The sequence below is a fragment of the Undibacterium sp. TC4M20W genome, from assembly GCF_049340245.1.
In the GTDB taxonomy this organism is placed as follows: Bacteria; Pseudomonadota; Gammaproteobacteria; order Burkholderiales; family Burkholderiaceae_D; genus Undibacterium.
In genome coordinates, this window is sequence record NZ_JBMPPI010000019.1 from 1 (window position 1) to 115,343 (window position 115,343).

General features: G+C 49.6%; 101 protein-coding genes and 1 pseudogene (1 of these 102 running past the window's edge). 45 read left to right on the plus strand and 57 right to left on the minus strand.

Going from position 1 to position 115,343, the window contains the following annotated elements; genetic code table 11:
- The coding region (locus ACO0LL_RS20140) for a DUF4214 domain-containing protein (RefSeq protein WP_422952607.1) at positions 1 to 517 on the minus strand (517 nt) is incomplete at its 3' end.
- 330 nt (positions 518 to 847) lie between these two features.
- Between ACO0LL_RS20140 and ACO0LL_RS20145 the strand changes: the two genes are divergently transcribed.
- Positions 848 to 1,318 carry a DUF6265 family protein gene (locus ACO0LL_RS20145; RefSeq protein WP_422952608.1) on the plus strand — a complete coding sequence of 157 codons (471 nt, stop codon included), beginning with the start codon at positions 848 to 850 and terminating at the stop codon, positions 1,316 to 1,318.
- Positions 1,319 to 1,446: 128 nt separating this feature from the next.
- On the opposite strand, the gene thrC is transcribed toward ACO0LL_RS20145, so the two are convergent.
- From thrC to ACO0LL_RS20165, 4 genes are all read right to left on the minus strand, one after another.
- On the minus strand, positions 1,447 to 2,907 hold the full coding sequence (gene thrC, locus ACO0LL_RS20150; RefSeq protein WP_422952609.1) for a threonine synthase: 1,461 nt from the start codon (positions 2,905 to 2,907) through the stop codon (positions 1,447 to 1,449).
- A gap of 119 nt (positions 2,908 to 3,026) precedes the next feature.
- The gene (gene fdhD, locus ACO0LL_RS20155; RefSeq protein WP_422952610.1) at positions 3,027 to 4,142 is read right to left on the minus strand and encodes a formate dehydrogenase accessory sulfurtransferase FdhD; all 1,116 of its coding nucleotides are present in this window, start codon (positions 4,140 to 4,142) and stop codon (positions 3,027 to 3,029) included.
- An 11-nt stretch (positions 4,143 to 4,153) separates the two neighbouring features.
- Entirely contained in the window at positions 4,154 to 6,460 is a 2,307-nt protein-coding gene (locus ACO0LL_RS20160) for an FdhF/YdeP family oxidoreductase (RefSeq protein WP_422952611.1), read from the minus strand.
- 142 nt (positions 6,461 to 6,602) lie between these two features.
- The gene (locus ACO0LL_RS20165; protein ID WP_422952612.1) at positions 6,603 to 7,175 is read right to left on the minus strand and encodes a helix-turn-helix domain-containing protein; all 573 of its coding nucleotides are present in this window, start codon (positions 7,173 to 7,175) and stop codon (positions 6,603 to 6,605) included.
- A gap of 216 nt (positions 7,176 to 7,391) precedes the next feature.
- Here ACO0LL_RS20165 and kbl point away from each other — a divergent pair, with 216 nt between their 5' ends.
- Genes kbl through ACO0LL_RS20180 form a run of 3 tightly spaced genes read left to right on the plus strand, consistent with a single transcriptional unit; the run spans position 7,392 to position 11,016 of the window.
- The gene (gene kbl / locus ACO0LL_RS20170) at positions 7,392 to 8,597 is read left to right on the plus strand and encodes a glycine C-acetyltransferase (protein WP_422952613.1); all 1,206 of its coding nucleotides are present in this window, start codon (positions 7,392 to 7,394) and stop codon (positions 8,595 to 8,597) included.
- Positions 8,598 to 8,606: 9 nt separating this feature from the next.
- Positions 8,607 to 9,596, plus strand: coding sequence for an NAD-dependent epimerase/dehydratase family protein (locus ACO0LL_RS20175; protein ID WP_422952614.1), 990 nt, complete (start codon positions 8,607 to 8,609; stop codon positions 9,594 to 9,596).
- A 37-nt stretch (positions 9,597 to 9,633) separates the two neighbouring features.
- Positions 9,634 to 11,016, plus strand: a complete 1,383-nt coding sequence (locus ACO0LL_RS20180) for an L-serine ammonia-lyase (RefSeq protein WP_422952615.1) — start codon at positions 9,634 to 9,636, stop codon at positions 11,014 to 11,016.
- A 35-nt stretch (positions 11,017 to 11,051) separates the two neighbouring features.
- Here ACO0LL_RS20180 and ACO0LL_RS20185 read toward each other — a convergent pair whose 3' ends face one another.
- Together ACO0LL_RS20185 and ACO0LL_RS20190 are read right to left on the minus strand one after the other, a co-directional pair.
- Positions 11,052 to 13,433, minus strand: a complete 2,382-nt coding sequence (locus tag ACO0LL_RS20185; RefSeq protein WP_422952616.1) for a TonB-dependent receptor domain-containing protein — start codon at positions 13,431 to 13,433, stop codon at positions 11,052 to 11,054.
- A gap of 280 nt (positions 13,434 to 13,713) precedes the next feature.
- Positions 13,714 to 15,783, minus strand: a complete 2,070-nt coding sequence (locus ACO0LL_RS20190) for a hypothetical protein (RefSeq protein WP_422952617.1) — start codon at positions 15,781 to 15,783, stop codon at positions 13,714 to 13,716.
- 226 nt (positions 15,784 to 16,009) lie between these two features.
- Here ACO0LL_RS20190 and ACO0LL_RS20195 point away from each other — a divergent pair, with 226 nt between their 5' ends.
- Together ACO0LL_RS20195 and ACO0LL_RS20200 are read left to right on the plus strand one after the other, a co-directional pair.
- Positions 16,010 to 16,324 carry a hypothetical protein gene (locus ACO0LL_RS20195; RefSeq protein ID WP_422952618.1) on the plus strand — a complete coding sequence of 105 codons (315 nt, stop codon included), beginning with the start codon at positions 16,010 to 16,012 and terminating at the stop codon, positions 16,322 to 16,324.
- Positions 16,325 to 16,491: 167 nt separating this feature from the next.
- The gene (locus tag ACO0LL_RS20200; protein WP_422952619.1) at positions 16,492 to 16,830 is read left to right on the plus strand and encodes a hypothetical protein; all 339 of its coding nucleotides are present in this window, start codon (positions 16,492 to 16,494) and stop codon (positions 16,828 to 16,830) included.
- A 55-nt stretch (positions 16,831 to 16,885) separates the two neighbouring features.
- On the opposite strand, the gene ACO0LL_RS20205 is transcribed toward ACO0LL_RS20200, so the two are convergent.
- Complete coding sequence (locus tag ACO0LL_RS20205; protein ID WP_162041500.1) at positions 16,886 to 17,332, minus strand: Lrp/AsnC family transcriptional regulator; 447 nt, start codon at positions 17,330 to 17,332, stop codon at positions 16,886 to 16,888.
- A 172-nt stretch (positions 17,333 to 17,504) separates the two neighbouring features.
- On the opposite strand from ACO0LL_RS20205, the gene ACO0LL_RS20210 reads away from it, so the two are divergent.
- The 20 genes from ACO0LL_RS20210 to ACO0LL_RS20305 all read left to right on the plus strand — a co-directional run bounded on the left by ACO0LL_RS20210 (position 17,505) and on the right by ACO0LL_RS20305 (position 39,058).
- A complete protein-coding gene (locus ACO0LL_RS20210) occupies positions 17,505 to 18,596 on the plus strand; it encodes a saccharopine dehydrogenase C-terminal domain-containing protein (protein WP_422952620.1) in 1,092 nt (363 codons plus the stop codon).
- Between the two features lie 149 nt (positions 18,597 to 18,745).
- Positions 18,746 to 20,257 (plus strand): aldehyde dehydrogenase family protein, encoded by a 1,512-nt coding sequence (locus ACO0LL_RS20215; protein WP_422952621.1) that lies wholly within the window; start codon positions 18,746 to 18,748, stop codon positions 20,255 to 20,257.
- Between the two features lie 134 nt (positions 20,258 to 20,391).
- Positions 20,392 to 20,688: a helix-hairpin-helix domain-containing protein gene (locus ACO0LL_RS20220; protein WP_422952622.1), complete on the plus strand. Its 297-nt coding sequence runs from the start codon at positions 20,392 to 20,394 to the stop codon at positions 20,686 to 20,688.
- A 103-nt stretch (positions 20,689 to 20,791) separates the two neighbouring features.
- Entirely contained in the window at positions 20,792 to 21,274 is a 483-nt protein-coding gene (gene iscR, locus ACO0LL_RS20225) for a Fe-S cluster assembly transcriptional regulator IscR (RefSeq protein ID WP_422952623.1), read from the plus strand.
- 16 nt (positions 21,275 to 21,290) lie between these two features.
- A complete protein-coding gene (locus ACO0LL_RS20230) occupies positions 21,291 to 22,544 on the plus strand; it encodes an IscS subfamily cysteine desulfurase (protein WP_422952624.1) in 1,254 nt (417 codons plus the stop codon).
- A gap of 70 nt (positions 22,545 to 22,614) precedes the next feature.
- Positions 22,615 to 23,010, plus strand: a complete 396-nt coding sequence (iscU, locus tag ACO0LL_RS20235; RefSeq protein WP_422952625.1) for a Fe-S cluster assembly scaffold IscU — start codon at positions 22,615 to 22,617, stop codon at positions 23,008 to 23,010.
- Positions 23,011 to 23,078: 68 nt separating this feature from the next.
- A complete protein-coding gene (gene iscA, locus ACO0LL_RS20240) occupies positions 23,079 to 23,402 on the plus strand; it encodes an iron-sulfur cluster assembly protein IscA (RefSeq protein WP_110253627.1) in 324 nt (107 codons plus the stop codon).
- Between the two features lie 11 nt (positions 23,403 to 23,413).
- Complete coding sequence (hscB, locus tag ACO0LL_RS20245; RefSeq protein ID WP_422952626.1) at positions 23,414 to 23,917, plus strand: Fe-S protein assembly co-chaperone HscB; 504 nt, start codon at positions 23,414 to 23,416, stop codon at positions 23,915 to 23,917.
- A gap of 71 nt (positions 23,918 to 23,988) precedes the next feature.
- Positions 23,989 to 25,854: a Fe-S protein assembly chaperone HscA gene (gene hscA, locus ACO0LL_RS20250; RefSeq protein WP_422952627.1), complete on the plus strand. Its 1,866-nt coding sequence runs from the start codon at positions 23,989 to 23,991 to the stop codon at positions 25,852 to 25,854.
- Between the two features lie 65 nt (positions 25,855 to 25,919).
- Positions 25,920 to 26,258, plus strand: a complete 339-nt coding sequence (gene fdx / locus ACO0LL_RS20255; protein ID WP_422952628.1) for an ISC system 2Fe-2S type ferredoxin — start codon at positions 25,920 to 25,922, stop codon at positions 26,256 to 26,258.
- Positions 26,259 to 26,303: 45 nt separating this feature from the next.
- Positions 26,304 to 26,498: a Fe-S cluster assembly protein IscX gene (iscX, locus tag ACO0LL_RS20260; protein WP_422952629.1), complete on the plus strand. Its 195-nt coding sequence runs from the start codon at positions 26,304 to 26,306 to the stop codon at positions 26,496 to 26,498.
- Between the two features lie 265 nt (positions 26,499 to 26,763).
- Positions 26,764 to 28,377, plus strand: a complete 1,614-nt coding sequence (locus ACO0LL_RS20265) for a sensor histidine kinase (protein WP_422952630.1) — start codon at positions 26,764 to 26,766, stop codon at positions 28,375 to 28,377.
- Between the two features lie 143 nt (positions 28,378 to 28,520).
- Positions 28,521 to 29,315 carry a thymidylate synthase gene (locus ACO0LL_RS20270; RefSeq protein WP_422952631.1) on the plus strand — a complete coding sequence of 265 codons (795 nt, stop codon included), beginning with the start codon at positions 28,521 to 28,523 and terminating at the stop codon, positions 29,313 to 29,315.
- Between the two features lie 17 nt (positions 29,316 to 29,332).
- A complete protein-coding gene (locus ACO0LL_RS20275; RefSeq protein WP_422952632.1) occupies positions 29,333 to 29,815 on the plus strand; it encodes a dihydrofolate reductase in 483 nt (160 codons plus the stop codon).
- Between the two features lie 7 nt (positions 29,816 to 29,822).
- The gene (locus ACO0LL_RS20280; RefSeq protein WP_422952703.1) at positions 29,823 to 30,392 is read left to right on the plus strand and encodes a DUF4337 domain-containing protein; all 570 of its coding nucleotides are present in this window, start codon (positions 29,823 to 29,825) and stop codon (positions 30,390 to 30,392) included.
- 20 nt (positions 30,393 to 30,412) lie between these two features.
- A complete protein-coding gene (locus ACO0LL_RS20285; RefSeq protein ID WP_422952633.1) occupies positions 30,413 to 31,201 on the plus strand; it encodes a MipA/OmpV family protein in 789 nt (262 codons plus the stop codon).
- 327 nt (positions 31,202 to 31,528) lie between these two features.
- Complete coding sequence (locus ACO0LL_RS20290) at positions 31,529 to 33,799, plus strand: Orn/Lys/Arg decarboxylase N-terminal domain-containing protein (RefSeq protein ID WP_422952634.1); 2,271 nt, start codon at positions 31,529 to 31,531, stop codon at positions 33,797 to 33,799.
- Between the two features lie 181 nt (positions 33,800 to 33,980).
- Positions 33,981 to 34,886: a flagellar brake protein gene (locus ACO0LL_RS20295; RefSeq protein ID WP_422952635.1), complete on the plus strand. Its 906-nt coding sequence runs from the start codon at positions 33,981 to 33,983 to the stop codon at positions 34,884 to 34,886.
- Between the two features lie 218 nt (positions 34,887 to 35,104).
- Positions 35,105 to 37,594 (plus strand): DUF1800 family protein, encoded by a 2,490-nt coding sequence (locus ACO0LL_RS20300; protein WP_422952636.1) that lies wholly within the window; start codon positions 35,105 to 35,107, stop codon positions 37,592 to 37,594.
- A gap of 12 nt (positions 37,595 to 37,606) precedes the next feature.
- Positions 37,607 to 39,058, plus strand: coding sequence for a DUF1501 domain-containing protein (locus tag ACO0LL_RS20305; protein ID WP_422952637.1), 1,452 nt, complete (start codon positions 37,607 to 37,609; stop codon positions 39,056 to 39,058).
- 73 nt (positions 39,059 to 39,131) lie between these two features.
- Here the strand turns inward: ACO0LL_RS20305 and ACO0LL_RS20310 are convergent, their stop codons facing one another.
- Together ACO0LL_RS20310 and dcd are read right to left on the minus strand one after the other, a co-directional pair.
- On the minus strand, positions 39,132 to 40,052 hold the full coding sequence (locus ACO0LL_RS20310; RefSeq protein WP_422952638.1) for a glutaminase: 921 nt from the start codon (positions 40,050 to 40,052) through the stop codon (positions 39,132 to 39,134).
- 36 nt (positions 40,053 to 40,088) lie between these two features.
- Positions 40,089 to 40,655 (minus strand): dCTP deaminase, encoded by a 567-nt coding sequence (gene dcd, locus ACO0LL_RS20315; RefSeq protein WP_422952639.1) that lies wholly within the window; start codon positions 40,653 to 40,655, stop codon positions 40,089 to 40,091.
- A gap of 312 nt (positions 40,656 to 40,967) precedes the next feature.
- On the opposite strand from dcd, the gene ACO0LL_RS20320 reads away from it, so the two are divergent.
- From ACO0LL_RS20320 to ACO0LL_RS20345, 6 genes are all read left to right on the plus strand, one after another.
- Positions 40,968 to 43,307 carry a YgiQ family radical SAM protein gene (locus tag ACO0LL_RS20320; protein ID WP_422952640.1) on the plus strand — a complete coding sequence of 780 codons (2,340 nt, stop codon included), beginning with the start codon at positions 40,968 to 40,970 and terminating at the stop codon, positions 43,305 to 43,307.
- 165 nt (positions 43,308 to 43,472) lie between these two features.
- Positions 43,473 to 43,763: a hypothetical protein gene (locus ACO0LL_RS20325; RefSeq protein WP_422952641.1), complete on the plus strand. Its 291-nt coding sequence runs from the start codon at positions 43,473 to 43,475 to the stop codon at positions 43,761 to 43,763.
- Between the two features lie 202 nt (positions 43,764 to 43,965).
- Positions 43,966 to 45,070 (plus strand): peptide chain release factor 2 gene (gene prfB / locus ACO0LL_RS20330; protein ID WP_422952642.1). Its coding sequence is split into 2 segments (ribosomal slippage): positions 43,966 to 44,046 and positions 44,048 to 45,070, totalling 1,104 coding nucleotides; the frame shifts between segments, so codons are not numbered across the junction.
- 91 nt (positions 45,071 to 45,161) lie between these two features.
- Positions 45,162 to 46,697 carry a lysine--tRNA ligase gene (lysS, locus tag ACO0LL_RS20335; protein WP_422952643.1) on the plus strand — a complete coding sequence of 512 codons (1,536 nt, stop codon included), beginning with the start codon at positions 45,162 to 45,164 and terminating at the stop codon, positions 46,695 to 46,697.
- A gap of 103 nt (positions 46,698 to 46,800) precedes the next feature.
- The gene (locus tag ACO0LL_RS20340) at positions 46,801 to 48,588 is read left to right on the plus strand and encodes an ABC transporter ATP-binding protein (RefSeq protein ID WP_422952644.1); all 1,788 of its coding nucleotides are present in this window, start codon (positions 46,801 to 46,803) and stop codon (positions 48,586 to 48,588) included.
- A 108-nt stretch (positions 48,589 to 48,696) separates the two neighbouring features.
- Entirely contained in the window at positions 48,697 to 49,170 is a 474-nt protein-coding gene (locus ACO0LL_RS20345) for a cupin domain-containing protein (protein ID WP_422952645.1), read from the plus strand.
- 20 nt (positions 49,171 to 49,190) lie between these two features.
- Here the strand turns inward: ACO0LL_RS20345 and ACO0LL_RS20350 are convergent, their stop codons facing one another.
- From ACO0LL_RS20350 to ACO0LL_RS20360, 3 genes are all read right to left on the minus strand, one after another.
- Positions 49,191 to 50,186, minus strand: coding sequence for an NAD(P)/FAD-dependent oxidoreductase (locus ACO0LL_RS20350; protein ID WP_422952646.1), 996 nt, complete (start codon positions 50,184 to 50,186; stop codon positions 49,191 to 49,193).
- Between the two features lie 74 nt (positions 50,187 to 50,260).
- Positions 50,261 to 50,464: a hypothetical protein gene (locus ACO0LL_RS20355; RefSeq protein WP_422952647.1), complete on the minus strand. Its 204-nt coding sequence runs from the start codon at positions 50,462 to 50,464 to the stop codon at positions 50,261 to 50,263.
- A gap of 91 nt (positions 50,465 to 50,555) precedes the next feature.
- Positions 50,556 to 51,005 (minus strand): CBS domain-containing protein, encoded by a 450-nt coding sequence (locus tag ACO0LL_RS20360; protein ID WP_162041529.1) that lies wholly within the window; start codon positions 51,003 to 51,005, stop codon positions 50,556 to 50,558.
- A 188-nt stretch (positions 51,006 to 51,193) separates the two neighbouring features.
- Between ACO0LL_RS20360 and ACO0LL_RS20365 the strand changes: the two genes are divergently transcribed.
- From ACO0LL_RS20365 to ACO0LL_RS20375, 3 genes are read left to right on the plus strand one after another with little or no spacing between them, the layout of a single operon-like run.
- A complete protein-coding gene (locus ACO0LL_RS20365) occupies positions 51,194 to 52,504 on the plus strand; it encodes an O-acetylhomoserine aminocarboxypropyltransferase (protein ID WP_422952648.1) in 1,311 nt (436 codons plus the stop codon).
- 1 nt (position 52,505) lies between these two features.
- Positions 52,506 to 53,312: an alpha/beta fold hydrolase gene (locus ACO0LL_RS20370; RefSeq protein ID WP_422952649.1), complete on the plus strand. Its 807-nt coding sequence runs from the start codon at positions 52,506 to 52,508 to the stop codon at positions 53,310 to 53,312.
- Positions 53,313 to 53,318: 6 nt separating this feature from the next.
- Positions 53,319 to 53,942 carry a LysE family translocator gene (locus ACO0LL_RS20375; protein ID WP_422952650.1) on the plus strand — a complete coding sequence of 208 codons (624 nt, stop codon included), beginning with the start codon at positions 53,319 to 53,321 and terminating at the stop codon, positions 53,940 to 53,942.
- A gap of 10 nt (positions 53,943 to 53,952) precedes the next feature.
- On the opposite strand, the gene ACO0LL_RS20380 is transcribed toward ACO0LL_RS20375, so the two are convergent.
- From ACO0LL_RS20380 to ACO0LL_RS20395, 4 genes are all read right to left on the minus strand, one after another.
- Complete coding sequence (locus ACO0LL_RS20380; protein WP_422952704.1) at positions 53,953 to 54,996, minus strand: sulfotransferase family protein; 1,044 nt, start codon at positions 54,994 to 54,996, stop codon at positions 53,953 to 53,955.
- A 91-nt stretch (positions 54,997 to 55,087) separates the two neighbouring features.
- Positions 55,088 to 56,098 (minus strand): hypothetical protein, encoded by a 1,011-nt coding sequence (locus ACO0LL_RS20385; RefSeq protein ID WP_422952651.1) that lies wholly within the window; start codon positions 56,096 to 56,098, stop codon positions 55,088 to 55,090.
- A gap of 19 nt (positions 56,099 to 56,117) precedes the next feature.
- Positions 56,118 to 56,822 (minus strand): adenylyl-sulfate kinase, encoded by a 705-nt coding sequence (cysC, locus tag ACO0LL_RS20390; protein ID WP_422952652.1) that lies wholly within the window; start codon positions 56,820 to 56,822, stop codon positions 56,118 to 56,120.
- Between the two features lie 48 nt (positions 56,823 to 56,870).
- On the minus strand, positions 56,871 to 58,610 hold the full coding sequence (locus tag ACO0LL_RS20395; protein WP_422952653.1) for a methyl-accepting chemotaxis protein: 1,740 nt from the start codon (positions 58,608 to 58,610) through the stop codon (positions 56,871 to 56,873).
- 433 nt (positions 58,611 to 59,043) lie between these two features.
- Between ACO0LL_RS20395 and ACO0LL_RS20400 the strand changes: the two genes are divergently transcribed.
- Entirely contained in the window at positions 59,044 to 59,376 is a 333-nt protein-coding gene (locus ACO0LL_RS20400; RefSeq protein WP_422952654.1) for an Mpo1-like protein, read from the plus strand.
- A 68-nt stretch (positions 59,377 to 59,444) separates the two neighbouring features.
- Here ACO0LL_RS20400 and ACO0LL_RS20405 read toward each other — a convergent pair whose 3' ends face one another.
- From ACO0LL_RS20405 to ACO0LL_RS20455, 11 genes are all read right to left on the minus strand, one after another.
- Positions 59,445 to 59,879 carry a GNAT family N-acetyltransferase gene (locus tag ACO0LL_RS20405; RefSeq protein WP_422952655.1) on the minus strand — a complete coding sequence of 145 codons (435 nt, stop codon included), beginning with the start codon at positions 59,877 to 59,879 and terminating at the stop codon, positions 59,445 to 59,447.
- The gene (locus ACO0LL_RS20410; protein ID WP_422952656.1) at positions 59,876 to 60,319 is read right to left on the minus strand and encodes an acyl-CoA thioesterase; all 444 of its coding nucleotides are present in this window, start codon (positions 60,317 to 60,319) and stop codon (positions 59,876 to 59,878) included. Before ACO0LL_RS20410 ends, ACO0LL_RS20405 begins: the two co-directional genes overlap by 4 nt.
- 5 nt (positions 60,320 to 60,324) lie before the next feature.
- Positions 60,325 to 61,221, minus strand: coding sequence for an alpha/beta fold hydrolase (locus ACO0LL_RS20415; protein ID WP_422952657.1), 897 nt, complete (start codon positions 61,219 to 61,221; stop codon positions 60,325 to 60,327).
- A 31-nt stretch (positions 61,222 to 61,252) separates the two neighbouring features.
- The gene (locus ACO0LL_RS20420) at positions 61,253 to 62,152 is read right to left on the minus strand and encodes an SDR family oxidoreductase (RefSeq protein ID WP_422952658.1); all 900 of its coding nucleotides are present in this window, start codon (positions 62,150 to 62,152) and stop codon (positions 61,253 to 61,255) included.
- 47 nt (positions 62,153 to 62,199) lie between these two features.
- Complete coding sequence (locus ACO0LL_RS20425; RefSeq protein ID WP_422952659.1) at positions 62,200 to 63,132, minus strand: glutathione S-transferase family protein; 933 nt, start codon at positions 63,130 to 63,132, stop codon at positions 62,200 to 62,202.
- A gap of 35 nt (positions 63,133 to 63,167) precedes the next feature.
- Positions 63,168 to 64,178, minus strand: a complete 1,011-nt coding sequence (locus ACO0LL_RS20430; protein WP_422952660.1) for an NADP-dependent oxidoreductase — start codon at positions 64,176 to 64,178, stop codon at positions 63,168 to 63,170.
- Positions 64,179 to 64,185: 7 nt separating this feature from the next.
- A complete protein-coding gene (locus tag ACO0LL_RS20435; RefSeq protein WP_422952661.1) occupies positions 64,186 to 65,436 on the minus strand; it encodes a serine hydrolase domain-containing protein in 1,251 nt (416 codons plus the stop codon).
- Between the two features lie 107 nt (positions 65,437 to 65,543).
- On the minus strand, positions 65,544 to 66,011 hold the full coding sequence (locus ACO0LL_RS20440) for a PaaI family thioesterase (RefSeq protein WP_422952662.1): 468 nt from the start codon (positions 66,009 to 66,011) through the stop codon (positions 65,544 to 65,546).
- Positions 66,008 to 66,790: an SDR family oxidoreductase gene (locus ACO0LL_RS20445; RefSeq protein WP_422952705.1), complete on the minus strand. Its 783-nt coding sequence runs from the start codon at positions 66,788 to 66,790 to the stop codon at positions 66,008 to 66,010. The genes ACO0LL_RS20440 and ACO0LL_RS20445 overlap by 4 nt, the downstream gene beginning before the upstream one ends.
- Positions 66,791 to 66,896: 106 nt before the next feature.
- On the minus strand, positions 66,897 to 68,714 hold the full coding sequence (locus tag ACO0LL_RS20450; protein ID WP_422952663.1) for an acyl-CoA dehydrogenase: 1,818 nt from the start codon (positions 68,712 to 68,714) through the stop codon (positions 66,897 to 66,899).
- Positions 68,715 to 68,804: 90 nt separating this feature from the next.
- On the minus strand, positions 68,805 to 69,983 hold the full coding sequence (locus ACO0LL_RS20455; protein ID WP_422952664.1) for an acetyl-CoA C-acyltransferase: 1,179 nt from the start codon (positions 69,981 to 69,983) through the stop codon (positions 68,805 to 68,807).
- Positions 69,984 to 70,395: 412 nt separating this feature from the next.
- Here ACO0LL_RS20455 and ACO0LL_RS20460 point away from each other — a divergent pair, with 412 nt between their 5' ends.
- The gene (locus ACO0LL_RS20460) at positions 70,396 to 72,060 is read left to right on the plus strand and encodes an MFS transporter (protein WP_422952665.1); all 1,665 of its coding nucleotides are present in this window, start codon (positions 70,396 to 70,398) and stop codon (positions 72,058 to 72,060) included.
- A 75-nt stretch (positions 72,061 to 72,135) separates the two neighbouring features.
- On the opposite strand, the gene ACO0LL_RS20465 is transcribed toward ACO0LL_RS20460, so the two are convergent.
- The 10 genes and pseudogenes from ACO0LL_RS20465 to guaB all read right to left on the minus strand — a co-directional run bounded on the left by ACO0LL_RS20465 (position 72,136) and on the right by guaB (position 81,405).
- Entirely contained in the window at positions 72,136 to 73,041 is a 906-nt protein-coding gene (locus ACO0LL_RS20465) for an LD-carboxypeptidase (RefSeq protein WP_422952666.1), read from the minus strand.
- Between the two features lie 8 nt (positions 73,042 to 73,049).
- A complete protein-coding gene (gene tadA / locus ACO0LL_RS20470) occupies positions 73,050 to 73,610 on the minus strand; it encodes a tRNA adenosine(34) deaminase TadA (protein WP_422952667.1) in 561 nt (186 codons plus the stop codon).
- Positions 73,610 to 74,053 (minus strand): 6-carboxytetrahydropterin synthase QueD, encoded by a 444-nt coding sequence (queD, locus tag ACO0LL_RS20475; protein WP_110253669.1) that lies wholly within the window; start codon positions 74,051 to 74,053, stop codon positions 73,610 to 73,612. The genes tadA and queD overlap by 1 nt, the downstream gene beginning before the upstream one ends.
- Before the next feature lie 6 nt (positions 74,054 to 74,059).
- Positions 74,060 to 74,695, minus strand: a complete 636-nt coding sequence (gene queE / locus ACO0LL_RS20480) for a 7-carboxy-7-deazaguanine synthase (RefSeq protein WP_422952668.1) — start codon at positions 74,693 to 74,695, stop codon at positions 74,060 to 74,062.
- Between the two features lie 313 nt (positions 74,696 to 75,008).
- Entirely contained in the window at positions 75,009 to 75,626 is a 618-nt protein-coding gene (locus tag ACO0LL_RS20485; protein ID WP_422952669.1) for a hypothetical protein, read from the minus strand.
- A 256-nt stretch (positions 75,627 to 75,882) separates the two neighbouring features.
- Entirely contained in the window at positions 75,883 to 76,824 is a 942-nt protein-coding gene (locus ACO0LL_RS20490) for a hypothetical protein (RefSeq protein WP_422952670.1), read from the minus strand.
- Positions 76,802 to 77,162: pseudogene (locus ACO0LL_RS20495) on the minus strand (tyrosine-type recombinase/integrase); the annotation flags it as partial. The pseudogene ACO0LL_RS20495 and the gene ACO0LL_RS20490, both read right to left, overlap by 23 nt.
- Before the next feature lie 81 nt (positions 77,163 to 77,243).
- Complete coding sequence (gene guaA / locus ACO0LL_RS20500) at positions 77,244 to 78,836, minus strand: glutamine-hydrolyzing GMP synthase (protein WP_422952671.1); 1,593 nt, start codon at positions 78,834 to 78,836, stop codon at positions 77,244 to 77,246.
- Between the two features lie 3 nt (positions 78,837 to 78,839).
- A complete protein-coding gene (locus ACO0LL_RS20505) occupies positions 78,840 to 79,889 on the minus strand; it encodes a GGDEF domain-containing protein (RefSeq protein ID WP_422952672.1) in 1,050 nt (349 codons plus the stop codon).
- A 55-nt stretch (positions 79,890 to 79,944) separates the two neighbouring features.
- Positions 79,945 to 81,405: an IMP dehydrogenase gene (gene guaB / locus ACO0LL_RS20510; protein ID WP_422952673.1), complete on the minus strand. Its 1,461-nt coding sequence runs from the start codon at positions 81,403 to 81,405 to the stop codon at positions 79,945 to 79,947.
- 148 nt (positions 81,406 to 81,553) lie between these two features.
- On the opposite strand from guaB, the gene ACO0LL_RS20515 reads away from it, so the two are divergent.
- On the plus strand, positions 81,554 to 82,015 hold the full coding sequence (locus ACO0LL_RS20515) for a DUF4124 domain-containing protein (RefSeq protein ID WP_422952674.1): 462 nt from the start codon (positions 81,554 to 81,556) through the stop codon (positions 82,013 to 82,015).
- A 6-nt stretch (positions 82,016 to 82,021) separates the two neighbouring features.
- Here ACO0LL_RS20515 and ACO0LL_RS20520 read toward each other — a convergent pair whose 3' ends face one another.
- Both ACO0LL_RS20520 and ACO0LL_RS20525 read right to left on the minus strand, forming a co-directional pair.
- Positions 82,022 to 82,318 (minus strand): RnfH family protein, encoded by a 297-nt coding sequence (locus ACO0LL_RS20520; protein ID WP_422952675.1) that lies wholly within the window; start codon positions 82,316 to 82,318, stop codon positions 82,022 to 82,024.
- A complete protein-coding gene (locus tag ACO0LL_RS20525; RefSeq protein ID WP_422952706.1) occupies positions 82,311 to 82,742 on the minus strand; it encodes a type II toxin-antitoxin system RatA family toxin in 432 nt (143 codons plus the stop codon). The genes ACO0LL_RS20520 and ACO0LL_RS20525 overlap by 8 nt, the downstream gene beginning before the upstream one ends.
- A gap of 111 nt (positions 82,743 to 82,853) precedes the next feature.
- On the opposite strand from ACO0LL_RS20525, the gene smpB reads away from it, so the two are divergent.
- A complete protein-coding gene (smpB, locus tag ACO0LL_RS20530) occupies positions 82,854 to 83,303 on the plus strand; it encodes an SsrA-binding protein SmpB (RefSeq protein ID WP_162059114.1) in 450 nt (149 codons plus the stop codon).
- 36 nt (positions 83,304 to 83,339) lie between these two features.
- Here smpB and ACO0LL_RS20535 read toward each other — a convergent pair whose 3' ends face one another.
- The gene (locus ACO0LL_RS20535) at positions 83,340 to 83,906 is read right to left on the minus strand and encodes a hypothetical protein (RefSeq protein ID WP_422952676.1); all 567 of its coding nucleotides are present in this window, start codon (positions 83,904 to 83,906) and stop codon (positions 83,340 to 83,342) included.
- Positions 83,907 to 83,935: 29 nt separating this feature from the next.
- Between ACO0LL_RS20535 and ompR the strand changes: the two genes are divergently transcribed.
- The 3 genes from ompR (at position 83,936) to ACO0LL_RS20550 (ending at position 87,223) form a co-directional block, all read left to right on the plus strand.
- Positions 83,936 to 84,703 carry a two-component system response regulator OmpR gene (gene ompR, locus ACO0LL_RS20540; protein ID WP_162059116.1) on the plus strand — a complete coding sequence of 256 codons (768 nt, stop codon included), beginning with the start codon at positions 83,936 to 83,938 and terminating at the stop codon, positions 84,701 to 84,703.
- Positions 84,704 to 84,752: 49 nt separating this feature from the next.
- The gene (locus tag ACO0LL_RS20545) at positions 84,753 to 86,114 is read left to right on the plus strand and encodes an ATP-binding protein (RefSeq protein WP_422952677.1); all 1,362 of its coding nucleotides are present in this window, start codon (positions 84,753 to 84,755) and stop codon (positions 86,112 to 86,114) included.
- A gap of 167 nt (positions 86,115 to 86,281) precedes the next feature.
- Positions 86,282 to 87,223: a retroviral-like aspartic protease family protein gene (locus ACO0LL_RS20550; protein ID WP_422952678.1), complete on the plus strand. Its 942-nt coding sequence runs from the start codon at positions 86,282 to 86,284 to the stop codon at positions 87,221 to 87,223.
- A gap of 122 nt (positions 87,224 to 87,345) precedes the next feature.
- Here ACO0LL_RS20550 and ACO0LL_RS20555 read toward each other — a convergent pair whose 3' ends face one another.
- Positions 87,346 to 93,117, minus strand: a complete 5,772-nt coding sequence (locus ACO0LL_RS20555; RefSeq protein ID WP_422952679.1) for a hypothetical protein — start codon at positions 93,115 to 93,117, stop codon at positions 87,346 to 87,348.
- A 154-nt stretch (positions 93,118 to 93,271) separates the two neighbouring features.
- Here ACO0LL_RS20555 and upp point away from each other — a divergent pair, with 154 nt between their 5' ends.
- Together upp and ACO0LL_RS20565 are read left to right on the plus strand one after the other, a co-directional pair.
- The gene (upp, locus tag ACO0LL_RS20560; protein ID WP_422952680.1) at positions 93,272 to 93,904 is read left to right on the plus strand and encodes a uracil phosphoribosyltransferase; all 633 of its coding nucleotides are present in this window, start codon (positions 93,272 to 93,274) and stop codon (positions 93,902 to 93,904) included.
- Positions 93,905 to 93,958: 54 nt separating this feature from the next.
- Positions 93,959 to 95,125 carry a pyridoxal phosphate-dependent aminotransferase gene (locus ACO0LL_RS20565; protein WP_422952681.1) on the plus strand — a complete coding sequence of 389 codons (1,167 nt, stop codon included), beginning with the start codon at positions 93,959 to 93,961 and terminating at the stop codon, positions 95,123 to 95,125.
- A gap of 44 nt (positions 95,126 to 95,169) precedes the next feature.
- Here the strand turns inward: ACO0LL_RS20565 and ACO0LL_RS20570 are convergent, their stop codons facing one another.
- The 15 genes from ACO0LL_RS20570 to ACO0LL_RS20640 all read right to left on the minus strand — a co-directional run bounded on the left by ACO0LL_RS20570 (position 95,170) and on the right by ACO0LL_RS20640 (position 114,981).
- On the minus strand, positions 95,170 to 96,645 hold the full coding sequence (locus ACO0LL_RS20570) for a DUF3999 family protein (protein WP_422952682.1): 1,476 nt from the start codon (positions 96,643 to 96,645) through the stop codon (positions 95,170 to 95,172).
- The gene (locus ACO0LL_RS20575; RefSeq protein WP_422952684.1) at positions 96,642 to 100,592 is read right to left on the minus strand and encodes a DUF2339 domain-containing protein; all 3,951 of its coding nucleotides are present in this window, start codon (positions 100,590 to 100,592) and stop codon (positions 96,642 to 96,644) included. Before ACO0LL_RS20575 ends, ACO0LL_RS20570 begins: the two co-directional genes overlap by 4 nt.
- A 263-nt stretch (positions 100,593 to 100,855) precedes the next feature.
- Positions 100,856 to 101,263 carry a hypothetical protein gene (locus ACO0LL_RS20580; RefSeq protein WP_422952685.1) on the minus strand — a complete coding sequence of 136 codons (408 nt, stop codon included), beginning with the start codon at positions 101,261 to 101,263 and terminating at the stop codon, positions 100,856 to 100,858.
- Entirely contained in the window at positions 101,263 to 102,360 is a 1,098-nt protein-coding gene (gene zapE / locus ACO0LL_RS20585; RefSeq protein ID WP_422952686.1) for a cell division protein ZapE, read from the minus strand. Before zapE ends, ACO0LL_RS20580 begins: the two co-directional genes overlap by 1 nt.
- A 145-nt stretch (positions 102,361 to 102,505) precedes the next feature.
- Entirely contained in the window at positions 102,506 to 103,933 is a 1,428-nt protein-coding gene (gene lpdA / locus ACO0LL_RS20590; RefSeq protein ID WP_422952687.1) for a dihydrolipoyl dehydrogenase, read from the minus strand.
- 87 nt (positions 103,934 to 104,020) lie between these two features.
- Positions 104,021 to 104,353, minus strand: a complete 333-nt coding sequence (locus ACO0LL_RS20595; protein WP_422952688.1) for a PspC domain-containing protein — start codon at positions 104,351 to 104,353, stop codon at positions 104,021 to 104,023.
- A 33-nt stretch (positions 104,354 to 104,386) separates the two neighbouring features.
- Positions 104,387 to 105,643: a 2-oxoglutarate dehydrogenase complex dihydrolipoyllysine-residue succinyltransferase gene (gene odhB / locus ACO0LL_RS20600; RefSeq protein ID WP_422952689.1), complete on the minus strand. Its 1,257-nt coding sequence runs from the start codon at positions 105,641 to 105,643 to the stop codon at positions 104,387 to 104,389.
- Positions 105,644 to 105,704: 61 nt separating this feature from the next.
- Positions 105,705 to 108,560: a 2-oxoglutarate dehydrogenase E1 component gene (locus ACO0LL_RS20605; RefSeq protein ID WP_422952690.1), complete on the minus strand. Its 2,856-nt coding sequence runs from the start codon at positions 108,558 to 108,560 to the stop codon at positions 105,705 to 105,707.
- Positions 108,561 to 108,883: 323 nt separating this feature from the next.
- A complete protein-coding gene (gene gltA / locus ACO0LL_RS20610; protein WP_422952691.1) occupies positions 108,884 to 110,188 on the minus strand; it encodes a citrate synthase in 1,305 nt (434 codons plus the stop codon).
- A gap of 61 nt (positions 110,189 to 110,249) precedes the next feature.
- Complete coding sequence (locus tag ACO0LL_RS20615) at positions 110,250 to 110,531, minus strand: succinate dehydrogenase assembly factor 2 (protein ID WP_162041573.1); 282 nt, start codon at positions 110,529 to 110,531, stop codon at positions 110,250 to 110,252.
- A 165-nt stretch (positions 110,532 to 110,696) separates the two neighbouring features.
- Positions 110,697 to 111,407, minus strand: coding sequence for a succinate dehydrogenase iron-sulfur subunit (locus ACO0LL_RS20620; RefSeq protein ID WP_422952692.1), 711 nt, complete (start codon positions 111,405 to 111,407; stop codon positions 110,697 to 110,699).
- 12 nt (positions 111,408 to 111,419) lie between these two features.
- Entirely contained in the window at positions 111,420 to 113,195 is a 1,776-nt protein-coding gene (gene sdhA / locus ACO0LL_RS20625; protein ID WP_422952693.1) for a succinate dehydrogenase flavoprotein subunit, read from the minus strand.
- A 2-nt stretch (positions 113,196 to 113,197) separates the two neighbouring features.
- Positions 113,198 to 113,566: a succinate dehydrogenase, hydrophobic membrane anchor protein gene (sdhD, locus tag ACO0LL_RS20630; protein WP_422952694.1), complete on the minus strand. Its 369-nt coding sequence runs from the start codon at positions 113,564 to 113,566 to the stop codon at positions 113,198 to 113,200.
- Between the two features lie 2 nt (positions 113,567 to 113,568).
- Positions 113,569 to 113,976, minus strand: coding sequence for a succinate dehydrogenase, cytochrome b556 subunit (gene sdhC, locus ACO0LL_RS20635; protein WP_422952695.1), 408 nt, complete (start codon positions 113,974 to 113,976; stop codon positions 113,569 to 113,571).
- Positions 113,977 to 114,177: 201 nt separating this feature from the next.
- Positions 114,178 to 114,981, minus strand: coding sequence for a GntR family transcriptional regulator (locus tag ACO0LL_RS20640; protein ID WP_422952696.1), 804 nt, complete (start codon positions 114,979 to 114,981; stop codon positions 114,178 to 114,180).
- Between the two features lie 355 nt (positions 114,982 to 115,336).
- Here ACO0LL_RS20640 and ACO0LL_RS20645 point away from each other — a divergent pair, with 355 nt between their 5' ends.
- Positions 115,337 to 115,343: the 5' end (the start) of a malate dehydrogenase gene (locus ACO0LL_RS20645; protein ID WP_422952697.1), read on the plus strand. 983 nt of this gene lie beyond the right edge of the window; only the first 7 of its 990 coding nucleotides appear in the window; it begins with the start codon at positions 115,337 to 115,339; its stop codon lies off the right edge, out of view.

Consider the following 115,343-nt stretch of genomic DNA (forward strand, 5'->3'; position numbering starts at 1 on the left):
CATTGACGATGGATGTCAGGACTGCATCTTGAACAGCGATTTGGGATGCTTGTGTAGCGGAATCCAGCACTTTGCTCAACCAGTCCTTAGCCAGGGCTGTGTTGCTTGGCAGGGAGTAGGCAACGATCTCTTCGTTGGTGTCGATGGCTGTTGTGAAGGATGTGGCTGCAGCAACTTTGGAGTCAACGGCAACTTTGTCTGCACCGGTAGCACCACCGAGGATGGCCAGAGCGGCTTGACCCAGGGTGACTTTGCCGTTCAGCAGTTGGCCTGTCCAGTAGTTGAGACCTGCTACGTCAGCTTTGTGGCCAAACAGGTTGTTGTAGATGGTGTTGACTGTGTCTTCTGTCGTTTTACCAGCGAATACTGTGGCGTATTCTGCTTGTTTGGAGAAGCTGTCGGCGATTTGGTTCAGTGTGAAACCTTGAGCCATCCAGTAGGCCAGACCATTTGGGTCTGCTGGGCGGTTGAAGTAGGCGATGTAAAGCTTTTGGATGTCAGCAGATGTGTTGGCCATTTAAGTGTCCTGTTTGGTTATTGTTAATATTAAAAATGTACGATCCCTGTCTTCAACCGTTTAAAGTAGTAAATAAATAGATGCGGGGATCTTATTAATTTGCGAACGCAGATTAGCATGTGACATTATTTTTCAATGTGACGTCAGTCACATTAAGTCATAATGTTACAGATATTTACTTCATTTCCATCGAATTTCATGACTTATTTGCGCCTCTGATAATCACACTTTAATTTCCATATACTTTTTTCCAAATATAAAAATTTCTCATAGGTATATACTAAAATTAAACGACTATGACTAAGCCACATCACCTTCAAAGGGGGAAACATGCGTTTGAAATTAATGGCAGTTGCTGGCGCGATATTATTATCTGCAAATACAAGTTGGGCTGCGAATAGCATACAAGATGTGCAATGGCTGCAAGGCTGCTGGCAGGCCACCGGTGCAGAAGCTGGTTCGGAAGAACACTGGCTGGCACCGGCAGGCGGCTCCATACTGGGCATGGGCCGTACAGTGCGCAAATCAAAAACCGTCGCATGGGAATTCATGCGTATACAAGAAAATGCAGATAGCCTGGTTTTTACTGCCCTCCCCTCGGGTAAACCAGAAGCCAATTTTCAATTACTGTCACTGGACAAGCAAAGAGTGGTTTTTGAAAATCCCAGGCCTGAATTCCCACAGCGCGTCATCTATCAATTAAATGCAGACGGCAGTTTGCTAGGACGCATAGAGGGCAAGATGAAAGATCAGGAAAAAGGAATCGATTTTCTCATGCAAAAGATTAGCTGCAATAAGTAATATTGAATTGCTTATCCAGCGCTTAATGAATACACAACAAACACCCAATAAAAAAACCGCATCACGCGGTTTTTTTATTGGGTGTTTGTTGGATGTTTTTTATGGATACCGCGACCAGAACACTTTCATTACAGACCGGTATTTTTTGCGATATAGGCCTTCATCGCATTTACATCGGCAGTCATGACTTCAAATCGTTGCGGCAGCGATTCTATATTTTCAAAGCCAGCCGGGCGTTCAGCATCGCGATTCAATGCCTCTTTGATCGTTTCATTGAATTTGGCTGGCAAGGCTGTTTCCAGCACGACCATAGGCACGCCCTCTTGCAGATGCTCAAATGCGACTTTAATGCCATCCGCAGTATGAGTATCAATGGTGATGTTGAATTCTTTCTCTACCTGGCGTATGGTTTGCAAGCGGTCTGCATGGACAGATTTGCCTGATACAAAACCAAACTTGGCAATCTTGTTGAATTCATCGCCATCGCTGCCTGGCTTGCCTGACAAATCAAAGCCACCTTCGGTTTCAACTTTCTTGAACAGAGCCGCAACACGGGTAGCATCTCTATCCAGCAAGTCATAGATAAAACGCTCAAAATTCGACGCCTTGGAGATATCCATGGATGGACTGGTGGTATGCCAGGTTTCTGCTGATTTGCGCACGCGATAAATGCCTGTGCGGAAAAATTCATCCAGCACATCGTTTTCATTGGTCGCTACGACCAGCTTATCGATAGGTAAACCCATCATGCGAGCAATATGACCTGCGCAGATATTACCGAAATTACCAGACGGTACAGTGAATGAAACCTTTTGTTCATTGCTGGTGGTCGCACTCAGGTAACCGCGGAAGTAATACACTACTTGTGCTACCACACGTGCCCAGTTAATCGAATTGACCGTGCCTATTTTTTGGCGATTTTTGAATTCCAGATCATTTGACACGGCCTTGACCATGTCCTGGCAATCATCAAACACGCCGTCGACAGCGATATTGAAAATATTCGGGTCTTGCAGACTAAACATCTGGGCAGTCTGAAAGGCGCTCATTTTATTATGCGGGGACAGCATGAAAACACGTATGCCCTTCTTGCCGCGCATCGCATATTCAGCAGCGCTGCCAGTATCACCAGAAGTGGCACCAAAGATATTCAGCTCTGCATCATTCTTGGCCAGGGTGTATTCAAACAAGTTGCCCAGCAATTGCATGGCCATGTCCTTGAAAGCCAGTGTTGGGCCATTCGACAAGGCTTGCAATACCAGCTTACGGCCATCCTTGTCTTGCAATACACGCAAGGGAGTAATTTGCGCGGCGGATTCATCGCTGCGGGCATTTTTGTAGACATCTGACGTATAAGTCTTGTCTGCCAGTGCCCTTAAATCAGCCTCGGGGATATCTGTGGCAAACTTTTTCAAGACTTCAAACGCTAATCCGGCGTAAGACAGCTTGCGCCATGCATCAAGCTCAACGTCAGTCACCTGAGGGTAAGTTGTTGGCAAATAAAGGCCACCATCGGGAGCCAGGCCACCTAAGAGAATTTCCGAGAAATTTTGTGCTGCGGTATGCCCGCGTGTTGAAGCGTATTGCATAAGTCGACAGGATGATGAAAAATTGATTGGAAGGATAGAACGAATATTCTTCCTATTATAACTTTCTTACAGACCTAAAACCTCTGTAAATTTGGTGAAAATCCAATTTCATCCCTGCTTCATTCGGTCAGCAGTCTTTCTGGATGCGTGTAAACCACGTAACCATGTTGCCGTACAAAGCCGATCAGACAAATGCCCGCTTGCTCAGCAAGATCAATGGCAAGCGCAGTTGGTGCCGATAATGCAGCTAAAATAGCAATATTGGCACGCGCTGCTTTTTGTACCAGCTCATAACTAAGCCGGCTACTCATAAGGACGAAACCTTCAACTTGCAATTTGGTTTTTACTTTTGCAGTTGCCAAAGCGCCAAGCAATTTATCCAGGGCATTATGCCGGCCTACGTCTTCACGCAATACCAGTATTTCCCCTTGCATATCAACCCAGGCCGCAGCATGCACAGCCCCCGTTTGCAAATTAATGGCCTGCAAAGAACTCAAGCCTTCCAGTGCCTTTAATAAACTGGCTTTGGATAATTGTTGAACAGCTTCAGTCTTGATTGCAGGCAGATCCATTGGCAAAGCCTGCAGACTATCTTTGCCACATAAGCCGCAACCAGTATTACCTGCAAGATGACGGCGACGCTCCTTTAACGCAGCAAACCTTGCTGCCGATATCTGTATTTGCACCTCTATGCCCTGCACTTCTGGATCTGACTGGCATTCCATGTCATAGATTTCGCTGGCATCATCAACTATGGCTTCAGACAGGCTGAAACCTAGCGCAAAGTCTTCCAGATCAAGGGGAGTTGCCAGCATGACTGCATGTGAGATACCGTTATAGACCAGCGCAACCGGCACTTCCTGTGCAATCTGGTCTATCAACTCCTCAGCAACCTGGTTTGAAAAAGCATGTCTTTGTACATTGCGACTGACGACGCCTGTCGGCATCTCAGGCTCACCATCAGACTGGTTCACTGTCGATTCACAAACCCGCCGCCCTTCTTCAGTCAGGCTCAGCAAACTACGGTCACCATCCTGTTGCAAATGAACCCACCCTGCCCCTTTGTGCTGGCCGATAGATTCTTCACCCAGATAAGCTATACAACGCAGCAAAGTACTTTGTCGTACCCCCAGCTTTTTACATAGACGTGGCAATGACAAAGCTTCTGTATGCTGGGCCAGTTCTGCCATCAAGGCATGACTGAGTTGATCCTGCGAATAATTAAGTGCTTCCATTGAAACCAGTATTAAACCTGCACTTGATGCGCGTGGATGATCACAGGTATCGATTTGGATGTCGGCGTACGTGCATGATCAGCAAAACTCGATAAAGGTACCAGACCATTAGTTTCCGGGAAGTAGGCTGCCAGGCAACCCTGGGGTATATTGTAGGCCACCAGCATGAAGCGCTTTGCCTGACGCTTGACACCATCGTCACACAGGCTTTCCATATCTACCCAATCACCTGCCTGCATACCCAGAGCACTAATATCTTCCTGAGCTATGAAAAGCACGCGACGCTCACCGAATACGCCACGGTAGCGGTCATTCATGCCATAGATAGTCGTATTATATTGATCATGCGAACGCATGGTGGCCAGATTGAAAACAGGGGATTGCGTGTTCCTGCGCGCCTGATGGATAGGCAAATCAACCGGGACAGTATGAGTATTGAAATTAGCTTTGTTGGTTGCTGTTACCCATAGCCTCTCAGAGGCGGTATTACGCAAATGAAAGCCACCCGGCACTTTGACGCGCGCATTAAAATCAGCAAAATCATCAAACACGGCGGCAATTTTGTCACGTATGCGGCTATAGTCAGCCAGTAACCAGGCCCAAGGTGTTTTGCTACGGTCTTTCAGGGTAGCTTGCGCCAGACGCGCAACTATGGCCACTTCAGACAGCAAATTTGTAGAGGCTGGTGGATTGATACCAGATGACAGATGCACCATGCTCATGGAATCTTCCACGGTCACCGCCTGCGGGCCGGTCTCTTGAATATCTATTTCCGTACGGCCAAGGCAAGGCAGGATGATCGCTTCATTACCGCAAATCAAGTGGCTGCGGTTGAGCTTGGTAGTCACATGAACGGTCAATGCGCAATTTTTCAGGGCTTTGTGGGTGACTTCTGTATCTGGCGTTGCCGTGGCAAAATTCCCACCCATGCCAAAGAACACTTTACCGCCTTCCCTCAACATCGCCTCAATAGCGCCCACAGTGTCATGGCCATGTTTTTGCGGCGGCGTAAAATCAAATACCTGCCCCAAGCGCTCTAGAAATGCCTGCTTTGGTTTTTCTATGATGCCCATGGTGCGGTCGCCTTGCACATTACTGTGACCACGCACAGGACATGGGCCCGCACCAGGGCGACCGATATTGCCGCGCAAGAGCAGTAGATTAACTATCATCTGTATGGTTGCCACAGAATGTTTGTGCTGGGTGATGCCCATACCCCAGCAGGCAATGACTTTGCCAGCACCCATATAGGTATCGGCCGCACGTTGTATCTGCGCCCGGTCCAGGCCAGATTCTCTGACAATGATATCCCATGACTCTGCCAGCGCCTCAACAGCAAATTGTTCAAAATTGGCGGTATGTTCAGAGATAAACTCTACATCGATAATTCTATGCCGCCCTTCAGCCTGCGCCAGTTGATCTGCTTCCAGCACACATTTGATCATGCCTTTGACGGTTGCCAGATCCCCGCCAATTTTCAACTGAAAATAATCAGATGAAATAGTCGAAGACTGGTCTGTCAACATATCCAGCGCATTTTGCGGATTCTGGAACTTTTCCAGGCCGCGCTCACGCAAGGGATTGAAAGAGACAATGGCAGCGCCACGCTTGGCTGCAGAACGTAACTCACCCAACATGCGCGGGTGATTGGTACCAGGGTTTTGACCAAAAATCAGAATCGCATCGGCAATCTGGAAGTCAGACAGCAACACCGTCCCCTTGCCCACACCTATCGCTTCACGCATGGCAAAGCCAGAAGGCTCATGGCACATGTTCGAGCAATCAGGGAAATTATTAGTGCCAAATTCACGGACAAATAACTGATACAGGAAAGCAGCCTCATTACTGGTACGGCCTGAGGTATAGAAAATTGCATCATCGGGCGTTGGCAAGGCATTCAGGCGTGTTGCGATCAACTCAAAAGCCTGATCCCAGCTAATGACTTTGTATTTGTCGCTGACACGGTCATATTGCATGGGGTGGGTTAAACGCCCCTGCGCTTCCAGCCAGTGATCAGACTTTTCTGCCAATTCACTCACCGTTAAACTGGCGATCAATTCTGGGGTAGCGCGGCGTGCTGTCGATTCCGCAGCCACTGCCTTGGCACCATTTTCACAAAATTCAAAGGTGGATGTGTGATCAGCATCTGGCCAGGCGCAACCCGGACAGTCAAAACCATCTGGTTGATTGGCGGACAACAGGGTCAATGCCCCTTTGCCAGGTATGCCTTGCTCTATGATTTGCTGAGCGACACTTTTTAATGCGCCCCAGCCACCTGCTGGCCTATCATAGACTTTAATTGTTTCATTCTTACTCATGCTGCTTAATCTCCACGCATTTGGGCTTGATGCAACCACTATTATTGCAACCAGATGGCAAATATTGCGTGGTGAACAAGTTTCTAAGTCCAAATGTTACCAGAATCCATAACGCAGCATAGCTATTGCTAGTTAACGATAGTTACCGATGAATAACTACCAGCAAAGCCTTGGCCTCGGCTTTACCCAAATTGCGTATCGCATGGTTCTTATCAGCGTTATAACGTGCAGTTGCCCCCAGTTTCAGTTTTTTACACACGCCATCGACTTCAACTTCAATACTGCCATGCAGTAAAGTCAAATGTTCGGATGCACCAGGGTCATGAGAATTCGACACCAGCGCGCCGCCTGGTGCCAGCGTCAGCTCATACCATTCATATTTACCCGCCAGTTCCATAGGGCCAAGTATGCGCAGGATATAGCCTGCGTGTTCACCCGGCAAGGTGGGCGTTTCATGCGATTCCAATACCCGTATCGCGTCTGGCTTAGGTGATTCTGATGACAACAACTCCGCGATACTGACGCCCAAGGCATTTGCCAATCGCCATGCAACGGCTATAGTGGGATTAGCCTTTTCTCTTTCTATTTGGGACAGCATGGACTTTGACACGCCAGCGGTACGCGACAAATCTTCCAGCGTCAGACCGCGTTCCAGACGCATTTTTTGCAAAGTCGCGCCTACTTCTGGCGGTGTATTGGGTAAAACTTTTTTCATAGAGACTCTTGCATCAGTAAAAAAGCTAGCTTAATATTCGATATATCGAACTTTAGTTCTAGATATTGAATTATTCAATCATTTTAGAAATTTCTAACAATAGTGTAACAGTGCGATTGATATGCAAGCATGAAATTGCCAGTGATTAAGCAATAACTATCTGAAAACAATCAATCCGCACAGCAACACAACAGTAAACAATAATCAGGGGACATCATGAGCCAGAACACTTCCAGGACAAACTTCATCAGCAATTTAGCTGGCAATCTGGACAATTTGCGCGAACAAGGTCTGTACAAGCCAGAGCGCGTGATTGCCTCCCGCCAGGGTTCTGAAGTCACTTGCGATGATGGCCGCAAGCTCATCAATCTGTGCGCCAATAATTACCTGGGCTTGTCTGGTGATGAAGCCATGGTACAGGCATCCATTGCGGCGACTGAGCAATATGGTTATGGCCTGTCTTCTGTACGCTTTATCTGCGGTACACAAACTGTACACAAGCAACTGGAAAAAGCATTGTCGAGCTTTCTCGGCACAGAAGATTGCATCCTGTACGCAGCCGCATTTGATGCCAATGGCGGCGTATTTGAGCCCTTGTTTGATGAAAATGACGCCATCATCTCTGATGCGCTGAATCATGCCTCCATCATAGATGGCATACGCCTGTGCAAGGCAGCACGTTTCCGTTATGTCCATAACGATATGGCAGATCTGGAAAAACAATTGATAGCTGCTGCCGACAAGCGTCACCGCATCATCGTGACTGACGGCGTGTTCTCCATGGATGGCACGATTGCCCAGCTCGACAAGATTTGTGATCTGGCTGACAAATATGATGCACTGGTCATGATAGATGAATGTCATGCATCCGGCTTTATGGGAGCAACGGGTCGCGGCACCCATGAGCATCACAACGTGCTGGGTCGCATTGATATCATTACCGGTACTTTGGGTAAAGCGCTGGGTGGGGCCATGGGTGGCTTTACGGCAGCACGTAAGGAAGTGATAGATACCTTGCGCCAAAAATCCCGGCCTTACCTGTTCTCGAATACGCTTGCGCCATCCATAGCGGGTGCTTCGCTGTCTGTTTTGGAACGTCTATCCAGCTCCACCGAGCTGCGTGACCGCCTGCATGCGAATACGGCACACTTCCGCCGTGAAATTGAGGCTTTGGGCTTTACCATCAAGCCGGGCACCCATCCTGTCGTGCCCGTCATGCTGTTTGATGCGCCAGTTGCGCAAAAATTTGCTGCACGCCTGTATGAACTTGGAGTACTGGTAACCGGCTTCTTTTACCCAGTGGTACCGATGGGCCAGGCCCGCGTGCGCGTACAACTGTCCGCCGCACATACGACTGAACAATTGAATACTGCCTTGGCTGCATTTGCGCAGGCTGGCCGCGAATTAAACATCATTAAGTAAGGGATATCCATGGAACGCATATTAGTGATCGGTGCCAACGGCCAGATCGGCAGTGAATTGGTCGAAGCACTGGCAAACCAGCATGGCGCAGATAATGTCATCGCTGCCGACATCAGGCCAGAGAGTCTGTATGGTGCAAAAATTTACGAAGTCATTGATGTATTAAATACAGAAAGACTGGCGCAAGTCGTTGCTCAATACGACATCACCCAGGTCTATCAACTGGCAGCCATGCTGTCAGCTACGGGTGAACAAGCACCATTGAAAGCCTGGACCTTGAACATGGATGGACTGCTCAACATCCTGGAACTGGCACGTATTCGCAATGAAGCTGGCAAACCCCTGAAAGTATTCTGGCCTTCATCGATTGCTGCATTCGGCCCGAACACGCCCCCAGTCAATACGCCACAATATACCGTGATGGACCCAAGCACGATCTACGGTATCAGCAAACTGGCAGGCGAACGACTGTGCGAATATTACTTCCAGAAATATGGTGTTGATGTCCGTAGCATACGTTACCCAGGCATCATCAGCTACAAGTCTCCTCCAGGCGGTGGCACTACGGACTATGCAATTGCCATTTTCCATTCAGCGCTGCGTGGCGAAACCTATGAATGCTTCCTGGAGTCAGAGACTAGTTTACCCATGATCTACATGCCTGATGCGATACGCGCCACCATTTCATTGATGGATGCACCAGCAGCCAAACTTTCTATACGTTCTTCTTACAATGTTGCAGGTTTAAGCTTTAATCCACGGGAATTAGCGTTTGCAATCAAACAAAATTTGCCTGCATTTGACATACACTACGCGCCTGACAGCCGTCAGGCAATCGCCGCATCCTGGCCACAGAGTCTGGATGACACAGTGGCGCGAGCAGACTGGGGCTGGCAAGCACAAGTAGGCCTGCAACAACTGGTGGAAGACATGCTGAAGAATATTCGTGTCGATCAAAAGGAGTTGAAGGGATTAAAGGAGTTGAACCAGGCCGCTTAAATAATTATCAGAGACAAGTAAAAAAAGAGGTGAATTGATGGACATGCGTGTATTCGAATTATTTAAAATAGGCGTGGGTCCGTCCAGTTCCCATACGGTAGGCCCCATGTTGGCTGCCCGACGTTTTTTACTTGAATCTGCCGATCTCTACAAAGCTGTCAAAATACAGGTAGCTTTATATGGATCCCTCGCCTTGACAGGTCATGGTCATGCGACTGACAAAGCAGCCTTGCTGGGTCTGATGGGCGAAACCCCGCAGGACGTGGTACCTGAAAGCGTGGACGAAAAACTCGCCAACCTGGCGACGTCAGGAAAATTGAATTTATTGGGTGAATACCCCGTCAAGTTCGATGCCGCCACCGATATTCTTTGGTTCAAGCAGGAAGTATTGCCTGGCCACCCGAATGGCATGAAGTTCATACTGACCCGCAATGACGGCAGCAGTTTTGAAAAGGTGTATTACTCCACTGGCGGTGGCTTCATTTATTCGGCAGAAGAACTGGCGAATACTGATAGCTCTGAAAACACTGACAAGAAACCACTGCCCTATCCTTTTGCGACGATGGCAGAACTGCTGGCCCATGGCAAGCGTACCGGCTTATCCATCACGGATATGTTGCGTGCCAATGAAAATGTGTATTGCACCGATGAAGAACTGGATGCAGGCCTGGATAAAATCTGGGCAGTCATGAAGGGCTGTATTTCACGTGGTCTGCAAACATCGGGCGAATTACCGGGCGGTTTGCACGTCAAGCGCCGCGCTGCCAAATTATGGCGCGCTGCTAATGAAACTGCCGACGTATTACCACATGATGGCTTGCACCGTGTCAGCCTGTATGCCATGGCAGTAAATGAGGAAAATGCCGCTGGTGGCCGTGTTGTCACAGCTCCTACCAATGGCGCAGCTGGCATTATCCCGGCAGTGCTGCGCTATTACGCCGAAGACTGCAAACCCAGCCACCCGGAACAAGGCATACGCAATTTCATGCTGGCAGCGTCTGCCATAGGCATGTTATGCAAAACCAATGCCTCTATTTCTGGCGCTGAAATTGGTTGCCAGGGCGAAGTCGGCGTAGCATGCGCCATGGCTGCTGCTGGCCTGACCGCTGCATTAGGCGGCACTAATGAGCAAATCGAATCAGCCGCTGAAATTGGCATAGAACATCACCTGGGCATGACTTGCGACCCTATTGGTGGCCTGGTGCAAATTCCCTGCATAGAACGTAATGGCATGGGGGCAGTCAAGGCAATTACGGCTGCGTCATTATCTTTGCGCAGCGACGGCACACATCATGTCAGCCTCGATGACGTGATAGAAACCATGCGCGCAACTGGCTTTGACATGCAGGCCAAATACAAGGAAACCTCATTGGGTGGCCTGGCGGTGCATGTGGTTACCGTCAACTACGCAGCCTGCTGATATCTCAAATTTAAATGAAGCACTGCGACAGTGTTTCATTCCTTGGACTTGCCCCCAAAACTGTAACGCACGCCCAGCCATATCATGCGTGGCGCACTGGGCGTGTAGAAAGTCGTCCCCTTGGCGTCAGAATTGCTGTAGCCACCATTGGCGGTGATTGCATAAGGACCAAGCTGTCCAGCCGTGTAATAACGCTGATCAAACAGATTGCTGACATTGACAGAGAATTTCCATTGCGGGTTTGGTCTGTAACTCGCAGACAGGCTGACGACTGCATACCCCGGCATATTACCCGCCCCAAAATTTGTCAGACCATCAGGTGCATGGGCATTGTTTTCATTGCCCCGCACAAAACTCTTGCCTACTCCTAGCACTTCAATGCCTGCCGAGGTTTGTGCATTAAATTCATAATTTGCATGAGCTTTAAAAATTTGCTGCGGAATCAGCGGTATCAGGTCTCCGGGCTTGACGCTGATATTGGCACTAGCATTTGCAAGGCTGTTATTTTGCGAACCCAGGATGTCTGTACTTTGGTAGCTTGCCTTTATCCAGGTGTAGTTCAGCCCATAACTGAAATTATCCTGACTGCTTGCAATACCTGCCTCAACCCCCTGCCGCCTGGTTTGTCCAAAGTTCTTGAAATAACCAGTCGCAGCGGAATTGGCCACGAACAGGATGTCATCTTCGTTGACACCCCTGAAAACACCTGCAGTCCATACAATTTTGCCAGGTAATTTACCACGCAGGCCAGCTTCCCAGGTTTTGGAAATCACCTGCTTCAATGCCGGGTCACCTGCCATGGAATTTGGCAAGCGGCAGCCAAAGTCAGGGTCAGCACAACCCAGCTCTATAGAGGTTGGCGCCCTGCTGCTCTCGCTATAAGCTGCATAGATATTCGTGGCCGGACTTGCCACATAGCTGACACCGACAGCCGGATTAAAACGCCTGAAGACGTGATCCCCATCCAGGGAACCACGTTGAGCACCCTTGGTCGTGGCATTGTTATAGGGGTAGAGTCGGTCAGTATTTTTGAGGCTGGTATTATTGTAACGGGCGGACAAAGTCAGATGCCAGGCGTCTGACAAAGTCAGAGTGTCGCTGCCAAACAGACTCCAGGTACTTGTTTGCCCATCCAGATTGACGCGCTGGTCAAAAGCATTTTCAGAATTCTGTGTACCATCTGCATAAGCATTGACAGCCGTGATGCTGCGATCAGGATTCAGGTAACCAAACTGGCTAGCCTGATTAAAGCTGGTGCGACTGGCATCATAAGCAGCACCGAAGACAATCCGGTTATTATATCCAGGCGCTCTGCTTAGTGAACTCAATTGCGCACTGAGGCCATAGTTTTGCTGACGGGTATTGGTATTGGTAATAATGCCAGTGCATTTTTCATTTGGTTCAGCATTCGTACCCGCCTGGGCAATACAGCGCAGACTAGGGAAGGAGAAAGCAGAGCTTATCCTGCTGTTGCTACTTTCAATTACAGGGTTATAGCCATGCGCCAGCAACCAGTTCTTGTCCGCCGTTTGACCGGTGTAATACAGGGACTCGCCAAGAGCCTCCTCATTCAGGTCACCATTCGTAGTAGCAGTATGAGTATTGCGATAATAGGCATTGCCGGATAACTGCAAGGTGTCACCGAGATTTGTTCTGGTTTCCAGATTGATGAAACTTGCCCGGTTTTTTGTTACGTCTGGCAGGGTGAACACACTGGCATAGCGACTATCCAGCAACTGTTGCTCCTGCGATCCATTACCTGTCATCTCACTGCTGGCCCATGCATAGCCAAGCTTGAATTCGCTTTTGCTATCATGCCAGCCCAACTTGCCAAAGAGTTGCTTCAACTTAGATGGAGAGGCATCCCTCCAGCCATCTTCCTGGTAATTATTAGCAGTAAAGTACCAGTCCAGGCCTTGTTGATTTGTTCCGCCGTGCTCAATGCTGACATTGCGACGTGCATAAGAGCCTGCCCCCAGTTCGAGCGAGGTGCCGGCATCATGCCTGCCATCTTTGGTTTGCAGCGATAAAGCACCACCAAGTGTATTGAGGCCGAATAAAGGGTTTGCTCCCGATATCAGCGTCACGGAAGAAATAGCTGATTTTGGAATCAAATCCCACATCACCACGTCGCCAAATGGCTGATTCAGGCGCACACCATCCAGATAAACAGATAATCCTTGTGGTGTACCCAATAAAGGCGACGCCGTATAACCCCGGTAGTTCACATCATTCATGAAAGGATTACCCTGCACATCATTGACATGCACGCTGCCCAGATAGCGGTTGAAGAATTCAGAAATATTCAGCGCCCCGCTCTTCTCCATATCTTTGCTATTGGCAGTTTGCACAGCGGCCGGGATTTGCTCCTTATTTAAGCCCGTGCCAGGCAAAGCGGTGATGCCTATGATTTCCACCGGAGGACTGATGATAGTTTCAGGGACAGCCCTAGCCTGACCAGCTAAACTGGAAAGAGATAAGGCAAAAACACAGAAAAAGGGTCTGGGAAAGGGTAATGAATCCATAGCTCCACATATTTGTCATTTTCATAATTTCAATTATGGATAATACAATAAATATGAAATAGACAAAAAAATATCACCCCAAGTGTGGCCTCAGGGTGACATTGGTGACTATTGATAACAACATTAGAGAATCGCGGACAAACTATGAATACCAATTGATGGAAGCTCTACATCAGGGCTGCAAAGAAAAGCCCTTTTGCCCTGCCTGCCAAAGCAGGAATGCCCAGCTATCAGCCTGCTCAGCCAGAGCGTCAACCTTCCAGGCATTCGCGAAATCAGTACGGAATAATGCTGGTCTGGATTTATTCACATTTGCAGCCTGCAAGCGTGCGACAAATTTGCTGCTCATCCAGATCGGCGTGTCAGCAACACCGAAACGTGCAGAGATCAGGGTAGCAGGATAAGACTGGCCATCGCGCAAGCCCAGGTAGGCATTGGCATTTGCGAGCCTGGTCTTGTCTGCCGCAGTCAATTTTTTGGATTTACCATTGCCTGTCGACTCAGACTGCAAAGCTGCACTTTGTACCGCAGCAAATAATTCCGGACGCTGACTGATTGCTTGTGCCAGCCAGCGCTTACCCGGGCCAGGTTCTTGCGTGACCAGTTTCCCGGAAGTGGTATAACCTTCACTGACCAGATAATCAGCTGCCGTAAGAAATTCATCAAGCTCATCGTTAGCGCTTTTTTGCTTGAGATTCTCATTTGCAGGGACATAGACTATGGCCATCACAGCGTCCTGCTCCAGCCAGGCCAGGCGCAACGCGTCGAATTTCGCTAACTTCGACAAACCCGTGCCAGTTTCCATCGTCAGCAATAAGGGATGCTTGCCATCAAGCTCCATACCTTGCGGATATAAGAGCGTCAGTGCAATTTGTTTATCAGTGCCGGGCTTGGTGATGCTCAGGTTTTTGCTGGCGATGCGATGAAAGCCAACTTGCGGCGAACGGAAAACTTCTACATTCCTGATTTGCCCGCCTGCCAGAGCGCGATAAGACAAGGGTGCGGCATTCGCCGCCTCTAATATAAACAAGGCACCATCGGTGTCTATATCTGCATTCAATTCACTGATACGGCCAGCATAAGGCAAAGTCAGCTCTTCTTTTTTGCTACCATCCAGCTCGACTTTGATGAGCTTGCTATAACCAGCTTCAGCCACATGCATATACAGCGCATTTTTTGCGACCGCCATATTCAGCAACTCATCACTAGTTGCTGGCACTACCTCCTTGGCAGCACTCAATTGCGGGGTTTTTAAATCCAGCTTCAGGATTGCTCCTGTACTTTTCTTTTTTGTTGAGAGCAGATAAAGCTGTTCCCCTGCCAGCCAGGCATTTTTGATTTTGTCTGTGGGTGAAGCCAATCTTTGCCAGGCAGTTGCCGCGCCCTTTAGCTGATCTTGCTTGATAAGATACAAACTGCGATCCTGACTCTGTCCGTGTTGAACCTCGGCCAACAGGTACGGAGAATTTTGACTACTTTTAATTACTACCGCATCAGTGGCGGTAAATCGCCGACTCTTGCTGACACCCGGACCTATGAGCGGCAAATCTGTTTCCAGTTTGCTTCTCAGCACATGTTGCCAGACTGCGCCGCGGTCGGCACCAGTTTTGGCAGGTGCCTTGCGATAATAAATCGCAGTCGAGTCAGGCTTCCAGGCTACTTCCTTGTTGTCCGGGGCTATTGCATCGAGATTGTCCTTTAACATGCCAGCGTCGCTGGTTTTGATAATGCGCAGGCTATGCCGCTGGCGCCCAGTGTTAACGATATCAACAGCCACATGACTGCCATCGAGAGATGGGGTAAAAAAACTTAGGCTCTGTCCGGGCTCGGTTAGTAATAACAGGCGCTCAGCATTGGTAGCAGCATTGCGCATGAATAGTTGGTGTCGGTTATCAGCCGTTGTGCGGGCAAAAAACTGCATGCCACGCACCTCAATCAACCTGCCCGCGCCAAACTCCGTCGCTTGCAAGACTTTGAGACGCTTCAGCAATGCATCACGGCCACTGATGCGGGCCAGCACGGTATTACTAAAGTCCGTCTGCTTTTTCATCCAGGAGCGGACCTGCGTGTCACTTAATGACTCGAGGAAGCGATAAGGATCAGTCAGTGTTGAGGTTTGCTCTGTCACCGCCTGCTTGGGCAATGGGGGGTAATCACCCCAGGTCTGCAACTGGGCATGCGCCAGCGCAGGCACAATGCCAAGTACTGCCAATAGCTGTTTTATGTTCTGTTTTGCTGGCATGCTGGTTCCAAGTCCTGGTTTCCTGACAGGGCTACAGTATCTCTCACACCTGTGGAAAATTGCAAAAATCACCTGATTTTTTTAATGCAGTCTTCGCTGCTCATGTTTCAATTCTTGAATTTCATCCCTTACTTTCTGCATTTCATCGCAAACGCATGGCAGACAGGGGGCAGCTTGCTTAAAGTGCTCACATCGCAAGAACAAATGAAAAACCAGGGAGAAAAAAATGAACATCATTAAGAAAAGCAATTTAACACTCTTAACCATTTGCGTATTTGCTGCTACCATAGTGCCAGTGGCCACATATATTAATAGACTTGCTGTAAAAACAAGTATCCCCACAGTCACAATAACAGCGCAAAGACTGACAGAAGAGCAAAAGATAGCTTTTGATATCGAACAGACTGGCAATACGATGCAAACCGTCTTCATTGCGGCTAAACGCCTCAGCGCAGAAGAAAAATTCGCTTTTGACCAGTTCGACAGACAGACTCAACAGGCAAAAGTGCGCGTACACAAAAAACCGCAATTGCTTGTTTAAGCCCTGCTATCCAAAAGATGCACTTTTGCAAAAATGAACATAAATTCACTCACCGCATTTAGCACACTGCCATGTTGCCTGGTTCGTAATGATGAGTGATATTTGTTTTGATATTTGTTTTGATATTTGTTTTGATATACGCAGCACTTATTAATTTGCAGGCAATCATGTTAAAAAAATCCATCTTCCTGTGTTTGCTGTCTTCCACTTTGCTGGCTGGCATTGCCTTTTCGCAGGATTTTATGTTTGCGCCTTCCATTCCGACTCAACATGATGAGCAAGACAAGACGACAGAGATAATGCAGGAAGCGCCGGCACAGACACCGGCAGCACCGGCACCTTTGCAACTAGACCGTAGCGGGGTCGATCGCGCATCAGTACACTTGCAAATACTGCAGCAATCGAACCAGCGTTTTTCTGACAATGCACAAACAGCTCCTGCGCCCACCAAGAAAACAGCTTCAGATGATAAAAAATCTCAAGCCAAATCAGCCAGCAGTACTTAATACTTCCTGTACAACCCGGGTTTCATCATGACATCCGGGGTTCCATCGCAAGCTACTACAGCGCACCGCGATCTATCCTCTTGCTCAGTATGATTGAGGTTGACGTCTGCCTGACCCCATCCAGAGCACCTATCTGATCAAGTAGTTTATCCAGCGTTTCGGTATTACTGCACCGTAAGGTCAGCATATAGTCAATAGCACCACTGACGGCGCATAGCGTCTCGGTTTCTGGCAATTGCTGCAGGTATTTGATCAGGCCAGCAGCGTAGCGCGCCTCCACTGACAAGCCCACATAAGCACGGACAGCAGGCTGCACCATTTTTTGATTCAACTTTAAACCATAGCCGGCAATGACACCGCGCTTCTCCAGCGCTGCTATACGGGCGATGACTGTCGTCCGCGCTATGCCTACCGATTTGGCGATGCTGGTCACGGGCAAGCGGGCATTGTCCATGAGCAAGGCAAGGATTTTGTCATCTATCTCATCAAGATCAGGTTTCATGTCGTCATTATGTCCAATTATTTAGACATATTATCTCGCAAATACACAATATGACGATAACTTTGCTGCTATTAACTGACAAAACTTAAGCCTAGACTTCCATATCAATCTTACATTTTCCCTTTCGTAAGAAACGACGACAAACCACAACAATCAGATAACGGAGACTATGATGGCAACTAAATTAATTCTTTTGGGCGCAGGCAAAATCGGCGATGCGATCCTTAATTTGCTATCCCACACCGGCGACTACCACATCACCGTTGCAGACCGTGACCCGGAGCGTCTGAAATATGTAGAACAGGCTGGCTTCCCCAACACCCGCATCGTACAGGCTGACCTTGGCGACAAAGCAGCAGTGACAGAGTTGATACGCGGCCATAAAGTCACCATGTCTGCCTGCCCTTACTTTTTGACGCCCATCATTGCTGGCGCCGCACGTGAAGCCAACTCGCATTATTTTGATTTGACTGAAGACGTGGAAAGCACACGCATCGTCAAACAACTGGCCGAAGGTGCTGATTGTGCCTTTGTTCCACAATGCGGTCTGGCGCCAGGCTTTATTTCCATCGTGGCCAATGATGTAGCCAAGCGTTTTGAAACCTTGCGTGATGTCAGCATGCGCGTCGGCGCCCTGCCCACCTTCCCTAATAATGCATTGAAATACAACCTAACCTGGAGCACTGACGGCCTGATCAATGAATATTGCAACCCATGCGAAGCGATTGTTGATGGTCAACTGCGCGAAACCGCAGCACTGGAAGAAATCGAGCATTTCTCTCTCGATGGCATAGATTACGAGGCTTTCAATACTTCCGGCGGCCTGGGTACTTTGTGCGAAAGTCTGGAAGGTAAAGTACAAAACCTGAACTACAAAACCGTGCGCTACCCTGGTCACCGCGATATCGTCAAAGTCTTGATACGTGACCTGCAACTGGGCAAACTGGAACGCCGTCCGATTTTGAAAGAAGTCATGGAAACAGCGATACCCATGACCAAACAGGACGTGGTACTGGTTTTTGTCAGCGTCGTTGGCATGCGTGATGGCCGCCTGGAACAAGAATCCTACGCCAAGAAAATCTATGCGCAACAAGTCAATGGCCAATTGCTGTCTGCCATACAGTTGACAACTGCTTCCGGCATTTGCGCCATGGTCGATCTGGTGGTGACAGGTAAATTACCTCAGCATGGCCTGGTGCGTCAGGAGCAAGCTGTTCTGGCTGATTTCCTGGCAAATCGCTTTGGACAATACTACTCCGCCTAATCAATGGCGATGTCGCACTGGGCACAAGATCACTGCCAGAGCTACAATATAGATACTGGCATTAAACCCATCCAATAAATGAATCCATTAACGAAGGCAGGCTTTCCAAAAGAAAGCCTGCCTTTATAAAACATACCGAGGCAAACAAGATGGAAAACACCACTTTGCAGGCAATCCTGAAAGAGCTTGATATCAATTTGAGCGATTATCAGGGTAGCGACATACACAGCATCTCGCCTATAGATGGCAAGAACCTCGCCAGCCTGCGCGCTGATACTGCTGCAGAAGTCAAACAGCGCGTAGATCGCGCCCATGCCGCATTTTTACAATGGCGCAACGTGCCAGCACCGCGTCGCGGCGAACTGGTACGCCTGTTTGGTGAAGAATTGCGCACTCATAAGCTGGCATTAGGTCAATTGGTGACACTGGAAGCGGGCAAAATCCTGCAAGAAGGCCTGGGCGAAGTGCAGGAAATGATCGATATCTGCGATTTCGCCGTTGGCCTGTCGCGCCAGTTGTATGGCCTGACGATCGCATCCGAGCGTCCTGGTCATCGCATGATGGAACAATGGCATCCGATCGGCGTGGTTGGCGTGATCTCCGCCTTCAACTTCCCGGTCGCCGTCTGGGCCTGGAATGCAGCCCTGGCTTTTGTCTGCGGCAACAGCGTGACCTGGAAACCATCTGAAAAAACGCCCTTGACAGCCATCGCCACGCACGCCCTGTTCATGAAGGCAGTCGCCCGCTTTGGCAGTGATGCTCCGACTGGCCTGGCAGAATTGATCATAGGTGGACGCGATACTGGCGCACAAATGGTAGAAGACAAGCGCATCGCTCTGGTCAGCGCCACTGGCAGCACCCGTATGGGCCGCCAGGTTGCTGAAGTTTGTGCCAAACGCCTGACACGTACTATCCTCGAGTTGGGTGGCAATAACGCCATGATAGTTGCTCCTAGTGCAGACCTGGAAATGGCCGTTCGCGCCATCACCTTCTCCGCAGTAGGCACTGCAGGACAGCGCTGCACTACCCTGCGCCGCCTGTTCGTGCATGACAGTATTTATGACACACTGGTGCCACGCCTGAAGAAAATCTATGCAGGCCTGCCGGTCGGCAATCCTCTGGAAAAAACGACTCTGGTCGGTCCATTGGTCGATGCGGCTTCTTTTGATGCCATGCAAAGCGCGTTGGCAATTGCAAAATCAGAACAAGGTCAGGTATTTGGCGGCGAACGCAAAGTTGTTGCGGGCAATGAAAACGGTTTTTACGTTAGCCCGGCCTTGGTAGAAATGCCAGCCCAGACGGCATCCATGCATCATGAAACCTTTGCGCCTATCATGTACATCGTGCGTTATAGCGATTTGCAGCAAGCCATCAGCTTGAATAATGAAGTACCACAAGGCTTGTCGTCTTCGATCTTCACTACAGACATGCGCGAAGCTGAAACCTTCGTCTCTGCTGCTGGCAGCGATTGCGGTATTGCCAATGTCAATATCGGCCCTTCTGGTGCAGAAATCGGCGGTGCATTTGGTGGCGAGAAAGAAACTGGCGGCGGCCGGGAATCTGGTTCTGATGCATGGAAAGCCTATATGCGTCGTACCACGAATACCTTCAACTACAGCAATTCATTGCCACTGGCACAAGGTATCAGCTTTGATATTTGATTCATATCAAGACAATTAGCATTAATTAGCTTTGACAAGACCGCCTTTTGGCGGTCTTTGACTGTATAGGAACAGAAATTAGTTTTAGAATTTCATATTAAGCGACCCGAGCAGCCAGGACAATAAAAATACTTATGAAAAAAGCACTCACTTGCAAGGACATCAAACAGTTGGAGCAACTGCCAAATGTCGGCAAGGCGACGGTGGCTGACTTGCACTTGCTGGGTATTACCGAGCCAAAACAACTCAAGGGACGCAATCCCTACCAGATGTATGATGAACTTTGTGCTGTGACCAAAGTCAGGCATGACCCCTGTGTCTACGACGTTTTCATTTCCATAGTAAAATTCATGGATGGTGAACCACCTCAGGCTTGGTGGCATTACACAGCAGAGCGCAAAGCCCATCTGGCATCACCCTCCTCACTATAAGCCTATTCCTGACAAGATTACTCAAGTTTGCTATACTTGACTAAAATGCTCAACAACTCAGGGCATTCAGCTTTTTCTTGCGTGGAGTATCCCCGGAGTAACTATGCGACTTACCACCAAAGGACGTTTTGCCGTAACGGCCATGATAGACCTGGCCCTGCGCCAAGATAAGGGGCCTGTGACCCTGGCTGGCATCAGCCAGCGTCAGGATATTTCTCTGTCCTATCTTGAGCAATTGTTTGGAAAACTGCGTCGCCATGAAATTGTTGAATCCGTGCGTGGACCTGGCGGCGGCTATAATCTTGCCCGCAAGGCACAGAATGTCACCGTTGCCGATATTATCATTGCCGTTGATGAGCCGCTTGATGCAACGCAATGCGGTGGCAAAGGTAATTGCCATGGCACTGATCATGAAAATGGCCTGCACTGCATGACGCACGACCTGTGGGCGACGCTGAACGCCAAAATGGTCGATTACCTGGATTCTGTTTCACTCCAGGATCTGGTCAATCAGCAAAGACAGAAAGCATCAGAAAATCATGTAGTCGTCATGCATCATGTGCATGCCAGCCACATTGCCTCTTGAATATTTGGAGTTTTGAATGAACGCCCCTTTGGAACAAAGCCTGCTGGACACACTGAAGTCACCACACTTTCCTATATACATGGATTATTCGGCGACAACGCCGGTTGATCCTCGTGTTGCTGACAAGATGATTCCCTTCCTGCGTGCGCAGTATGGCAATCCGGCTTCCCGTAGCCATATGTATGGGTGGGATGCAGAAAAAGCGGTGGAAGATGCGCGTGCGCAAGTGGCAAACCTGGTGAATGCTGATCCGCGTGAAATCATCTGGACTTCCGGCGCGACAGAAAGCAATAATCTGGCGCTCAAGGGTGCAGCAAACTTCTACAAGTCCAAGGGCAAGCACATCATCACAGTAAAAACTGAGCACAAGGCTGTGCTGGATACCGTGCGTGAACTGGAACGTCAGGGCTTCGAAGCTACTTATCTGCAGCCTGGTGACAATGGTCTGATTACACTGGATCAGTTAAAAGCAGCTATCCGTCCAGACACCATCCTCGTATCCGTGATGTGGGTCAATAATGAGATTGGCGTCATCCAGCCTATCGCTGAAATTGGCGAACTGTGCCGCGAAAAAGGTATTGTGTTCCATTCTGATGCAGCGCAGGCAACTGGCAAGGTACATATTGATCTGGAAAATACCAAGGTTGATCTGGTCTCTTTCTCTGCCCACAAATCTTATGGCCCGAAAGGCATAGGCGCTCTGTATATTCGCCGTAAACCACGCGTACGTCTGGAAGCACAGATGCACGGTGGTGGTCATGAACGCGGTTTCCGTTCTGGCACGCTGGCGCCTCACCAGATCGCCGGTATGGGCGAAGCCTTCCGTATCGCCAAAGAAGAAATGGAAAGCGAACTAGCGCATGTACGCGCCATGCGTGACCGTCTGGCAAAAGGCTTGCAAGAAATTGAAGAAACTTATGTCAATGGCGACATGGAGCACCGTGTACCGCACAACCTGAATGTCAGCTTCAACTATGTTGAAGGCGAATCCCTGATCATGGCGATCAAGGATATCGCAGTATCATCCGGCTCTGCGTGTACCTCTGCCAGCCTGGAACCTTCTTATGTATTGCGCGCACTCGGTCGCAGCGATGAACTGGCACACAGCTCGATACGTTTCACCATTGGTCGCTTTACGACAGAAGAAGACATCGACTTTACGATAGACCTGCTGAAGACCAAGGTTGCCAAGCTGCGTGAATTGTCACCCCTCTGGGATATGTACAAGGACGGCATTGATATCTCCACTATCCAGTGGGCTGCGCATTAATTCAATTTGAATGCGTATTTGAACAAGCGTATTTAAGAAACGCATTTAAGAAACATCAAGGAGCATCAAAATGGCTTATTCTGAAAAAGTGTTGGATCACTATGAAAACCCACGCAATGTCGGCGCTTTTGAAAAAGGCGACGATACGGTAGGTACCGGCATGGTCGGCGCACCTGCATGTGGCGACGTCATGAAATTGCAAATCAAGGTAGGCGCTGATGGCGTTATCCAGGATGCAAAGTTCAAGACTTATGGCTGCGGCTCTGCGATTGCCTCCTCTTCCCTTGTGACTGAATGGGTCAAGGGCAAGACACTGGACCAGGCTTTGGAAATCAAGAACACGGCAATTGCTGAAGAACTGGCGCTGCCACCAGTTAAGATCCACTGCTCCATCCTGGCGGAAGATGCGATCAAGGCTGCTGTACTGGATTACAAAAACAAGCACAGCGCTGAACAAATCGCCTGAAATTAGTTTCAAGATTCGTTTCAAAAAAAGCAGCAACAAAAGTTTAGTAGCAAAAAACTGGAATAAATATGGCTATCACACTCACAGAAAAAGCGGCAAAACATGTGACCCGTTATATGGAACGTCGCGGCAAAGGCATAGGCCTGCGCTTTGGGGTACGTACAACTGGCTGCTCAGGCATGGCCTACAAGCTTGAGTATGTGGATGAAGTCGGCAACGACGACCAGATTTTTGAATCACATGGTGTTAAGGTATTTGTCGATCCAAAAAGCCTGCCTTACATCGATGGCACTGAACTGGATTTTGCCCGCGAAGGTTTGAACGAAGGCTTTAAATTCTACAATCCCAACGTCAAGGACGAATGTGGCTGTGGCGAAAGCTTCAGGATTTAAGGCTGGTGCAGATGCAGAATCATTTTGAGCTGTTTCAGTTGCCGCAGCAGTTTGCGCTTGATCAGGGACAATTGGATGCAGCTTACCGAGAAGTACAGAATCGCGTACATCCAGACAAGTTCGTGCAAGCCAGCGAAGCTGAAAAACGCATTGCCATGCAATGGGCAACGCGAGCCAATGAAGCCTACCAGACGCTGAAGAAACCTTTGAAGCGCGCCCGCTATTTATGTGAATTGCAGGGCGTGGATTTACAGACAGAATCCAATACCTCCATGCCTGGTGCATTTTTAATGCAGCAGATGGAATGGCGCGAATCCTTTGATGACGCGCGCAAGGATAATAATCAGGCTGCGCTACTGAGACTGGAGCGCGAGTTGAACAGCGCCATGAGAACACAGTTACACGCTGTGGGAGATTCGCTTGACCAGAATAATTTTCAGGATGCGGCGTTGCAAATCCGCACCTGCATGTTCCTGGAAAAATTCATTGCGGATATCGCTGCTCTCGAAGAGTAATTTCGAATAACCCGGCAAATCTGTCACTGCTGATTTGCCCTTTTTTGGATGTCAAGTCATCCCACCTCATCATGGCATTACTGCAGATTTCTGAACCTGGCATGTCCACAGCTCCACACCAGCACAGGTTGGCAGTAGGCATAGATCTGGGCACCACCAACTCTCTGGTTGCAACCGTACGCAATAGTATCCCTGAAGTGCTGAACGATGAAGAGGGTCGCCCGCTGCTGCCTTCAGTAGTGCGCTATCTGCCGAATGGTCATGCGCATATAGGTTTCAAGGCACAGGCAGAACAAAGCAATGACCCCAGGAATACCATAGCCTCAGTCAAGCGCTTCATGGGTCGCGGCTTGAAAGACATCGCTTACGCTGAAAACCTGCCCTATGATTTTCATGATGAACCTGGCATGGTGCAGATCAAGACTGTGGCCGGCATCAAGAGCCCAGTAGAAGTGTCGGCGCAAATTCTGGCAACCCTGCGGCAGCAGGCAGAAGACGCACTGGGCGATGACCTGGTTGGCGCCGTCATTACCGTCCCTGCCTATTTTGATGATGCACAAAGACAAGCAACCAAGGATGCCGCCAAACTGGCTGGCCTGAACGTCTTGCGCTTATTGAATGAGCCTACCGCCGCGGCAATTGCCTACGGCCTGGACAATTCTTCAGAAGGCATCTATGCCGTCTATGATCTTGGTGGCGGTACCTTTGATATTTCCATCTTAAAAATGAGCAAGGGTGTATTTGAAGTATTGTCTACCGGCGGCGACTCTGCCCTCGGTGGCGATGATTTTGATCACCGACTGTTTTGCTGGATCTTGCAAGAATCCAAATTACCGCCCTTGTCTGATGAAGATACCAGTGCACTGATGATCAAAGCGCGCGAAGCCAAGGAAATATTATCCAGCAAGCCCAGCACTTTTATTGATGCCAAACTCAATTCTGGTGAGTCTGTCCATTTGCAAATCAGTGCAGCAGCATTTGCCGAAATGACACAAAACCTGGTGGTAAAAACCACGACGCCTTGCCGCAAAGCCTTGCGCGATGCTGGCCTCACTGTAGATGATATCGATGGTGTGGTACTGGTAGGCGGCGCTACGCGCATGCCGCATGTACGCAAGGCTGTTGGTGAATTCTTCCAGACCACACCACTGGCCAATATTGATCCCGACAAAGTGGTAGCTCTGGGTGCTGCAATACAAGCCAACCTGCTGGCGGGCAATCGTGCCCCTGGTGATGACTGGCTGCTGCTGGATGTGATTCCTCTGTCATTGGGTGTGGAAACCATGGGTGGTCTGGCTGAAAAAGTCATCCCGCGCAATTCCACCATCCCCTGCGCACGCGCGCAAGAATTCACCACTTTCAAGGATGGACAAACTGCCATGGCCATTCATGTTGTGCAGGGCGAACGTGAACTGGTCAGCGAATGCCGCTCACTGGCACGCTTTGAGTTGCGTGGCATCCCTCCCATGGCTGCAGGTGCTGCGCGTATACGCATTACTTACCAAGTCGATGCTGATGGTTTGCTTTCAGTTTCAGCACGCGAACTGCGCTCTGGTGTGGAAGCAGCGATCACTGTCAAACCATCATATGGCCTGGCCGATGATGAGATTACACGCATGCTGCAAGACTCGTTCACCTCGGCAGATGCCGATATGCAAGAACGCGCATTGCGTGAAGAAGTCGTCGAAGCCGAACGTATTTTATTGGCAACCCAGTCGGCCCTAAATGGCGACGCCCAATTACTCAGCGACGCCGAGCAAACACAAATCAAGATGTTGATGGACCAGGTCGCCAGCCTCAAAAATGGCAAAGACCATCAGCTACTGCATGATGCGATAACCGCACTCGCTGATGGGACGGAAGAATTTGCCGCCCGCCGCATGGACCAAAGCGTGCGCAGTGCACTGGCCGGAAAAAAACTCGACGAGATTGTCTGAGCAACATCAGACATCGTTACAGACAGCGCCCATATATATTGAAATAGCCAGATTACGAGAACAACATGCCACAAATTATTGTCTTGCCCCACCCTCAGCTTTGCCCAGAAGGAACAGTCATTGATGCACCAGAAGGCAAATCGCTGTGCGAGGCTTTGGTCGAAAGTGATGTCGAAATCGAGCATGCCTGCGAAATGTCTTGTGCCTGCACCACTTGCCACGTTGTCGTGCGCGAAGGTTTTAATTCCTTGAATGAATCTACTGACGATGAAGAAGATTTGCTGGACGCCGCCTGGGGTCTGGAAGCAACTTCACGCCTTTCTTGCCAGGTCAAACTGGGCAAACAGGACATCACCATAGAAATTCCTAAATACACCATCAATCACGCACGCGAAAATCACTAATACTGATTTCCCCCGTCGTTGGCATAGTCAGAAGTGGAGCACATCATGAAATGGACTGATACCTTCAGAATCGCCGAAGCACTCTACGATAAATTCCCTGATATTGATCCACTGACAGTACGATTCACTGACCTGCACAACTGGATCGTCGATCTGGGAGAGTTTGATGATGACCACACGCGAGGGGGTGAAAAAGTATTGGAAGCAATACAGATGGCATGGGTAGAAGAAAGCAAATAACCTTTTCTTCTGCTTTCGTAATTTACATATCTTAGATACAACTCTTGCGCAACAATTTGTCCTTTTTTGGACAATTGAACACACTGAGTAAGCACTCAAGAATCATATCTTGCCGAAACGCAAAAAACCTTTTAGTATTTTAAAATTGTTTGTGCGATCATCAAGCATGGTTGTCCATGCCTGATCTGTATATGAATGTCTGGTGGAAATGTATGATGTTCCGTCTGACTATATCTTCCGGGAAGTGTTGCACAAGGACCTCGCAATGCAGTTTCGACATCTTTTATCCGCACTACGCCGCCGAATCACGCTAAGACTGGCGATTATTCTGGCTGTTGTATTCGGATTAACCGTCCCGGCTGCCATCCTCATCCCTTATCACCTGCACACCATAGAAACTGCGGCACAGCTCAGGAATGCCGAAGATCACAATCGCCTGGTCGAAATTCTCTCCGTTATCCTGAGCGAACCCCTGTGGCAGATCACGCCCGAGATTGCCAATATCTCCAGCGAAGTGGTGTATTCCGATCCCAGGGTGGCAACCATAGAAGTGATTACCCTGCCCGACCGCAAAGAATTCATCAAGAACGATACCCGCAAGCAAACTCAAAAAGGACCGTTCACCAGCATGGTCAGGGAAATCAAGCACGGTGGTCAGGTGATAGGCCAGGTCAGGCTGACACTGGCAGAAGACCTGCTGCAAGAGAGTCTGGCATCCGACTTCCGTCGTTATGTCACGACCGCTGTGCTTTCGCTGATACTGGCTATTATATTTATCCTGGTGGTATTGCAATGGCGTCTGGTACAACCAGTAAGAATACTGATGGGCGAGTCGGACAGACTGGCAAATGGCGAACTGAATGACCCTATTGCCCTGAACCGCGAAGATGAACTGGGTCACCTGGCAACCAGTCTCGAAGCCACCCGCCAGGCTTTGCAAAGATCATTTGGTGAACTGGAAATCAAGAATCAACAATTGCTTGAATACTCAGGCACACTGGAATCCAAGGTCCGTCAGCGCACTCAGGAACTGGAAACAGTCAACCAGAACCTGGAAGCCGCCCTGAATAATGTGAATTCAGCGCAGGCAGAACTGGCAAGGGTAGAACGCATGGCAGCACTGGGCTCTATGGTGGCAGGCGTAGCACATGAATTAAATACCCCGCTGGGCAATTGCCTGCTGGTTGCTAGCACCCTTGAAGAAGAAACCCGCAACCTGGTCAGAATGGTCGAAGAAGGCAAAATGAAGCGTTCTGACCTGACACGCTATGCAACCACAGCTGTAGATTCCACCAAATTGCTATTACGAGGATTGCAACAGTCTGCCCATCTGGTTGGTGACTTCAAACAGGTAGCCGTTGATCAGTCCAGCGCCCAGCGCCGGCAATTTGCCCTGCTGGTCATGCTGCAAGAACTCACTGCCCTGCTGCACTCGAGCTTGCGCAAAACTCCTTTCACGCTGGAACTTGATATTCCTGGTGAAATACAGCTAGACAGCTACCCAGGTTTGTTAGGTCAAGTGTTCACCAATCTGGTCAATAATGCAGTCGCTCATGGTCTCGAAGGACGTGAAGAAGGTCATATGCGCTGCACTGCGACGCAACAGGGTGACCACGTCATTATTATTTTTGAAGACAATGGCAAGGGTATCTCAGCAGAAATCATTAACAGAATATTCGAACCCTTCTTTACCACCAAGTTTGGTCAGGGTGGCAGCGGCCTGGGTCTGAGTATTACTTTCAACATCATCTCCAATGTACTCGGCGGCACTATCCATGCAAGCAGCATAGTCGATCAGGGCACCCGGTTTGAAATCAAATTGCCGCTGGTAGCACCCGGCGAACCGGAATCCAGCAACCCCCTGTTGAGCAAACGCTAAACCAATTAGACCGGATCTCAAAAAGCTGGCTCATTGCCTCAACTGAGTCAGTCTCTCTACAATCTCCAAGTGTTTTTTCCTGCCCTAAGGTATACTGCCGCCTTAGATAAGATAGCAACTAACATAGCAATTTATTAAGCACCATGCACCAATACCTTGACTTCATGCGCCATGTGAAAGAACACGGCACCCAAAAAACGGACAGAACCGGCACTGGCACAGTGTCAGTCTTTGGCTATCAGATGCGCTTTGACCTGAGCAAGGGCTTTCCATTGGTAACCACCAAGAAGCTGCACCTGAAGTCTATCGTGCATGAACTGATCTGGTTTCTGGCAGGCTCCACCAATATCAAATACCTGACAGACAATGGCGTCTCTATCTGGAATGAATGGGCAGATACCAATGGTGATCTTGGTCCGGTTTATGGTTCACAATGGCGCAACTGGCCTACACCGTCCGGCGAACACATAGACCAGATCAAGCAAGTCATAGAACAGATACGCAATAATCCTGACTCACGCCGACTTATCGTCTCTGCCTGGAATGTTGCTGACATCCCGCAAATGAAGCTGCCACCATGTCACATGATGTTCCAGTTCTACGTCGCTGACGGCAAATTATCTTGCCAGTTGTATCAGCGCAGTGCCGATATCTTTCTGGGTGTGCCTTTCAATATCGCATCCTATGCCTTGTTGACCCATATGGTGGCGCAACAAACAGGTCTGGAAGTTGGTGATTTTATCTGGACCGGTGGTGACTGCCACTTGTATTCCAATCACATGGACCAAGTTAACGAACAATTATCACGTAGCACTTTGCCATTGGGTCAATTGATTATCAAACGCAAACCTGAATCCATCTTTGATTATCAGTTTGAGGATTTTGAGTTTGCCAATTACCAATTCCACTCTGCAATCAAAGCACCTGTTGCTGTTTAAACTCTGGATTCATGAGCATGTCATCTTTAAGTATTATTGTTGCAACCGACTCCAGACTGGGCATAGGCATAGATAATAAGCTGCCCTGGCATTTGCCTGAGGATCTTGCCCACTTTAAGCGGACCACCACTGGTCACGCCATTATCATGGGCAGGAAAACCTTTGAATCCATAGGTCGGGCGTTGCCAAACAGGCGCAATATTGTAGTCACGCGTAATCATGACTGGCAGCATGCGGGCGTAGAAACTGCGGCATCACTTGATGCCGCCCACGCTTTGCTGAATGATGATCTGGCCTACATTATTGGCGGTGCCGAGATTTATCAGCAAAGCCTGGATCTGGCCAATGAACTGATCGTGACTGAGATACAACAGGAATTTGCATGTGATGCTTTTTTCCCTGCCATCGATCCACTACTATGGAAAAAGACAGGAAGAGAAAAACATTACTCCGAAGCAAGTAATTTACATTTTGCATTTGTCACTTATAAAAAGATTTAGGATTACTATGTCAGGACACGGTTTTCACGTACACGGACCACATGACCATGAATTGGAACATGCGGCTCACAGCAATGACGATTTCGCTAGCAAAATTGCAGTAATGACTGCCATTATGGCAACTGTAGGTGCTTTGTTTGGTTATGAAGGTGGTGCGACACAAAATGATGCAGCCATGCACAAGAATGATTCAGCCATTAAAAAGACAGAAGCATCGAACCAATGGAATTTTTATCAGTCAAAATCGAGCAAGCAAAACCTGGCGGAATTGGCAATGGTTATTCCTGGCGCTGATACTGCAAAATACAAGGCAGAAGTAGAGCGTTACAAGCTAGAAAAAGAAGAAATCAAGAAAAAAGCAGAAGCATTGGAAGAAGAAAGCAAAGCTTGGGAAAAAAAATCTGAGGAAGCGCTGCATCAACATCATCGCTGGGCGCAGGCCATGACTGCAGTGCAAATTGCCATTTCGCTGGCAGCAATTACCTTGCTGACGAAGAAAAAATGGCTGCAATATGCTTCCTATGGTGTAGCTGGCGTTGGTGTTGTATTGGCGGGGCTCGCCTGGCTGCACAAATAAAATAGAATGAGAAAAAAATAATGAAAAAAATACTGGGTATCACATTATTGGCGATAGCGTGCTCAGCAGGAGCACAGACCTCGCAATTTGTGCAACTGGTTCCCACTAGCTACCTGCCCAAGGATGTGAATTTCTCTCTGGGTGCTGTTGCGCTAAGTATGCCCAAATATACAGGCTCCGATGAGCGCCGTCTGGCTGCTTATCCCATGTTTGATGCACAATGGAAAAACGGTGCTTTCTTCAGTGCTGTGAATGGCCTGGGCTATAATTTCTCCAAGGATGCAAGCCTGCAATATGGTTTGCGCATGTCTCTGGAAGCTGCCCGTGATGAATCGCGCTCCGGCAAGCTGCATGGCCTGGGCGACGTCAACACTGCCATTGAACCAGGTGCATTCCTGAATTTCAATCTGGATCAAAATTTCTCTCTGGCCTCGTCCGTACGCTATGGTTCTGGCCTGGATCACAATGGGGTACAAGTCAGCTTTGGCGCGCGCGCCACTACTTTATTGAGTCCACAACATAGATTGTCTGCCAGCATAGGGGCAAACTGGGTTAATTCTGCCTATATGCAGTCTTACTATGGCGTGACTGCTGCGCAATCTGTAGCTAGTGGTTATGCGCAGTACACCCCATCGTCAGGCATTTCAGATATCAAACTGGGTGCCAGTTGGCATTGGAATATTGATAGCAACTGGTCATTGACAACCGGTGCATCCATCAGCCACCTGAATGGTGATGCCGGCAGAAGCCCGTTTGTCTTCCAAAAAAATCCCGTCACAATCTTTTCTGCCGCAAGTTATCGCTTCTGACAATTATCTTAGCAATTCTTGCCAGGACAAAAGAGTGCTTATATGAGCACTCTTTTTTACTTTTTCGCTTGACTGAGTAGCAGGTCGAACTGAGGATTTATTGAATAAAATTCATCCTGAAACGTATTTCACGATGCAAGATACGGCACAACAACTGCTTTGATGACAATCAGATGAAATTTTGCATTTTCCAACCAAAAACAGCGATTTTTTCACATCAGCCCCCACATATCTGAGAGAATTCGCTTCTTTGAATTTTCGGCGCGCAAGCGGTTGATTTAACTTGCCCAGGCGTCTCCCTTGTAACAAGCTTTTTTGGAGACCTCCATGAAATTCCGCTTCCCCATCGTCATCATCGACGAAGACTTCCGTTCTGAAAACACCTCTGGTCTTGGCATACGCGCGCTTGCTGACGCAATAGAAACCGAAGGCATGGAAGTACTGGGTGTGACCAGCTATGGTGACTTATCCCAGTTTGCCCAGCAACAATCGCGTGCGTCGGCCTTCATCCTGTCGATTGACGATGAAGAGTTCGGTGACGGCACCGATGAAGAAACAGATTACGCGTTGAAGTCCCTGCGTGCCTTCGTAGAAGAAATTCGCTACAAGAATGCGGACATCCCAATTTACCTGTACGGTGAAACCCGCACTTCCCGCCATATCCCGAATGATATCCTGCGCGAATTGCATGGCTTCATTCACATGTTTGAAGACACGCCTGAATTCGTGGCGCGCCATATCATCCGTGAAGCACGCTCTTACCTGGATGGTCTGGCACCGCCGTTTTTCCGCGCGCTGGTGCATTATGCCAATGATGGTTCCTACTCCTGGCATTGCCCGGGTCACTCAGGCGGCGTGGCCTTCCTGAAGTCACCGATAGGTCAGATGTTCCACCAATTCTTTGGTGAAAACATGTTGCGTGCCGACGTGTGTAATGCCGTAGAAGAGCTGGGGCAATTGCTTGATCATACCGGTCCGGTCGCCGCGTCCGAACGCAATGCCGCACGCATTTTCAATGCAGATCATTGCTACTTCGTGACCAATGGCACCTCGACATCCAACAAAATGGTCTGGCATTCCACGGTTGCACCTGGCGATATCGTCGTGGTGGACCGCAACTGCCATAAATCCATCCTGCATTCCATTATCATGTGTGGTGCGATACCGGTTTTCCTGATGCCAACAAGGAATCACCTTGGCATTATCGGCCCTATTCCGCTGGAAGAATTCAGCATGGAAAGCATACAGAAGAAGATAGAAGCCAATCCTTTTGCGCGCGAAGCCAAAAACAAAAAGCCACGCATTCTGACTATCACGCAATCGACTTACGATGGCGTGCTGTACAACGTCGAAGTATTGAAAGACTTGCTGGATGGCGAGATCGACACCCTGCACTTTGACGAAGCCTGGTTACCACATGCAACTTTCCATGACTTTTATAAAGACATGCACGCCATCGGCAAAGACAGGCCACGTGCCAAGAAATCGATGATTTTCTCGACTCAGTCCACGCATAAACTGCTTGCCGGTATTTCACAGGCATCACAAATTCTGGTACGTGAATCTGAAACACGCAAACTGGACCGTGACAGCTTCAATGAAGCTTACCTGATGCATACTTCGACATCGCCACAGTATTCGATTATCGCCTCTTGTGATATCGCAGCCGCCATGATGGAAGCACCTGGTGGCACGGCACTGGTAGAAGAATCCATCCTCGAGGCACTGGACTTCCGCCGCGCCATGCGCAAGGTAGATCAGGAATGGGGCAAAGACTGGTGGTTCCAGGTCTGGGGGCCGGAAGAATTCGCGGCAGATGGCATAGGTTCGCGCGAAGACTGGATGATACGCGCTGAAGATGACTGGCATGGCTTTGGCAAACTGGCACCAGGCTTCAATATGCTGGACCCGATCAAAGCGACTATAGTCACACCTGGCCTGTCACTGGAAGGCAAATTTGGTGAAACAGGCATTCCTGCCTCTATCGTTACCAAATACCTGGCTGAGCATGGTGTTATTGTTGAGAAGTGCGGTCTGTACTCATTCTTCATCATGTTCACTATCGGCATCACCAAAGGCCGCTGGAATACTTTGCTGACTGCTTTGCAACAGTTCAAGGACGATTACGACAAAAACCAGCCCATGTGGCGCATCTTGCCTGAGTTTGCTGCGGCAAACCCTCGCTATGAAGGCGTGGGCCTGAAAGACCTGTGCCAGGGCATACATGAAGCTTACAAAGGTCATGATGTTGCACGTCTGACGACAGAGATGTATTTGTCTGACATGCAACCAGCGATGAAACCATCTGATGCCTTTGCCATGATGGCGCACCGTGAAACTGAGCGGGTATCGATAGATGAACTCGAAGGCCGCGTTACGGCAATTCTGTTGACGCCTTATCCTCCAGGTATTCCATTGCTGATTCCTGGCGAACGCTTCAATCAGACTATTGTTGATTACTTGCGTTTCGTGCGAGATTTCAATGAAAAATTCCCTGGTTTTGAAACTGATTGCCATGGCCTGGTCAAAGCAGAGATCGATGGTAAACGTGGCTATTTTGTAGATTGCGTCAAATCCACAGCAGAAAGCGGTAAATAAGGCATCATCAAAAAACCTTAGTCTTTCGGCCTTACAGAGCACTTATTGCCATTCCCTGGCAATAAGTGCTTTTTATTATACAAAGGCACAACAAGACGCTTAATTTGCTCCAATTTTCGATATACAATCAGATTGATAATCAAGACTATGGATACAGTAAATGGGTGGTGCAACAGGACTAATGCCGATCAAGCATACGGAAATCAGCGTAGGTCAGACTGCGCCATGGCCTATCTATGACGAGCAAGGCCATCTGTTGATGGCGTCTGGTGTCAAAATTGAAAGTCAGCATCAACTGGAAGGCCTGCTTGAACATGGGTACTGCAATCCAGATGCCATGTGGGACACTATCCCCTCAAAACTCACGCCCATTTCCAAACCAGTTTCATCTCAATCTTCAGCACCTGGTTCCAGTCCTGCTCCGCAAGACGCGCACAAAGATACGCTGATGGAGTTGGACAGCGTACGCTGGAACGTGGGCGAAACCCTGTATCTGCAAGTCCACGACCATACCGCTGTACGCTACACAGTGAAGTTGATCGGCTTTGTCAAAAATATGTCCATCATGGTGACAGCGCCGGCCATTGATGGCAAAGCCGTCATTATTCGTGACGGACAAACCTTTATAGTCCGGGCGTTCCCAGGTAAAAAAGCCTATGCGTTCACCGCATCGGCCATCAAATCCGTATATTCGCCCCACCCTTACCTGCATATCTCTTATCCCAAGCAAGTCCGTTGCACCACCATACGCCAGGGTTCGCGTGCCAATGTCAAAATCATTGCGTCCGTCACGATCGGCGATCCCGAGCAAACTGCAGCAGCTACGCTGGGCGACCTGAGTATGGGCGGTGCTTCCGGCGTGATGAAAAAAGTGGTCGGCAAAAAGGGAGATGTAGGTACCATTAAATTCAAAGTCAGTGCGGCGGGTAACGATGAATACCTGAGTCTGAATGTAATATTGCGTTCGCAGGCACCTACTGAAAACGGTCTGGAATACAGGCACGGATTTGAATTCGTCGATGTTTCTGCCCAATCCAAACTCATCCTGTCAGCGTTTGTTCATCAAACACTGGCCGAGATGGACTAAGGGATTATTATTAATTTCATTAACTTGCATTTGAATATAGACGCAAAATCTACAGTTAAGAAATTAATACCATAACAATTACATTTGCTTACCTTTGGTGGGCGTTTATGTGTTGCTTCACTGATTTGTTACACTTTTTGGCGCTGTGATTTTAGGGCATGGATTAAAATTGGCTTTCCCAAATGGAATTGTCTGGGGATGAACTTTCAGGAGTGACCATGCCGCTATTCAGGCTTAACACCGTCAAGCATTGTTTGCTTGTTTTATCCGTTTTTGCATTGAGCTCGTGTGGTGGCGATCAAAAAGCCAGCACATCTTCTGGCGAGGTTAAGCCGGCTCCTCCTACAGTACTGGAGCGCCTGTTTGCGCCCGCACCAGTGGTCACCAGTACTACCATCAGTTTTGGTGGTAACCGTTCAAATTATGCGATTACCCAGACCAGCACTGGTTATTCAGTCAAAGACAATATTGGCACAGATGGCACGACCGATGTCAATTCCAGCATTCAGCAACTGATATTTAAAGATGTCTCAATCAATCTGCAGATTGCCAGCCTGGCTTCCAGCATTGCCGCAACTGACCTGAATAGCATCATTGAGTTGTATATCTCCTATTTCAACCGCATTCCTGATGCGAATGGCCTGGCCTATTGGGTCACCCAATTCAAGAATGGCATGTCGATAGAAAAAATTGGTGATTCATTTTACATTGCAGCCATACAAGATGCGGCACTGACTGGTTATGCACCAGACGCCAACAATGTCGATTTCGTCACCAACGTTTACCGCAATGTATTGAGTCGCTCGCCACCAGACAAGGCCGGGCTGGATTACTGGACAAGCAGCCTTGCCAATGGCACTGTGACGCGCGGTATAGTCGTGCGCTCCATGCTGATTGCTGCCCATGGTTATGCCGGTGACGCAGTTAATGGCTGGGTCAGCACCCTGCTCGACAACAAAATCAGTGTTGCCAAAAACTTTGCCATTCAGCAGGGTTTCACCTATATAAGCAAAGCAGATTCCATCACCAAGGGCATGGCGCTGGCATCTACAATCACGCCTACAGATTCCAGTATTGCCAATGGCATGATACAAGCTCTGGTGGGCTTTCAGTCAACCAATACTGCCAATGCGCCTACTCCAGCCCAGGCTTCACGCTTCCTGGCGCAGGCCAGTTTTGGTGCGAACAATTCTGACATCAATAACCTGACTAACAGCAGCTATAGTGCCTGGATAGACAAACAACTGGCCATGCCACAGAAATTGCACCGCAGTTATATGGATGCGCAAGCTGCTGGCTTCATCAATGGCTTGAGTGATCTAAGTCAGAATAACTTCTTTGAATCATTCTGGCAGCAGGCAATCAAAGGCGACGACCAATTGAGACAGCGGGTCACCTTTGCCCTCTCACAAATATTCGTGGTGTCCTTCCAGGACAGTAATGTGTCCAACTACCCGCGTGGTGTTGCTGGCTATTACGATACGCTTGGGGCCAATGCCTTTGGCAACTTCCGCAATTTACTGGAATCTGTCAGCCTGCATCCTATGATGGGCAATTACCTGACTTCCTTGCGCAATCAAAAAGAATCTGGCACCCAGGTTCCCGACGAGAATTATGCGCGTGAAGTCATGCAGCTCTTCACCATAGGTCTGTATCAGTTAAATCAGGACGGTACTTATGTCATGAACGGTGGCAAACCAGTCGAGACCTATTCCAGCACAGATATACAGGGTCTTGCCAAGGTATTCACCGGATGGAGCTGGGCAGGCCCGGACAAGAGTGATAACCGTTTCTTTGGCGGTAATGCAGACGCCAACCGTGACTGGTTGCCTATGCAAAGCTACCCCAAATACCATTCAGTTTCGGCCAAGACCTTCCTGGGTGTGACGATTCCAGCGCAATCACCAGCCAATCCCGAAGCGAGTTTGAAAACTGCGCTGGACACGCTGTTCAATCATCCAAATGTTGGTCCTTTCATCGGCAAACAGTTGATACAGCGTCTGGTCACCAGCAACCCTAGCCCGCAATATATTTCCAGGGTTGCGGCAGCTTTCAACAACAATGGCTCGGGTACCAGAGGTGATATGCGTGCCGTCATCAAAGCAATTTTGCTGGACAATGAGGCGCGCAATGACACCACCCTGGCCTTTGCCAACACTGGCAAACTTAGAGAGCCGGTATTACGTCTGGCGAACTGGATGCGCGCATTCAATGTGAGTTCCACTTCTGGCCGATTCTTGATGACCAGCATGGATGACCCGCTCAGTGGATTATCAGAAACGCCAATGCGTTCACCAACGGTATTCAATTTCTACCGTCCGGGTTATGTACCACCAAATTCAGGCATCGCCAGCGCAGGCCTGGTATCGCCAGAAATGCAAATCACGGGTGAAACCTCGGTCGTTGGCTATCTGAACTTCATGCGCGATGTAATTCCTAACGGCACCGGTTCATCGCGTGACGTCAAGGCGGATTACAGCAGCCTCATCAATTTGGCGGCAACGCCGGACCAATTGCTGGATCAATTGAACCTGACGCTGATGTCGAATCAGATGAGCAGCAACTTGCGCAGCCAGATTTTGACAGCTGTTAATTCGGTAACGATACCGACCAACAATACAGCCAATGCGGATGCAGCGAAGAAGAATCGCGTCTATTTGTCAATTTTCCTGACTATGGCCTCTCCTGAATATCTGGTCCAAAAATGAACGGGATCCATCATGACTAAATTAAACGCTTCGCGCCGCGAGTTTTTGCGCTTCTCCACTGCACTTGGTGTTGCCGGTGCTGCAGGCAGCGCCAGTCTACCCTTTGCCATCAATCTGGCAACCATGGGTTCCGCTGCGGCACAAACCTCTTCCGGTGGTTACAAGGCACTCGTATGCCTGTTCCTGTATGGTGCCAATGATCATGCCAATACGGTATTGGCAACAGACAGCACGTCATGGACGCAATACACGACCGTACGCACCACCAACGAAGCGGGATCAATAGCCCTGCCCGCAGTAGGCAGCAATGGCGGCGTCTTGCCCATCAGCCCGACCACATCACAGGCTGGTCGCAGCTTCGCATTACATCCACAGTTGGGGCCATTGAAAAGCCTGTTTGACAATGGCCGTGCCGCAATACTCAGCAATGTCGGCCCATTGATTGTGCCCACCACTCTGGCACAGTACAAGGCTGGCAGCGTACCTCTGCCGCCGAAATTATTTTCCCACAATGACCAGCAATCCCTGTGGCAAGCCTATGCACCAGAAGGTGCAGCTTATGGCTGGGGCGGGCGCATGGGTGACATGCTGGCCTCTTCCAATGCCTATCCCGTATTTACGGCCATCTCAACGTCAGGCAATGCAGTGTTCCTGGCTGGCCGTAACATCAATCAATATCAGGTCAGTGCATCTGGCGCTGTGCCCATCAATGGCTTGACTGGCAGCCTGTTTGGTTCCAGTACCGCTGGCAACCCGCTGAAAAATATCATCTCATCGGACTCTGCCAATTTGTTCCAGAAAGAACATGCGGCAGTCACCAATCGCTCCATCAATGCACAAAGCCTGCTGAGCCCTGCAATGGCACCTGCAGGCGCTACTGGCGTACCCAACCCGACGCAATATACCAACCCGAACAATGGCAATCTGGCCAACAATGGACTGGCTTCCCAATTGCAAACGATCGCCAGGATCATCGCCGGACGCAGCGCCCTGGGCGCGCAACGACAAGTGTTCTTTGTCAGCCTGGGCGGGTTCGATACACATGATTTCCAGCGTACGGCGCATGCAGACCTGATGGCCAGACTGGCTCATGCCATCAGTTATTTTGATGGCGTCCTGGGTAATTTGCAGGGCACTGACATGCGCAAACAGGTGACCCTGTTCACGGCATCAGATTTTGGCAGAACCTTTACCAGCAATGGTGATGGCACCGATCATGGCTGGGGCTCACACCACTTCATCGTTGGTGGCGCGGTCAAAGGTAACAATATTTATGGTGACTTCCCGGTAACAGGTCTCAAGCATAGCCTGGATGTAGGCTCAGGCAGCTTGCTGCCACAAATCTCGGTTGATCAGTATGGCGCCACACTGGCAAACTGGTTTGGACTGAGCACGAGCCAGATCAATGATATTTTCCCGAATATCACTAATTTTTCTAACCGTAATCTGGGTTTCCTGACTTAAGCAATATAGGCCGCTGCGCGCTTGAGGGCGTGTAGTGGCAACTCATTAGCAGCTCAGTAGCAACCACTAGAAATCAGAATATGGACCTGGCCGTCAGCGTAGTAAATCGCTCCAGCGCATAGGTGCCCGCCAGCGAATTACCGGTAGCATCCAGCCCCGGCGACCAGACGGCCACAGCCAGTTCACCTGGTACCAGTGCCAGAATACCTCCACCAACACCGCTCTTGGCTGGCAAACCAACACGATAAGCAAAATCACCTGCCGCATCATAAGTGCCACAAGTCAGCATCAATGCATTGAGGCGTTTGGATGAACTGGCATCAAGGATTTGCTGCCCACTCCAGGGCACAGTACCATGATTAGCAAGGAAGCCGCCTGCCTTGGCCAATTCAGCACAAGTCATGGTCAGCGAGCATTGGCGGCAATAGCTATCAATAACAGTTTTGACGGGATTATGCAGATTGCCAAAATCTTTCATCAAATGGGCAATTGCATAATTACGGTGTGCAGTCTGGCGCTCAGACTGGGCGACGGCCATATCAAAATCGATGGTGGGTTCGCCAGAAATGGTACGTGCAAACTGCTGGACCGCGATATCAGACTGCACAAAGCGGGCCGACAGAATATCGGCAATGACCAGCGCGCCCGCATTAATGAAGGGGTTACGTGGCTTGCCACGTTCGTATTCCAGCTGCACCAGGGAATTGAAAGGATTACCGGAAGGCTCGCGCCCTACCCGTTCCCAGATCGCATCGCCCTCACGAGAAAATGCCAGCGCCAGCGCAAACAGCTTGGTGACACTTTGCAATGAGAATTTTTGCTGGCTATCACCAATACTATAGGTGCTGCCATCCAGGCAATACACAGCCATACCAAAATGCTGGGCCGACACTTTGGACAACTCAGGGATATAGGAAGCGACTTTCCCCTGAGACAATAAAGGCTGAACTTCAGCAAAAATAGTCTGAAGTATGGCTGCGTAATCCGGCTGCATGAATTTCTTGTATCAGTATTGTATTCAGTCTTGAATTCAGGTTTTCGGTAAAGTTACGCCAACTTGTCCCTGATATTTACCGCCGCGGTCTTTGTAGGATGTTTCGCAAATTTCATCACTCTCAAAGAACAAGACCTGAGCACAACCTTCACCTGCATAAATCTTGGCTGGCAATGGTGTGGTATTTGAGAATTCCAGCGTCACATAACCTTCCCATTCAGGCTCGAACGGCGTGACATTGACGATGATGCCGCAACGCGCATAAGTGGATTTACCGAGACAGATAGTCAGTACGCTGCGCGGAATACGGAAATATTCCATCGTGCGCGCCAACGCGAATGAGTTTGGAGGAATGATGCAAACATCACCCTTGAAATCAACAAAGGATTTTTCATCGAAATTTTTTGGATCAACAATGGTGCTGTTGATATTCGTGAAAATCTTGAATTCGTCGGCGCAACGTATATCGTAACCGTAGGAGGAAGTGCCATAGCTGACGATGCGGTTACCATCACGTTCACGCACCTGGCCCGGCTCAAACGGCTCTATCATGCCGGTTTGCTCTGCCATGCGGCGTATCCACTTGTCTGATTTGATACTCATATACTTCTCCTGCCAAATTGATATTGGCGCGATTTTACGCGAAAACAGCTATATCTAATATGGAATTAGCTCTCAAAAAGATAAACAAATTCGAAAAAATTTACATCAATCACGCTACGTCAGATAGCGGCAGAGCAGCTTTAAAGCAAACATGGCAATGCTACAAAATCGCCTGATGCGTCTCAAAGCCCAGGATCACAAGAATAAATTATTAACAAATACATCATCGCACTTGCATGCAAGCTTTTGATTTTTCAGAAGAATTTCCTTATTGCCGCGCGAAACCAACAGCTTTCCGGTACAATTCCGTCAATGAACGCTCAGCCTAAAAATCTTTTCTCTTTTCCCCGTTTTCGCCCGGAAGTTGGCGGGAAAAATACTGCACCTTTCCTCCCCATGTCACGCGCCGAAATGGATGTGCTGGGCTGGGATAGTTGCGACGTTATCCTCGTCACTGGCGATGCCTATATCGACCACCCCAGCTTTGGCATGGCCCTGATAGGCCGTCTGCTCGAGCATCATGGTTTCCGCGTCGGTATCATCAGCCAGCCGGACTGGCAATCTGCCGATGCTTTCCGTGCACTGGGCAAACCAAATCTGTATTTTGGTGTCACTGCCGGCAATATGGATTCCATGGTGAACCGCTACACTGCCGACCGCAAGATACGCTCTGAAGATGCTTATACGCCAGATGGTGACCGCACCAAGCGCCCGGACCGTGCCCTGGTGGTTTATGCCCAACGCGCGCGCGAAGCTTATCCAGATGCCAATGTCGTCGCTGGTAGTATAGAAGCCAGTTTGCGCCGCATAGCCCATTATGATTACTGGTCTGACAAGGTAAGACGCTCAGTTCTGCCAGATTCCAAAGCCGACATCCTGCTGTTTGGCAATGCCGAACGCGCCCTCATTGATCTGACGCATAGACTGGCACAGGGCGAAGCCATCAAGGATATCCGCGATTTGCGTGGTACTGCCTTCATGACACCCAAAGGTTGGCTGCCAGATGAAGAATGGACGGAAATCAACTCGGTCAAAATTGACACGCCAGGCAAGATAGAAGCGCATACCGACCCGTATGCCATGGTGCCTGAGAAAGAAGCAAAATGCGCCACGGGCGATGCACCTGCCACTGCTGCCGTTTCTACGCAAGCCAAGCCTGAAGTCAAAGCAGAAACCAAGGCTGACGTTGTGCAACTGCAAGCCATACGCATCATGAGTCGTGAAGAGCGCCAGCTCATGCTGCGCAACAAGCAACACAAATCGGTCATACGCCTGCCATCCTTTGATGAAGTCAAGGAAGATGCTGTCCTGTATGCCCATGCCTCACGCGTATTCCACCTGGAAGCAAATCCAGGCAATGCCAAGGCACTGGTGCAGGGCCACGGCGACCGTGATGTCTGGCTGAACCCGCCACCGCTGCCACTGGCCATGGATGAGATGGATGGCGTGTATGACCGCGCCTATGCACGTGCGCCCCACCCTGCTTATGGCAAGTCACGCATACCAGCCTGGGAGATGATACGTTTCTCGGTGAATATCATGCGTGGCTGCTTTGGTGGCTGTACTTTTTGCTCGATTACCGAGCATGAAGGCCGCATCATACAAAGCCGCTCCGAGCCATCGATTTTGCGCGAGATAGAAGAAATCCGCGACAAGGTCAAAGGCTTTACTGGCACGATTTCTGATCTGGGCGGCCCAACAGCCAACATGTACCGTCTGGCCTGCAAGGACAAAAAGATAGAAGAATCCTGCCGCCGCCTGTCCTGCGTCTATCCAAGCATCTGTTCAAACCTGGGCACTGACCACAGCAAGTTGATCTCAATTTACCGCAAGGCACGCGCCCTGCCAGGCATCAAAAAGATATTAGTCAGTTCCGGGTTGCGCTATGACCTGGCGGTGCGATCACCTGAATATGTAAAAGAACTGGTGACCCATCACGTTGGCGGCCTACTGAAGATCGCGCCTGAACATACTGAAGCTGACACTTTGTCCAAGATGATGAAGCCCGGCATAGGCAGCTATGATGAGTTCAAGGCTATGTTCCAGAAGTATTCAAAAGAAGCGGGCAAGGAACAGTATCTTATCCCTTACTTTATCGCGGCTCACCCAGGTTCTACCGATGAAGACATGGTGAACCTGGCTGTCTGGCTCAAGAAAAATGATTTCAAGCTGGACCAGGTGCAAACCTTCATGCCTACCCCTATGGCGCTGGCAACCACCATGTACCATACCCGCAAGAATCCGCTGAAGAAAGTGACGGCAGATTCTGAAGTTGTAGAGACAGCTCGCTCTGGCAAGGTACGCAAACTGCACAAGGCATTGTTGCGCTATCACGCACCGGAAAACTGGGAAATCATCCACGAAGCGCTGGTACGTATGGGCAGGCGTGACTTGATAGGCAGCGGCCCCAAGCACTTGATCCCGCTACGCCAGCCGCGCATACCTATCACCATCGATGAAAGTGGTGTCGCCAATGGCAAACGCGTAGCAGCACCAAAAATTGATACTTTTGGCATAAAGTCTTATTCTCGATCTGCAGGAAATGCAAAAACAACACCAGGCAAACCTGCTGCCACCAGTTCTGCACGGCCTGCGCTGGCGCACAAGGCAGCAAAGCCTAAGGCTGCGACCAGCAAGACAGGCAGGCGCTAGCAAATTAACAAGCAACAATCCTCTGCAATAAATGAAAGCTGTGTTGACCCGTACCGGGCTACACAGCTTTTTTTCAAGCTTGCTCTTTTCATGCTCTGCCACTGATGTAGAATCAAATTATCACTTGCCACCAAATCCAGGTCATCAACACCACAGGGAGGAAGTATGAAACACATGAAAACAGTATTAATACTTGAGCATACTGAAGAGGTTTTCGACAAGCTCACCTGTGATGTCTGTGGTACAGAATCCAAATGGGATGAAAACTGGGCGGCCAAAGAGCATGAAAAATCCATCACCACCCTGCAACTGGAAGAGGAAGAATCTTTCCCCCATGGCGGCCAATCTACCCAGACGCAATACCATATCTGCCCATCCTGCTTCAAAACTCACCTGGCAAAGTGGATGGAAAGCCACAGAGAATCAAAGCCCACCGTCACCAACTCCGTTTGGTAACAATCCTGGCAACAATAAGCGCACTGTACTCGCAGAGCGCTAACTACCTCTTTTTGGCAAGTGACCAATAAACCCTGGCAAATCTGTCGGGGCTTAGACGGAATTTAATATCATTTAAGCATATCCACGTGAGCAAATTACATCAAGCGCCCTGCAGCAAGGTATAATGCAAGGTTTGATTGCATTAGAAAAGTATAAAATCATGGAAGCTGAACGCCTTAATAGCCTGTCCGCCCTGCTCGCCGACCTGACAGTCCGCGAAGCCGAACTCCGGAGGTATCTTTGACTTCGATATCAAGTCAGAGAAACTGGAACAAGTCAACGCCGAACTGGAAGACCCTGCCGTCTGGAATGATCCCAAACGCGCCCAGGAATTAGGCAAAGAAAAAAAATCCCTGGAAAACGTCGTCAACACGCTTGTCACAGCGGATAGCGGCCTGCGCGACGCCAATGACCTGTTCGCCATGGCGCGCGAAGAAAATGACGACGATACCCTGGAAGCAATAGAAGTTGATGCCCAGAGCCTGCGTGAGTTGGTTGAAGGCATGGAATTCCGTCGCATGTTCAATAACCCCATGGACCCGAACAACTGCTTTATCGATATCCAGGCTGGTGCCGGCGGTACTGAAGCACAGGATTGGGCATCCATGCTGTTGCGTCAATACCTGCGCTATTGCGAACGCAAGGGTTTCAAAGTCGAAATCATGGAACAGTCTGACGGCGACATCGCCGGCATCAAGACTGCCACCTTGAAAGTCGAAGGCGAATATGCCTACGGCTACCTGCGCACAGAAACCGGTGTACACCGCCTGGTGCGCAAGTCACCATTTGACTCCAACAATGGCCGCCACACCTCTTTCTCCAGCCTGTTTGTCTACCCTGAAGTAGATGACTCGTTTGAGATCGACATCAACCCGGCGGATGTGCGTACCGATACTTACCGCGCCTCCGGTGCTGGTGGTCAGCATATTAATAAAACCGACTCTGCTGTTCGTTTGACGCATGGCCCTTCTGGCATCGTCGTCCAATGTCAAAATGACCGCAGCCAGCACAGGAACCGCGCCGAAGCGTGGGAAATGTTGAAGGCCAAACTGTTTGAACTTGAATTGCGCAAGCGCATGAGTGAAAAGCAAAACCTGGAAGATTCCAAGACCGACGTAGGTTGGGGTCACCAGATTCGCTCTTATGTACTGGATCAATCCCGCATTAAGGATTTACGCACGAATTTTGAATCAGGCAACACCAAAGCAATTCTGGATGGTGACCTGGATGAATTCATCGCGGCATCCTTAAAGCAAGGCGTGTAATTAATTTTGTACAGTGCGCAGGCGACCGCCTGCGCAGCCTTAAAGAATCAAAACCCGCAGGCCAGATGCCTGCCCTCCCTTAGGGAAAATTATGTCCGATATCAATAACACGACAGCAGGTGAATTGCCTGTTGATGAAAATTCCATCATCGCCGAACGTCGCGCCAAACTCGATGCTATCCGCTCCAAAGGCGTAGCGTTTCCCAATGATTTCCGCCCACAACACAAAGCAGCGGAACTGGCAGAGAAATATGGCGCAATGAGTCGCGAAGAACTGGAAGCACTGAATGTTGAAGTCAGTGTCGCTGGCCGTATGATGCTGAAACGTGAAGCTGGCAAAAAAGCAGCCTTCGCGACACTGCAAGATGCATCCGGCATCAAGGCTGATGGCCGCATACAGTTGTATGTCACCACGGACAAAACCGGTGAAGCCGAAATGGAAGCCTTCCGTCACTATGACCTGGGCGACATCCTGGGCATAGAAGGTGTGCTGTTCAAAACCAAAACTGATGAATTGACAGTCAAGGTCACGACCTTGCGCATGCTGACAAAGTCCCTGCGCCCCTTGCCTGACAAATTCCACGGCCTGGCCAATCAGGAAACCAAGTACCGCCAGCGTTATGTCGATCTCATCATGAGCGAAGACACGCGCCGCACTTTCAAGGCGCGTACAGCCGCCATGAACTCTATACGCACATTCATGAACAGCAATGATTTCATGGAAGTGGAAACACCGATGTTGCATGTGATACCTGGCGGCGCAGCAGCCAAACCTTTCATCACGCATCACAATGCGCTGGACATGCAGATGTATCTGCGTATCGCACCTGAGCTGTATCTGAAGCGTTTGGTCGTCGGTGGTTTTGACCGCGTGTTTGAAGTCAACCGCAACTTCCGCAATGAAGGTGTATCACCACGTCATAATCCAGAATTCACGATGATGGAGTTTTATGCCGCTTACGTGGATTACAAATGGATCATGAACTTCACTGAGCAAGTCATACGCAAGGCTGCCGAAGATGCACACGGCACGGCGGTATTGACTTATCAGGGTCGCGAACTGGATCTGAGCAAGCCTTTTGAGCGACTGACCATCGTTGGTGCCATTCACAAATACGCGCCAGAATATACCGATGAACAACTGCACGATGCCGCATTCATCAAGACAGAATTGCTGAAGTTTGGCGTCAAGCCTTTTGTCACAGCAGGCCTGGGGGCATTGCAATTGGCCCTGTTTGAAGAAACCGCCGAAGCACAATTGTGGAACCCGACTTTCATCATCGATTACCCTGTCGAGGTCTCGCCACTGGCACGCGCATCTGACACTGCTGCAGGCATTACCGAGCGTTTCGAGCTGTTCATGACAGGTCGTGAAATCGCCAATGGCTTCTCTGAATTGAATGACGCAGAAGACCAGGCAGCGCGCTTCCAGGCGCAGGTTGCCAACAAGGATGCAGGCGATGAAGAAGCCATGTACTACGATGCTGACTATATCCGCGCTCTGGAATATGGCCTGCCACCGACTGGCGGTTGTGGCATAGGCATAGACCGTTTGATGATGTTGATTACTGACTCACCTAATATCCGTGACGTGATTTTGTTCCCGCATTTGCGCCGGGAAGATTAATAATTGACATAGTCAAGCATAAATAAGGAAGGGACTGTAGAATTTGCAGTCCCTTTTGTTTTTGTCATCTTCTGCAATTTTCTGCCATTAAGTAAATCCAGCCATGCCACCAGTCCACCCACTTAAAAAACTCCTGAATTATGCCAAGGCATATAAAACAGATCTTCGCCTCGCGACCATTTATTCGATATTGAACAAATTCTTTGATGTCTTACCTGAGGTCTTGATTGGTGTCGCAGTCGATATCGTCATCAATGGTGACAAGAGTTTTTTGGCAAAACGGGTACTGGGTGGTTTTGGCATTACCGATACCTGGCATCAACTGATGTTCCTTGGCGCAGTCAATGCCCTGATCTGGGGTGGTGAATCCTGGTTTGAATATCTGCTGTCCATCAAGTGGCGCAAACTGGCGCAAAACCTTCAACATGATCTGCGGCTTGATACCTATGACCATGTGCAAAAACTGGAGATGGCTTATTTTGAAAACCAGCGCACTGGCAATCTGATGTCCATCTTAAATGAAGATATCAACCAGATGGAACGTTTCCTGAATGGCGGGGCAAACCAGATCATCCAGGTTATCTGCTCTTCCATCATGGTCAGCGCGGTGTTTTTCACATTACAACCATCTCTCGCTGTTATCTCCTTGTTGCCCGTTCCGTTAATATTGATAGGCGCATTCTGGTTTCAAAAACGCCTGGCACCGCGTTATTCTGAAGTGCGCGAAGCTGCTGGAGACGTCAGCGCTCGACTGAACAATAATTTGCTGGGTCTGGCCACCATCAAAGCCTTTGCGACCGAGACTTTTGAAAAGAATCATATAGCCGAAGCCAGCAACACTTATCGCGAAGCCAACAGCAATGCAATTGCTATCAGCGCCGCTATCACACCTGTCATCCGCATGGCGATTTTGGCGGGCTTTACCGCCACTCTGGTATACGGTGGCTGGCTGACCTTGCAGGGCGACCTGGCTGTCGGCGCTTATTCTGTACTGGTGTATCTGACGCAACGCCTGCTGTGGCCCATGACAGGCCTGGCTGAGGTTGCAGACATGTACCAGCGCTCAATGTCAGCCATAGACCGCGCCATGGGTTTGCTGGATACCAAAATCAATATCCCGTATGAAGGCAAGCATGTTGCACCGACACAGATCAAGGGTGAGCTGCAGTTCGATCAAGTTGATTTTGCATATGGTGATCAAAAAACCTTGCAGCAAATCAGCCTGCATATACCAGCCGGCAAGACTGTCGCTTTTGTTGGCTCTACTGGCTCAGGTAAATCGACCCTGGTGAAACTGCTTTTGCGCTTCTACTCTGCACAAGCAGGAAAAATCACGCTGGATGGCACAGAAATCAATGACATCAACCTGCAAGACCTGCGTCGCTGCATAGGCTATGTTGCGCAAGACAGTTTCCTGACCGATGGCACGATAGCCGACAATATTGCCTATGGCATGCAGGATGCTGACGACGCAGCTATCCGGGACGCTGCACAGGCAGCAGAAGCCATGGAATTCATTTCAAAACTGCCGCTGGGTTTTGCTACCCGTATTGGTGAGCGCGGGCAGAAACTCTCTGGCGGCCAGCGCCAGCGCCTGGCATTGGCCAGGGCAATTTTGAAAAATCCACCTATACTGATACTGGATGAAGCCACCAGTGCTGTCGATAATGAAACCGAAGCAGCAATCCAGCGCAGCCTGCATGTTGTCAGCCGCAACCGTACCACCATCGTCATCGCCCATCGCCTGTCCACAGTACGTCAGGCAGATTGCATACACTTATTGGAAGCTGGCAAGATCATAGAAAGTGGCACGCATGACGAATTGCTGGCACTGGATGCAGGTTATGCGGCCCTGTGGCGCTTACAGACCGGTGAACGCACTCATGTATAATTTGAGGCCAGACTAAATGACAAAGGTTAAACAGGTTCTGGTTTAACTTTGTTTTTCATACTGAATGGCAATTCGGTGCTACTCTTACAACATGGGAGAGTACAAAGCATGAAAAAATCACTGACGATAGGCGTAGCTGCCGTTTTGCTGACCTTGATGGGCGTTACCTCCTATCAGGCCATTGCCTATGTCACGCAGGCGCAGCCGGCAAGTGCTACGGCTGTTAATTTGCCCGTCAAACCCTTTGAGGTTGATCCATCCTGGGTCAAGGAAGGCAAACCGAATTTCCGTGCCGCTGAATTTTTCAAATCCCATGATGGCGACACCAGTTCAGGCATTTTTGAATGCGATGGCCCCTCTACTTTTGAATGGCATTACCAGCTTGATGAAAGTATTTATGTGCTGGAAGGTGGCGTAGATATTGAATATGAGGGGAAAAAGTTTTCCCTGAAGCCGGGTGATACCGTGCTCTTCCGTGCAGGCACGAAAGCACTGTGGCACGTACCTAAAGGCATACGCAAGAGCTGGACCCTGCATGATGCTGGCAAACCCGCACGCGGGCTTGCCAAGTTACTCAAATAAGCACAGCAACAAGCAGACAATCAGTCAGGAATTGCCTTTGCCAGTGCCAGCGCACTGAGAAAGGCATTTTCCACTTTGCCTGCCCCTTCAAGACCAGCAGCAAACCAGTCTCCGCAAACGCCTATACCCTGCTTGCCATTCCACAAAAAGTCAGAAGCCACTGGTTTTACTGCCTCGGCATAACGCCAGCGGTGTACGACAGCATGGATGGGTTGTATCCATGAGCCAGTTGCCTCATGAAAGGCCTTGGTCAGTTTTTCTTTGACACGCTCATCGTCATCTTCCAGATGCTCAATACTCCAGGCCTGAGTAGCATGACAAACCCAGCGCTCACCCGCCCTGTGCAAAGGCTTGGCATCATCATGCGCTATCCAGCCAAGGCGGGAATTGTTGATCCAGGCACCGTCATATGGCAGATCCAGTGAAGTCTGGAAGCCAAGCATCAGCGTCCAGCATGGTGCCAGATGGGATTGCTTGGCCTGTTTGGCCAGTGCTGGTACCACACTCAACAAGGGTTCAGCCTGGTCAGCGGGAATAGCCAATATCACTGCGTCAAACGGCCCTGCGGTCGCTGCAATTGGTACCGTGGCTGAACGGATGGACAGCAGCCATTGCTTGCCATGCGCCTCCAAGGCGCTTACCTGCTGCTCTGCACGCACATCCAGACCATGCGCCAGTTGCTTGCCCAGCGAACTCATGCCAGGCACAGCGATATAACGCGTACCACTGCGCCCTGCCGGCTTGCTACTGCCAGCTTCCAGCGTTGCCAGCTTGGCCGTCCACGGAACGACCCAGCCAAATTTTTTCCAGTCTGCAATTTCTTTTTTAAAACGGTCCGAGCCCGCGGTGAAATATTGTGCGCCATGATCAAAACCACCCAGCTCCGTATGTCTGGTACTCATGCGGCCACTGACACCCATGCTTTTTTCATACACAGTGACGTGATGACCTTGCGTCTGTAATTGTCGCGCAACTGTCAACCCTGCTAATCCGGCACCAACAACGGCGATATGCATATTATTTTCCTTATCTAGCGTCCAAACAGACAATAAAAAACGCCCGCTATACAAGCTTGCGGGCGTCAATTGGTTTAATGCATATTGATATCTACTTTAGGAACAGCGTTCTCGCGACCATGCAGGCTGGCGCGACGTGCTGTGCAGTCAGGAACACTGCCCCTGACCAGGCGCAACATCCTGGCAACGCTGCGGTCAGGCGCGTGTGGCATGACTCTCGTAGAAGGTATAGGTATCCCAGAGAAACCTGAACTTGCTGCGCCGCTGCTAAGTCTCATGCTAAGTTTCATTCGCGATCCTGAAATAGATATCGACACACCATGATCTTTACACTTTGATCTTTATTGATCAATGCGCAAACATTCGTGCTTACTGCTCGTTTTCTTCAACGGGCCAGTCACGGATATAGGCTTTCAACATCTTGTTTTCAAAACTTTGCGCTTCCAGCACGGCTCTGGCCACGTCATAGAATGAAATAACACCCAGCAGAGTTTTGGCATCCATGACAGGCAGGTAGCGTGAATGCTTTTCCAGCATCATGCGGCGCACTTCATTGACTTCTGTTTCTGGTGTCACAGTAAGTGGATGGTCATCCATATACTTGCGCACAGTGCCATTACCAAGTGAGCCCTGGTTTTTATGAATTGCGCGTATGACTTCACGGAAAGTCAGTATGCCAACCAGATCGCCGTATTCCATCACGACCAGAGAACCTATGTCTTTCTCTTCCATGACGCTGACGGCTTCGGTGATGGGGATATCAGGTGTGATCGTGAAAAGGATATTACCTTTCACTTGAAGTATCTCTGAAACTTTCATGATGTCCCTCCTCTTATACATTTTTGTGAGCCTTCATTGCAATGTATCGCAAGCCTTGCAAAAAATCCAGCATGTAAAATATTTTATTCATCATTTCACGCGCTTTGCTCCAAGTTTTGGCCCACCTTTTGCACCTTGGGCATGAGCGATGGTAGCATTGCTGCCTCACAATATGGAGAGTCTCACCAATGAGCGGCCCTAAATACCATGGCTTTGATACCCTATCCCTGCATGCTGGTGCTGCGCCTGATCCAGCCACAGGGGCACGTGCCACCCCTATTTACCTGACATCCTCTTTTGTGTTCAAGGATTCAGATCATGCAGCGTCACTCTTTAATATGGAAAGAGCAGGTCACGTCTATTCACGCATCTCCAATCCCACCAATGCTGTACTGGAAGAAAGAATTGCCGCACTTGAAGGTGGTGTTGCAGGCATAGCCGTTGCCAGTGGGCAAGCTGCCATGCATTTGGGTCTGACAACCATCGCCGGTGCAGGTTCCCACGTTGTTGCTTCACGTGCCTTGTACGGCGGCTCGCAAAACCTGCTGGCCTACACCATGAAACGCTTTGGCATAGACACCACCTTTGTCGATCCCCGTGACCTGGATGCCTGGCGTACCGCGATACGCCCGAATACCAAGGTGCTGTTTGCAGAAACTCTTGGCAACCCGGGTCTTGATGTACTGAACATCCCAGCAGTTGCAGAAATTGCGCATGAGCATCATCTACCGCTGATGCTGGACTCTACCTTTACCACACCTTATCTGCTGAAACCATTTGATCATGGTGCTGACCTGGTATTTCATTCAGCGACCAAGTTCCTGTGCGGCCATGGTACAGCCATAGGTGGTTTGCTGGTCGATGGCGGCACGTTTGACTGGCAGGCAGCCTATGAAAAGACCGGGCACTTTGCCGAACTCTGCGAGCCTTATGACGGCTTCCATGGCATGGTGTTCAGCGAAGAATCAACAGTCGCGGCATTTTCACTCAGGGCCAGGCGAGAAGGCTTGCGCGACTTTGGCGCCTGCATGAGCCCGCACAATGCCTTCACTATTCTGCAAGGCATAGAAACCTTGGGCATGCGTATGGACAGGCATGTGGCGAACACGCGAAAGGTCGTCGAATTTCTGGTGGCGCATCCCGCGGTCGATTCAGTCTCTTACCCTGAACTGGAAAATCACCCCGACTATGAGCTGGCAAAGACCCTGCTACCCAAAGGTTGCGGTGCAGTATTTTCATTCAACATCAAGGGTAATCGCGCTGCCGGACAGCGCTTTATTGAATCACTGAATATTTTCTCGCACCTGGCCAATGTCGGCGATGCCAAGTCCCTGGCCATACATCCAGCATCTACCACCCACTTCCGCGTGCCGGCGGAGCAGTTGCTGGCATCCGGCATTACCGAGGGAACCATGCGTCTGTCAATAGGACTGGAAAATGTCGAAGACCTGATTGAAGACCTGTCCCGTGGCCTCAAAGCTGCACAGAAAGGAGCCTGAGATGTTATTTGAAGTCAATGGCCAGACAGCCTATTGCTATACCGGCGGCAAGGCTTACAACCCTGCTCTGCCCACGCTGGTGTTTATCCATGGCGCACAAAATGATCACTCGGTCTGGGGTTTGCAGACCCGTTACCTGGCACATCACGGTTTTAACGTACTGGCAGTCGACTTGCCCGGCCATGGCCGCAGTAAAGGCCAGGCGCTAACCAGCGTAGAACAAATGGCCGACTGGCTGCTGGCTTTGCTGGATGTAGCAGGGATAGCGCAAGCCACGCTGATCGGGCACAGCATGGGTTCCCTCATTGCATTGGAAACCTGCTTCAAAGCGAACTCACGTGTCAGCAAACTCATCATGGTTGGTACCGCCTACCCCATGAAAGTATCCGACACTCTGCTCAATGCTGCCCGCGATGAAGAGCAGACCGCAATTGATATGGTGAATATCTGGTCACACACATCCATTGCGCACAAGCCATCCTGCCCTGGCCCGGGGTTTTATGTCATGGGAGTTAGCCAGCGCCTGATGCAGCGTATTTCTGCCATCAATCCTGACAAGGTTTTTTATACGGATTTTGCTGCCTGCAATGCCTATGCCAATGGTGAGACAGCAGCGCAATCAGTCACTTGCCCCAGTCTGTTCATACTCGGTAAAAAAGACATGATGACACCAGCAAAGGCCAGCCTGACCTTGAGCAAAGCCATCGCAAACAGCCAGCAAAAGATCATAGACAATTGCGGCCATTCATTGATGTCAGAACAGGCCGATCAGGTTCTGACGGCTATTCATGATTTTTTGAAGGCATAAGCAGCGATGGCAATGAATCTGGAAAGCTGGGCCTTGTTCACAGCGACAGAGGCAGCGCTGTCACTGTCCCCCGGCCCGGCAGTCATGATGGTGGTTGCCTATGGCATAGCCAGGGGATGGCGCACCTCCCTGTTTGTCAGCCTGGGTATATTGACGGGCAATGCTATTTACTTTGCAGTATCGGCGACGGGTATAGGTTCGCTGATACTGGCGTCACCTAAAGTATTTATGGCGATCAAATATCTGGGAGCGGCTTATCTGGTCTATCTTGGTTTGTCGGCCATTTTTGGCAAACCATCGCCATTGACCATATCCAAACTTGATGGTGTCGCACTCAGTGGCAGTAAGATATTCAGCAGCGCGTTGATGCTGCAATTAATGAACCCTAAAACCCTGTTGATGTTTGTGGCGATACTGCCGCAATTCATAGACCCCAGGGAACCAGTAGGTGTGCAGATGCTGATACTGGCAGCCTGTTCCATCATTCCTGAATTTTTTATTCTGTTGGGCTATGGCATGCTGGCCAGCAAAGCCAGTCACTGGGCGACACAGGAAAGGTATGCAGTGATTACAGAAAGAATAGCCGGCACTCTGGTGACAGGTGCCGGCATCATGGTTGCATTGGTTTAGCTTTTAATTTCTATGCATGCACAGGCAGGCGCTGGTTCAGGCTTGCCAGGTAATCTGCCCTGAAGCGGCGCAAGACATAGTCTTTGTAATTATCATGCTTGAGGCTATCCCAGGCTTCTACCCTGCCTTTGCTGGATTTATCTTTTGCTGCCGCCAACACTTCCGGACTTAACTCCAGACTGGCATCTGTCATCATTTCATAGCCATACAATTGCATGAATTCTTTGGTCAGGCTTTCTATGACTTCAATTTCCTGCATACTCAATTGCTGCTTGAACTTGTCCTTGTTGGCCATGACAGGCGGGAAGCGGTTGGTTGCCCACAATGCCGACATCTGTGATATTTGCTGCGCTTCGCTGGAATGAGTCACATCCAGCATCTCAGGCAAGAACTGTATGCCAAAGAATTGACAAATCGCCCGCAGGACAGTTTCCTGGTTACTCAGGAAATCTTCATAACGTATGGTCAGCACTCTATCAGGATGACGCTGGATGATATCGCGCGTTAACTGGTGCGCTTCCAGCCAGGCAAGCGCATTCAGTGTCGAATCATAATCATGGATGATGGCCTTGTTCATCGAAGCAACCTGCGCCCGGGGGTCCCTGACCACATTCAGGAACAGCATATTCGGGAACAACTGCAATAGCTCTTCTGCATAGTGCACACTATCGAGTGACTTATCCATGACGATACTGGCATGGTGATGCTCACCTGTACGCAACAACAATTCCCACAATATCCTGTGCACGCTGCGCTGATCATTCTTGATGGATTCAAACACATCCACAGGGTCAAACACCATGCCTTTCCATTTCACCATGCTGGCGGCTTGCAAGCCAACCACATCAACGACCAGCCTGAAATAAGACTCATCATCGCTCAAGTCACCATAGCGCGGCACCAGGGGCATGAAGTCAACGATATGCAGGGGATAAGGCGAATAAAATTCCTTGCTGTTATTCAGGCGCAGACGCAAGGCATGGCTACCACAGCGGCGCAAGGGTATCATCAGGACAGGAGTCGGACGCTTATTGGAAGTAGTCGTTTTTTCCATACTGCTTGCACTATCTGATTCTGCCATGATGCTCTCCCCATACTTGAAGGTAGGAATCTGGAAAACCGCTTATCAGTCAGCTTAATTAAGCTCAAGTCAGACTGAGTTGAGATATTTCCATTTTCTCAAAATAAGCTATAAAAGCCTGCACAAAACTATCCACTTCTGATGCCTGCAAATGATTGATGCCACCCGCGCCGCGCCTGCCGCCACCTGTTGCAAACGCAGAACAGAATTGACCCGCTGGACAATGATCTGCATCACCTGAACGTATGCTGACGACATAACTGCCATCTGGCTTTGCTGTCAGCACGGCGAATGATTTTCCAGGCTTTTCCTGTGTCAATTGATTTGCCAGAATGCCCGACACCCGCCTGGCCCAGGCCTGGGCAGGCAAGATATAAATGGATGTCAATTCACTTTCCCTGTCAGCACGCAGTCCTTGCATGAATGCCATATCACTGGCATAGGCATTACGCAGCACTGTAAATTGCGCCGCATTATGCAAAAAATCGAAAGGATCAATATAGTCATGCACCGCCTGATACAAAGCAGCAGGATGGAAATGCAAATCCTCTACTGATTCGCCATAGGCGTTGTAGTTGAGCAAAGTGCCAAGTTCCTGCAACTGCCCGCGTTGCGATTGATTCAGGCCAGCCTCGCCAGCCATCATAGTTGCGACTGCTGGCAAGTTATCACCATAAGCTGCTACCACGGCCCACTTCCAATACAGACCGTTTAAATACCGATTGACCAGTATGCTGCTGCATACATCGGCCGCCATGTCGCAATACAAATGCAGATGCTCATGTTCAAAGGCCTGTGCTGCATTGTGATGATCGAAGTAAGTGACTTCTGCACCTGCCTTCAGATGCTGACGCAGTGCGGCAATATTGCTGTCCAATGAAATATCCAGCACCGTCACCTTGTCACCTGATTTGGTGGAGAAACGATTCAGTAAATCAATATCCCGCTTGGCACCTGTAATCAATTCTGCCGTAAAGGGCTCAGCCAGTCTGAGCTGGTGCAATGCGCAGATGCCATCTGCATCACCATTAAATACATCATAGGCTACTACTGAATTATTGATCTCTGTTGACATGGCCGACGTCATCCTTTTGCTATTTGATATAGCATAATCCTATCAGGTGTCTATAGAGTTTTTCCGCCGCGTCTTCTATGGTGTGTTGCTCGGAATTGATTTCCAGGTCTGGATCAAGGGGAGCCTCGTAAGGCGCTGAAACCCCGGTAAATTCTGGTATTTCTCCCCTGCGCGCCTTGGCATACAGGCCTTTGGGGTCGCGCCTCTCGCAAACTATGCCTGGTGTGCTGACGTGTACTTCGACAAAGCGCTCCTGGCCTATGATCTCTTTCGCCATCGCCCTGTCGTCACGGAATGGTGAAATAAATGCAGTGATGGCAATCATGCCAGCTTCATTCATGAGGTGTGCAACCTCGGCCGCCCTGCGTATGTTTTCACGTCTGTCGTGCGCCGAAAAACCAAGGTCGCTATTCAAATGATGGCGCAGATTGTCACCATCCACCACGAAACAGCAATGCCCTCGGTCCAGTAATATTTTTTCCAGTGCATAGGCTAAAGTAGATTTTCCCGCGCCACTCAAACCAGTCAGCCACAAGGTAGCGGGACTTTGCCGCATCAGACGTTCACGTGCATTGGAATTGACGACGCCATAGTGCCATTTGATATCTATGCCGTTAGTCTGTGGGCTTTGCACAAAACGGCCAAATTGTGTCCTGCGCTCTACCCTGACCGTAGTCTGCTCAACTTGAGGCTTGTCTTCCAGCATGCTCGTATTCGCTTGCATAGATTGCTCCCGGTTTTACCACTGATGCCCAACAATCAATTCAATTCATTAAAACTCTTCCCAATCAGCATTGCCGGACTGAGGATTGCTATTCGCATTTGCCACGCGCTTGATCTGCTTCACAGGTGCATTATTTTGCGGTGCCGCTTTTTTAATCAAAGGAACGATTTTTTTGTTTTCCATGACCGACTCCTGCCATGTAGCTTGAGCATTTTTTTCTGCCGTCAACTGGAAGGTACTGACCAGTTCAGACAAATCATCTGCCTGGTTTTGCAAGGCAGTAGCTGCTGCAGCAGCTTCTTCTACCAGCGCAGCATTTTGCTGTGTAACATCGTCCATCTGTACGATGGCTTCATTGATCTGCTCTATCCCCGCCGTCTGTTCCTGGCTGGCCAGCATGATTTCACTCATAATGCCAGTGACACGTTTGATACTGACGACTATTTCATCCATGGTCACACCAGCCTGATCAACCAGTTTGGCACCGACTTCTACCTTCGTGACAGAATCGTCGATCAAATGCTTGATCTCGCGTGCGGCTTCGGCTGAGCGTTGTGCCAGGTTCCTGACTTCTGTCGCAACCACGGCAAAGCCGCGGCCTTGCTCACCAGCACGGGCAGCCTCCACAGCAGCATTGAGCGCCAGTATATTGGTCTGGAAAGCAATGCCGTCGATGACACCGATGATATCGACAATTTTGCGGGATGAAGTATTGATCGAACCCATGGTATGCACAACCTCAGACACGACCGTACCGCCTTTCACCGCGACATCGGAAGCAGATTGCGCAAGAATATTGGCCTGCCTGGCACTGTCGGCATTTTGTTTGACGGTAGAGGTAAGCTCTTCCATGGACGATGCTGTTTCTTCCAGAGAGCCGGCTTGCGCCTCGGTGCGTGAAGACAAATCCATATTGCCAGACGCAATTTGCCTGGAGGCTGTGGCGATCGTGTCAGTACCAGAACGTACCATGCCCACAATGTCGGCCAGGCCTTTTTGCATTTCATACATGGCATGCATGAGGCTATGTTCATCCTTGTCAGCCAGTCTGATGGGCACTGACAAATCACCAGCCGCAATTCTCTCGGCAATTTGCACCGCATAGCGGGGTTCGCCGCCCAATTGCTTCAACAAACTCCTGACAATCAGCCAGGCGGCCGCCATGCCCACGAACAGCGCAGCAGCACCAAACAGATACATGAGTTTTTTTGCACTGTTGTAGTCTTGCTCCGCCTGCACTATGGCCGCTGAATTTTGTTTTTCTTCATCAGAAATAAAATCATTCAGCAAATCCCACCACTTCTTCTGCACAGGACGAAATTCGAAGCGGAGTAATTTATAAGCTTCTTCCCCTTTTTTTTGCACGCCGAGATCGGCACCTTTGGCAATAAAAGACTCTGACAGCTTGGCCTGGTCCCTGATTTTACCGAGCAGGGCAATTTGCTCTGGAGAAGCATTGGGATCCGCATTCAGCATCTGAGTGAGCTTATCTTCTGCCTCAGTATATTTTTTTGTCTGTGCAGCTATCCTTTTTACTTCAATCTGGATTTCTGCTTCGTCTGACAACAAAATGAGATTTCGCAAAGCCAGTGCCCGCTCCGTCACAGTCAGATACATGGTAGAAGCCAGTTTGGACTGGACATTATTGACGTTGGCGATTTCTTCCAGACGCTGATGCATCTTCGCCATGTAAGTTATTCCCAGTAGCAAAACAACCAGCAGCAAGCCCAACACCAGGCCAAAGCCTGTGATCAGACGGGTTGAGACTTTCGAATTCTCAATATTCATGATTCCCCCAAAAACGTTGTCAGCGACAAAAATGTTTGACTTGGTTTGTACTATCAGGGCTTGCATAAGTTTGTTCGACAAACTCATATTGCCACATGGAATTTAATGCCACAAGGAAATTATTAAAGATTGTGTCTTTTGAATAAAGCTTTTAACTTCAATTACTTACATCATTAAATATAACTATCAGGGACTGGCATCTAGTAGCAAAAAACATATATAGTTATGCTCAAAGTTTATATAATTGAATAATAGTAGATGTTTTTACAATGTCAATATTGCAATTCATCATTATTTTAGGCATTCAAGTACACAATGGAATAAATCATTTAAAGATTTAAAAATTAAGTGACCGACACGGGCATATAACCTACTATGCTTGTAGGACGGCAATGCTGAGGTCGAAAGTCATGTAGCTAAAGAGGAGACAAAAATGGCAGAGAAATTTACTGATTTTTCGAAGTTTTATGCTTTTTACCTGACCGAGCACAGCAACAAAACTTGCAGGCAATTGCATTTCCTGGGAAGCAGCCTGGTTATCTTGTGTGTCGCCACATTCATGGTCACGGGTCAGGCTGCTTATTTGCTGGCGGCACCAGTCTGTGGCTACGGCTTTGCCTGGTTAGGTCATTTTGTTTTTGAAAAGAATCGTCCGGCTTCATTCAAACAGCCCTTGTTCTCTTTCATGGGAGATTGGGTCATGTATTGGCAATTACTGAGCGGGGCAATCAGCTTTTCCCCTCAGGATGATGTGCGTAAAACATGAAATAAGACATGACATAAAACATAAAATCAAGATGCCGCCCTGTCATACCAGGCCCGCTCTTGAATTGATCAGACGAAGTGGTAAATCATACTGACATGGGGAATGCCAGCCTCTTCAAAAATCTCGCCATCGCGGGTATAGCCTTCTTTAAGATAGAAGTTCTCTGCTGATTGTTGCGCATTCAAGCGCACAGCTACCTCGCCTCTGGCCTTCGCCTCTTTCATCAAGGCACGCAAAATCTGTGCGCCTACACCCAAACCACGCGCCGTTGCCAGCACAGCCATGCGGCCTATATGCGCGTCAGGCAACAGGCGGCCTGTTCCCACTGCCTTACCATCCACTTCATAAGCAACTGCATGCAGGCATTCTGCATCAGCTGCGTCCCACTCCAGCTCTACCGGGATTTTTTGCTCGATGACAAACACTTCATAGCGTATGGCTTGCGCATCTTTTTGCAGCGTGGCCCAGTCAGCAATGACCAGGCGGAGGTTTTCAGTATTCATGTTCGGGTATCAGCGGGTGCATGCGTTTCAAAGGATGAAATTATCGCACGCCATGCATCTGTGACGGCAACTGCCTTGCGTTTTTCTGTATCGGCATACACATACACCAGCTCGCCAGATATCAAATGATTTTCACCAAGATAAATTTCGAGGATAAACTGCAGAGAAGACCTACCTATGCTGGCACAACGCACACCAATATCGAGCTCATCATCAAACCTGGCGGGTGCCATGTATTCGATAGTGGATTTGCGGGCAAACAATTCTTTGCCCTCACCTGCTTGTGTGATTACATTCGGTAAACCGGTGGCGCGCCAGTATTCGGTAAAAGCCACGTCAAAATAATTGAGGTAATTGCCATTAAAGACAATGGCTTGCATATCTACCTCAGACCAGCGCACCCGCAAGCGGTGAAAGAAAGCAAAATCTGCTTTTGCCATAATCCTTAACTCTGCAAAAATTGACGGATAAGACGGTTAACACGCTCTGGTTGTTCATGGATGACCCAGTGCGAACCTTCAGGGATGCGCTGTATCTGGATATCATCGACAAAATTCTCAATACCGTCGAGCAAGGTCTTGGGCAAGGCTTTGTCATTTTCACCCCAAATGACACGAGTAGGTACTTTCACCTGAAAATCAGCCGGGTTCAGGTTCAATTGCAGCGGCCCAGGATTCTTTTCTGTCGGTGGGTGCAATGGTGAAGCGCGGTAGTAATTGACGCCACCGGTCAACCCACGCGCCCAGCACGCATGATAAGCCGCCTGGGTATCTGCATCAAACCAGCTTGCCTCACCCTGCCCCATGCCATTGAAAAAGCCATCCATGAGCGCAAAGTCGTCTTTGGCAAGTGCTTCTTCAGACCCTGGGTTACGCAACCAGTTCATATATTCACTGGAAGTCTTTTGCGCGGGATCAGTCGCCAGTGCCTGCATGAACAGATAAGGATGTGGTGAATTGATGATAATCAGTTTTTCAAACAAGGCAGGCAGGGCAATCGCCATATTCCAGCATACCGCCCCACCCCAGTCATGCGCGACGACCGTGGCTTGCTGATAGCCCAGGTGGGCGATCAGCAAACGCAGGTCATCAACGATATGCCTGGCCTTGTAAGCAGCAACATCAGTTGGCATGTCTGATAGATTGAAGCCACGTAAATCTGGTGCCACCGCAAAATGATCTTCTCCAAACTCAGCCAACTGGGCTGACCATTCATACCAGAATTCTGGAAAACCATGCACGAACAAGATCAAGGGCCGGCCGCGCTCACCAGCACTGGCAAAATGCAGGCGCGTCCCATTCTCCAGCGCGGCAAACTGATTGCTTAGAATTTCTGCTGTCATCTATGCTTCTCCTGATGTTTGAAAGTGATAATCAGGCCTTGAGCTTGGCTCTAAGCATGTCACGGATATGCGGCGCCGCCTTGTAAGGGTCACCTGGATTGCGTTGCAGGACGATATCTTCCATACGCTCCTGCACATTACCCAGGGCACCGGGATGCGAGAAGATGTAGAACTGTTCATCAGCGATTGCCTTGAAGGTGTTTTCAGCCACTTCTTCTGCCGTTACTTTGCCAGAATTCACGGCCTTGTCTGACATCGCCTGCGCCGCTCTCTGGCTGGCGGTTGGTGCAGAACCTGGCACATCTTCAGGGCGGTTTCTATGTGATTGTGAAATGCCGGTAGGTACAAAATAAGGGCATAATACAGACGCGCCTATCGGTGCTTCAACCAGTTTCAAATCCTGGTACAGGGATTCTGACAGCGACACTACTGCATGCTTGGAGACGTTATATACACCCATGGTCGGCGCATTGAGCAAACCAGCCATGGACGCCGTGTTGACGATATGTCCTTCAAATTGTGGATCTTTCTTGGCGCACTCCAGCATGAGGTTGGTGAAGATGCGCACACCGTGAATGACACCCCAGAGATTGACGCCTATCACCCAATCCCAGTCAGCCTGGGTATTTTCCCAGACCAGGCCACCGGAACCGACACCGGCATTATTGAATACCAGATGCACGGCGCCAAATTTCTCCATGGTGGCATCAGCCAGGGCCTGTACTTCTTCTGCATGGCGTACATCGCAACGCATTGCCAGCACTTGAGCACCTTGCGCTTCCAGCTCGGCTTTGGTCTTGTCCAGGGCATCTTGCTGCACATCAGCCAGCACCAGTTTCATGTCCAGGCGCGCACCGATAACCGCAAATTCACGGCCAAAACCGCTGGCACCACCGGTGATTACGGCTACTCTGTCTTTAAATACTTTCATGTTGTCTCCTGTATGTGATTTATTAAATTTATTTGTTTTGGATTAATTTATTTTGCGCGTTTCATCTGGAAGCCTACACGTGGGAAATGAACGACCACAGTTCCGGCTCGTTCATCTTGACGGCGCACGGCTAATTCATTTTCACTGGCGATGACAAGTTCGCCCACGACTGGGTCCAGCGCATAATCAGTCGGCATGATGGCAACTTGCTCACCCAGCGCTATGCCATGGCTGTCAACAAAGTTACGTCCATCAGTGTCAAAACCCTGGGCATTTTTGGCGATGTCCAACGCTTCTGAGCTGCTCAGGGCTTCAGACTTGTGATGCCCGAAAGCAGCGATACGATTCATCCACTCCAGTAGCTTTGGATAAGCATCAAAGACAGGATTAATTGCTGGAGCCAGCCGTATCAGCCACAAAGCCTGATAGACAGAGAAATCGGCAATACTGGCTTGCGCACCCAGCAGAAATGGCGCATCACCACTGAGCATGTTTTCCAGACGACTCAAGTATTCTAGGAGCTGCCCTTTGGCTTCACCCATGCTGGTACGCGGCATATTGCCACGCATGGTGGCGCGGTCTGCGCTGAAGGCCTGCAATTCTTCAGCGCTGATATTGCCGAATATGGATGGGATAGCTGCTGGCTGGAATGCATAGGGGATTGCTGTCCAGAACAGCGTAGTATCAGCCCATTGCGCCAGGGTGCGCGCAAGACCATTGACGGCAACTGGATAGAGAGAAGGTGCAGGTGATCGTTTTTCCACCACCTCTGCAATCAAAGATGTATCACAATAAATATCTCCACCGATTTGCAGTATCGGCGTGCGTCGGTAACCACCTGTCAATGCCGTTACATCCGGCTTGGGCATGATGATGGGTACCGTTACAGATTTCCACTTCAATTGTTTGAAACCGAAAATCAGGCGGATTTTTTCTGAAAACGGAGAAACTGCAAAATTATGGAAAATAATATCGGACATGATTGCTCTGCGCTCTTTTGGTTTATACGATTAACTCAAATCAGCTTTACCAACTGCTTGCCGAAGTTCTTGCCTTTGAGCAGGCCAATAAATGCTTCAGGCGCAGCAGCAATGCCTTCAGCAACAGATTCACGGAACTTCAATTTACCTGTCGCAACCAAGCCACCCAGTTCTTTCAAACCCTGCGGCCACAAATCCATGTGTTCAGAGACGATAAAGCCACGCATCGTCAAACGCATGGTCAGGAATACCCGCGCATTCTTGATACTCAGTTGTTCGCCGTTATATCCGGCAATCAAACCACAAAGGGCGATACGGCCAAATGCATTCATGCGTGCCAGACTGGCATCAAAGATTTCACCGCCAACGTTTTCAAATACGGCATCAATGCCATCTGGTGTTGCTGCGGCCAAATCAGCTTCCAGATTACCTGCCTTGTAATCGATGCAGGCATCAAAGCCCAGTTCATTGACAACGTAAGCACATTTGTCTGCGCCACCGGCTATGCCAACCACGCGACAACCCAGTTGTTTGCCCAACTGACCGACCACACTACCCACTGCGCCGCTGGCAGCAGACACCACGATAGTTTCACCAGCTTTAGGCTGCATGATCTGGGTCAGGCCATACCAGGCTGTCAAACCGGGCATACCAACTGATCCCAGGTAGGCTGACAAAGGAATATGCGTCGTATCGACCTTACGCAGCAATAAGCCATCGGACACGCCCATTTCTGACCAGCCCAGCATGCCAATGACTTTGTCACCAACATTAAACTTGGCGTTCTTGCTGGCGACCACTTCACCTACCGTGCCGCCTATCATGGTTTCATCTATGACTTGTGGGGCGGCATAGCTTTTGGCATCTTCCATGCGGCCACGCATGTAAGGGTCTAAGGACATGTAATGATTTCGTACCAACAGCTCGCCATCCTTGAGTTCTGGCACAGGTAGGGATTCAAGGCGGAAATTTTCCGGCACAACCTGGCCTTTGGGGCGGGAAGCCAGTACGATACGTTGATACGCAAGTTGAGAATTAGTCGTCATGGTTTACTCATTTCATCAAGTGATTTGCCAAAGCCTGGAAGGCGCGGTAAGTGACGGGGTCAGTCGTGCCATTGGCAGCAATGGGATGGGAAGAAAATTTAACGATGACCATTTCGGCCACCGGGTCGATGTAGATACGTTGTCCGTGTATGCCACGGGCTTCAAATGTCTGGTGGCTGTTGTGCCCTACCCACCACATATTGCGGTAGGAGTAACCAGGTAAAGTCGCGTAGCCAGCTTTAGCGAATTTGGCAGGGTCGGCACCCTTGCGTATGTCTTCTACAGCAGCGGCAGGAATGATTTGCTGGCCATTGAACTTGCCGTTCAAACGCATCATTTCGCCAAAGCGTGCCATATCGCGCAAGGTCAGATTCAAGCCACCACCGCCCTGCTCGGTGCCTACACTATCCACAGCAAAATAGGCATCATTCTCGGTACCCAGTCTTTGCCAGATGCGTTCAGACAAGAGATCAGATAAATTTTGTCCAGTTGCCCGCTTGACTATCCAGGCCAGCACTTCAGCATTGACAGTTTTGTAGGCAAAGGCTTCATCATGCTTGCCTTCTTTTTTCAATTTCACCAGGAAATCATAAAAGGTTTTAGGCCCGTCATAAGTCGGCGCTGTCGGCAGCAGGCCGCCTGCCCTGGCGTAATCCCATACTTCGGCTTTGGGATCAGCGTAGTTTTCAGAATACTGCACACCTATGGTCATATCCATGACCTGGCGCACAGTGGCGTCACCATAAGCGGTGTCTTTGACTTCAGGAATATATTGCGTAACAGGTGCACTGGGATCGAGTTTGCCTTCCGCAGCCAGAGTCGCAGCTAGCGTACCTACAAAAGATTTGGTGACCGACATGGCAATATGCGGCAAGTAGGTCTTGGTAATACCGAGGTAACGCTCATAGACGATCTTGCCCTTGTGCAGTACCAGTATGCTGTCTGTATAAGTGCGGGCCTGCATATCGGTCCAACTTATATCGCTGCCCTTTTCATCTGCAAACCGTAGTTTATCGAGGTCACGCAAAGCCACCGGCAAAGTTGAAACAGGCCCTGCGCCATGCCAGACATTGCTGGTTGGCCCCAGTTCACGCCCGTGCGAAAACGACCAGCGGGTACGGGGAAACTGATAATTGCTGCCATTGGCAAATTTGATGAGCTTGTCCGGTGTCGGTGGAAAACCCTGCATCCAGCCCATTTTTTGCGAGTCACTTGCCTCAGCATCAGGCAAAGCAGTTTGTGCCGAAGACATGCTCATGAACGGTCCACCGAATAAAGCTAAAAAAAGAATTACAAAGCGAGTCTGCTGCATGTTTGTCTCCATTTATTTTTTATTGGACTTGCAGAAACGACGACGTTTTTCAATCAGTCACTACCATAAAGCTTTTTCATATTTTCGCCAGACTTCAAGCGTCGCAGATATTTGAAAGTACCCATGGCTTTGGCAATGAGCTTGTCGCCATTCCAGACCTCGCCCTCACAAAAACACATGGTGGTGGATTGATGGAATGCCTTGCCACGCGCTTCCATACGGCCACCTGGTACACCGCCTGGCTGCAGAAAAGTGGTTTTCATTTCCACCGTGACGACACCCTTGAGGTCACTATTCATGGAGCGTCCTGCCATCGCCATGACCACATCCAGCATGGTCATGATCACGCCGCCATGAGCAATTTGCCAGCTGTTCATATGTCGTTCGCTCAGGTCAAGCGCCAGTCGTGCATGACCATTTTCCATTTCCAGGAACTCGACGCCCAAGTCATGCAAAAAGGGATTCAATACCGGCGTTGGTTGCGCAATGGGGAGCGCCGCAGGAGACTTGGCCTCTGTCATACAGCAGATACCCCGCCATCCACTGCCAGGGTCTGACCAGTGATGTGCTTACCAGCGTCACTGGCAAACAGCATGGCTACGCCCTTCAAATCTTCATCATCACCTATGCGTTGCAAAGGTGCTTCTTTGGCAAGCTTTTCTTCGCCCAGATTTTCCAGTATGCCCTTGGTCATTTTAGAGGGGAAAAATCCCGGTGCAATCGCATTAACGGTAATGCCATGCACGCCCCATTCACCCGCCAGCGTGCGTGTGAAGTTGATGACGGCAGCCTTGGAAGTGTTATAGGCAATCGTCTGCATGGTATCGGGTGCATTGCCAGCCAAGCCAGCGATAGACGCAATATTGATGATGCGGCCATACTTGCGCGGTATCATCGAACGTTTACCAACTGCCTGCGAGATCAGGAAGATACTGCGGATATTCAGATTCATGACCTTGTCCCAGGCATCAACCGGATAATCTTCTGCCGGTGCGCCCCAGGTAGCACCAGCGTTATTGATAAGGATATCAATATGGCCCAGACGGGCCAGTGCTTCATCTACCAATGGTTGTACCGCTGCTTCTTTGGACAAATCAGCAGCAATTGCGCTGGCATCTATGCCGCGGCTTTTCAAGTGGGCAACGGCTTCATCCAGATCAGATTGTTTGCGTGAAGACAGCACCACTTTGGCACCCTGCTCACCCAGTGCTTCCGCCATTTGCAGGCCCAGTCCACGCGAGCCGCCAGTGATCAGGGCCGTCTTGCCATGCAAGTCAAATAATTGTTGTACGGTGCGAATTGCTTTGCTCATTTTTTGTCTCCGGTATATGCGGCCACCACCTGTCTGCGCGCAGACAGGAAGGACATCGTTTGTTATGTGTTTTTGATTATTTCAAGGCTATGGTTCAGAACCATGCATCCTGCATATCGAAAGTCGTCATATCGATATTCGACAGCAAATCCAGCTGGGGATGAACACGCGGTAATTCCCAGTGGAAGAAGTATTTACAAGCTTGCAGCTTGCCTGCATAAAAATCAGCATCATGGTGATTTTCTTTGTTCAGACACAAGCTGGCTTGCTCCAGCCACATCCAGGCAATCACGGCATGGCCAAATACTTCCAGATAAGCTGAGGCATTTGCCAGGGTTTTGTTGGTATCCCCCACCCCATGCAATTGCTGGGTAACGCTGGCCAGTCTTTGCAACACACGTGCCAGTGATTTGGTATAGGCCAGCAATTCAGGATGAGCCGCAGCTCTCGCCAGCGTTTTGTGCATGATTTCGCCCAAAACCTCAAGCGCTGCACCATCTTGCATGACTACCTTGCGGCCCAATAAATCCAGCCCCTGTATGCCATGTGTACCTTCATGGATGGGGTTAAGGCGGTTATCGCGGTAAAACTGTTCTACATTATATTCACGGGTATAGCCATAGCCGCCATGCACCTGTATCGCCAGATTATTCGCTTCGAGACACCATTGTGAAGGCCAGGATTTGGCAATCGGTGTCAATATCTCCAGCATCTGTGCTGCATGGGTACGCGCTTCTGGTGACGGTGCAGTCCGCTCTTCATCAACCAGTCTGGCGCAAAACAAATTCAATGCCAGGCCGCCTTCGACATAAGCTTTTTGTGCCAGCAGCATGCGCTTGACATCAGTATGCTCAATGATGGGCACTTGTGGTGCAGCCGGGTCTTTGTTCAGCGGTGCCCGTCCCTGCGGACGGTTGCGGGCATAATCCAGCGCATGCAAATAGCCGGTATACCCCAGCATGACAGCACCCAGGCCGACGCCTATACGCGCCTCGTTCATCATGTGGAACATGTTTGCCATGCCACGGTGCAAGGTGCCCACCAGATAGCCTATCGCGCCAGCCTTGCCTTGCGGCTTGAATTTACCTTCACCAAAGTTCAGCAGGCAATTGGTGGTGCCACGATAACCCATCTTGTGATTCAGGCCGGCCAGCACTACATCATTGCGCTCACCCAGACTGCCGTCTTCGTTCACCAGTTTTTTAGGTACGATGAAAAGCGAGATGCCTTTGACGCCAGGTATCAACTTGCCGTTTGCGTCCGGCACTTTGGCCAATACCAGGTGCACGATATTCTCGGCCAGCTCGTGCTCACCCGCCGATATCCACATCTTGTTGCCGGTCAGCCGGTAAGTGCCATCTTCTTGCGGTTCAGCCCTGGTGACAATATCAGACAGGCTGGAACCAGCTTGCGGTTCAGACAAACACATGGTGCCAAAGAAACGGCCTTCCAGCATGGGCTTGACGAAGGTTTCTATCTGCTCAGGTGTACCACATTTGAGCAAAGTATTGGCATTACCTATGGTCAGGAATGGATAAGATGCCGTCCCTACATTCGCCCCTTTGAAGTAGGCAAAACCAGCTTTTTCAACGACGCAGGGCAATTGCATGCCGCCGACATCAAAGTCTTGCCCAGCCGCCATCAAGCCTGCTTCGCAAAATGCTTTCAGGGCTATCTTCACCTCAGGAATCATGTGCACTTCTTCACCATCGAAGTGCGGTTCCTGCTGGTCATTTTTTTTATTGTGGGTGGCGAACAGGTCTGTCGCTATTTGTTCGCAGGTATCAAGGGCGGCATTGAAAGTTTCGCGGCTATGATCGGCGAAACGTGGCCTTTGATTCAATGACTCTACATTCAGCCATTCATACAGCATGAATTCGAGATCACGGCGGGAAAGAATTTTAGATTGCATGGCTTTATCTGGACAAAAGAGATGAGGTACTCATTTTGCCCAAACCGCATGACAGCGTCACGCAGCCTGGGCACCCGACATGCATCCAGCTTAGACTACTTCAAACAAACCTGCAGCACCCTGGCCGCCACCAATACACATGGTCACAACCACATATTTAGCGCCACGGCGTTTGCCTTCGATCAGTGCATGGCCAGTCAGGCGTGCACCTGACACACCATATGGATGGCCCACTGCAATCGCACCACCATTGACATTCAATTTATCCATAGGAATGCCGAGTTTGTCCGCGCAATACAAGACTTGCACGGCAAATGCCTCATTCAATTCCCACAAACCGATGTCCTCAACTTTGAGGCCAGCTTTTTTCAAGAGTTTTGGAATGGCAAAGACCGGGCCTATACCCATTTCATCTGGCTCGCATCCTGCAATTGCAAAACCGCGGAAAATACCCAGTGGTTGCAAGCCCTTGGCCTCAGCCAGTTTGCTGTTCATCAGAATGGCAACAGAAGCGCCGTCAGAAAACTGGCTGGCGTTACCAGCAGTAATGACACCACCCGGCACAGCAGTACGAATCTTGGAGACACCTTCTAGCGTGGTATCTGCACGTATGCCTTCATCGGCAGAAATAGTGACTTCTTTGGTGATCAGCATGCCAGTCGCTTTATCAGCAACACCCATGACAGTAGTCATAGGTACGATCTCAGCATCAAATAAACCAGCAGCCTGGGCAGCGGCAGCGCGCAGCTGGCTTTGTACGCCGTATTCATCCTGACGTTCACGCGGAATACCATAACGCTTGGCAACGGTTTCTGCCGTTTGCAGCATAGGCCAGTAAACTTCTGGCTTGTGTTGCTTCAACCAGGTTTCAACGATCATGTGGCTATTGGCTTCGTTTTGTACGCAAGAAATAGACTCGACGCCACCTGCCGCATAGACATCGCCTTCACCGGCAATAATTCTTTGTGCTGCTAAGGCGATAGTCTGCAAGCCAGAAGAGCAAAAACGATTAACCGTCATGCCAGCAGTAGTTACCGGGCAACCTGCACGCAAAGCGATCTGACGGGCGATATTGCTGCCAGTTGCACCTTCTGGTGTGGCACAGCCCATGATGACATCTTCCACCTCGCCTGCTTCAATCTTTGCGCGGGTAATGGCTGCATTCAATACATGGCCACCCATGGTAGCACCATGCGTCATGTTGAAAGCACCCTTCCAGGATTTTGCAAGGCCAGTGCGGGCGGTGGATACGATAACTGCGTCAGACATGTAGATCTCCTGATTGATATAAGTATGTGTACAGGCTGGAACTGCTGATAACCATCATAAGTAGTAATTTGCCCTTTGCAAACCAACATGCAGGAACAAACTTCCACAGCCCTGTTTTGCCTGAACCGAATTGCCTTAATTAAAAGCATATAGACCAAGCTCAAAACCTAGAATATCACATTTTAGTACGACCGTTCGTAAATTAATTTCATGTAATTACGGAGTTCAATATTGCTCTTCTTTACATATTCAGGATAGCGCTTTTGTAAGTTTCTGTAAGTTTCGAGCAAGCAAGCCGTAAGTTTCGACTTGCACACTTTGCTTGCAATAAAAATTATGTCGGAAATGTGATTGTGCGTTTTTGACCATTTTTTTAGCACACTTAAAATATACTTAAAAACAGGAGACAAGCATGGCGACAGCACCTATCGCAACGTCAGGCGGCATGACAGCAGAAGAACGCAAGGTTATTTTTGCTTCTTCACTGGGAACCGTCTTTGAATGGTATGATTTTTATCTGTATGGAGCACTTGCATCTATCATAGGACAACAGTTTTTTAAAGGTACAGACCCAAATACGGGTTTTATTCTTGCCTTGCTCGCCTTTGCAGCTGGCTTTATCGTTCGTCCTTTCGGTGCCCTCGTCTTTGGTCGTCTGGGCGACATGATAGGCCGCAAATATACCTTCCTGGTCACTATACTGATCATGGGTGGTGCTACATTTTGCGTAGGCTTATTGCCAAATTTTGAAAGAATTGGTGTTGCTGCACCTATCATCCTGGTATTGCTGCGCGTACTGCAAGGTTTGGCTCTGGGTGGCGAATACGGCGGCGCCGCCACCTATGTTGCTGAACATGCTCCCAACGGCAAACGTGGCGCTTACACAGCATGGATACAGACAACGGCTACATTGGGCTTGTTCTTGTCCTTAGTGGTGATCCTGAGCATTCGTAAGATGATGGGTGAAGCAGACTTTGCTGCATTCGGATGGCGCTTCCCATTCCTCGTATCTGTTTTCTTGTTGGCTATTTCGGTATGGATACGCTTGTCCATGAGTGAATCACCTGCCTTTGCAAAAATGAAAGCAGAAGGCAAAACGTCAAAAGCTCCTTTGACTGAGTCTTTTGGTCAGTGGAAAAATCTGAAGATCGTTATTTTGGCTTTGCTGGGCCTTACCGCAGGACAAGCTGTGGTCTGGTATACCGGTCAATTCTACGCTTTGATTTTTTTGGAAAAAGTATTGAAAGTTGATGGTGCACTGGCGAATATGATGGTTGGCGCAGCGCTGTTGATTGGCACGCCATTCTTCATCGTTTTTGGCACACTCTCTGACAAGATAGGCAGAAAGCCAATCATATTGGCTGGATGTGTTATTGCGGCAGCTACTTACTTCCCACTTTTTGGTGCAATTACGCATTTTGCCAATCCTACACTGGAAACAGCACTTAAAAATTCTCCAGTTGTTGTCACAGCAGATCCCGCTGATTGCCAATTCCAGTTCAATCCTACCGGCACCAAGAAATTCACATCTTCTTGTGACATTATCAAAGCAAAACTGGCTGCGTCATCAGTTAATTATACGAATGTAGAAGCACCTGCTGGCACGGTTGCATCCGTTAAGGTTGGTGATACTGTCATCGAGTCCTTTGTATCCAAGGGTATGCCAGCGGCAGATGCAACAGCAAAGGACAAGGCTTTATCTAAAGAATTGGCTACAGCGATCAAAGCTGCAGGTTATCCGGAGAAAGCTGACAGTGATCAAATCAATTATTTCATGGTAGTGTTATTGCTGACCATTCTTGTGATCTATGTGACGATGGTATATGGGCCAATCGCCGCCATGTTAGTGGAAATGTTCCCGACACGCATCCGTTACACATCAATGTCACTGCCTTACCATATCGGGAATGGCTGGTTCGGTGGTCTGCTGCCATTCTTTGCCGTCGCCATGGTGGCATCGAAAGGTGATATTTATTATGGCCTGTGGTATCCAATTATCATTGCAAGCGTCACTGCAGTAATTGGCTTCTTGTTCGTCAAAGAAACCAAAGACAATGATATCTATGCAGCAGATTAAGTATTAAGCACTGAGAAACAATAAAGAAAAAGCCCACCCGTCAAATTGACGGATGGGCTTTTTAACATTTGAAAACTATAAAGAGTAGCTCATTGCCAAACTTGCCTGTCCCTCTGCCACATCCAGTTGCGCATCACTGCCAACCACCAGACTGGCACGTGTGGAGATATGGCCAAATGGCAGACCAGTGATAACCGGAACATCAATCAAACTACGAATGTAAGCAAGCATGGCATTGAAGTCATATCCGTTATCGTGCTCAGCCAGTTTGTAAGCAGAAAAATTCCCAAGTACGATTGCTTTTTGTTTATTCAACACACCGGCAAAATGCAGTTGCAGCAGCATGCGCTCTATGCGGTAGGGGTGCTCACCTATATCTTCCAGGAACAATATGCCACCTTCAACCTCTGACCAATACGGTGTGCCGATTGCATGCGTCAGCATGGCCAGATTGCCGCCCCAGAGTTTGCCTTGCACCTGTAAGTCGTAACCCGCTTCAGTTTCAAATTCAACTTTGTGCCTGGTGTTGCTGACACATGCCTTGAATTGCTGCAACGTATATTCAACTGGCTGCTCACGTATGTAATCATCACACAGCATGGGGCCGGCAATACTGGTACGGCCACGCGCCAGCATTGCCAGATGCACGAGTGTGAAATCACTATAACCAACAAAACATTTGCCACTATTTGCCAGTAAATCAAAATCAAGCAAAGGCATCAGCCTTGACATGCCATAACTGCCACGCAGGGCCATGACTATCTGCACATCTGGATTTTGCGCTGCTTCATGAATTTGCCTGACACGTTCGGTGTCGCTCGCACCAAAGCGCTGGAATTTGCCAGCGGGCTCATAATAGCTGTGTACCTTAAAACCCTGATCAGCCAGACGCTGCAAGCCACGGTCAATCAGACTGTCATCCAGCGGCGCGCCACTGGGAGCAATAATAGCGATTCCGGTTTGCGTGCTTTGTTCAGGCATAGTGTATTTCAGTCTTGTTTAGGAGATATGCTGGCGTCAGCATTAGCGGCCAGCTTCTTTTGCGCAGCTACAGCGCGCCGATCCGCAAAAAAATCCTTGAGCATGTTACTGCATTCATCTGCCAATACCCCAGCAGTGACTTGTGTATGGTGATTCAATTGCCCGTGTTCAAACACATTCAGCAAAGAACCGGCCACACCGGTCTTGGGGTCACTGGCAGCGTAAATGACGCGTGCCAGACGAGCGTGCATCATGGCCCCCGCACACATCATGCAAGGTTCAAGGGTAACGTAGAGTTCGCATCCGGGTAGGCGATAATTGCCGATCAACTCAGCGGCTACGCGCAGAGCCATGATTTCTGCATGGGCGGTGGGATCGTGTTTTCCTATGGGGCGATTGTAGCCGGTGGCGATGATCACGCCATCCTTGACTACTACGGCACCTACTGGCACTTCGCCTTCATTTTTGGCCAGCAGGGCTTGCTGGTAGGCTGCCTGCATGAACTGTATATCATGCAGGCTCTGCTGGTTCTGCTCACTTTGCGGTGGCAGATTTTGCGCGTCGGCCATTATCCGTCTATCTCAGCCCAGCAATTTGGTGTTTCATACAGAGTGACCTTGGTCAACTCCAAAGTGCGGCCAAACCTGCCGTGATAAACCACTTTCAAAATATCAAAAGCAATTTTGGCGAGATTTTCTACTGTTGGCACGCGGTCAATCACCACTGTTTTGTGCCCTGGCAGCTTCTCCAGGAAATTCTTGATGATGTAATCCTTCTCATAGACGATGAAGGAATGATCCCACAGATTGACCAGATGCTCGTTGGCGAGCGCCTTGATATCACCAAAATCCATGATCATGCCGTTGTCCGACTCGCCATCTTTCTGGACGACCTCACCGGTCAGGGTAATTTGCAGGGTATAGCGGTGACCGTGCAAATTGCGACACTGGCTGCCGTGATCGGGAATGCGATGACCTGCATCGAATTCCAACTTTCTGGTAATCGTTAACATGAAAACTCAAGGAATCTGTAATAGTTTATGGGTTTGCAAACTCAGCTTCCATTGCGGATGCTGTTTGCAGTATTCAATTGCAAGACGCAAATTATCGTCTCTTAAAGGGCCATCCATGGCTTGTACAAAGTAATGTTCAAAATCAAGATTTGCATATGCCGCCATATCCTGACCAAATTGTGGGATCACCACTTTGAGCTCACTACCTTTTCGAACAACTAGTTCTGATCCCATTTTGGGACTGACGCATATCCAATCTACACCATCAGGCACAGGCAAGGTACCATTGGTTTCTATGGCGATCTCAAAACCCACTGCGTGCATTGCTTCAATCAAGGCCACATCAAGTTGCAACAAGGGTTCGCCACCGGTAAACACCACATACTTGCTTGCAGTATAGGACAATGGCCACAAAGCGTTGATCGTCGCAGCCAGCGCTTCGGCCTGCTTGAACTTGCCACCACCCTCACCGTTGGTGCCGACAAAATCGGTATCGCAAAACTGGCATACAGCCGTCGCCCTGTCCTCTTCGCGCCCGGACCACAAGTTGCAGCCAGAAAAACGGCAAAACACCGCCGGGCGCCCGGCATGATTGCCCTCGCCTTGAAGAGTATAAAAAATTTCTTTGACGCTATAAGTCACGTCTTATTCTCACTTGGTTATTTAACTGCGACTCACAGGTTGCCAAAGTAAGGCTACCCGGATTTAGTATGTCGCCAATGCCTACTGCGGATAAAGACAGTATATGAATTTTGTCGTGTTTTTAAAACACAAAAGGCGCACATAATATCATGACACCGCGATCAGACTTAGCTGCTTTGATCAAGACCACTATTCTTCTGGGACAAAATTGAGCGCAACCATCGAAAAAGTAATCAAACGACAAGACATGAAGCTCACATTGCGGGTTTTATTCATCTCAACCATACCTGACAAGTACTTTTTTATAAATACCCTATTTTTCTGTGCTCACAACATAGCCGTCATTGGTCACCAACTCCTTAATCCACCACTGACTTCTACTATCACCCTCGATAAAGCGCATATGGGAAGCAATACCTACCAAGGTAGATCCGTCAGGCCTAAGCATTTTATAGACATATTCTTCGATATCTTGTGCGTGGTCGATAAATTCAAATCCATCATGCTCAAATTCAAAGATACGTCCAGTCTCAGCACCATTAGTTGCCATCAATAAGTAATTACCAGCCCTTGGTATTTCACCAACAACTATGCAAGTATTTACCCAATCGGGCAAGTAATCTCTTTTCTCCTCCTCACTTAAGCCGCCTGTCCAATCGTTAAAATCAGCCCGTAAAGATTCCCGTTCACCTGGAGTACCTATATAGGCAGCAGCTTCATCGCTTTTTTTACAAGAATAAAGCAGCAAGCTGCCAAATGTTTCATAGAAATCGCGCAATTTGCCAAAAATGGGAATTTCTTCAGAGAAAATAGGAGAAGCATGTTCATGCTGAAACGATACTGTCTTCATATTCTTCTCATCATGTATTTGCACACAATTAAATATCCCAGTGTGATTTTTCACTGTTTCTTCTAATTTTTCTAATTTCAATTTCTACCCATCCTCAGTAAGAGCCAATTATTGAAAACCTGCGCCGCTATGTTCATTCTATTTAACAAGCCGTTTTCGGATTTCGTCATTCATTGCATCATTTTAGTTGAATGATGTCTATGATTCACACGATTCGATTTCAGGCGACCACCTTATCTTGATTGAAATACAAATTGGTTGTAATGAGTAGAGGAAATTTTGAAGTCAAAGGCAATATTATTTTTCGCAGATCTTGCTCTTTATAACGCAAAAAAAATTAGCCTGCATTTATATCTGTAATTTTAGAACTCACTATATTGGATTGCTTAAGTATCTCAGCAGCCCTATCAATGCTCGCTCTATCGATCTCCTCACCAGAAAGCATGATTTGAATTTCCAAAAGCAATTGGCCATCAAGCGCTTGTAAAACGTAATGGTACGCACTTGATCCAAATTCATCTATGTAGTTTGAATAATGAGGTAAAGCCACCTTTATAAGTTTAAAAACAGCTTCATTATCTGTAAAATCTTCATTTCCATGGCCGCTCTTTAGCATAAACCAAAGCATTGCGGAATGAGTAACCACCGCAAGCAAAGCTGAATATGTTGCCCATACCATTGGAGTTAGAAATGGTCGTGCTTTTGATGCTCCGCTAGAATTAAGTTTTGATAAATCAAAAGTATTGCCCATCATAGCAATTGCTTCTCTCGCTTTGGGATCTCGCTCAGTTTCATTAGCGGCTTTTTCAAATGAAATAGTCGAAAGTAATCCGACTAAGCCGCGAGCAGGCGCAAGTGCCGTAACCGATTCCCAAAGTTGATCAACAGCTTCGAGTCGTCTCTTGTCTAGAGCAATCTGTCGGCTTGCCAATGCTGACAATGCGCCACTTCTCAACGCTGCAATTTCGACTTCTTTTATACGAATCTCAGCCTTAAGCCGCTCTTCACTATCCCGAATTTGAGAGCGAACAGTTTCGATCTTCTTGTTAAATTCATGCTCTACACTTTTTTTAAGTCGCGTAGAAATAACGTCTTTGCACAACCATAGCGCACCAGCAAACATTCCAGTGATGGTAAGTGAAGGGTAGATATCAACTAGTTCCATATGAGCAATTCCTATTTCAATGTTTTTACCTGCAAACTTTGTTATGAAATTTAACGTAGTTGAGGAATACAAATAATGCAACACACCTAATTTACTTCCTTGTCCACCCGTCAATCATATCTGCCCAATCTTGCAACATAGCCGTGTGCTGTTCACGGTACTCAGCTTTGTTGCGTGCCAAATTTCGCAAGTCTTTGCCATCCTTCTGCGCCAGCATATATGTCAACGACAACACATGGTTAAGCGTGGCCTGACTCATAGTTGCGTCAGAATCATAACGAGACGGAAGAACATAACCTGAACCACCAGAGAATGTTTTGAGAGCGATAAGAATATCCATTATCTGGTTAGACAGAAAGACCAGGTGCGGATTACGTCTTTTCATGCGCTTCTTTAGCTATGGTCCAAACGCGATCAGTAAAATTAATCTTACTCCAGGTGGCGTTGGTCAAAAATGCAAAAAAAAGCCCGCAATGACGCGGGCTTTAAAAGTGTTTCGTGCCTTCAGCTGCCTGCTATTGCCAGGCCTGAAATCATTCCCACTCTATCGTCGCAGGCGGTTTGCCCGAGATGTCATACACGACGCGATTGATACCACGCACTTCATTGATGATGCGGTTGGATACCTTGCCCAGCAACTCGTGTGGCAAATGTGCCCAGTGAGCGGTCATGAAATCTTGCGTTTGCACTGCACGTAAGGCAACCACATATTCGTAAGTGCGGCCATCGCCCATAACACCGACGGATTTAACCGGCAAGAATACGGCGAAAGCCTGGCTCGTTGCGTCGTACCAGCTTTGCGGTTTTTCTGCGGCCGGATCAACCAGGGTGTTGCGCAATTCTTCGATAAAGATGGCATCGGCACGGCGCAGCAGATCGGCGAATTCTTTTTTCACTTCGCCAAGTATGCGCACACCCAGGCCAGGGCCAGGGAAAGGATGGCGATAGACCATGCTGTGCGGCAGGCCAAGGGCTACGCCCAGTTTGCGTACTTCATCCTTGAATAATTCACGCAATGGTTCAAGCAATTTCAAGTTAAGGGTATCTGGCAGGCCACCTACATTGTGATGGCTCTTGATGGTGTGCGAGCCTTTTTTACCCTTGCCTGCACTTTCAATGACGTCAGGGTAGATTGTGCCCTGCGCCAGCCATTTTGCATTACTCAACTTGCCGGATTCCACCTGGAAGACTTCAACAAATTCGCGGCCTATGATCTTGCGCTTGGCTTCTGGATCCGTGACGCCGGCCAGGTGCCCCATGAATTGGGCAGTTGCATCAACATGGATGACTTTGACACCCAGATTGTTGGCAAACATTTCCATGACCATCTTGCCTTCATCAAGACGCAGCAGGCCGTGATCGACGAATACGCAAGTCAACTTGTCGCCAATAGCGCGATGTATCAATGCAGCAGCTACACTGCTATCGACACCGCCTGACAAACCAAGGATGACTTCATCATCACCTACCTGTGCGCGAATGGACGCAACAGCTTCGGAGATGTAGTCAGGCATATTCCAGTCAGATTGGCAGCCGCAAATTTCATGCACGAAGCGGCTGATGATGGCCTCGCCCTTCAGAGTATGTGTGACTTCCGGATGGAATTGCACGGCATAAAAACGGCGCTCTTCATCTGCCATGGCAGCGATCGGGCAATTGTCGGTAGATGCCATCAGTTTGAAGCCTGGCGGCATTTCATTGACCTTGTCACCGTGGCTCATCCATACCTTGAGCATGCCATGACCTTCTGGCGTGACAAAGTCATTGATGTCCTTGAACAGCGCTGTATGGCCGCGTGCACGGACTTCGGCATAACCGAATTCACGGACCAGGCCATTTTCAACCTTGCCACCAAGTTGCTCTGCCATGGTTTGCATACCGTAGCAAATACCCAATACTGGCACACCCGCTTCAAATACGGCCATAGGTGCGCGAGGAGTGTCGCCCTCTGTCACGCTGTTTGGACCACCAGACAAAATAATACCGGCCGCACCATAGTTTTTAATGAATTCATCACTGACGTCATATGGATGAACTTCAGAAAAAACACCTGCATCACGGACGCGTCGAGCGATCAGTTGCGTGACCTGGGAACCAAAATCGAGGATAAGAATTTTTGAGTGCATAAATCAAATTATCATGTCAGGTTGTGCAGGCGTAGCCTGGACAACACAATTGTTTCCTGCATTTCTGGCGGAAAGCAGGGCTTTTTCTGCGAGGCTAATTAAAGTTTCTGGTTCGGCATCAGGAAAGATGTCAGTTGATGCGGTACCGGCACTGATCGTCAATGCTGTGTTCACATCATTCATTTTTTCAGGATGCATGAGCACGGAAGCACGTATGCGTTCCCCTACTGCGGTGACCACCAAATGCGATGCACCAGGTAATACCACCAGCAGCAAGTCCGTGCCAAACCGCCCCAATGCGTCAAATGGGCGCACACAAGAGCGAATGCGGCTGACAGTCTTGACCAGTATCATGTCGGTGATGGCGATACCATGCAGATCACGCAAATGCTCCATCTGATCAACGCTGGCTATCAGCAGGGCCAAAGGCTTCATGGCCTTGGAGCAGCGCTCCATCTCCAGCTTCAATGAACGGATGATGGCAGATTTGTTCCAGGTACCCAGCAAAGGGTCGATCAGTGAATCACGCTTCAGATTGCGGTTTTGCTTGATGATTTCGAGCTGCGCCTGATACAGGGCACTGAAAGCCATTTCGCGCTCAACCATGGAAGCAAGATCAGCAAATGACTGTCTTTCTTCATCATTGAGATCGCGTGTTTGATAATCGATCAGGATGACGCTACCAATTAACTGGTTGCCATGATCAAAAACGGGATGAGAAGCAAAAAAACGTATTGACGGTGCGCCCGCCACCATGGAATGTTTACCCAGATGCTCATGCAGGCGCAGGTCAGGTATGACCAGGATCTCATCAACAGGTGTAACCGAATCGCAAAACTCGGCTTCCATATTGGTAATGGAATGCACCAGATGGTCAAACCTTGGCACCAGAGCGCCAAAACTGACCAGGCAGTTGGCGACCCCAAACAACTTGATGCCAAGTCGTTCAAAGCGGCCCAGGCGCAACTCCATCCTTTCCGACACCATGCGCTCAAAACCCGAACTGACAGGTGTTGTTGTCGATGGACCGGAACGATCTAGGTTCGTTGACATTCCACTCTCCAGGCATCCTCAATTCGGGTCATGCTTCTCAAGCGCATCTCAGACATCAGTCAGCACGGTAATTTGGTGCTTCTTTGGTGATTTGCACGTCATGCACATGTGATTCACGCATGCCTGCAGAAGTGATTTCAACGAATTCAGATTTGGTATGCAAATCATCTATCGTCGCGCAACCACAATAACCCATGGAAGAACGTACACCACCCACCAGTTGATACAGGATGGCCAGCACGCTACCTTTATAAGGAACACGTCCTTCGATACCTTCAGGCACCAGCTTGTCGGCATTATTGGCCGCGTCCTGGAAATAGCGGTCGGCAGAACCATCAGCCATCGCACCCAGGCTACCCATGCCGCGATAAGACTTATAGCTACGTCCCTGGAACAGAATGACCTCGCCAGGCGCTTCTTCAGTACCGGCAAACATACTGCCCATCATCACTGTGGATGCGCCAGCAGCAAGAGCTTTGGAGACATCACCGGAAAAACGTACGCCACCGTCTGCGATACACGGTACGCCAGTGCCTTTGAGCGCATTGGCCACATTGGCTATTGCCGTAATTTGCGGCACACCAACACCAGCGACGATACGGGTAGTACAGATAGAGCCAGGGCCGATACCAACCTTGACTGCATCTGCGCCATGCTCAACCAGCGCCAGGGCTGCTGCTGCAGTAGCGATATTGCCACCGATGACTTCAATATGCGGGTAATTGGTTTTCACCCAGCGTACGCGGTCGAGCACGCCTTTGGAATGACCATGAGCAGTATCAACCACGATGACATCAACACCGGCTTTTGCCAGCAAGTCTATGCGCTCTTCATTATCAGGGCCAACACCAACAGCTGCGCCTACGCGCAATTTACCCTGATCATCTTTGGATGCAAAAGGATGCTCTGTTGATTTTTGGATATCTTTGACAGTAATCAGGCCGCGCAGCTCAAATGCTTCGTTGACAACCAGCACACGCTCCAGGCGGTGCTTGTTCATCAGGCGTTTGGCTTCTGCCAGATCTGCTGTTTCGTTGACATAGACGAGTTTTTCGCGTGGCGTCATTTTGGCGCGTGCTTCTGCGTCCAGTTCTTCTTCGAAACGCAAATCGCGGTTGGTGATAATACCAACAACAGTCTTACCTTCTACGACCGGGAAGCCGCTGATGCCATGCTGCTGAGACAAGGCCATGACTTCGCGGATTTTCATACCAGGCGGGATGGTGATAGGATCACGCAATACGCCGGATTCAAAACGTTTGACCTTGGCAACTTCGCGGGCTTGCTCTTTTGCCGTCAAGTTTTTGTGAATAATACCGATACCACCTTCTTGAGCCATGGCAATTGCCAGGCGAGCTTCAGTGACCGTATCCATCGCAGCTGATACCAAAGGTATATTCAGATTGATGTTGCGAGTCAGTTTGGTCGCAAGAGAAGTATCTTTAGGGAGTATGTTCGAGTATGCAGGGACGAGTAGCACGTCATCGAACGTGAGTGCTTTTTGGAGTAAACGCATAGTATTTCCTATAGGCGCAAAACCGAATTATACAGAAAACTTGCGAAGTCGTCTTGCTCCGTGTAAAACTCTTGCATAATCCCATGTTTTTCTTGAAAGCAAAATTATGTCTATCTTACGAATATCACGATTAGGCTCTGCACTTTTAATGTCTTTAGCATTCTGCGCCGTCGCTCATGCGCAATATGTGTGGATTGATGATAAAGGCAATAAGCAGTTTTCAGATATGCCACCACCGAAATCCGTGCCCAAGGATAAAATCCTCAAAGCACCAGGTGGCGCCAAGGCACCTGCAGCAGAGGACAAAACATCTTCTGCCAGTCAAGCTGCGCCCAAGTTGGAAAAACCTGTAACGCTGGCGACCAAGAACGAAGACTTCAACAAACGCCGTGCCGAACAGGCTGAAAAAGACAAGAAGGCCGAACAAGAAAAAACGGCTGCCGATGATAAGGCAAAAAATTGCGAAAGAGCCCGCAGCTATCAGCAATCGCTGAGCTCTGGCGCTCGCCTGAGTCGCACCGACAAAAATGGCGAACGTAGTTTTTTATCTGATACTGAGCGTCAACAAGAGCTGGATACCGCAAAAAAAGCCCTGGCTGATTGCAAATAACAAAAGTCAGGTCAGTGCCTGTTTTTTAGCCCTGCGCCTGCGGGCTTCCATAGGGTCTGCGACCAGGGGGCGATAGATTTCTATCCTGTCCCCTGAGTGCAATTGACTATCAAGTGCCTTAAGTTTGCCAAAAACACCTGTCTTGAGAACGTTGACATCGATCTCAGGATGATTTTGTAGAATGCCACTTTGCTGTATTACTTGCAGAACAGTGGCATCAACAGGCACCTGAATATCCAGCAAGCTGGTCTTGTCCTGCCCGGCATAACAAACCTGGACAGTCATGCCGATTTGCTCAACCATATAATGTCTCGGCACGGGCACAAAAAGAATCGACAAAACTGTTGGCGATCTTGGAAAAAACCGGGCCGATTAAATGCTCCAGCAATTTGCTGGAGAATTCATAGTTAAGCTCAAATTCAATTTTGCAGGCATCCACGCGCAATTCAGTAAACTTCCAGCAACCTGACAATTGCTTGAATGGCCCCTCAACCAGGCTCATTTCAATAGAATGGGGGCGTTTATTATTATTACGCGTCGTAAAATGCTGTTTTAAACCATGATAATTAATGGAAAGCGTGGCAACCTGTTCATCATCAGTGCGCTCAGCCACCCTGACCTCGCCACACCAGGGCAGAAATTGAGGATAATTTTCCACTTCATCAACCAGAGCAAACATTTGCTCAGTGCTGTAAGCTACGAAAACTGTTTTATGTACAACTGCCATCAAGAAGAACCATTTGGTAGAATCACAGGTTCGCATTTTAACCGAGTCATAAGCAGTACCAAAATGCATTCGTGCATTTCCATACTCTAATTTGACCAATTTTCATCCTACATGAGCATCGCTGATAATAAAAAAGCATTCCACGATTATTTTATCGAGGAACAATACGAAGCTGGCATCGTCCTGCAAGGCTGGGAAGTCAAAGCCATACGCGCAGGCCGTGCGCAGTTGAAAGAAGCCTATGTCATCGTCAAGAATGGCGAAATCTTCCTGTTCGGCGCGCATATTGGCGCCCTGCCGACGGCATCCACCCACATTCACCCTGACTCTGTACGCACACGTAAATTATTGTTAAATGCGGCAGAAATCAGCAAATTGATAGGAAAAGTGGAGCGTTCTGGCTACACCATGGTGCCGCTGAACCTGCATTTCACCAAGGGGCGGATCAAATGTCAGGTCGGCCTTGCCAAGGGTAAAAAGCAGCATGACAAGCGCGATACTGAGAAAGAAAAAGACTGGCAGCGTGAGCAACAAAAAATAATGAAGCAAAACAGACGCTGATATTTGTTGAGGATTTGGGAAAGAATCTGGGAAGATTTAGCGGGCAGGACGATATAGTTCGTGCCCCACATCCTGAATCTGGCGACGCAGGGCGCGCTTTTCTTCTGGCGTGAGGCGACCAGCTTTTTTGCTATCCTCAGCACTGCCACAAGCGTGCTCGCCTATATGGCGTGCGTCATTACAGCGCTCAAGCAAGCTGTTTTTTTCAGCCTGTTTATTAAGTTGCCGCTCGTGCTGTTTTTCTTCTTTGCGCGTTGCGTCATTTTTTTGCTGGGCATTGCCGTTATTAAATCGTCCCCATAGAGCCGAACCACCATTGCCTTTATTATCCGCCATAGCCCCAGCAGTCACAATCAGCGACAACAGCAGGACAGAAATTTTTTTGTACGGTATATTCATCGACTTGAAAACGAATGGCCTTGCAAGCAAAACCGACGAGGCAGGCAAAAACATATGAACGGATTGCAATTCTAAGTGCAAATGGCTGTACCTTACCAGCATCAATTTGTATGAATTTAGTTTACGATAGCCACATGAATTGCGCAGTCCCATTCCGTAAAGTGTGTAACAGTTTGTAATCCAGAATATTAATTTTGTTTGCAAGCTCACTCTATGACAGTACTATTAAGCCCATGAACACTACGCCCCCTACCCCAGACTCCACAAATAACAATTCCAGCAACCCCAAGGCCAAAATCCTGGTGGTTGATGATGACCTGCGTTTGCGCGATTTGTTGCGCCGCTACCTGACAGAACAAGGTTTTCAAGTAGTTAGTGCAGAAAATGCCCAGGCCATGAACAAGCTCTGGATACGTGAACGCTATGACATGCTGGTGCTGGATCTGATGCTTCCTGGCGAAGATGGCCTGGCCATCTGCCGCCGCCTGCGCGGTGCCGGCGACAAAACACCCATCATCATGCTGACCGCCAAAGGCGAAGAAGTCGATCGCATTATAGGGCTCGAAATGGGTGCAGACGATTACCTGCCTAAACCATTCAGCCCACGCGAACTGGTTGCCCGCATCAATGCCGTGTTGAGGCGTAAAGCTCCAGACGAATTGCCAGGTGCACCTTCCGATGGTCCCCAGACTTTTGCCTTTGGCGACTTTGTCCTTGACCTTGGAACCCGCACGCTGAAAAAGAATGATGACAATATTTCACTGACCACGGGTGAATTTTCAGTATTGAAAGTCTTTGCCCGCCATGCCCGTCAGCCGCTGTCCAGGGAAAAACTCATGGAACTGGCGCGTGGCCGCGAATATGAAGTATTCGACCGCAGCCTGGACGTACAAATTTCACGTCTGCGCAAACTGATAGAACCTGACCCCAGCAATCCACTTTACATACAAACAGTATGGGGCCTGGGCTATGTATTCATCCCGGATGGGCAGTCGCATTAAGAGCGGGATACTCTTGCACCCTCCCCATTGTCTTTTTTGCAAACCTTGAATGCGTGACTACCTCAACAGTCTGGAATGGCTAAAAAGCGGACTGTTCTGGCGCACCTTCCTCATGCTGGCTGTGCTTGTCACCGCCAGCATGCTGGCATGGATGTCCAATTTTCGCACCCTGGAAACAGCGCCGCGGGCACAGCAAATGGCGGCACAAATCGTCTCCATTGTCACCATCACGCGCGCCGCCCTGACCCACTCGGCACCAGAGAAGCGGCACGAACTCTTAAGAGACCTTGCCAACAAAGAAGGGGTGCAGATCTACCTGCTGGAAGATACTGACCGCGTAGAAGAGCCAGAAGCCACGCCCTTCTTTCTTGAGTCCCGGCCCCTGATGTTGCGCGGACTGGGGAATAACACCCGCTTTGCCAGCAAGCTCAACGACATCAGCGGCTTCTGGATCAGCTTTGATATTGAAGATGACCACTACTGGCTGAGATTGGAGCAAGACCGCCTCGATCCTCCTATAGGCCAGCAATTATTTAGCTGGGCTGTCCTTACTCTCTTTTTGACCTTGCTGGGTGCGGCCATCATCTCCAAACTCATTAATGACCCATTGTCAAGATTGAGCAATGCGGCACGCGCTGTCGCCAAAGGTAAACAACCGCCGCCCTTGCCACAAAAAGGACCGAAAGAAATCCGCGAAACCAATGTCAGCTTCAATACCATGATGGAAGATCTGGTCAGGATAGAAACCGACCGCTCCATCATTCTGGCCGGTATTTCGCATGATTTGCGCACCCCGCTGGCACGCATGCAACTGGAGGTCGAGATGGCCAGCCTCAGTGATGAGGCCAGGACCGGCATGCAATCCGATCTGCAGCAGATGGATGACATCATCAGCCAGTTCCTTGATTACGCCAAGCCGCTCGACAAAGTCGAATTCGAACGCATCAACATAAGCGAAGTCATGCAGCAAGTCATGGATGAGGCCTTCCGCTTTCAAAACCTGCGCCTGCGCACTGCCATCAAACCAAATATCTATGTCAATGGCAATCTGACTGAACTCAGGCGTCTGTTCAACAACATCGTGGAAAATGCCTGTCGCTACGGAAAAACCCCAGGTTCCCCTGTCATCACACTTGACGTGCAATGCTCACGCAAAAACAAGGACAGAAAGCTGGGCATACAAATCAGCTTCCGTGATCATGGGCTGGGTGTGGCAGAGCAAGATCTGGTCCGCCTGCTGCGCCCCTTCACCCGTGGTGATGCTTCGCGCAGTCAGGCCAATGGCTCCGGCCTGGGTCTGGCCATTGTCGATCGCATCATCAAAAGTCATGGTGGCAAATTACGCATCTACAATCACGCTGAAGGCGGTTTTGTCATCGTGATTGCACTACAGGAAGCGAAAGAAGCCTGAGCCTCACCAACCTCGCAGAAAACTTTGATCCAGCAATTGGACCATACTAATTGGACCGCACTACCAGAACAAATAGCCCGGCGCACATCAATAAAACCCTCTGTTACAGAAAAGTTTAAATGTTACAATTGCCGCAATTTTCAGGGCTATTAAAGACCAATAAACTCATGCGTAACCAAATTTCAGCCCTGCTCGTCACCTGCATTGCAATCAGCTTACCTGCCTTTGCAGAAACCTATCCTCCTACAGCCTATAAAGATGGCGCTGTAAAGTGCATGCAAGTACGCAGCTATGATTGTGCAGAAAAAAACTGGAACCAATACATCAAAATGCGTCCCACCGACGCAAAAGCCATCGCCAGTCTGGCAATCACCTATCATTGGGCAGACAAACCAGAAGCCAGTATCGTTCAGGCTGAAAAAGCCATCAGTATGGGAGAAGGCGCCTACGACTTGTTCGCTGCTTATTCAGAAAGCCTTGGGAAAACCGGCCGTATAGAAGAAGCCATAGACTGGGGCTATAAAACACTGGCAATCGTTCCCAGCCTGGTGAATGTGCGTGGCGACGTTGCGAAATATCTCGTCATGCGCAAGCGCGAATTTGAAGCCCTGGCTCTGCTTGCCTCATTCGATTCGTCATTGGAAGCACAGGGGCACGGCCATTATTTTGACGGCCAGCGCATCGCCATTGAATCGTCATTGGAACGCCAGGGACAAACTGCCACCACAACAGTGAAAAGCATGCGCCTGCCAAAGACCAAAGAGCATTTTTACGCTCCTGTAAAGCTTGGCAACAACAAAATAGAAGCCTTTATGGTTGATACCGGCGCCACCAAAACCACGCTCAGCGACGATATGCTTAACGACTCAAAAGTGTCCTACAAAGTGGTAAAACCTCTCGTTAATATGCAGACTGCGGATGGACGGGTCATACAAGCCCGTGTCGTCACGATCGACAATATGAAAGTTGGTCCATTTGAATTGCGCAAAGTTACCGCCGCAGTGTGCAAAACCTGCCAGTCATTACTGGGCCAGGGATCGCTGTCGCAATTTAATATGGCTTCTTCCAAGACGCAGGGAGTAGAATTTTTGACTTTGGAATTGCGTTAGTTGCATTAGTTGCTAGTTGCTAGTTGCTTTAGTTACCTTCGCACATTAATCGCCCACTGCCATGCAATAATTAAAAAGCCGCGCAAATTGCGCGGCTTTTTTTGTCCAGACTTTACTTCTACTTAGCGACTACCCGCTAAAGCCAGCTGAGTGGTCGTGACCTTACTACCCTCGTCCGCCTGTGAGGGCGCCTGATCAGCAGGAGCAGCCAACTCATATGTCATGTGCAACCCGCCATCTACTTTCTCGACTGGTGCAAGCTGTTCCAACACGGCTGTCTTTTGCGTCACTGCGCGGGAAGCTGTTGCACCATTTAAAGCAAAATTACTGAAACCGGCAAAACCTGCGATACCAGCGCACAGCAACAAACCGGCGATGACAGATGGGCGCAGACGGAAGCGTTTTTGTACTTCATCTTGCTGAACTGTCGCATCATAAGCCACAGTGATCGGTGCCGCTGCCAGCATTTGCTCAACCTGTTGACGCCACTCTTCTGATGTTTGCCTGTTACTGAGCAATTTGGTTATCAGGGCTTGAGCCAGTTGTTCAGCTTCATGATGTTCGGCTTCCAGAGTTTGTTTCGCCATTTCTGCCTCAGCTTGCAACTCTTCTTGCTGTTGCTGTATTTGCAGTCTGTTTTGCTCTTGCCATTCTCTGGCAGATGCCAGCGCCTGCTCAATGAATGCCTGGGCGGCAGCTTGTTGCTCAGCACGTTGTTGCAACATGGCTTGCAACTCTGCTTCGTCGGCGGCTTGTTTTTCCAGCTGTGCCTGCAAGGCTTTTTCATCGGCGATGCGTTTTGCTGCCACATCTGCCAATGCCTGTTGTTTTTGCTGGGTTTGTGCTTCCACCGCGATCAATTGCTGTTGCAGCTCTTCTTGCAATACCGCTTCCAGGGACAATTGTTCTTCGAGTTTGGCTTGCAGAGCATTTTGCTCTTCCATGCGTTTGGCGATAGCTGCATTGAGCGCTTGTTCTTTCTGCAGTCGTTGTGCTTCAGCAGCTTCCAGTTTGGATGCCAACTCAGCTTGCAATACTGCCTCTACTGCCAAAGCTTGTTCAGCTTGTGCCAGCAAGTCATTCTCTTTCTGTGCACGTACTGCAAAGCTTGCAGCCAAAGCCTGTTCTTTTTCCAGTCTTTGTGCTTCCGTGACTTGCAGTTTTGATGCAAATTCGGCTTTCAGTTCTGCCTCTGCGGTCAAGGCTTGCTCAGCATGGGCCAGCAGTGTGTTTTCTTCTTCAACACGTGCGGCTATCGCTGCGGCCAGGGCTTGTTCTTTTTCCAGCCTTTGCGCCTCCAGTGTTTCAAGCTGGCTTTCTTCCAATAATTTGGCGCGCAGTTCTGGCAACGCCTGTTCATCGGCAGCGATTTGCTGGGCTGTGGCTGCTGCGATCTCACGCTCCAGCGCCAGTTTTTCTTGTTCCAGCGCATTGGCGATCAGCAGTTGTTCAGCGCGCTGTTTGCTTTGTTCTGCCAGTTCTGATTCCAGGCGTACGCGTTCTTCTGTCGCAGTAATGACCAGACGCTCGGCTTCCATCTTTTCTTCTATGAGGCGCAAAGCATCCTGCGTCATTTGCAGACTATCCATCTCCATCTGTTTTTGCTGCTGAATGGTGATGATTTCGCGCTGCGCCAGTTCTGCACGTTGTTGTTCTGCTTGCTGCAAGATAAACAGTTCTTCAGCACGAGTCTGTGCTGCTTCAGTGGCTTGTTGTTCGGATATTGCCAGTGCATTTGCCAGCTCAGTTGCTTCTTTTTCGCTTTGCAACCGGGCCTGGATGGCGACATTGGCATCTTGCTCTGCATTGGCACGAATTTCGCACAGGCTCAGGTATTCTTGCTCAGCCAGTTTGCGTTGTTCTGCTTCTTGCGCTGCTTTTTGTTCGACCGCCAATTTTTGCTGTACCAGACTCAGTGCTTCGAGTTCAGTGGTAGCGCGCTGGTTTTCAGTCATGGTCAGGGCTTCTGCTTCACGCAGGCGTGTTTCTGTCGCTTCTGCTGCCAGACGCTGCGCTTCTGCATGTTCAGCGGAACATACCAGCAATGCTTGTTCAGCATTCGCCAGGCGCAAGGTGGCTTCCAGAGCTTCTTGTTCTTTATAGGCACGTTCGCTTGCCGCTTCGGCAAATTCACGTTCTATGGCCAGTTTGGCTTGCAGGGTGATTTCTGCAGATTCTTCCTGTTCCAGCTTGGTTTTCAGTTCAGCACTGATTTGTTGTTCAACTGCGATTTTTTCCTGGCTGGCGCGACTCAGTTCCAGCAGCAAGGCAGTTTTTTCTTCGAGTGCGACGGCTGCCTGACGTTTGATCAATGCTTCTTGAGCAGCTTGTGCCAACCACTGTTTTTCGGTTTCGTTGAATTTTTCTGCCAGTTCGCGTGCCTGTGCTTCAGCAGCCTGGCGCTCAGTGATCAATTTATGTTGCGCCTGCTCGGCCACCAGGCGCGCTTCTGCTTCTGCGGTAGCTGCGAGTTCTGCCTGTTGTTTGGCTGTCAGGCTGTCCAGCACCGCTTGCTCAGCAGCGATACGTTGTTGTTGTGCAGTCAGCAATTCCTGTTCTTGTTGCAGGCGTTGTGCCAGCAATTCTGCCATGAGGCTTTGTGCATCAGCATGGGCAGCCAGTTCCTGGAACAGGGCTTTTTCTGATGCCAGTGTTGCTTCAGTTGCGGCGCGGATAATTTTTTCTGCCCGGGCGCGGGCCTCGGCAAATTGCTGTGCTTCTGTTTCGCTGGACAAACGACTTTGTACGTCTTCGTGTGCTTCTTGTTCTGCCTGCAATTTGGCCGTTGTGGTATCCACCAAAGCCTGATCATCTGCCAGGCGTTGTTGCAGGACAGCGTCAAGTTCAGCAACTTTTTTGTTCTTTTCAACGACCAGCTCATGCGCTTTGTGCTGGCTGGCGGCATAGGCTTGTGCCTGGATTTGCAATGCTTGTTCAGCTTGCAGCTTCGCAGCTGTCAGCTCATTGGCTTCTTGTTCTGCCCTGGCCCTGACGGCTGCGGCTTGTGCATGCTGCTGTTCTGCTTTTGCTCTGGCAGTGGCGGCTTCTGTAGCAATTTTTTCTGCTGCCAGTTTCTCTGCTGCTGCTTTTGCTTCCAGTTCAGCTGCTTCAGCTTTTTGTTTTTCCAGTCTCGCTTGTTCTTCCAGCGCCAGGGCAGCTTGTTGTTGAGACTTTGCTTTTCCCTGTTCAAGCTGTACCAACTGGGTTGCGGCTTTTACACGAGCTGCTGCAGCAGTTGCTGCTTGCTGCTCAGCCTTGGCTTGTTGGTTGTTTTGTTCCAGCAGTTTTTTTTCTTCTGCTACTTTGCTTTCCATGGCAACACGCAAAGCTTGCTCAGATTGCAAACGGGCCAGGTGCTGGTCACGTTGTTCTTGCTCTACTGCTGCCTTGGCTTGCCATTCTGCTGTCAGGCGTTTTTCTGCTTCCAGTTTTTGCTGGACCAGATTCAGGGCTTTTTGCTCAGACTCTGCACGCAAGCGCAAAGTTTTGCCGAGCTCTTCGGCCTCAACAGCCTTGGTTTGTGCCAGTACCGCAGATTGTTTTTGCAGATCTGCATGTTCCTGCATTTTTTGCAGGCGTACTTGTTCAGCGGCAATCATCGCCTGACGCGCCGCACGGGCCTCTGCCTCTTGCTGTTGGCGTGCGTTCAGGACATCAGTATGCTCACGGTCAGCATGTGCACGGGCAATGACTTGCTCGGCGGCTGATTTTTCCGCTTCCAGTTTGTCTTGCGCGGCCCTGGCTGCCTGTTTTTCTGCCTCCAGATGCATTTGTTCTGCACGTGCCATTTCTGTGGCTTGATGGCTAATCAGCAAAGCGACCTTGGCTGCCTTGCATTGCGCATCTTTTTGCAGTTCTGTTTGTTCAAGAGTAGTTTTTTCTGCGTCGAGTGTGGCTTCCAGCGCCAGTCTCTCTTCGCGTTCAGCTTGTTCCCTGGCGACGGCTATTGCCTTGGACTCTTCTTCCGCACGCAGTCTGGCTTCTGCTTCTTGCTGGGCAGCTTGTTCGAGTTGCAGTTTTTCCTGGGTTGCCTTCAGCACTTGTTGCACTGCATTGGCACGGCGACGTTCTGCCTGTAGTTTTTCTTCCTGAAGTTCCATCGCTTTCACCTCATCATTAGTGCGTTGCTGTTGGACGCGCAGAAGTTCGCTGGCATCTTGATTTTTCCTGGCAGCGGCTGCGGCCATTTTTTGCTGCAATTCCACCTGCTCCATGGTTTTTTCCAGGCTCAGTTTTTCTGCTACACATTCTGATTCCTGAGCTATACGACGGGCATGCTCCGCCTGTTCTTGCATACGCAAGATTTCTGCATGTGATTGTTCTGCTTCAGCCAAGGCTTCCGCTTCTTCTGTCATTTTGCGTTCAGCAAGCAATTTCTCCTGCAATGCGGCGGCGGCTTTTTGCTCTGCTGCGGCGCGCATTTTTTCAGCCATCATCAATTCCTGGGCTTTTTTGGCTTTGTCTGCAGCAGCAAGGTTGGCGCGTTTCAGCAATTCAGCCTGAAAGGCGCTGGCACTCAGAGCTTGTTGTTCAGAATCGGCTTTTTCACGGGCATCTTGCACGGCCTGTTTTTCAATTTCCAGGCGTTCTTTAGCCAATGTAGCGGCACGGCGTTCTTCGGCGACACGTTGACGGGCATTGTCAGCAGCTTCCTGCTCAGCCAGGCGACGTTGACGGGCTTCTTCTGCCAGCACAGCTTCTGCATTTTGTCTTGCGCGGGCCTGCATGTCGGCTTGCTGCTCGTTTTCTATGCGTGTCATGGCGGTTGATTGCAATTCGCGGTCTGCGCGTATGCGTGACTCGGTCACCATGCGGATTTTATCTTCTGCTTCACGACGGGCCTGGGCAGTCGCAGCAGCAATTTTTTCTGCCTGCTCGCGCTTGTTGGCAGCAATGCGCAAGTCTTCTTCTGACTGCATGCGCAACTGTATGGCTTCTGCTGCCTTTCTTTCAGATTCCATCCTGGCCTGGGCGATTGCCTCTTGACCTTGCTCCAAGGCAACGCGCGCCAGTGCATCTTCACGGGCACGCAGTTCTACCGGTGCGCGATTGATCGCATACTCCAGCGCCATGGCTTCTGCCTGGTCGCGCTCTTTACTGATTTGCAGGGATTCGCTGCGGACTTTGGCGAGCATTTCTGCCGTTTCACGGGCTTCGCGGTCGCGTTTTTCACGTTCGCGTGCGAGTTCAGTGATACGGGCATCAGCGCGGGCGCGTTCTTCTGCCTGTTGGCGGGCAGATTGTGATGCGGCAAAGCGTTCTGCAGCCCAGTTACGGGCATTGGCAGTTTGCGTCGCAAGTTTTTCTGCTTCGGCATGGGCTTGAGAAGCCAGTTCTGACTCAGCCTTGAACTGGTGCTCGGCTTTTTCTATAGCTTGTTGTTCGAGTTTGGCGCGTTGTTCTGATTGTTCACGGGCCCGTGACTCTATCAGCGTGCGTTCTTGCAGATTCCTGGTTTCTTCAGCAGTGGCGGCGATTCTGGCTTCACTGGCAGCGCGCGACTGGCGCTCGGCCATCAGTTTTGCCTGCGCGCCGGCAATGGCTTCTTGTTCCAGTGCCAGTTTGCGCTGTGCCAGTTCAGCGGATTCTGCTTCTGCCTGCGCTCTGGTTTCTGCCAGTGCTCTGGCTTGGGATTCTGCTTTAAATCTGGTTTCGGCTGCTACGGTGGCCCTGGCTTCTGCTTCTACCCGCGCGATGGCTTCACGGATACCTTTCACATCGATGCGGGTATTGGACTCAATTGCCTCTTCTGGTGGCAAATAATTGTCCTTGCGGTCGCCATGGCGATCGAGGGAATAATCTCCCAGAGATAATTTATTTAACAACGCCTGATTGCTGTCCATTTCTGCACTCCTGATCTGATAGTCGTTCACCGTCATTGCGGGCCCTGCCATGCCGGAACTTCTTATACTGGATTATCAATCAAGAAAAATTTGATGATGGCTGGAGCAGAAGTGGAAAAACACCTCAATTCCTGATTTATCCGTTTCCCTTAATGCTGGCAGGGACGTAAAATAGCGGTCAACACAACATTGCCGGAGAATTACCTTGAACGAACTCGTTACCGAAATAAGACACCCACTGGTGCAACACAAGCTGACACTGATGCGCAGCAAAGATACACCGACGGATAATTTCCGCCGTCTGTTGCGTGAAATCAGCCAGATGCTGGCCTATGAAGTCACCCGTGACCTGCCGATTGAACTGGTCAAGATCGAAACACCGATTACTACCATTGATGCGCCGACCATTAGCGGCAAAAAACTGTGCGTGATTTCGGTCTTGCGCGCTGGCAATGGTATTTTGGATGGCATGCTGGATTTGCTGCCAAATGCACGTGTAGGCCATATCGGCCTGTACCGTGATCCGGAAACCCTGGAGCCAGTCGAGTATTACTTCAAAGTGCCAGAAGATATTGCGGACCGCCTCGTGATCGTGGTTGATCCTATGCTGGCCACCGGCAACTCAGCTGCTGCAGCAATCACCCGCCTGAAGCTGCGCGGCGCTACGACAATCAAATTCGTTTGCTTGCTGGCCGCACCTGAAGGCATCAAGGTCATGAATGCCGCTCATCCTGATGTGCCAGTCATTACGGCCTCCATTGATGACCATCTCAATGAACACGGTTATATCGTGCCAGGCCTGGGAGATGCTGGTGACCGTTTGTTTGGTACTAAATAATCGTTTTATATTAATCGCTTTGTATTAATTAATAGTTTTTGAAGAGTTTCACTGATGACGACCACTGCCCGCTTCGTACCTGAGTCTAAATTGCCCGAAGTGGGCACCACCATCTTTTCAGTGATGTCTGCCCTGGCAGCAGAGAAAAAAGCGGTCAATCTTGGTCAGGGCTTCCCTGACTTTAGCTGCGACCCTGCTCTGCCCGCCCTGGTGGCGCAAGCCATGACGGATAATTACAATCAATATCCGCCCATGCCAGGCATGCCGCAGTTGCGCGAGCAAATAGCCGCCAAGATCAAGAGCATCTATGGCCATGCTTATGATTTGAATACAGAAATCACCGTTACAGCTGGCGCGACCCAGGGCATTTTGACGATATTGCTGGCCTGCGTACATGCTGGCGATGAAGTCATTGTCATTGAACCTGCGTATGACAGCTATGTATCAAGTATCAAGCTGGCAGGCGGTGTGCCGGTATTTGTGAGCATGGAACTGGGTGAAAATGGCTACACCATCCCCTGGGATAAAGTAAAAGCCAGCATCACGGACAAGACCCGTTTGCTGATGTTGAATTCGCCGCACAACCCTACCGGATCAGTGCTAAGCGTGGATGACATCACCACCTTGACAGATATCGTGCGTGACACCAAGGTCTTGATCGCATCCGATGAGGTGTATGAGCACATGGTGTTTGATGGCCAGCGCCACGAATCGCTGTCGCGTTACCCTGAACTGGCGGAACGCAGTTTTATCATTTCCAGTTTTGGCAAGACTTATCATGTGACTGGCTGGAAGGTCGGCTATGTGACAGCACCGGCAGCGCTGATGGCAGAATTTCGCAAAGTCCATCAGTATAACGTCTTTACCGTCAATACACCTATGCAGGTGGGACTGGCGCAGTATATGAGCAAGCCTGCTCCGTATCTGGAGCTATCGGACTTTTATCAAAAGAAACGTGATTTGTTCAGAGCTGGCCTCGCCAATTCACGCTTGCGCCTGTTGCCATGTGCTGGAACTTATTTCCAGTCGGTTGATTATTCAGCAGTTTCCGACATGACAGAGCTGGACTTTGCCCGCTGGCTGACGACTGAGATTGGTGTTGCTGCCATCCCGGTTTCTGCTTTTTATCAGCAAGGCAAGGAATCTGGCATCGTGCGTTTTTGCTTTGCCAAGCAGGATACTACCCTGCAAGACGCCTTGCAGCGCCTGCAGAGCATTTAATTCCCCTCAAAAGACCTGAAAACACTAAGATCGCAAACACGTACTCAGGTCTTTGCCTTGTCTTCCGACATATTCTTCAGCAGGGACCATACCATCCCGCCCAATAATAATAAACCAACACCTAATGCTGCCCATAACCAGGGCTTGTGCTCTTTAGTGGGTGTTTTCTCAGCGGCTGGCTTGATAGCAGCCTGAGGTGCGACATAGTCAGCAATTTCCACACTGGCGATATCAGACTGCACTGGCTTGCTCAGATCCATTTTGGGAATCAGCGTTATCAAAGGTATTGCAGCGCCCTCTTTGTTCTCCACTCCCCATTCCAGCTGATAAGGCGGTTTGCCACGCGCCAGAAAAATCAGCCTGCGCGGTAAGCTGGCGATCTGTATCTCAGGCAAGGTTTTGCCCAACTTACTGAATGGGCTATCGGTTTGCAAGCGCAAAGTCTTATAGCTGGCACCATCCATGAGCAAATCAGGTGATTTGACTTCACCATTCTGCAGATTGATTTTATAGACCAAGCTGTCATTCAACCAGACTTGTTGATCCACCACCTGTACTTCAGCATTGCGCTTTTGATTCCTTAAAACATGCAGAGGATATAGCGGACTATGCCTGTGATGATACGAGGACACCGGCGCAGTTGTTGTAGTCACCTGTGCCAGTACCGTAATATGCAGCAGGGTGTTAGGCTCGCCGACCAGCAGGCGCAGGCTGTCTATCGGTGTGTTGTCCGGGATGGAATAATCACAGTAATTTGCAGCACAGGCTTTCACAGGAATAGGCTTACTCCATTGCAAAACCGGTGGTGTATAGACTTCTTGCTGGCTGTCTATACTGACATTGTCCAGCCAGGGGGCATCTGCAGGATTATTCCAGCGCAGGCGCAAATACTGTGCGCTGACATGGTGTAGCCTGATACCAAGATTCTGCAGCACTGAGCCCTGATGACGCAATTGCACCAATTGCTCGCTACCCAGCGATTGCCAGTTTTTTAGGTCATTACTGCTTTCCAGTGTGAAGCCGAACATGCCATCTACCTGCTCAGCTATACCGAACCTGGCTTGCAATAACTTGCCCTTGATCTTGCTGACATCAATAATCCAGGCAGGAACAGGATTTTGCCTGGTGATTTTCACTTGCGACAAGGCGGTCAGTGAACCATCAGCATTTTGCCGGAAGCTGCTGAAACTGCCGCTTTGTATGTCTTTTACAGGAAACGCACTGACAGTTTTACTCTCCAACTTGGCACTGGACGTTTCCATATCAGCCCAGGCAAACGACAAGACGTCACCTTCAGCATTGCGCACGCGTACATCATGCAGATCGGGATACAGGCTGCCAGGGTAAATACTGGTTGGTATATCCAATTGAAAATACGGGCCCGCTCCAGTGCTAGAGATGACTGCATGCTTTAGCTGCGGACTAATCGCCTGTGCTGCAACGACAGCGGAAGCTATCGCACAGGCAGCCAGCAATAAGAGCTTCAGTTGCAATTTCATTTTCAGCTTACTGATACTCATGACGCCTTCTCCTGATCTTCTGGTGTCTCGTCATCCGCGGATGCTGCAACCGCCTGCATTTCTTTTGGCTTGACAGGCACAGGTGCAAAGTAGCCAACCACCAGCAACAAGATACCAACACCGATGAAAGAAACGATACGGTATAAACCACCCCGGTCTGCCAGTTCTATCAGGAATAGTTTCAACACCACGACTCCCAGCAAGACAGCGCCAGCTATCCAGATGCTTCGTGACATACGGCGGTTACCAAACAACATCACAGACACGCCGCAAATTGCCCAGGTAATGGAAACGGCAGCCTGACTCAGGCGCGAAGCAAACAAGGCATCTGCATCCCAAGGCACGCCGGCAAAATGGTGGCAGCTACGCAAGACCATGCCTGTCAACAAAGCCAGGGCTGTAGCGGCTACCAATGCTGTCGCAGCATGTTTGGTGTCTGTCTTGAGTGCAGCCACAGGTAAAGCGCGCCACCAGTGCAATAAGGACGCCAGCACCAGCCATTGCCCCAATTCCAGCGGATTCAGCAAAGGCAGATAAGGCAAGGGGCTGGCATCGCCCGCACTGAAGGCATTGGTCAACCAGCACCATGCCAGCAAATACAAGGCGACAGGTGCGCATGCCTGCTCTATATAGGCTTTACGGTAAGAATTAAGCGGCCACCTGACTGCCAGCGGTTTGGCACCAATGAACCAGAAGACCAACGCAGGCACCAGCACCCAGCCCAGTAATGGCCAGCTCGACCAGGTATCAGCCAGAGGCGCAAGACGTGCCTGACCTTCGCGGGCTGCCAGCAACAGGAAGAACCAGAAACCGGCGATATGCGTCAGACTCAAGAGTGGCGAAGAAGCAGCCATCCAGTTTTGTTGCTTCTTCAGTAGCTGCAAATGCCAGGCCAGTGCCAGGGGCCAGGCCAGCCAGCCCAGGTTTGCAGATGGCAAATAAGACCCATCCGCACCGACCACGCCTATCAAACCGGCAAAAATCAGCAAGGGCAAAGTGACGATGGTGGCAAAACCCATTTGCGGCCATTGTCGCCAGCCTGCCAGTGCCGCCATCAGGACTGAACTGACCAGACCTATGACGATAGCAACGGTCGAAGAATAATTGCGGTGATCTGTGCGCACCAGGGCTTCCAGACTTTCAGGGAACCAAGCACTCAACCACCATGCGAGCCCCCACACAACTGGCAAACCAAGCGCCAGCTTGCTATTGCACCAGGGATTGAGCCAGACCGATGGCAATTTTTGCCCTGAAGTATTGACCTCATCCAGTTTTGCAGCATGACCAAACCCACTCAAGTCCAGCAACACGGCACGCATTCTGGCAGCTTCAGCCCGGATCAGATCAGCACTGAGCCATGCGGACACAGCCAGCGACAAAGGTACCAAAAAGCCCAGATGCGCAAATGCCGTGCCCTGGTATTTGCCAGGCTCCACCAGACACAAACCAGCCGCAATGACTTGCAAAGCAGCAGAAAAACCTGCCAGCGCACCATGCGACATGCGCAAACCTACCCATAGCAAGAGACAGGCAGTTAATGGCCAGATCAATGATGCCTGCGTCAGGTTGATGGCAAACAGCATGGCCAGGTGCAACAGTGCACTACCACTGACAATGGCCACCTGGTTCCAGATTGACCAGGCCGGCGGCAAAGATTGTGCCTGTGCAGCCCGCTTGGCCGCCACCATGGAGCGCCCTGCACTGAACAATATGCTAGCAGCAATGATCAGGGCAGCCAGGCCACCTTTCCAGCCATCTTCCAGCGCAGCATTGCCATTGGCGGCAACATGCAGGGTCAGCATGAAAGACGCCAGCGCGGCCGCCTGCAAAGTGGCAGAAATATGTTCAAAAGCCTTCAGGACATAACGACGGGCAATAGCCGATACCAGCAAGGCCATGACAGCCATAGAAGCAGCCGCAAACTGTGGAACCAGCAACATCCAGGGCAATAAAGCCAGTGAAGCCGTACCCAGCCATGGCAAGGCTGCATTTGGCATGGCTTCCCAGCTTGCAATATTCTCTGGCCTGGCTTTTCTATGCAGATTCCAGACCACAAAGCAGCTAATTGCCAGCAATACCGGGCCCAGCAAACCACCCTGCAACAATGGCCCCGTTGCCTCGGGATTGATGTAGATACCATGCAAGAGCTTGTACGCCGCCCCCACCATGACAACATAAGCAAAACCACGCGCATAAGGACGCTGCTGGCGTATGCCCAGCCAGTACATGCCAGCACCCTCGATGGCCCAGGCAGCACCTGTCCAGGCGCCTTCCAGCCCCAATGGTATTGCCAGCGTCGCAAAGATGGCGGCCACGATGACATAGGCCTCTGCCAGCAGAGCCAATCCTTGCCTGGCTTTGGAAAATACAAACCTGGCCAGCAGCAGGTAAAAGAAACCTACCGCCAGCGCAGAAAAGGCTGCACCAAACTCGGTATGCTTGACCAGCATGTATTGCATGCCAAAGGCGGTGATGGGATTGCCAAACACCAGGGCACTATCAACCCGCCCTACCCGCTTCAGAGTATCTAAAGGACCTTCCTGTACTTCCGCTTCTTTCAGGGTGCGGCGGGCGAACAGCAAGCCTATCAGGGCAAACAGGACAAAGAAGAAAATCAGGAAAGGCTGGACTATGCCGTACTGGCTATCGGTATAGTTTTGTTCTGCCCAACCCAATGCCAGGGTAAAAGTACCAACAAAACCGATCAGGTTCAGCACACGCCAGGCATTGAACCAGGCAACCACGAAGATACCTATATCCAGCACGGCCATGTACGTAAACAAGCCGAACGGACGGTTTTCACCGGTGGAAATCAAAACAGGGGTAGCAAAACCTTCAATTGCGGCAACAATGGCCAGCACCGGCGCATTTTGCAAGACCGCTAATATGGCACTGAGAACAGACACCAGGAACAGGAAACCGAAGCCAACATCAGGAGAGATCAGCGCATGCAATTTCATTGCTGACAGTGTGGTCAGGTAAAACACCCCTATCGCCATGCCTTGCAATATCAAGGCATAATCACGGCGCTTGCTGCGCAAGAACCATCCCAGCGCCAGCAAGACCACACCAGACAAAGCCACTCCTGCGTAACGCAGTTCCACCGGTACCGTAACCCGCTCTGCGGTATAACGCAACAAGAAGGCCAAGCCCAGGAACAAGATCAGGACACCGACTTTGACCAGCGCATTACCACCAAAAATCAGTTTCGCCAGCGGTGCAGGCAAGCTTTCCCTCAGAGTTTTTGGAGGTGGCGGTGGTGGGCGCTTCGCTACAGGTGGTTTTACGATGGCAGGACTTACTGTTGGCGATTCAATTGTTGTAGCTGCTGCAGCTGCTACAGGTGCCAAAGGTTCTGCTGCCTGCACTGCCGTCATTGGAGTGACTTGCTCTGTAATGACTGCGGGAACTTCTCTGGCAAGTATCGCTTCTTCCAAAGGCTGTATCTCCAGGTCCAGCGCTGGTGGCTGCGCATTTTCTTGCGCGCCAGCAGTAACAGCTTCAGCCTGTGATCCAAATGCCGTTGTCAGCGGCACAGCTACGCTAGCGCTGGTGTCGGCTGCTTTTGCGGCAGCAAGGGCTACCTGGGGTTCTGCCACTGCTTTTTCTTCTGCAGCCGGCTGGCTTACCGGTCCTGGCTGTGCTGCGACATTCTTGGTGATCACGCCACCGGCTTTGAGCTCGGCCATTTCACGTTCCAGCGTTTGCAGCCGGTGTTCAAGCGTGAAGATTTTCTGGCGCATCTCTGCCATTGTATCGACAGGTTTGCTTTGCGCAGGCTGGTGTACCGGTTTATTCGCCACCGGCTTGGTATCGGTATTAGTCTTGCGCGAACTAGCGATCAGATATCCAACAAAGCCGCCCGTCAAAGCAAAAAAGAACATGGCAGCACCTGAACCGGTCGCCACGCCCAGAATAAAGCCGATAATTGCGCCCACAAACCACATATATCATTTCCTTGGATTACAGTATGCCAATGCGGCTAACGCCAGACTGTAAGGAAATTTTTAGAGACTTGCAATACTTATATCGCAGTGTGGGATGGGATTCCATATTCAAATCTTGCCGCAGGCAACAGGCTGCTATCACTTGCGGGCATTGCGCCAGCAGTGCTACCCCGGTCTCAGCAACTGAAAGCCCGGGACAAGCCTTCAAATAGTGGCATTTGATAAGAGAAAAGACTTACAGCCAGTTACAAATCTCTCAGTAGTCAGGGCTTGGCCTGACGTTGCGCCAGTTCTCTGTCAAGTTGTTCTATATGGAGTTTACGCTGCAAGGCTTTGGCTTCCAGGGAAATTCTCTGCAAGGCAACGATGTATAGACGGCGCTTTTGTTTAACGTCACTAAGACAATCATTGACAAAAAATGTATCGTGACAAGCCCGCTCAGACTGTTCGTACCAGCTTTGCAAACGCAGTTGTGCTTCATTACTTTCTTGCAGGGCAAGCTCGGCCTGTTCTACAGTGCTGATACTACCTGCTGCATATTTTTGATCCAGACTGGCAGACAGATTCGCAATCTGCGTCAGCTCGGTGCCGCCGGGTGTTGCCAGCGCATGCGAGGCAAATATCATTTGCGCAAACAATGCAAGAAGGATTACAGGCAATAAACGATTCATCAGGCAATATTCTCCGCAAGTTGGCGTTGGTCAGCATCCATGTATTCTTTTGATTGCATTTCTATGATGCGTGACACTGTTCTGTGAAACTCATTAGACAAGGTACCATTGGTATAAAGTTCCTCGGGTGGCACTTCTGCCGACATAATTAGTTTCACTTTATTATCGTAAAACACGTCTATGAGCCAGGTGAAACGCCTGGCCTCGGAAGACATGGCAGCCGACATGCGCGGTATTGACGACAAAACAACAGTATGAAAGCGACTGGCGATTTCAAGATAATCATTTTGCGAGCGTGGGCCGCCACATAAAGTAGCAAAATCAAACCAGATCACACTGCCTGCACGTCGCAGGGATTTGAGTTTGCGCCCCTCGATATCGACTTGCGGGTCTTCATCACTGGTTTCTGCAACCCGGGCAAAAATATCACGCAAAGTCTTGTCCGTGGCAGCGCTCAATGGCGTCAGGTAAGCCTGCACTTGTTCCATCGCACGCTTGCGGTAATCATTGCCGGAATCGACATTCAGGATATCGAGTTTTTCTTTGAGCAAGGCAATCGTTGGCAACATGCGGTCGCGATGCAGGCCATCTGGATACAAGGTATCAGGCTGGTAATTCGACGTCATGACGAAAGACACGCCATTTTCAAACAGGGCATTGAGCAAGTTATACAACAACATCGCGTCTGCGACGTCAGACACATGAAATTCATCAAAGCAAATCAGACGATATTTTTTGGCGATTCTGCGCGCCACTTCGTCAAGCGGATCTGCCACGCCCTTGAGTTCATCCAGCTGCCTGTGCACGGCGCGCATGAATTCGTGAAAGTGCAAGCGGGTTTTGCGCACCACTGGCACAACCGAATAAAAACTATCCATCAAAAATGATTTACCGCGCCCGACTCCGCCCCACATATAAACGCCCCGCGGCACTTCAGGACGGGTGATCAAGCGAGTAAATTTATTCGCACGCTTACCCTTGTACTCCACCCATTCTTCATAGGCTGTCTGCAGGCGATCAACCGCACGTTTTTGTGCCTCATCGGCCTGAAAACCGCGCTGACTCAAGGCATCCTGATAATACTCTATGACATTCATGGGCGAGGGATACTATCTTTGCTGGCTTGCCTGCGCATGGCAGGCGGGTAAAAAGCGACGCACCCTACCTCAATCAAACTGAGGACAGAGTGCGCTGCCAATGTGGGCGCAAATTTACGCCCATGTTTCAAACAAGCGACTTGAATCAGAAATTCAATGAGCGCTTATCGACTGCCAATGCTGCTTCTTTCGTTGCTTCAGACAGAGATGGATGTGCATGACAAATACGGGCGATGTCTTCTGCCGATGCCTTGAATTCCATCGCCACTACCGCTTCGGAAATCAATTCAGATGCCATAGGACCAACGATGTGCACGCCCAGGATTTCATCTGTGGTGGCATCTGCCAGGAACTTGACCATGCCCGAAGTATCACCCAGTGCACGGGCACGGCCATTCGCCATGAATGGGAAAGTGCCGGCTTTGTAAGCCACGCCGTCTGCCTTCAATTGCTGCTCAGTACGACCTACCCATGCGATTTCCGGAGATGTGTAGATTACCCATGGGATGGTATTGAAGTTCACGTGGCCATGTTGGCCAGCGATGCGCTCAGCCACGGCAACGCCCTCTTCTTCTGCCTTATGTGCCAGCATAGGGCCACGTACCACGTCGCCTACAGCCCAGACATTCGCCAGATTGGTTTTGCAATCACCATCAACCGCGATGAAACCACGTTCATCGAGTTGCAGGCCAACAGCTTCTGCATTCAAACCATTGGTGTTAGGTGTACGGCCAATAGAGATGATCAGTTTGTCGAACACTGCCTTGTGCTCAGCGCCTTTGTCATCAGTGTAGTTGACAGTCACATCGCTGCCGCCATTGACGATTTCGCCTATCTTGACGCCCAGGTTGATGGACAAGCCTTGTTTGACGAACAGTTTGTGCGCCTCTTTAGCGATTTGTTCATCCACAGCACCGAGGAAAGTTGGCAATGCTTCCAGCACTGTCACTTCAGCACCCAGACGACGCCAGACGCTACCCATTTCCAGACCAATCACACCAGCGCCGATAACGCCGAGTTTTTTCGGTACTTCTGCGATCTTCAATGCGCCATCGTTCGAAAGGATGGTCGTTTCATCAAATGCAGCACCAGGCAATGCACGTGCATTCGAGCCTGTCGCCAAGATGATGTGTTTGCCTGTGATAGTTTCTTCTGTCTTGCCAGCCACCTTGATTTCATAGGCACCTGCATCGCCTTTAACAAACGAACCATGGCCGTGGAAGAAAGTCACTTTATTCTTTTTAAACAGGAACAGGATACCGTCATTGTTTTGCTTGACGATAGTGTTCTTGCGACCCAGCATTTTGGCAACGTCCAGGCCAAGGCCTTGTACATTGATACCGTGGTCAGCAAAAGCATGGCCAGCATGCTCATAGTGCTCGGAAGACTGCAACAGTGCCTTGGATGGAATGCAACCTACGTTGGTGCAAGTACCACCTGGAGCCGGGCCACCTTTTTCATTGGTCCATGCATCGATACAGGCAGTAGAAAATCCCAGTTGGGCAGCGCGAATTGCGGCGATGTAGCCGCCAGGGCCACCACCGATAACGACGACGTCAAATTGTTTGCTCATGAAAATATCCTGATTTTATATAGATGAATTTAGCGCTGAATCTGGCCATAAGTTTAGCCGTGAAGTTCACTCTTCGCTTTATGCTTTTCAGCTCTCTTCGGGTATGAATATCCAGGCCAGCAGATAAGCCACTACGCCGGCACCAAAGTAAAGACTGAAAAAGACAAACATCAAACGCCATATCCATGAATCCAGACCAGTAAACTGTCCAAGACCACCGCAGATACCACCCAGCCACTGGTCATTTTTTGACCGGCGGAACTGGTTCAGATGATTAAAACCCTGGTTTTGGTAATGCCCGGATGTGGAAGTGTCGCCTGTCGCCAGCAATCTGGCTTTGGCTTGTGCAAACTCTGCATCAGACAGGGCTCCTGCCTGATGCAGTTCATGCAGACGTTTGATTTCGTCAGCGATATTCACGGAATGATTCTCGCTTTGCGCTTTGAACCTGAATTACAGATCGAGCAACAGGCGGGCTGGATCTTCCAGCGCGTCTTTCATTGCCACCAGACCCAGAACTGCTTCACGACCGTCAATGATACGATGGTCATAAGACATAGCCAGGTAGTTCATAGGACGGATAACGATCTGGCCATTTTCAACTACAGCACGGTCCTTGGTCGCATGCACGCCCAGAATTGCGGATTGTGGTGGGTTGATGATAGGCGTAGACAACATGGAACCGAAAGTACCGCCATTCGAGATGGAGAAAGTACCACCAGACAAATCATCCAGAGTCAGTTTGCCGTCTTTTGCCTTGGCACCGAATTCGCCGATTTTCTTCTCGATTTCAGCAATCGTCATTTGGTCCGCATTGCGCAGGATAGGTACGACCAGGCCGCGTGGGGAACCAACAGCGATACCGATGTCGAAGTAACCATGGTAGACGATGTCGTTGCCATCAACAGAAGCGTTGATGATAGGGTATTTTTTCAATGCAGCAACAGCAGCTTTGACGAAGAAAGACATGAAACCCAGTTTCACGCCATGTTCTTTTTCAAACTTGTCTTTGTACTTGTTACGCAAGTCCATGACTGGTGCCATGTTGACTTCGTTAAAGGTAGTCAGAATAGCGTTAGTGGATTGCGATTGCACCAGACGTTCAGCGATACGTGCACGCAAACGGCTCATCGGTACGCGTTCTTCAGGACGGTCACCCAGGCTGGCAATAGTCGGCGCAGCGACTTGTTGCAGTGCTGGCTTGCCAGCTGCAGGTGCCGCCAGAGGGGCAACTACTGGTGCTGCAGCAGGTTTGGCGGCTACGGCTGCCAGAACATCACCTTTGGTAACACGACCATCTTTGCCGGAACCATCTACTTGTGCTGCAGTCAGGTTGTTTTCTGACAGGATTTTTGCTGCTGCTGGCATCGCAACACCAGCAGAAGATTTTGCATCAGCAGCGGGGGCAGATGCGGCAGCGACAGTAACAGGAGCTGCGGATACTTCCATAGGGCTTACTTTTGCAGATGCATCAGTATCGATAATCGCAATGATTTCACCGGCAACGACAGTGCTGCCATCACCCTTGATGATTTGTGTGATCACGCCAGCGTCAGGTGCTGGCAGTTCCAGTACGACTTTGTCTGTTTCTACATCGATCAGGTTTTCGTCGCGGCCGACTTCCTGGCCAACTTTTTTATGCCAGGACAACAGGGTTGCTTCTGCGACGGACTCAGATAACTGAGGAACTTTTACTTCGATAATTGCCATTTTTTACTCTCCGATTCGGGTAGCCAAATGCGACATCAGCTTCTGATGTCGCATCGCGTCATTATTTGGTCAGGACAAAGCCTTTGAGTTTGGAAAATGCCGTTTCCAGCAAAGCTTTTTGTTGTGCATAGTGCTTGTCATAGTAACCGACAGCTGGCGATGCACTCGCTGGACGACCTGCATAAGCAAGTTTTTGACCTTCTTCCAGGCTTTCAAAAATATTGTGCTGGATCTGGAACCATGGTCCCTGATTTTGCGGCTCATCTTGTGCCCAGACCAATTCCGCCATGTTCGGGAATTTTTTCAGTTCAGCAACAAAACTCTTATGCGGGAAAGGATACAGTTGTTCAACACGGACAATTGCCGTATCAGACTGACCGCGTTCTTTACGGGCATTGACCAGGTCGTAATACACTTTGCCGGAGCAAGCGATAACGCGCTTGACCTTCTTCGCATCAATCTTTTCATCGACTTCACCGATGACTGTCTGGAAGCTGCCTTTAGCCAGGTCGGACAAAGGTGAACCTGCATCCTTGTTACGCAACAATGACTTCGGTGTCATGATGACCAGAGGCTTGCGGAACATGCGTATCATCTGACGACGCAACAGATGGAAAATCTGGGAAGCAGAAGTAGGCTGAACCACTTGCATATTATTGTCAGCGCACAGTTGCAGGAATCGTTCTGGGCGAGCAGATGAATGCTCCGGACCCTGACCTTCATAACCATGCGGCAGCATCATGACCAGACCGGATGCGCGGCCCCATTTCACTTCACCAGAGCTGATGAACTGATCGATAACAACCTGGGCACCATTGGCGAAATCGCCGAATTGCGCTTCCCAGATAGTCAGGGTATTTGGCTCTGCTGTTGAGTAACCATATTCAAAGCCCAATACCGCTTCTTCAGACAACACGGAATCGATGACAGTAAATGGTGCCTGTTTGTCAGAAATGTTTTGCAGAGGGATGTACGTACCAGCATCCCAACGCTCACGGTTTTGATCATGCAAAACAGCGTGGCGGTGAACAAAAGTGCCGCGACCTGCATCCTGACCTGTCAAACGGATGGCATAACCGGAAGAAACCAGAGATGCGTAGGCCAGATGTTCGCCCATGCCCCAGTCCAGGTTCATATCGCCACGGCCCATGGCTGCACGGTCACCCAGTACTTTTTCTACCAGGCTATGTGGCTTGAAGCCTTCAGGCACGACTGTGATGCGTTCTGCCAGGCGCTTCAATTCTGTGGATGGCACGGCTGTGTCAGCCGCATCTGTCCATTTACGGTTGAGGAAAGGAATCCAGTCAACAGCGTATTTGTTTTTGAAATTGGAGATAACCGGATCATGCGTGTGCTTGCCGGCATCCATTGCATCACGGTAAGCTTTGACCATCTGATCGCCACCATCCGCCGGGATAGTACCTTGCGCAGACAATTTGTCTGCATACATACGGCGTGTACCTGGGTGCTGACCAATTTTCTTGTACATCAAAGGCTGAGTCAGTGCAGGTGTATCTTGCTCGTTATGGCCCAATTTACGGAAGCAGATGATATCAACAACGATATCTTTCTTGAATTCCATACGGTAGTCCAGAGCGATTTGCGTCGCCAGAACCACTGCTTCAGGATCATCTGCATTGACGTGCATGACTGGCGCTTCAATCATCTTGACGACATCGGAGCAATACAGCGTAGAACGTGAATCGCGTGGATCAGAAGTCGTGAAACCGATCTGGTTATTGATGACGATATGCATCGTGCCACCAGTACCGTAACCACGAGTTTGCGCCAGGTTCAGGGTTTCCATGACCACGCCCTGCCCTGCAAACGCGGCGTCGCCGTGTACCAGGATAGGCAATACTTGTGAGCCATCTTTGTCGCCGCGACGGTCCATACGCGCTTTGACAGAACCTTCAACCACTGGATTAACGATTTCCAGATGGGAAGGATTGAACGCCAGCGACAAGTGAACCGGGCCGCCTGGAGTAGAAATATCAGATGAGAAGCCTTGGTGATATTTAACGTCGCCTGCTGGCAAGTCATCACCGTGTTTGCCTTCAAATTCAGCAAACAGATCCTGAGGCATTTTACCCAGGGTGTTGACCAGTACGTTCAGACGGCCGCGGTGGGCCATACCGATAACGATTTCTTCGACACCACGCTCACCGGCGCGCTGGATAGTCTCATCCATGGAAGCAATAAAGCTTTCGCCGCCTTCCAGGGAGAAACGCTTCTGACCAACATATTTGGTATGCAGATAGCGTTCCAGGCCTTCAGCCGCAGTCAGACGGTCGAGGATGTGTTTTTTCTTTTCAGGAGAGAAAGATGGTGTGGAGCGTATTGCTTCCAGCTTTTGTTGCAACCAGCGCTTTTCTGTCGGGTCGCTGATGTACATGAACTCAGCACCGATGGAACGGCAGTAAGTGTCACGCAGGGCATTCAAAAGGTCGCGCAATGATGCTGTTTCTGGCCCGAAATAGGTATTGCTGATATTGAACTGTATGTCCATATCTGCATCGGTAAAGCCATAGAAACTTGGCTCCAGCTCTGGAATGCTCGGGCGTTCCTGGCGTTGCAGCGGGTCCAGATTGGCCCAGTGGCTGCCGAGGAAGCGATAAGCGGCGATCAGTTGCTGGGCAGCGACGCGCTTGCGTCCCATTTCAGCATCAGCAGTCGCATTGACTGTGCGTATCGGACCTTGTTTGGCACGTTCGGCAAACGATGCAATAACAGGTGCATGGGCAACGTCTGGCTTGGAAGAGCCATCAACGGCAGGCACGTTTTGCATGGCGTCGAAATACGCGCGCCAATTGTCAGGAACAGAACCGGGATTATTCAGGTACGCTTCATACAGTTCTTCTACATACGGCGCATTGCCGCCGAACAAGTACGAGTTAGCGTTATATTGTTGCATCATCTTGCTCACCTTTCTTCGCGTTTCGCGAGATTAGCGGGTTAATCTAACCTTCCGCGACACGGCCTGACCGGTTAGCGGATTGCACATCAAGTTGTGGGGAAGGGCTTAATTCAATCTATCCTCGTGATCAAATCAAAAAGCATGTCATTTAAATATGTTTTTTGATTAAATCGCGAAAGTTATTCCTAAAAATCACTTTCGTGGCGAAGCATAGCATAATTACTGAAGAAAAAAAAAGCGAGTCGCAAAGACTCGCTTTTTACAACAAAATACAATAACTAAAGATTAACGTTTGAATGACCGTTTTGAGTTAGAGCTTCGAATTAACGTTTATCGATAGCTGGCACATCACGCTTAGGTGAGCCAACAAACAATTGACGTGGACGGCCAATTTTTTGCTCTGGATCAGAAATCATTTCTTTCCACTGAGCGATCCAGCCTACTGTACGTGCCAGGGCAAAGATACCGGTGAACAATGCAGTTGGGATGCCCAGTGCACGTTGTACGATACCAGAGTAGAAATCGACGTTAGGATACAGCTTGCGGCTGACGAAGTATTCGTCTTCCAGCGCGATTTTCTCCAGAGCCATGGCCAGCTTGAACAATGGATCATCTTGCAGACCCAGTTCTTGCAGCACTTCATAGCAAGTTTCACGCATCAGTTTGGCGCGTGGATCATAGTTTTTGTAAACACGGTGACCAAAGCCCATCAGCTTGACGCCAGAGTTCTTGTCTTTGACTTGAGCGATGAACTCAGGAATATTATCGACACTACCGATTTCTTCCAGCATGCTCAATGCAGCTTCATTTGCACCACCGTGAGCAGGCCCCCACAGGCATGCGATACCAGCAGCGATACAGGCAAATGGATTGGCGCCAGAAGAACCCGCCAGACGCACTGTCGATGTAGAAGCATTTTGCTCATGATCTGCGTGCAGGATCAGGATACGATCCAAGGCGCGTACCAGCACTTCATTGGTTTTGTATGGCTCACATGGCGTAGAGAACATCATGTGCATGAAGTTCGCGCTGTAAGACAAGTCATTGCGTGGATACACGAAAGGCTGGCCGATAGAATACTTATAGGCCATCGCTACCAGTGTAGGCATCTTGGCGATCAGGCGGATAGCTGACACTTCGCGGTGATGTGGATCATTGATATCCAGCGAATCATGGTAGAAAGATGCCAGTGCACCAACTGTACCGACCAATACCGACATAGGATGCGCATCACGGCGGAAGCCGCGGAAGAAGAATTGCATCTGCTCATGCACCATGGTGTGATTGGTGACAGTCGCTACAAATTCTTTCTTTTGATCTGCCGTTGGCAGTTCGCCATTCAACAACAGATAGCAGGTTTCCAGGAAATCGCCACCATTGACTGCCAGTTGCTCAATAGGGTAGCCGCGATACAGCAGCTCGCCTTTATCGCCGTCAATATAAGTAATGGAAGAATTACATGCTGCCGTGGACATGAAACCTGGGTCATAGGTGAACATGCCGGTAGAACCATACAATTTACGGATGTCGATGACATCAGGACCAATAGAGCCCTTGTAAATCGGCATTTCCAGGGCTGGTGAGCCATCGGAGAATGATAGGGTGGCTTTTGTTTCAGAATTTGTCATGGCTCTTCCTTCAGATAAGAGGTGAGTCGTTAATCAAAAAAACACAAAAAATCAAATTGACTTACGCCGTTTGCAGACGTAGCAATAATGCATGTACATGAGGCAGATCGACTTCGGCTTCCGGTTTTGTCTTGGCCATGATCAGATCCATTAATGTATTGTCCGGCAACTCCATCAGGCGGCTAAAAGCATCCACTTCCTCATCTGTCAGGGATTCTTCATTGGCATCCAGAAAACGCGTCAAGATAAGATCGTTTTCCAATAAACCTCGCCTTGCCCGCCACCGCAGCCTGGCCCGCTTTACCGGGTCGCTTTGATGGGATATAGCTTGTGACTCAGACATAATTAATTCTCTTCCATACTGACTATTTCATGCGGCTCTCAGCTTGCCTGGAAAACCGCATGAAATAGTAGCGATGCCATCAGACATCGCTACTATGCAAACTAAACTGCAAACCTGACTTTGAACTTAAGCCACAAACCCAAGTTGCAAATCCAGATTACAAAATTAGACTGCGCGACGCACCATCAGTTCCTTGATCTTACCGATAGCACGGGTAGGATTCAGACCTTTTGGACAGACGTCCACACAATTCATGATGGTGTGGCAACGGAACAAACGATATGGATCTTCCAGATTATCGAGACGGGCACCAGTTGCTTCATCACGGGAATCAGCAATAAAGCGATACGCTTGCAACAAACCTGCCGGGCCAACAAACTTATCAGGATTCCACCAGAAAGATGGGCATGATGTGGAGCAGCATGCGCACAGGATGCACTCATACAAACCATCAAGCTCTTCACGCTCTGCAGGCGTCTGCAGACGTTCTTTTTCCGGAGGAATGGAATCATTCATCAGGTAAGGCTTGATCGAATTGTATTGCTTGAAGAATTGCGTCATATCGACGATCAAGTCGCGAATGACAGGCAAGCCTGGCAAAGGACGCAAAATGATAGGTTCGCTCAATTCATTCAGGTTGGTGGTACAAGCCAGGCCATTCTTGCCATTGATGTTCATCGCGTCAGAACCACACACACCTTCACGGCATGAGCGGCGCAACGCCAGAGAATCATCGACATCAGACTTGATACGCTGCAAAGCATCCAGCAACATCTTGTCAGTGTCTTGCAACTCAACGGTCAAGTCTTGCATGTAAGGCTTGGCATCCTTGTCCGGATCGTAGCGATAGATTTTAAATTTCAGTGTACGTGCCATATCGGTATCTCTTTAGAATGTACGTGGTTTTGGTTTGAAGGTTTCTACAGTCAGTGGCTTGGTCACGACTGGCTTGTAGTCGAGGCGATTGCCTTCGGAATACCACAAGGTGTGCTTCATCCAGTTAACGTCGTCGCGCTGTTCATAATCGCGGTGTGCATGCGCACCACGGGATTCTTTACGAGCGGCGGCAGATGTAATCGTTGCCTTGGCTGTTTCGATCAGGTTATCCAGTTCCAGTGCTTCTACACGTGCAGTATTGAAGACCTTGGATTTATCCTTGAAAGAAACATGCTTGCGACGCTCATCAAGCTCCATAATTTTCTTGTAGCCGGTTTGCAGCAATTCATCCGTGCGGAACACGCCGCAGTATTGCTGCATGGTGCCGCGAATCGCGTTGGCAACATCTTGTACGCGCTCGGAACCAGTGCTGGTTTCCAGCTTGGACAAACGTGACAGCGCCAGATCAGCTGCATCAGCAGGCAAATCTTTATTGCTGCGCGCCTTGAGGTTACTGGCAACCACATGATTACCTGCTGCACGGCCAAACACCAGCAAATCAAGCAGGGAGTTCGTACCCAGACGGTTTGCACCATGCACGGATACACAGGCACATTCACCAATTGCATACAAACCATTGACGATTTCGCTGCCACCGTTTTTCGGAGCTACTACCTGACCATAGATGTTGGTAGGGATACCACCCATCTGATAGTGAATCGTAGGAACGACAGGAATCGGCTCTTTGGTTGCATCCACGTTGGCAAACTTATGCGCGATTTCCAGAATCGATGGCAAACGTTTTTGAATAGTGTCAGCACCGATATGACGCAAGTCCAGCATGACGTGATCTTTATTAGGACCACAGCCACGGCCTTCTTTAATTTCCTGATCCATGGAACGGGAAACGAAGTCACGTGGGGCCAGATCTTTCAGTGTAGGCGCATAACGTTCCATGAAGCGCTCACCCTGGCTATTCACCAGAATACCGCCCTCACCTCGCACACCTTCGGTAATCAGGACGCCAGCACCGGCAACACCGGTTGGGTGGAATTGCCAGAATTCCATATCTTCGAGTGGCAGACCAGCACGAGCCGCCATGCCCATACCGTCACCGGTATTGATAAATGCATTGGTAGAAGCTTGCCAGATACGACCGGCGCCGCCAGTAGCAAATATCGTGGTTTTGGCTTCCAGCATCATGACTTCGCCAGTTTCCATTTCCAGCGCAACAACGCCCAGCACATCACCTTCCGCATCGCGGATCAGGTCAATTGCCATCCACTCAACAAAGAAATGGGTACGGGCGCGGACGTTACGTTGATACAAAGTGTGCAGCAAGGCGTGACCGGTACGGTCAGCTGCAGCGCAGGCACGCTGCACTGGCTTTTCACCAAAATTGGCAGTATGGCCGCCGAAAGGACGCTGATAAATCGTGCCATCCGCATTACGGTCAAAAGGCATGCCGAAATGTTCGAGCTCATACACGACTTTTGGAGCTTCACGACACATGAATTCGATCGCATCCTGGTCACCCAGATAATCAGAACCCTTGACCGTGTCAAACATATGCCAGTACCAGTTGTCTTCCGACATATTACCAAGGGAAGCACCAATACCGCCCTGCGCAGCCACTGTATGAGAACGAGTAGGAAATACTTTAGACAGTACGGCAACATTCAGGCCAGCTTCTGCCAATTGCAGCGAAGCACGCATGCCGGAACCGCCAGCACCAACGATGACCGCATCAAAACGGCGGCTAGGGATTGTGGATTTAATTGCAGCCACTTTTATACTCTCCACAAAATCTGTGCAGCATAGCCAGCACAAGCAATCAGCCACAGAATAGTGGCAACTTGAAATACCAGACGAACAAATACATTGTGCGTCACATAATCCATCCAGATATCACGCATACCAACCCAGGCGTGATACAGCAGGCAGATGACAACTGAGAAAGTCGCCAGTTTGAACCATTGCATGGCAAATATGCCAGTCCAGCCAGCCTGATTGAAATTTTTACCTGTCAAAAACAAACCAAGCAAAATGACGGTGTACAGTGCCATGACGATGGCAGTAACACGCTGCGCCAGCCAGTCACGCAAACCGTAACTAGCTCCCACGACCAGGCGCTTTGGTCCAATATTATTATTTGCCATTTTTAGAATACTCCGAACAGTTTCAAGGCTATCAATGCTGCCAGCACAAGACTGATCGCCAACACACTCACTGCTGACTGACGTGCGCTATCCTTGTCGAGGCCATAGTGCAGATCCATCAGCAAGTGACGGACACCAGCGCAGAAATGGTGCAGATAAGCCCATGACAAAGCCAGGATGATCAGCTTGACGAAAACACCAGATGTCAATGCCTGCAGTTCGGCAAATGTTGCTTCTGATGTCAAACTCTTATCTAGCAAATACAAGATGAATGGCAACAACAGGAACATCAGCATTCCACTTGCCCGGTGCAAGATGGAAACAAAGCCTGCCAGCGGCAACCGGTAACCGGTTGCATCTATCAAGCGCATTACACCAAAGCGTGGCTTGGTTCTTACAACTTCAGACATAAATAATCTCCCCATTAACTAGTCTGTACATAAACCTTGCAATTTTCGCTCATTTTGGTGCATTGCACCAACAAAAATCATCACGATTAACAAAATATCGCTATCTTAAACCTAAAGCCCCATACATGCTGAGCCAGCAAAATTGCAGCTCACGAGACTTTTCACAACCAAAAACCACAGCAAATCAAATACCTGATTGATTTAGCTCAATTCATTTCTGTAGTGATGATTCATCGTCAGATATAAACCGCGGCGCAACTCAACCGGCTTGTCACCATAAGTAAAAGAAACGCGCTCCACATTGAGCAAAGGCGTACCTGTATCGACATTTAACAAATCAGCTATCGCTGCATCTGCACAAACGGCCCTGATTTGCTCAGAAGCCCGTATCATGTGCGTGCCAAATTCAGTTTCAAATAAACCGTACATCGGCCCCTTGTATTCATTTAGACGCTCAGCGGTCAGACCCTTGAAGATGGAGCCGGGCAACCACAGGTCATCAAGAATAGTGGGGACGCCAGAAAAAGATTGAACACGTCGGATAAAAACGACGGAGTCGCCAGATTTAATATCAAGCAAACGCGCCACTTCTGCCGGCGCACGCATACGCTTGACTTCAATGATGCGGTTTTCGGGATAATGTGGCACGCCCTCATCAGGTGCCAGACGCAAGAAGCGGAACTGCGAACGCGCCTCATGGTGGGTGGCAACAAAAGTCCCCTTCCCTTGCCGACGCACGACCAGGTTTTCAGCCGACAACTCATCAATCGCCTTGCGCACTGTGCCCTGACTGACCTTGAAGCGGCTGGCCAACTCCATCTCACTGGGGATTAACTCACCTGGCTTCCACTCACCGGATTGCAGGCTCTGAGTAATCAGGGCTTTGATCTGTTGATATAATGGACTAAAGGTGGGAGAAGCACTAAAAGACGATGCACCGACGCCAGCACCTGGAGTGGCCGGGGTAACAATCGGATTATTTGCGGTTGGTATGATTGAATTCATAGACTGCAATTTCACCACAAAACCACCCAGCACGTCCAGAACAAAAACTAAGTGATATGTCTTATATAAGACATAAGATATTGATTGACACTTAGCCCCACACGACCTACACTCCCGTACAAATAATAGTCGGGGTCTGCATCAGGCCGCCCTCAACTATCGATCTGTCACAAAGCAGTCACACCAAGCAATATAGTCCGAACGCTTTCAATGTAAAGGACGAAAACGTGTTTGCAGCGGATTTTGGCTGACTGACAGCGCTTTCAACGGTATCATTAAGTGTTTTACATAGCGTCGGCTTATCAGTCGCTGCAATTGTTTGAACATCGTTTTCACACCACTTCGGAGATGCATCATGGCGA

Bases quoted from the DNA above. Each gene is read 5' to 3' on its own strand.
- ACO0LL_RS20145 (WP_422952608.1), top strand. From the start codon at position 848: ATGCGTTTGAAATTAATGGCAGTTGCTGGCGCGATATTATTATCTGCA.
- thrC (WP_422952609.1), bottom strand. From the start codon at position 2,907: ATGCAATACGCTTCAACACGCGGGCATACCGCAGCACAAAATTTCTCG.
- fdhD (WP_422952610.1), bottom strand. From the start codon at position 4,142: ATGGAAGCACTTAATTATTCGCAGGATCAACTCAGTCATGCCTTGATG.
- ACO0LL_RS20160 (WP_422952611.1), bottom strand. From the start codon at position 6,460: ATGAGTAAGAATGAAACAATTAAAGTCTATGATAGGCCAGCAGGTGGC.
- ACO0LL_RS20165 (WP_422952612.1), bottom strand. From the start codon at position 7,175: ATGAAAAAAGTTTTACCCAATACACCGCCAGAAGTAGGCGCGACTTTG.
- kbl (WP_422952613.1), top strand. From the start codon at position 7,392: ATGAGCCAGAACACTTCCAGGACAAACTTCATCAGCAATTTAGCTGGC.
- ACO0LL_RS20175 (WP_422952614.1), top strand. From the start codon at position 8,607: ATGGAACGCATATTAGTGATCGGTGCCAACGGCCAGATCGGCAGTGAA.
- ACO0LL_RS20180 (WP_422952615.1), top strand. From the start codon at position 9,634: ATGGACATGCGTGTATTCGAATTATTTAAAATAGGCGTGGGTCCGTCC.
- ACO0LL_RS20190 (WP_422952617.1), bottom strand. From the start codon at position 15,783: ATGCCAGCAAAACAGAACATAAAACAGCTATTGGCAGTACTTGGCATT.
- ACO0LL_RS20195 (WP_422952618.1), top strand. From the start codon at position 16,010: ATGAACATCATTAAGAAAAGCAATTTAACACTCTTAACCATTTGCGTA.
- ACO0LL_RS20200 (WP_422952619.1), top strand. From the start codon at position 16,492: ATGTTAAAAAAATCCATCTTCCTGTGTTTGCTGTCTTCCACTTTGCTG.
- ACO0LL_RS20205 (WP_162041500.1), bottom strand. From the start codon at position 17,332: ATGAAACCTGATCTTGATGAGATAGATGACAAAATCCTTGCCTTGCTC.
- ACO0LL_RS20210 (WP_422952620.1), top strand. From the start codon at position 17,505: ATGGCAACTAAATTAATTCTTTTGGGCGCAGGCAAAATCGGCGATGCG.
- ACO0LL_RS20215 (WP_422952621.1), top strand. From the start codon at position 18,746: ATGGAAAACACCACTTTGCAGGCAATCCTGAAAGAGCTTGATATCAAT.
- ACO0LL_RS20220 (WP_422952622.1), top strand. From the start codon at position 20,392: ATGAAAAAAGCACTCACTTGCAAGGACATCAAACAGTTGGAGCAACTG.
- iscR (WP_422952623.1), top strand. From the start codon at position 20,792: ATGCGACTTACCACCAAAGGACGTTTTGCCGTAACGGCCATGATAGAC.
- ACO0LL_RS20230 (WP_422952624.1), top strand. From the start codon at position 21,291: ATGAACGCCCCTTTGGAACAAAGCCTGCTGGACACACTGAAGTCACCA.
- iscU (WP_422952625.1), top strand. From the start codon at position 22,615: ATGGCTTATTCTGAAAAAGTGTTGGATCACTATGAAAACCCACGCAAT.
- iscA (WP_110253627.1), top strand. From the start codon at position 23,079: ATGGCTATCACACTCACAGAAAAAGCGGCAAAACATGTGACCCGTTAT.
- hscB (WP_422952626.1), top strand. From the start codon at position 23,414: ATGCAGAATCATTTTGAGCTGTTTCAGTTGCCGCAGCAGTTTGCGCTT.
- hscA (WP_422952627.1), top strand. From the start codon at position 23,989: ATGGCATTACTGCAGATTTCTGAACCTGGCATGTCCACAGCTCCACAC.
- fdx (WP_422952628.1), top strand. From the start codon at position 25,920: ATGCCACAAATTATTGTCTTGCCCCACCCTCAGCTTTGCCCAGAAGGA.
- iscX (WP_422952629.1), top strand. From the start codon at position 26,304: ATGAAATGGACTGATACCTTCAGAATCGCCGAAGCACTCTACGATAAA.
- ACO0LL_RS20265 (WP_422952630.1), top strand. From the start codon at position 26,764: ATGCAGTTTCGACATCTTTTATCCGCACTACGCCGCCGAATCACGCTA.
- ACO0LL_RS20270 (WP_422952631.1), top strand. From the start codon at position 28,521: ATGCACCAATACCTTGACTTCATGCGCCATGTGAAAGAACACGGCACC.
- ACO0LL_RS20275 (WP_422952632.1), top strand. From the start codon at position 29,333: ATGTCATCTTTAAGTATTATTGTTGCAACCGACTCCAGACTGGGCATA.
- ACO0LL_RS20280 (WP_422952703.1), top strand. From the start codon at position 29,823: ATGTCAGGACACGGTTTTCACGTACACGGACCACATGACCATGAATTG.
- ACO0LL_RS20285 (WP_422952633.1), top strand. From the start codon at position 30,413: ATGAAAAAAATACTGGGTATCACATTATTGGCGATAGCGTGCTCAGCA.
- ACO0LL_RS20290 (WP_422952634.1), top strand. From the start codon at position 31,529: ATGAAATTCCGCTTCCCCATCGTCATCATCGACGAAGACTTCCGTTCT.
- ACO0LL_RS20295 (WP_422952635.1), top strand. From the start codon at position 33,981: ATGCCGATCAAGCATACGGAAATCAGCGTAGGTCAGACTGCGCCATGG.
- ACO0LL_RS20300 (WP_422952636.1), top strand. From the start codon at position 35,105: ATGCCGCTATTCAGGCTTAACACCGTCAAGCATTGTTTGCTTGTTTTA.
- ACO0LL_RS20305 (WP_422952637.1), top strand. From the start codon at position 37,607: ATGACTAAATTAAACGCTTCGCGCCGCGAGTTTTTGCGCTTCTCCACT.
- ACO0LL_RS20310 (WP_422952638.1), bottom strand. From the start codon at position 40,052: ATGCAGCCGGATTACGCAGCCATACTTCAGACTATTTTTGCTGAAGTT.
- dcd (WP_422952639.1), bottom strand. From the start codon at position 40,655: ATGAGTATCAAATCAGACAAGTGGATACGCCGCATGGCAGAGCAAACC.
- ACO0LL_RS20320 (WP_422952640.1), top strand. From the start codon at position 40,968: ATGAACGCTCAGCCTAAAAATCTTTTCTCTTTTCCCCGTTTTCGCCCG.
- ACO0LL_RS20325 (WP_422952641.1), top strand. From the start codon at position 43,473: ATGAAACACATGAAAACAGTATTAATACTTGAGCATACTGAAGAGGTT.
- lysS (WP_422952643.1), top strand. From the start codon at position 45,162: ATGTCCGATATCAATAACACGACAGCAGGTGAATTGCCTGTTGATGAA.
- ACO0LL_RS20340 (WP_422952644.1), top strand. From the start codon at position 46,801: ATGCCACCAGTCCACCCACTTAAAAAACTCCTGAATTATGCCAAGGCA.
- ACO0LL_RS20345 (WP_422952645.1), top strand. From the start codon at position 48,697: ATGAAAAAATCACTGACGATAGGCGTAGCTGCCGTTTTGCTGACCTTG.
- ACO0LL_RS20350 (WP_422952646.1), bottom strand. From the start codon at position 50,186: ATGCATATCGCCGTTGTTGGTGCCGGATTAGCAGGGTTGACAGTTGCG.
- ACO0LL_RS20355 (WP_422952647.1), bottom strand. From the start codon at position 50,464: ATGAGACTTAGCAGCGGCGCAGCAAGTTCAGGTTTCTCTGGGATACCT.
- ACO0LL_RS20360 (WP_162041529.1), bottom strand. From the start codon at position 51,005: ATGAAAGTTTCAGAGATACTTCAAGTGAAAGGTAATATCCTTTTCACG.
- ACO0LL_RS20365 (WP_422952648.1), top strand. From the start codon at position 51,194: ATGAGCGGCCCTAAATACCATGGCTTTGATACCCTATCCCTGCATGCT.
- ACO0LL_RS20370 (WP_422952649.1), top strand. From the start codon at position 52,506: ATGTTATTTGAAGTCAATGGCCAGACAGCCTATTGCTATACCGGCGGC.
- ACO0LL_RS20375 (WP_422952650.1), top strand. From the start codon at position 53,319: ATGGCAATGAATCTGGAAAGCTGGGCCTTGTTCACAGCGACAGAGGCA.
- ACO0LL_RS20380 (WP_422952704.1), bottom strand. From the start codon at position 54,996: ATGGAAAAAACGACTACTTCCAATAAGCGTCCGACTCCTGTCCTGATG.
- ACO0LL_RS20385 (WP_422952651.1), bottom strand. From the start codon at position 56,098: ATGTCAACAGAGATCAATAATTCAGTAGTAGCCTATGATGTATTTAAT.
- cysC (WP_422952652.1), bottom strand. From the start codon at position 56,822: ATGCAAGCGAATACGAGCATGCTGGAAGACAAGCCTCAAGTTGAGCAG.
- ACO0LL_RS20395 (WP_422952653.1), bottom strand. From the start codon at position 58,610: ATGAATATTGAGAATTCGAAAGTCTCAACCCGTCTGATCACAGGCTTT.
- ACO0LL_RS20400 (WP_422952654.1), top strand. From the start codon at position 59,044: ATGGCAGAGAAATTTACTGATTTTTCGAAGTTTTATGCTTTTTACCTG.
- ACO0LL_RS20405 (WP_422952655.1), bottom strand. From the start codon at position 59,879: ATGAATACTGAAAACCTCCGCCTGGTCATTGCTGACTGGGCCACGCTG.
- ACO0LL_RS20410 (WP_422952656.1), bottom strand. From the start codon at position 60,319: ATGGCAAAAGCAGATTTTGCTTTCTTTCACCGCTTGCGGGTGCGCTGG.
- ACO0LL_RS20415 (WP_422952657.1), bottom strand. From the start codon at position 61,221: ATGACAGCAGAAATTCTAAGCAATCAGTTTGCCGCGCTGGAGAATGGG.
- ACO0LL_RS20420 (WP_422952658.1), bottom strand. From the start codon at position 62,152: ATGAAAGTATTTAAAGACAGAGTAGCCGTAATCACCGGTGGTGCCAGC.
- ACO0LL_RS20425 (WP_422952659.1), bottom strand. From the start codon at position 63,132: ATGTCCGATATTATTTTCCATAATTTTGCAGTTTCTCCGTTTTCAGAA.
- ACO0LL_RS20430 (WP_422952660.1), bottom strand. From the start codon at position 64,178: ATGACGACTAATTCTCAACTTGCGTATCAACGTATCGTACTGGCTTCC.
- ACO0LL_RS20435 (WP_422952661.1), bottom strand. From the start codon at position 65,436: ATGAGCATGTCTTCGGCACAAACTGCTTTGCCTGATGCTGAGGCAAGT.
- ACO0LL_RS20440 (WP_422952662.1), bottom strand. From the start codon at position 66,011: ATGACAGAGGCCAAGTCTCCTGCGGCGCTCCCCATTGCGCAACCAACG.
- ACO0LL_RS20450 (WP_422952663.1), bottom strand. From the start codon at position 68,714: ATGCAATCTAAAATTCTTTCCCGCCGTGATCTCGAATTCATGCTGTAT.
- ACO0LL_RS20455 (WP_422952664.1), bottom strand. From the start codon at position 69,983: ATGTCTGACGCAGTTATCGTATCCACCGCCCGCACTGGCCTTGCAAAA.
- ACO0LL_RS20460 (WP_422952665.1), top strand. From the start codon at position 70,396: ATGGCGACAGCACCTATCGCAACGTCAGGCGGCATGACAGCAGAAGAA.
- ACO0LL_RS20465 (WP_422952666.1), bottom strand. From the start codon at position 73,041: ATGCCTGAACAAAGCACGCAAACCGGAATCGCTATTATTGCTCCCAGT.
- tadA (WP_422952667.1), bottom strand. From the start codon at position 73,610: ATGGCCGACGCGCAAAATCTGCCACCGCAAAGTGAGCAGAACCAGCAG.
- queD (WP_110253669.1), bottom strand. From the start codon at position 74,053: ATGTTAACGATTACCAGAAAGTTGGAATTCGATGCAGGTCATCGCATT.
- guaA (WP_422952671.1), bottom strand. From the start codon at position 78,836: ATGCACTCAAAAATTCTTATCCTCGATTTTGGTTCCCAGGTCACGCAA.
- ACO0LL_RS20505 (WP_422952672.1), bottom strand. From the start codon at position 79,889: ATGTCAACGAACCTAGATCGTTCCGGTCCATCGACAACAACACCTGTC.
- guaB (WP_422952673.1), bottom strand. From the start codon at position 81,405: ATGCGTTTACTCCAAAAAGCACTCACGTTCGATGACGTGCTACTCGTC.
- ACO0LL_RS20515 (WP_422952674.1), top strand. From the start codon at position 81,554: ATGTCTTTAGCATTCTGCGCCGTCGCTCATGCGCAATATGTGTGGATT.
- ACO0LL_RS20520 (WP_422952675.1), bottom strand. From the start codon at position 82,318: ATGGTTGAGCAAATCGGCATGACTGTCCAGGTTTGTTATGCCGGGCAG.
- ACO0LL_RS20525 (WP_422952706.1), bottom strand. From the start codon at position 82,742: ATGGCAGTTGTACATAAAACAGTTTTCGTAGCTTACAGCACTGAGCAA.
- smpB (WP_162059114.1), top strand. From the start codon at position 82,854: ATGAGCATCGCTGATAATAAAAAAGCATTCCACGATTATTTTATCGAG.
- ompR (WP_162059116.1), top strand. From the start codon at position 83,936: ATGAACACTACGCCCCCTACCCCAGACTCCACAAATAACAATTCCAGC.
- ACO0LL_RS20545 (WP_422952677.1), top strand. From the start codon at position 84,753: ATGCGTGACTACCTCAACAGTCTGGAATGGCTAAAAAGCGGACTGTTC.
- ACO0LL_RS20550 (WP_422952678.1), top strand. From the start codon at position 86,282: ATGCGTAACCAAATTTCAGCCCTGCTCGTCACCTGCATTGCAATCAGC.
- ACO0LL_RS20555 (WP_422952679.1), bottom strand. From the start codon at position 93,117: ATGGCAGGGCCCGCAATGACGGTGAACGACTATCAGATCAGGAGTGCA.
- ACO0LL_RS20565 (WP_422952681.1), top strand. From the start codon at position 93,959: ATGACGACCACTGCCCGCTTCGTACCTGAGTCTAAATTGCCCGAAGTG.
- ACO0LL_RS20570 (WP_422952682.1), bottom strand. From the start codon at position 96,645: ATGAGTATCAGTAAGCTGAAAATGAAATTGCAACTGAAGCTCTTATTG.
- ACO0LL_RS20575 (WP_422952684.1), bottom strand. From the start codon at position 100,592: ATGTGGTTTGTGGGCGCAATTATCGGCTTTATTCTGGGCGTGGCGACC.
- ACO0LL_RS20580 (WP_422952685.1), bottom strand. From the start codon at position 101,263: ATGAATCGTTTATTGCCTGTAATCCTTCTTGCATTGTTTGCGCAAATG.
- zapE (WP_422952686.1), bottom strand. From the start codon at position 102,360: ATGAATGTCATAGAGTATTATCAGGATGCCTTGAGTCAGCGCGGTTTT.
- lpdA (WP_422952687.1), bottom strand. From the start codon at position 103,933: ATGAGCAAACAATTTGACGTCGTCGTTATCGGTGGTGGCCCTGGCGGC.
- odhB (WP_422952689.1), bottom strand. From the start codon at position 105,643: ATGGCAATTATCGAAGTAAAAGTTCCTCAGTTATCTGAGTCCGTCGCA.
- ACO0LL_RS20605 (WP_422952690.1), bottom strand. From the start codon at position 108,560: ATGATGCAACAATATAACGCTAACTCGTACTTGTTCGGCGGCAATGCG.
- gltA (WP_422952691.1), bottom strand. From the start codon at position 110,188: ATGACAAATTCTGAAACAAAAGCCACCCTATCATTCTCCGATGGCTCA.
- ACO0LL_RS20615 (WP_162041573.1), bottom strand. From the start codon at position 110,531: ATGTCTGAGTCACAAGCTATATCCCATCAAAGCGACCCGGTAAAGCGG.
- ACO0LL_RS20620 (WP_422952692.1), bottom strand. From the start codon at position 111,407: ATGGCACGTACACTGAAATTTAAAATCTATCGCTACGATCCGGACAAG.
- sdhD (WP_422952694.1), bottom strand. From the start codon at position 113,566: ATGGCAAATAATAATATTGGACCAAAGCGCCTGGTCGTGGGAGCTAGT.
- sdhC (WP_422952695.1), bottom strand. From the start codon at position 113,976: ATGTCTGAAGTTGTAAGAACCAAGCCACGCTTTGGTGTAATGCGCTTG.
- ACO0LL_RS20640 (WP_422952696.1), bottom strand. From the start codon at position 114,981: ATGAATTCAATCATACCAACCGCAAATAATCCGATTGTTACCCCGGCC.